Origin of the sequence: Pseudomonas sp. NPDC088444, assembly GCF_044900175.1 — a bacterium.
GTDB lineage: Bacteria > Pseudomonadota > Gammaproteobacteria > Pseudomonadales > Pseudomonadaceae > Aquipseudomonas.
On the sequence record NZ_JBJDNK010000016.1, the window covers coordinates 10,314 to 125,656 of the forward strand.

The following is a 115,343-nucleotide window of genomic DNA, read 5'->3' on the forward strand; positions in this document are numbered from 1 at the left end:
AAGGACAACTGCATCATCGTCTGCTCCATCGAGAACTTCGACCCGATGGGCGTGCACACCGGTGACTCGATCACCGTGGCTCCTGCGCAGACCCTGACCGACAAGGAATACCAGATCATGCGCAACGCCTCGCTGGCGGTGCTGCGTGAAATCGGTGTCGAAACCGGTGGTTCCAACGTGCAATTCGGTATCTGCCCGGACACTGGCCGTATGGTCGTGATCGAAATGAACCCGCGCGTATCCCGTTCCTCGGCGCTGGCTTCGAAAGCCACCGGCTTCCCGATCGCCAAGATCGCGGCCAAGCTGGCTATCGGTTACACCCTCGACGAACTGCAGAACGACATCACTGGCGGCCGTACCCCGGCGTCCTTCGAGCCTTCGATCGACTACGTCGTGACCAAGCTGCCACGTTTTGCCTTCGAAAAATTCCCGAAAGCCGACGCTCGCCTGACCACTCAGATGAAATCCGTGGGTGAAGTCATGGCCATCGGCCGTACCTTCCAGGAATCCTTGCAGAAAGCGCTGCGCGGTCTTGAAGTGGGTGCCTGCGGTCTGGACCCGAAAGTGGATCTGGCTGGTCCTGAAGCGAACAGCATCCTCAAGCGCGAGCTGACTGTGCCGGGCGCCGAGCGTATCTGGTACGTCGCCGATGCTTTCCGTGCGGGCATGACCCGTGACGAGATTTTCGCGCTGACCAACATCGACCACTGGTTCCTGATTCAGATCGAAGATCTGATCCAGGAAGAAGAGAAGGTCAAGACTCTGGCTCTGTCCTCCATCGACAAGGAGCTGATGCTGCGTCTGAAGCGTAAAGGCTTCTCTGACCAGCGTCTGGCCAAGCTGCTGGGCATCACCGACAAGAATCTGCGTCGTCATCGCCACAAGCTGGAAGTGCTGCCGGTCTACAAGCGCGTTGACACCTGCGCGGCCGAGTTCGCCACTGACACCGCCTATCTGTACTCCACGTACGAGGAAGAGTGCGAAGCCAATCCTTCGACTCGTGACAAGATCATGATTCTGGGCGGCGGTCCAAACCGTATCGGTCAGGGTATCGAGTTCGACTACTGCTGCGTACACGCCGCGCTGGCACTGCGCGAAGACGGCTACGAGACCATCATGGTCAACTGCAACCCGGAGACCGTCTCCACCGACTACGACACCTCCGATCGTCTGTACTTCGAGCCGCTGACGCTGGAAGACGTGCTGGAAATCTGCCGTGTCGAGAAGCCCAAGGGCGTCATCGTCCACTACGGCGGTCAGACTCCGCTGAAGCTGGCGCGCGCGCTGGAAGAGGCCGGTGTGCCGATCATCGGTACCAGCCCAGACGCAATCGACCGTGCCGAAGACCGCGAGCGCTTCCAGCAGATGGTTCAGCGCCTGAATCTGCTGCAGCCGCCAAACGCCACTGTTCGCAGCGAAGACGAGGCCATTCAAGCCGCAGGCGGTATCGGTTACCCGCTGGTCGTGCGTCCGTCGTACGTACTGGGTGGTCGTGCAATGGAGATCGTTTACGAGCTGGACGAGCTGAAGCGTTATCTGCGCGAAGCAGTGCAGGTCTCCAACGACAGCCCTGTGCTGCTCGACCACTTCCTGAACTGCGCCATCGAGATGGACGTGGATGCGGTCTGCGACGGCACTGACGTGGTGATCGGCGCGATCATGCAGCACATTGAACAGGCTGGCGTTCACTCGGGTGACTCGGCGTGCTCGCTGCCCCCTTACTCGCTGAGCAAGGACGTACAGGACCAGGTTCGCGAGCAAGTGCGTAAAATGGCGCTGGAACTGGGCGTTGTGGGCTTGATGAACGTGCAGTTGGCGCTGCAGGGCGACAAGATTTACGTGATCGAAGTCAACCCGCGTGCCTCCCGTACCGTACCGTTCGTTTCGAAGTGCATCGGCACGTCGCTGGCGATGATCGCTGCACGCGTCATGGCAGGCAAAACCCTTAAAGAGCTGGGCTTCACCCAGGAAATCATCCCGAACTTCTACAGCGTCAAAGAGGCGGTGTTCCCGTTCGCTAAATTCCCGGGCGTTGACCCGATCCTCGGCCCGGAGATGAAGTCGACGGGTGAAGTGATGGGGGTAGGTGACACCTTTGGTGAGGCGTTCGCCAAGGCGCAAATGGGCGCCAGCGAAGTGCTGCCGACCGGTGGTACTGCGTTCATCAGCGTGCGCGACGATGACAAGCCGCTGGTTGCAGGTGTTGCGCGTAACCTGATCGAGCTGGGCTTCGAAGTGGTTGCCACTGCGGGTACTGCGCGTGTGATCGAAGCCGCCGGCTTGAAGGTGCGTCGCGTCAACAAGGTGACCGAAGGTCGTCCCCACGTGGTCGACATGATCAAGAACGACGAAGTGTCGTTGATCATCAATACCACCGAAGGCCGTCAGTCGATCGCTGACTCTTACTCGATTCGCCGCAATGCGTTGCAGCACAAGATTTACTGCACGACGACCATTGCGGCGGGTGAAGCCATCTGCGAAGCGCTGAAATTCGGTCCGGAAAAAACCGTTCGTCGCTTGCAGGATCTGCATGCAGGACTCAACGCATGAGCATGACCAAATATCCAATGACCGTTCAGGGCGCTCGCGCCCTGGAAGACGAACTGAACCACTTGAGCAAGGTCGAGCGTCCGCGCCTGAGCCAGGCCATCGGTGAAGCGCGAGAGTTGGGCGACCTGAAGGAAAACGCTGAATACCATGCTGCCCGCGAAGAGCAGGGCATGGTTGAAGCGCGTATTCGAGATATCGAAGGTCGTCTGCAAAACTCGGTGGTGATTGACGTCACCACCATTGCTCACACCGGCAAGGTCATCTTCGGCACGACTGTCGATCTGGCCAACGTCGAAACCGACGAGCAAGTGAGCTATCAGATCGTGGGTGAAGACGAGGCCAATATCAAAATGGGCAAAATTTCAGTCGGTGCGCCGATTGCCCGGGCGATCATTGGCAAGGAAGAAGGCGATGTCGTGGCAATCAAGACCCCAAGTGGTCTGGTTGAGTACGAAATCGTAGAGGTCAAGCACATCTGACCCGCTGACTCGCAAGCTGCCCGTGGCGGGTGGCTTGCGAAGACGAGGTTCCGCTCAGGGCGCTCAATTCGCGCCCCTGAGAGGAATACCGTTACTTGTAACGGTGGATGTTGGACAGTTGTTTGTTCGGCTGCGGGTTCTTGCGGTAAATCAGTGCCATCTTGCCGATGGTCTGCACCAGCTCCGCACGACCCAGTTTGCACAGTTCATCGATCACCGCGCGACGGTCTTCGCGGTCTTCCAGTTTGATCTGAACCTTGATCAGTTCATGATCCACCAGTGCGCGCTCAAGCTCGGCCAGAACGCCTTCGCTCAGGCCATTGCCCGCGACCATCAGAACTGGCTTCAGGTCATGTCCAATGGATTTGTACTGTTTCTTCTGCTCGTTATTGAGCGGCATAATCTGACCCTTTTCGTCTGATTCTGTAAAATTGGCGGGCATTTTACCCGAGGGGCCGTGGCTCCGCCCAGTTAATCACGACCCTTTATCAGCGAGGTGCCCCGTGGCGCAGCGTTCCAAAAGCAGCCATAACTGGCTCAGAGAGCATTTCAACGACCCTTTCGTCAAACAGGCGCAGAAAGACGGCTACCGTTCGCGCGCGAGCTACAAACTGCTGGAGATCCAGGAGAAGGATCGCTTGATCCGGCCGGGCATGACCGTGGTCGATCTCGGTGCTGCGCCAGGAGGCTGGTCTCAAGTGACCAGTCGTCTGATTGGTGGTCAGGGGCGTTTGATCGCGTCCGACATCCTGGAAATGGACAGCATCCCCGATGTGACCTTCATTCAAGGGGACTTCACCGAGGACGAGGTTTTCAAACAGATCCTCGCGGCGATCGGTAATACGGAAGTAGACCTTGTGATTTCCGATATGGCCCCCAATATGAGTGGAGTGAGCGCAGTGGACATGCCACGCGCCATGTTCCTTTGTGAGCTGGCACTCGATCTTGCTGGTCGGGTTCTGCGTCCGGGTGGTGATTTCCTGATCAAGATCTTCCAGGGTGAAGGTTTTGACGCGTACCACAAGGAAGTTCGCAAAATGTTTGACAAGGTGCAGATGCGCAAACCCTCGTCGTCCCGGGATCGCTCTCGTGAGCAGTACTTGCTGGGGCGTGGTTTCAAGGGGGGTTATGAGGCGCAGGGCGGTTTTGAGTAAAGGCAATAGCTTTTTTCAAATGGCTTTATTCACGAACCGTAACGAACATCTTGCAGTCAAAGTTTCACAAAGGGTTACAGACACCGCCTGCCACGCCTGTAGGATCTGTAGTAAGTTAGGCCGGTGAATATCATGCGAGGCACGCTCCAGCCTGGCGCTTGCTTCAGAGGGTAGCTAATTGAACGATATGGCAAAGAATTTGATCCTGTGGTTGATCATCGCTGCGGTCCTGGTGACCGTGATGAACAACTTCTCCAGCCCGAACGAGCCGCAGACCCTCAACTACTCCGAGTTCATCCAGCAGGTGAAGGATGGCAAGGTCGAGAAAGTTGCCGTTGACGGCTACGTCATCACGGGCAAGCGCAGCGATGGTGATACCTTCAAGACCATTCGTCCGAACATTCCGGACAATGGTCTGATCGGTGATCTGGTCGACAACAACGTGGTGATCGAAGGTAAGCAGCCTGAGCAGCAAAGCATCTGGACTCAGTTGCTGGTTGCCAGCTTTCCGATCCTGGTGATCATTGCTGTCTTCATGTTCTTCATGCGTCAGATGCAAGGTGGCGCGGGAGGCAAGGGCGGGCCGATGAGCTTCGGTAAGAGCAAAGCGCGCTTGCTGTCCGAGGATCAGGTCAAGACCACTCTGGCGGACGTCGCCGGTTGTGATGAAGCCAAGGAAGAAGTGGGGGAACTCGTAGAGTTCCTGCGTGATCCGGGTAAATTCCAGCGTCTTGGTGGTCGTATCCCGCGTGGCGTCTTGATGGTCGGCCCTCCAGGTACTGGTAAGACCTTGCTAGCCAAGGCCATTGCCGGTGAAGCGAAAGTGCCGTTCTTCACCATTTCCGGTTCCGACTTCGTCGAGATGTTCGTGGGCGTGGGCGCAAGCCGTGTTCGCGACATGTTCGAACAAGCCAAAAAGCACGCGCCTTGCATCATTTTCATCGACGAAATCGACGCCGTCGGCCGCCACCGTGGCGCCGGTATGGGCGGTGGTCACGACGAGCGCGAGCAGACCCTCAACCAGTTGCTGGTCGAGATGGACGGCTTTGAGATGAACGACGGCATCATCGTGATCGCCGCCACTAACCGTCCTGACGTGCTCGACCCTGCACTGCTGCGTCCGGGCCGTTTCGACCGCCAGGTTGTCGTCGGGCTGCCAGACATTCGCGGTCGTGAGCAGATCCTCAAAGTGCACATGCGTAAAGTACCGATGGGCGATGATGTCAACGCAGCGGTGATTGCTCGCGGTACGCCAGGCTTCTCGGGTGCTGATCTGGCCAACCTGGTCAACGAAGCGTCGTTGTTTGCTGCTCGCGTCGGCAAGCGCATCGTCGAGATGAAAGAGTTCGAGCTGGCAAAAGACAAGATCATGATGGGTGCTGAGCGCAAAACCATGGTCATGTCCGAGAAAGAGAAACAGAACACCGCGTATCACGAAGCAGGTCACGCCATCGTTGGTCGTGTCGTGCCTGAGCATGACCCTGTCTACAAGGTGTCGATCATCCCTCGTGGTCGCGCTTTGGGCGTGACGATGTTCCTTCCGGAAGAGGATCGCTACAGTCTGTCCAAGCGAGCACTGATCAGCCAGATCTGTTCGTTGTACGGCGGTCGCATCGCTGAAGAGATGACGCTGGGCTTTGATGGCGTCACCACGGGCGCATCCAACGACATCATGCGTGCCAGTCAAATCGCCCGGAACATGGTGACCAAGTGGGGCCTGTCCGAAAAAATGGGGCCGTTGATGTATTCCGAGGAGGAAGACGGCGGCTACCTGGGGCGTGGTGGTGGCGGTCAGAACGCCAGTCTCTCGGGTGAAACGGCGAAGATGATCGACTCCGAAGTGCGCAGCATCATCGATCATTGCTACGGCACCGCCAAGCAGATCCTCACCGACAATCGCGACAAGCTGGACGCGATGGCTGATGCATTGATGAAGTACGAAACTATCGATGCCGAACAGATCGACGACATCATGGCCGGCCGTACGCCACGCGAGCCGCGTGACTGGTCGGGCGGTACCGGTAGCTCCGGAACGCCTACTGCGCCTGCAGGTCCACGTCCTGAAACGCCTATCGGCGGTCCAGCAGCTGATCACTAAGGCCTGACATGACTTCTACGCTGTACCCAACCCGGTTGCCTTGCGGCAACCGGGTTCTTGATTTGTCCCGGACGCACGTCATGGGAATCCTCAATATTACGCCTGACTCCTTTTCAGATGGTGGTCGCTTCGCGCAGCGCGATTTGGCGTTAAGCCATGCTGAAGCGATGGTCGCCGCTGGCGCCACGTTGATCGATGTGGGCGGTGAGTCCACTCGGCCGGGAGCTCGTCCGGTATCGCCGGTTGAAGAGCTTGAACGCGTCGCGCCGATCGTCGAAGCCATCGCCCGTGAGCTGGATGTGGTCATCTCTGTGGATACGTCCACCCCTGCCGTCATGCGGGAGACCGCGCGTCTCGGTGCGGGCTTGATCAACGATGTGCGTTCGTTGCAGCGCGACGGAGCGCTCGATGCTGCGGTCGCGACCGGCCTGCCTGTTTGCCTGATGCACATGCGCGGCGAGCCGACGGACATGCAAAACGACCCTCGTTATGACGACTTGGTCGGCGAGGTCTCCTCGTTTTTGCGCGAGCGTATGGATGCCTGTGCTGCAGCCGGGATTGCGGCGGAGAAAATCATCCTCGACCCAGGTTATGGCTTCGCCAAGACGCTGGATCATAACCTCAGCCTGTTCAAGCACATGGAGGCGCTGCACACGTTGGGGCGCCCATTGCTGGTAGGGGTTTCGCGCAAGAGCATGATTGGCAAAGTGCTGGACAAGCCAGTCGATCAGCGACTTTACGGCGCGCTTGCACTGGCTGCGATGGCCATGATGCAGGGCGCAAAAATTTTACGTGTGCACGATGTGGCCGAAACTGTCGACGTGGTGCGGATGATTGCCGCTGTCGAATCGGCAAAATAAGAAGGCTGGAGCACCCATGACCAAGAAAAAATATTTCGGAACCGACGGCATTCGCGGTCGTGTCGGTCAATTCCCTATCACCCCCGATTTCATGCTCAAGCTGGGGTGGGCCGCCGGGATGGCGTTCCGTAAGATGGGCGCCTGCCGCATTCTGGTCGGCAAGGACACTCGCATCTCCGGTTACATGTTTGAGTCTGCGCTGGAGGCGGGTCTTTCGGCGGCGGGTGCCGACGTCATGCTGCTGGGGCCAATGCCGACACCGGCCATCGCCTATCTGACTCGCACCTTTCAGGCGCAGGCGGGCATCGTCATCAGTGCATCGCACAATCCGCATCATGACAACGGCATCAAGTTCTTCTCGGGCCAGGGCACAAAGCTGCCGGACGAGATCGAGATGATGATCGAAGAGTTGCTGGATGCGCCGATGACCGTGGTGGAGTCGGAAAAGCTCGGCAAGGTATCCCGCATCAATGACGCGGCGGGTCGCTACATTGAGTTCTGCAAAAGCAGTGTGCCGACGAGCACCAGCTTTGCAGGGCTGAAGCTGGTCGTCGATTGTGCACATGGCGCTACCTACAAAGTGGCGCCCAACGTGTTCCGCGAACTGGGCGCCCAGGTCACCGTGCTTTCGGCGGCACCGAACGGGCTGAATATCAACGACGATTGTGGCTCGACCCACATGAGCAACCTGCAGGCAACGGTTGTCGCTGAAAAGGCGGACCTGGGTATCGGTTTCGACGGCGACGGTGATCGCGTTCTGATGGTTGATCATACGGGGGCCGTGGTCGATGGCGATGAGCTGTTGTTCATCATCGCGCGGGATCTCCTGGAGCGTGGACGTTTGCAAGGTGGGGTCGTGGGCACCCTGATGAGCAACCTGGGTCTTGAGTTGGCCTTGGCAGACCTGAGCATTCCATTCGTGCGTGCCAATGTTGGTGACCGTTACGTCATCGCAGAATTGCTGGAGCGCAACTGGCAGATTGGCGGTGAAAACTCCGGCCACGTCGTCTGCTTCCAGCACACGACGACGGGCGATGCGATCATTGCAGCGCTTCAAGTGTTACTGGCCTTGAAACGCACGGGGCAGAGTTTGGCCGAGTCGCGTCTTGGCTTGAAGAAGTGCCCGCAAGTGTTGGTTAACGTCCGTTTTGAAGGCGGTAAGGTCGACCCGGTGCAGCATCCTGCCGTGAAAGAGGCGTGCGAGCGGGTTACGGCGGCGATGGGGGGGCGCGGGCGTGTCCTGTTGCGCAAGTCCGGCACAGAGCCGTTGGTGCGCGTCATGGTTGAGGGTGAGGACGAAATTCAGGTGGTGGGTTACGCCGATGAGCTTGCAAAACTGGTTGCTGAAGTTTGCGCCTGATTTTGGCTTGCCAGTGTTGAAACTGTTGGGTAACATCTGCGCCCACTTTGACCGACGAGGTACAGCATGCGTCGCCCTATGGTAGCTGGTAACTGGAAAATGCACGGTACCTGCGCCAGCGTCGCTGAGCTGGTTGAGGGTTTGGCGAATATGGCCATTCCTGAAGGTGTCGATGTTGCGGTATTCCCTTCGACCCTGCACATCAGCTTCGTTGCCGAGTGCTTTGAAGAGCATTCGATTTCTGTAGGTGCGCAGAACTGCGCGCACGAAGCAGGGCAAGGTGCGCTGACTGGAGAGGTATCGCCGAGTCAGTTGCAGGATGCAGGTTGCAAGCTGGTGCTTGTGGGGCATTCGGAGCGTCGCCAGATTATGGGCGAAGGCGACGAAACCCTGATCCGCAAATTCGCGGTGGCCCAGGCAAGCGGTTTGACGCCTGTGTTGTGCATCGGTGAAACGCTTGAGGAGCGTCAGGCAGGCAAAACGATTGAGGTGGTCGGGCGACAGCTTGATAGCGTCATCGAAGAGCTGGGCATTGATGCCTTTGTAAATGCGGTTATTGCCTACGAGCCAGTCTGGGCCATTGGTACCGGATTGACAGCCTCGCCCGACCAGGCGCAGGAAGTGCACGCAGCCATTCGTGCGCAGTTGGCTAAAGAGAATTCTGAAGTTGCGCAAGGTGTGCGGCTTCTTTATGGCGGCAGCGTGAAGGCGGCCAATGCGGTCGAGCTGTTCAGCATGCCGGATATCGATGGGGGCCTCATTGGTGGCGCTTCCCTGAATGCAGATGAGTTCGGTGCGATAATTCGTGCCGCGGGAAACTGAAAAAATGCTGGAAACAGTCGTAGTCGTTCTTCATCTGCTGGGTGCGCTGGGCGTTGTTGCTCTGGTATTGCTGCAGCAGGGTAAAGGTGCGGACGCTGGCGCGTCGTTCGGAGCAGGTGCATCAAATACTGTCTTCGGAAGCCAAGGTTCCTCTACCTTTCTTAGTAAGTTTACTGCTATACTTGCCGCCTGTTTCTTCTTGACCAGCTTAGGGTTAGGTTACTTTGCTAAAGAGAAAGCTCATCAGCTGACTCAAGTAGGTTTGCCAGATCCAGCGGTACTGGAAGTTAAACAAAAGCCGGCGACAGGTGATGTTCCGGTACTGGAAGGTCAGCAGAAACCAGCCGCTACTCCAGCTGATGTTCCTGCCGCTCCAGAACAGAAGTAATACGGGATTCGCAGTTGATATTGGGGCTGCAAAAGAGTTGTAATGCCGAGGTGGTGGAATTGGTAGACACGCAACCTTGAGGTGGTTGTGCCCATAGGGTGTAGGGGTTCGAGTCCCCTTCTCGGTACCAATTAACAAGGCAGCCCGCAGTAGCGGGCTTTCTTGTAGGTGGATGTGTTGGATTGACCCAAAACGGGTTCGGTCGTATACTTCCGCCCCAGCTTTGTCGCGGGGTGGAGCAGTCTGGTAGCTCGTCGGGCTCATAACCCGAAGGTCGTTGGTTCAAATCCAGCCCCCGCAACCAGTTTTAGCGGAGCCCCTTTTCAGGGGCTTTTTGTTAGCTGGACACTTTATGACGCCGCTGTTCAACGGCGTTTTTCATGATGGGCGCTTCGCCCATTTTTTATTTGCACAGCATGCACGAGGGGGTTCAGGTGTCGAGCAAGCTAGAACAGTTGCAGGCCTTGTTGGCCCCGGTGGTCGAGGGCCTAGGCTATCAATGTTGGGGGATTGAATTCATCTCCCAGGGCCGGCATTCGTTGCTGCGCATTTATATCGATAAAGAAGGTGGGATCCTGGTGGACGACTGCGAAGAAGTCAGCCGTCAGGTCAGTGGTGTTCTGGACGTCGAAGATCCGATCAGTTCTGAATATACCCTCGAAGTTTCCTCTCCTGGCATGGATCGCCCGCTGTTCACCCTTGAACAGTTTGCCTCGCATGTCGGGGAGCAAGTGAAAATAAAGCTGCGCTCGCCTTTTGAAGGGCGACGTAACTTTCAAGGTCTTCTCCGCGGGGTGGAGGAGCAGGATGTCGTGGTGCAGGTGGATGCCCATGAGTACCTGTTGCCGATCGATCTGATCGACAAGGCCAACATTATTCCCACGTTTGACTGAGACGTGCCAGATACTGCGGATCCCGCGGATCCAATGGCTTGCGAAAGGCGAGGCGTACGATGAGCAAAGAAGTACTGCTGGTTGTTGAGTCGGTATCCAATGAAAAAGGCGTACCGGCCGGCGTGATTTTTGAAGCGCTTGAAATTGCTTTGGCCACGGCCACTAAAAAGCGTTTCGAGGACGAAGTGGACCTGCGTGTGGAGATCAATCGCCACACGGGTTCATATGAGACTTTCCGTCGCTGGACAGTCGTCGAAGAAGACGATCTTGATGACCCAGCCATCGAAACCTGGCCAAGCAAGGTTGCGCAAACGCATCCTGGCGCCAAGGTTGGCGATGTCGTGGAAGAGAAAATCGAGTCCATCGAGTTTGGTCGCATCGCTGCGCAGACTGCCAAGCAAGTCATCGTGCAGAAGGTTCGTGAAGCCGAACGTGCTCAAGTCGTGGATGCTTATCGCGAGCGTCTGGGCGAAATCATTTCCGGTACTGTTAAAAAAGTTACACGTGACAATGTCATCGTCGACTTGGGTAACAATGCCGAGGCGCTGCTGGCGCGTGAAGACATCATTTCGCGGGAGACTTTCCGCGTCGGCGTCCGCGTCCGTGCACTGCTCAAAGAGATCCGTACTGAAAACCGCGGCCCTCAGCTGATTCTGTCGCGCACCGCGCCAGAGATGCTGATCGAGCTTTTCCGGATTGAAGTTCCGGAAATTGCCGAGGGGTTGATCGAGGTGATGGCTGCCTCTCGCGATCCTGGATCGCGTGCAAAAATCGCAGTTCGCTCCAAGGACAAACGCATTGACCCGCAAGGCGCCTGCATCGGCATGCGCGGCTCGCGTGTTCAGGCTGTTTCCGGTGAGCTGGGCGGTGAGCGTGTGGATATCGTGCTGTGGGACGACAACCCGGCACAGTTCGTCATCAACGCCATGTCGCCTGCCGAAGTGGCAGCGATCATCGTTGATGAAGACGCCCATGCCATGGATATCGCTGTAGGTGCAGACAATCTGGCCCAGGCGATTGGCCGCGGTGGTCAGAACGTCCGTCTTGCCAGTCAACTGACCGGCTGGACTCTTAACGTGATGACCGAATCGGACATCCAGGCCAAGCAGCAAGCGGAAACCGGCGACATCCTGCGCAATTTCATCGACGAGCTGGAAGTCGACGAAGAACTGGCTCAGGTGCTGGTAGACGAAGGCTTCACCAGCCTGGAAGAGATTGCCTACGTACCGTTGGAAGAAATGCTCGACATCGACGGCATTGACGATGATCGTGCCGGCAAGTTGATCATGGCCGCCCGAGCCCATTGGTTCGAGTAAGTAAATGCGGCCTGAGGAGAGAAGTGCATGACGCAAGTCACGGTGAAAGAACTGGCCAAAACGGTCGACACACCGGTAGAGCGCCTGCTACAGCAGATGCGTGAGGCAGGTCTGCCGCACACCGCCGCCGAGCAAGTTGTGACCGATAACGAAAAGCAAGCCCTGTTGACGCACCTGAAAAGCGGCCACAAGGCAAAAGTGGAAGAGCCGCGCAAGATTACGTTGCAGCGCAAGACCACCAGCACCCTGCGCGTTGCCGGCAGCAAAAGCATCAGCGTTGAAGTGCGCAAGAAGAAAGTCTTCGTTCAGCGTAGCCCGGAAGAGATTGAAGCCGAGCGCAAACGCGAGCAGGAAGAGCGTCGTGCGGTAGAAAATGCCGCACGTCAAAAGGCTGAAGAAGAAGCCCGTCTGCGTGCCGAAGAAGAAGCGCGCCGTCAGCCCGCTCCTGCTCCGGAAGTCGTTGAGGCGGTCGCACCCGCGCCAGAGCCTGAGCCAGCGCCACGTGTCGTGGACGAGCCTGTCGAGGACGCACCTGTTGCGGCGCCGGCGCCGACTGCCGATGCTCGCAAGAAAGACGAGCCGCGTCGTCCTGATCGCACGCGCAACGATGAAAGCAATCGTCGCGGTGGCGGTGATGGCGAGCGCAAGAATGCCCCGCATCGTGCTTCCGTTAAGGAAAAGGCACCTGCGCCGCGCGTTGCTCCGCGCACCACGGACGAAGAAAGCGACGGTTTCCGTCGGGGCGGCCGTGGCGGTGGCAAGGCCAAACCGAAGAAACGCAACGCTCACGGATTCCAGAACCCGACCGGTCCTGTGATTCGTGAAGTGAAGATCGGTGAGACCATCACTGTGGGTGATCTCGCCCAACAGATGTCGGTCAAGGCTGCCGAAATCATCAAGTTCATGTTCAAGCTGGGTACTCCGGCGACCATCAACCAGGTACTGGATCAGGAAACTGCCCAACTGGTTGCTGAAGAGCTGGGCCACAAGGTCACTCTGATCAGTGATACCGCGCTGGAAGATTCTCTGGCCGAGTCGCTGAAGTTCGAAGGCGAAGCAGTCCCTCGCGCGCCGGTTGTGACCGTCATGGGTCACGTTGACCATGGTAAGACCTCGCTGCTCGACTACATCCGTCGCGCCAAGGTTGCTGCTGGCGAAGCCGGTGGTATCACCCAGCATATCGGTGCGTACCACGTTGAAACCGACCGTGGCATGGTGACGTTCCTCGACACCCCAGGTCACGCCGCGTTTACCGCCATGCGTGCCCGTGGTGCCAAGGCGACCGACATCGTGATTCTGGTGGTCGCAGCGGACGATGGTGTGATGCCGCAGACCGTTGAAGCCGTGCAACACGCACAGGCCGCCGGTGTTCCGTTGGTTGTCGCGGTCAACAAGATCGACAAGCCTGGCGCAGACATGGACCGTATCCGCAGTGAACTGTCGGTTCACGGCGTAACGTCCGAAGACTGGGGTGGTGATACTCCATTCGTTCCGGTCTCCGCGAAAATGGGTACCGGCGTTGACGAACTGCTTGAGGCTGTGTTGCTGCAGGCCGAAGTTCTGGAACTGACTGCCACTCCATCGGCGCCTGGCCGTGGTGTTGTGGTCGAGTCCCGTCTGGACAAGGGCCGCGGTCCTGTTGCTACGGTTCTGGTTCAGGACGGTACACTGCGCCAGGGCGATATGGTTCTGGTTGGCTCCAACTACGGTCGCGTTCGTGCCATGCTCGACGAGAACGGCAAGCCTATCAAGGAAGCCGGTCCGGCCATTCCGGTCGAGATCCTCGGCCTGGACGGTACCCCGGATGCGGGCGACGAGATGAGCGTGGTTGCTGACGAGAAGAAAGCCCGTGAAGTGGCTCTGTTCCGTCAAGGCAAGTTCCGCGAAGTCAAACTGGCCCGCGCTCACGCCGGCAAGCTGGAAAACATCTTCGAGAGCATGGGGCAGGAAGAGAAGAAGACGCTCAACATCGTCCTCAAATCCGACGTCCGTGGTTCTCTGGAAGCGTTGCAAGGCGCCTTGAATGGTCTGGGCAACGACGAAGTACAAGTGCGTGTAGTGGGCGGCGGCGTTGGTGGTATCACCGAGAGTGATGCCAACCTGGCGCTGGCTTCCAACGCTGTTCTGTTCGGCTTCAACGTGCGTGCTGACTCTGGCGCGCGCAAGATCGTCGAGCAGGAAGGTCTGGACATGCGTTACTACAACGTCATCTACGACATTATCGAAGACGTCAAGAAAGCCCTCACCGGTATGCTTGGCAGCGACGTTCGGGAGAACATCCTGGGTATTGCCGAAGTTCGTGACGTGTTCCGCTCGCCGAAATTCGGTGCAATCGCCGGCTGTATGGTCGTCGAAGGTACTGTTTACCGTAACCGTCCGATCCGCGTACTGCGTGAAGACATCGTTATCTTCGAAGGCGAGCTGGAATCCCTGCGCCGCTTCAAGGATGACGCTTCCGAAGTGCGTAATGGCATGGAGTGCGGTATCGGCGTCAAGAGCTACAACGACGTCAAGGTCGGCGACAAGATCGAAGTCTTCGAGAAAGTCCAAGTGGCTCGCAGCCTCTAAATCGCGAGCCTCAAGCGTCATGACAGCTACCCTGTGCCAGCACTTGGCGGATGTCATGAGCGCTCAACGCAACGCCCGGTCCGGCTTTAGCCAGGCCGGGCGTTTGCCGCTTTCAGACCCTCCGGCTTTTGCTGCGGGTCAGTACAGGTAACAAGACATGGCAAAAGAATACAGCCGTACCCAACGTATCGGCGATCAGATGCAGCGCGAACTGGCGCAACTGATCCGACGTGAAGTCAAGGACCCGCGCGTGGGTCTGGTCACCATCACTGCTGTCGACGTGAGCCGCGATGTCGGTCACGCGAAAATCTTCATCACCGTGATGGGGCAGGATGGCGCCGAAGACATCGCTCAGACCCTCAAGGTGTTGAACTCCGCCGCAGGCTTCCTGCGCATGCAACTGGGTCGTGAAATGAAGCTGCGCAGTGTGCCTCAATTGCATTTCCACTATGACGAAAGCGTCTCCCGTGGTGCGCACCTGTCGGCGTTGATCGAGCGCGCGGTGGCCGAGGACAGTCAGCACGAACCCGCTGCCAAGCCAGACGATTCGAAGGAGTAACGGCGTGGCTCAGGTCAAGCGTATCCGTCGCAACGTCAGCGGCATCATCCTGCTCGACAAGCCGCTGGGCTTCACCTCCAACGCGGCCTTGCAGAAGGTGCGCTGGTTGCTCAACGCGGAAAAGGCCGGGCACACTGGCAGTCTCGATCCACTGGCCACTGGTGTTTTGCCGCTGTGCTTCGGTGAGGCGACTAAGTTTTCCCAATACCTGCTCGATTCCGACAAGGGCTACGAGACCCTGATGCAGTTGGGCAAGACCACGACGACAGCCGACGCTGAAGGTGAGGTGTTACAAACTCGTCCCGTGACCGTTGGTCGCGCCGAAATCGAGGCCGTTTTGCCTGAATTTCGTGGAGAAATCAGTCAGATACCGCCCATGTACTCCGCGCTCAAACGTGATGGCCAGCCGTTGTACAAGCTGGCTCGCGCAGGGGAAGTGGTGGAGCGCGAGGCGCGTTCTGTTACTATTGCGCGCCTGGAATTGCTGGCGAGTGAAGGCGAGACCGCCCGGTTGTCGGTCGGTTGCAGCAAAGGCACCTATATACGGACCCTCGTGGAAGATATTGGTGAAAAACTGGGCTGTGGAGCCTACGTCGCAGAATTGCGTCGTACACACGCCGGACCTTTCACGCTGGCCCAGACGGTCACGCTGGAAGAACTGGAAGCCGTGCACGCCGAAGGCGGCAACGAAGCGGTCGATCGTTTCCTGATGCCTTCTGACAGCGGGTTGCAGGACTGGCCGTTGTTGAAGTTTTCCGAGCACAGTTCGTTTTACTGGTTGCACGGGCAACCCGTCCGCGCACCGGATGCGCCGAACTTCGGCATGGTGCGGGTACAGGATCATCAAGGACGCTTCATCGGAATCGGTGAAGTGAGTGAAGACGGGCGCATTGCGCCGCGTCGACTGATTCGGTCAGAGTGACCGGACCCGTCGAGTCGGGATATCCTGACGCGGCGGTATGAGGATGGCTGTCAACAGGCACGGTCACTCCTCCTTTTTTAATACGGGAGCTGCTCCCGGCCTGTTGAAACCGCTCTCACGAATGGTTTCCCGAAATAAGGAATGCCCACATGGCACTCAGCGTTGAAGAAAAAGCTCAGATCGTAACCGACTACCAGCAAGCTGCCGGTGATACTGGTTCGCCAGAAGTGCAAGTTGCACTGCTGACCGCCAACATCAACAAGCTGCAAGGCCACTTCAAGGCCAACGGTAAAGACCACCACTCCCGTCGTGGTCTGATCCGCATGGTAAACCAGCGTCGTAAGCTGCTGGACTACCTGAAAGGTAAGGACGTTAACCGTTACAGCACCCTGATCGGTCGTCTGGGTCTGCGTCGCTAATAACGCCGCAGTTAGAGGTTGGTTGTTCGTCATGTCCCGCAGGTGTTTTTTGCCGGTGGGCTGGCGGGCTCCCAGCCTCTAGTTTTATCTGGCGTAGCGGTTGGGTCCGATTCCCACCGATACCCAAGAATTCGCAAGAAACCAGTTCCCCCAAGAGCCACAAAGAAGGTAGGAAACCGTGAACCCGGTAATCAAGAAGTTTCAATTCGGTCAGTCGACCGTCACTCTGGAGACAGGCCGAATCGCCCGTCAGGCTTCTGGTGCGGTATTGGTCACCGTTGACGATGACGTCACCGTTCTCGTGACCGTCGTTGGCGCCAAGCAAGCAGACGCGAGCAAAGGCTTCTTCCCTCTGTCCGTTCACTACCAGGAAAAGACCTACGCTGCGGGCAAGATCCCTGGTGGTTTTTTCAAGCGTGAAGGCCGCCCTTCCGAGAAGGAAACACTGACGTCGCGTCTGATCGACCGTCCGATCCGCCCACTGTTTCCCGAAGGCTTCATGAACGAAGTGCAGGTTGTCTGCACCGTCGTTTCCACCAGCAAGAAAACCGATCCGGACATCGCCTCGATGATCGGTACTTCGGCTGCACTGGCTATCTCCGGCATTCCTTTCGATGGCCCGATCGGCGCTGCACGCGTTGCATTCCACGAAAGCACCGGCTACCTGTTGAACCCAACCTACGAGCAACTGAAAGCTTCGAGCCTGGACATGGTCGTTGCTGGTACCGAAGAAGCGGTACTGATGGTTGAATCCGAAGCCAAAGAACTGACCGAAGACCAGATGCTGGGCGCTGTCCTGTTCGCCCACGACGAATTCCAGGCCGTGATCAAGGCAGTCAAGGAGCTGGCGGCCGAAGCAGCCAAGCCAACTTGGACCTGGGCTCCTCAGGCCGAGGCTACCGAACTGCTGGGCGCTATCCGCTCCGAATTCGGTGCGGCCATTTCCGAGGCCTACACCATCACCGTCAAGGCTGATCGTTACGCACGTCTGGGCGAGCTGAAGGATCAAGTCGTTGCCAAACTGGCCGTTGAAGAAGGCAGCCCGTCCGCTTCCGAAGTCAAAGCCGCTTTCGGTGAAATCGAATACCGCACCGTTCGCCAGAACATCGTTGATGGCAAGCCACGTATCGACGGTCGTGACACTCGCACCGTACGCCCGCTGAACATCGAAGTTGGCGTTCTGCCGAAGACCCACGGCTCGTCCCTGTTCACCCGTGGTGAAACTCAGGCGCTGGTCGTTGCAACCCTCGGTACTGCCCGTGACGCGCAACTGCTGGACACCCTCGAAGGCGAGAAGAAAGACCCCTTCATGCTGCACTACAACTTCCCTCCTTTCTCGGTGGGCGAGTGTGGTCGCATGGGTGGTGCGGGTCGTCGTGAAATCGGTCACGGCCGTCTGGCTCGCCGCTCGGTCCAGGCCATGCTGCCATCGGCTGACGACTTCCCGTACACCATTCGCGTGGTATCGGAAATCACTGAATCCAACGGTTCCAGCTCCATGGCGTCGGTCTGCGGTGCCTCTCTGGCACTGATGGACGCGGGCGTTCCAATGAAGGCGCCGGTTGCCGGTATCGCCATGGGTCTGGTTAAAGAAGGCGAGAAATTCGCCGTTCTGACCGACATCCTGGGTGACGAAGACCACTTGGGCGACATGGACTTCAAAGTGGCCGGTACTGCCAAAGGCGTTACCGCGCTGCAGATGGACATCAAGATCAAAGGCATCACCGAAGAGATCATGGAGATCGCTCTGGGCCAGGCCTTGGAAGCTCGCCTGAACATCCTCGGTCAGATGAACAATGTCATCGGCCAGTCGCGTTCCGAGCTGTCGGCAAACGCTCCGACCATGATTTCGATGAAAATCGACACCGACAAGATCCGTGACGTCATCGGCAAAGGCGGCGCGACCATTCGTGCCATCTGCGAAGAAACCAAGGCTTCGATCGACATCGAAGACGACGGCTCGATCAAGATCTTTGGTGAAACCAAGGAAGCGGCGGAAGCAGCGCGTCAGCGCGTTCTGGGCATCACTGCCGAGGCCGAAATCGGCAAGATCTACGTTGGTAAGGTTGAGCGCATTGTCGACTTCGGCGCATTCGTCAACATCCTGCCTGGCAAAGACGGTCTGGTACACATCTCCATGTTGAGCGACGCTCGCGTTGAGAAAGTCACCGACGTGCTGAAAGAAGGTCAGGAAGTCGAAGTGCTGGTACTGGACGTGGACAACCGCGGTCGTATCAAGCTGTCGATCAAAGACGTCGCTGCAGCCAAGGCGTCGGGCGTTTAATCGCACGCAGTCTGCGCTGTAAAGAAAAGGCCCTTCGGGGCCTTTTTTTATGGGTGCGTCGCACGCCTGTCTTTGGCCGACTTTGCTGATGGCAGCGATCTCCAGTTCGCCACCGTCGGCATGCTCAATCAACATAAATTTCCTCAACGTTATTAATGGCTTACCTCTAAAAGCCATCGTCGAACTTGCATCTTGCACGCGGAACTTTTTCATTCCGGGCAATCTGCACGATAGAGACGGATCCATTAAAACGTAACCTATTGAATTTAATGGAAAAATATTCTTTGCCCAATCTGGCACAGCGCTTGCGATATATCCGGTAACCCTGCAACCCACGAGGTGGGTGCAGATTCTGAGAAAAACAGGAGTTACTCGTATGAAGAAGTTCGCTATCGCTGCTGCTGCCACCGCTCTGACCCTGACCATGGCCAACGTAGCCATGGCTGAAACCTCCACTCAGGCGCCAATGCAGGTTGCGGCAGGTGAAGTCACCAAAGCCAAAGAAGCCACTTCCGATACCTGGATCACCACCAAGGTCAAATCCGACTTGCTGACCGAGAAGGGCATTCCAGGTTCCGACATCAAGGTTGAGACCAACAAAGGCGTGGTATCCCTGTCGTCGACCGTAGCGGTCTCCGAAACACAGAAAAAACTGGCAGTGGATATCACCAAAAAAATCAAAGGCGTTAAAGCTGTCTCGGCAGATGGCCTGAAAGCCGAGTAATTCGATTCTCAAGGACCGTAGAAACGGATGATTGACGGCCAAGGAGGCCGTTGGTCAGTCGATTCAAGGTTCATGCGAAGGCCATAAGGATGTGGCCATTACAAGCCCTGGCGCCCGCGCCGGGGCTTGTTCTATTTCTATCCGCACAATTATTCATCTTCGACACAATTGAGCACATTCGCTCAAGTTTTCCTTCTCTGGCAGCGCTAGGCTGCTTCACCATAGGCTTCTTGTGCACCCCTGACTTCTATACCAGGGTGCAATGGAAGACCGTTGTTCTCTCACATTATTATTCGGTTCTGCGCCGTCCTGGCGCGGAGGTGTTCGCAGGCACTCATCGCCTGTGACAAAACTTGCGCTGCCGTACCAATGATTCACAACAAGGCAAAACTGTCGCAATGAATACGCTTCCCGCTGCATCACCGGCAGCTTCCCGCGTCGAGGTCTCGTCCAGCATCTGGTTGCTGCGAGTCGGGGCGATGATGTTGACGGTGATCATCTTTCTGATCGACTGGCTCAGTTCGCTCGACGTGGCCATTGCCGTACTTTATGTCGCGGTTATCTTGCTGTGCGCCGACGTGTTCTCTCGTAAAAGCGTTGCAGCCGTGTCCACAGGCTGCGGCTTGCTCACGTTGATGGCGTTTCTGTTATCCCATGGCACCGAATGGCTGGTCCCGCCGTTTGCCCGTTGTCTGGTCAGCCTATGTGCCATCGCGATAACAGCGTTTCTGGCGTTGAAGAACATGGCGTCGCGGGACGCGCTTCAGGCCCAGATTCATTTGTTGCACCGCAGTGAGGCCTTTTTGGCCGGTGCTCAGCGGTTGAGCTTGACGGGCAGTATCGGTCTGAAAATGCCCAGCGCACACATGTACTGGTCTGACGAGGCGCGACGCATTTTCCAGTTCGATGAATCGCTGCAACCGACGCTCGAATACATGATGAGCCGCACGCACCCGGACGACATTGAGGACCTGAAGTCCCTCATCGAGCAGGCCTACGCTCGGCACGCGAACATGGAGGCGGAATTTCGGCTGCTGATGCCTGACGGGTCCTGCAAGTCGGTCCGAATGCTGGCTCAGCAGGTGCAGGATGCGTGCGGAGGTTGCGAGTACATCGGCGCGCTGATGGACGTTACCGCCGCGAAGAATGCGGAAGAGGCGCTTCATCGCTCGCAAAGTCAACTGGCCCACGTCACACGGGTCACCACATTGGGCGAGATGGCCGCGTCGATTGCCCATGAAGTCAACCAGCCGCTGTCTGCCGTGACCACTAACGCGGAAGCCGGGTTGCGCTGGCTGAATCGCGAGGTGCCGAATCTGGGCGAAGTTCGCAGTGCCATCGAGCGGATTAAAAGCGAAGCGCATCGGGCCAGTGAGGTCATTCGGCGTATTCGCACGCTATCGCGCAAGACCGATCCGCAGCATGTTCAGATTGATCTGCATGATGTGTTGCACGAGTCCGTCGAACTGGTTCGGCGAGAAGTGATACGCCATCGCGTGAGCCTAGTGTTGTGCCCTGTGGATGAACCTGTCTGGGTTAAAGGCGATCTGGTGCAGTTGCAGCAGGTCATCATCAATCTGCTGATCAACGCGATGCAGGCGATGTCGGGGATGCACGGCAAGGAGCGCGCACTGTCCGTGCAACTGAGCAAGGGCGAGGGTGGTGAGGTGACGCTGTGCCTTCAGGACAACGGCCCCGGCATTTCAGCGCAGAACCTGCCCAATCTGTTCAATCCGTTTTTCACCACCAAACCGGAGGGGATGGGCATGGGCCTGTCGATCTGCCGCTCGATCATTGATGCCCATGGCGGGCGTATCTGGGCCGAAAGCGAGCTGGGCCATGGCGCCAGCCTGAATTTTTCACTCCCAACCTGTGAACCGGTGTTGTCATGAGTGCCCCTGACCTGAGTCCGATGGTGTTCGTCGTTGACGACGATCCGGCCATACGCGCGGGGCTCGATAGCCTGCTGCGTTCGGTAGGAATGCGCGTTCACACTTACGCGTCGGGCGCCGAGTTTCTAAAGCATCCTTTCGAGGACGTTCCGGCGTGCCTGATTCTGGATGTGCGCCTCCAGGGCGAAAGCGGTCTCGATTTTCAGGTGCGTCTGGCAGACATGAAAGTGTCGATGCCCATCGTGTTCGTGAGTGGGCACGGCGACATCGCGATGTCAGTGAAGGCCATGAAAGCCGGCGCGCTGGATTTTCTGGTCAAGCCTTACCGCGAGCAGGATTTGCTGGATGCCGTGTCGCTGGCGCTGCAACAGGATGCCCGTCGTCGCGAGAGTGGCAAGGCATCGGCGCAATTGCAGGCCCGTTATCAGACCCTGACCGCTCGTGAGCAGGAGGTCATGGCGTACGCGGTGACCGGTTTGATGAACAAGCAGATCGCCGCCGAAATGGGGTTGAGCGAGATCACGGTGAAGATTCATCGCGGGCATGCGATGAAGAAGATGCAGGCTCGCACATTCGCGGATCTGGTGAAGATGTCGCAAACCCTCGAAGGTGTTTGAGCAGGCCTCATACCTGAGTATGAAGGGATCAGTCTGATAGCTAATCGGCATTACTGGACGGCAGTGATAATTTCTTTCCGTCGATCCTGAATGTTTCGTGCAGGCCATCGCCCATCTTTCCCGAGCCCTATCGATGACTGACTACACCGCATCCGTGACCGGGCCGCGAGCCGCCTTTGTATCGCTTCCGACGCCCTCGAAAACGAAAGCCCCCACGCTTGAATTTCATCTTTGGCTCTGGGGCGGGCTGGCGCTTGCGATCATTCTGTTGCTCGGCGCGTTGCTGGGGTTGCTGCATCAGCAGGCGCAGCGCCAGGCGATCTCCGACGTGGGGAATTTGAGCCGCATTCTGGAAGCGCGCTTGAGCAATACGCTTCGGGATGTGCAACTTGACCTGCAAAGTATTCCACTGGAAAAGGTGCTCGACGTCATCCGCGAGGTGGACGTCGGTGCCCACGGCGTCATCATGTTGCGGCGTACGGATTACGCGCAGGACGTGCTTCGAATTCCACCCGCGCCCTTTGATGGCGCGCCCCCTTCAGGCAGCGACAAGATCGGGCGTCTGCTGGCCGAGAATGTCAAGGATGGCACGCTGCTCACGCGTTCTCGTGTCGACGGCATCAAACGCTTGTACGGCTTCAGGCGCGTTGGTGATTTGCCGTTGGCGCTGGTGATCGGGCTCGCCGCAGAAGATTACCTGCTGAGCTGGAAGTACACGGTCATCGCGTCGTCGGTGGTGTGCGGCGTACTGTACCTGCTGATCGTTGGTCTGACCCTGCGCTTGCAGGCCAACCGCCTTCGGCGACAGCAGATCATGAACGAGCTGCGTGAAAGCGCGTTTCATGACGAGATGACCGGATTGCCCAATCGTCGCTATTTGCTGAATCGGGTCAATCAAGCGATCAACGATGGCGGGCAAGGGCAACGCCTTTCGCTGTTCTACATCGATGTGGATAACTTCAAAACCATCAACGATTCGCTCGGCCATGTGGCGGGCGATACGGTTCTTACGCGTCTGGCCCAACGTCTGGTGGCCCTCAAGCCGGCTGTCGACACGGTGGCGCGCCTGAGCGGCGATGAATTCCTGGTGCTGGTCAATGACGACGACCCCGTGCGTCTGGCGCAACTGATCAAAAGCATTCTGCATGTCATGCAAAAACCGCTTGAGCTGGCAGGCTACACCCTGTCCGTCTCGGCCTCGGTCGGGATCGCCGTATATCCCGCTCAGGGCCATGACTTCGGTTCACTGCTGAAGGCGGCGGACACGGCGATGGCGCAGGCCAAGCGCAACGGGCGCAACACCTGGGTGATGTACGAAGCGGCCATGGGGGCGCGGGAGCTGCGTTTTCTGCATATTCAGAGCGAGCTGCGCCTGGCCTTCGAGCAAAACGAACTGGAGGTGCATTATCAGCCGCAGATCGATTTGGGCTCGGGGGCTGTCATCGGCGCTGAAGCGCTGTTGCGTTGGACACATCCCGGGCAGGGGCCGATTGCGCCCAGTGAGTTCATCCCCGTGGCCGAGTCCAGTGGGTTGATCATCCCCATCAGTCGCTGGCTGCTGCACAAAGTGTGTCATCAGGCCGTGGCCTGGCAGGCGGCGGGGCTGGGCGAGTTGAGTGTGGCGATGAATTGCTCGGCGGTGCAGTTTCGTCAGGGCAATCTGGTGCAGGACGTCAGGCGTGCGCTCCACGAGACTGGGCTCAAGCCCCACTTGTTGGAACTGGAACTGACCGAGTCGATCCTGATCGAGCATTCCGAGCGAGTGCTCGATACGGTTCGCGGGCTGAAGGCGTTGGGCGTGCGCATGTCGATCGATGATTTCGGCACCGGCTATTCCAGCATGGCTTACCTGAAGCGCTTCGCGGTGGACAAGCTGAAGATCGATCAGTCCTTTGTCCGCGGGATGTTGAGCAATGCGCAGGACGCGGCCATCGTGCAGGCAGTCATCACCCTCGGGCATAGCTTCGACATGAAGGTCATTGCAGAAGGGGTCGAAGACTTTGCGATTCTCGATGCTCTGACGGTGCGCGGTTGTGACGAAGCGCAGGGCTACTACTACGCAAAAGCGCTGGAAACCCACGCGTTTGAAACGTTCATCCAAGAGCGTATCGAGTTCTCGTTTACGGCCGAACGCTGGGTTTGAGCGCGTTAAAAGGGGTTGTCTGAATGGTCAGGAATGACCCCGCCGGTCGTATTCATACACCCGTATAATTCTCGGCGTTAAGCGGGGCCGGTAACGTGTGGACTGTTGTTGTGCACGGCGTCGTGCATTCATTCAAGCCTGCAATTGAAGGTAATCCGCTTGTCCAGCTCCCCTCTGATCGCTGTAGTCGACGACGACAACGCGGTCCGCGCCAGTATCGACAGCCTTGTTCGCTCGCTGGGTTTTCTCGTGTGCATTTTTTCCTCGGCTGAGGCGTTCCTGGCTTCGCCTGATATGAGCCGTACCGATTGCCTCATCACCGATGTGCAAATGCCGAACATGAGTGGTGTGGAATTGCATGAACACCTCACGGCGCAAGGGATTCATATCCCCACCATTTTCATTACTGCCTTCCCCGAAGAAACAGTGCGCAAGCGCGCCATGACGGGAAGTGCGATCTGTTTCCTCGCCAAACCTTTTCAAGCCCAGGCATTGATTGATTGTCTTGAGTCGACATTGACCTGAACACGATGCCCTGGATCATGCCGATAACGCACTGTCTTGGTTCAAGTGTGGTATTCGGAGCGAGGGACATTGCACGTCTTTATCGCTTTCGCATTTAAGAACAAGCGTTTAATGACTTCTTCTGACTGATGAGTCGTTACTACTCATCCTTTAGTACCGGTACTTAATAATGGGTGTGTCGGTATTTTTCTCCGTCAGCCCGCTTAAAACCGGGCTTCTCGGCTTGCCCCGTCCGTGCAGTATCGTCCCTGACCAACAATAGACGGCCTGTTTTCACGATTTGGTTAATCTATTGACGCCAACATTCCAGCGCGTGCATTTCTTATTGAAATGTGCGGCTTAACGTGAGGATGAGCATAAATATTGCATACTGCGCAGCTCATCTCTGAATGAGTGAAGATTCGACTCACTTTGTCCGCGGATAGTTAATTGACTCTCCGGAGTTCAATGCGGTGCGAGTGTTGCAAAACAATTGATTGCACAGATATTCCGGGCGCTGCCTGAAACTCTTTTGCCGTGAGATTGAAAGCAATGCCCACGATTCCCTTGCTGATTTGCGACGACTCCAATATGGCGCGCAAACAGTTGATACGCGCCTTGCCTTCCAATTGGGGAGTGTCCGTCACGACCGCAACCAACGGGCACGAAGGCCTTGAAGCCATTCGCCAAGGGTTAGGCCAGGTGGTGTTACTGGACCTGACCATGCCTGATATGGACGGCTATCAGGCGCTGGCGGCCATACGTGCGGAAAACCTGCAAGCCAAGGTGATCGTGGTATCGGGCGACGTTCAGGACGAGGCTGTGCGACGCACGAGGGAACTGGGTGCGCTGGCCTTCCTGAAAAAACCGGCAGACCCGCTCGAATTGCAACTGACGTTGCAGCGCCTGGGTTTGTTAGGCGAACCCAGTAAGCCCGCTTTCGTCGTACCGAAAGCCGAACCCACCTCCATCAGTTTTCAGGATGCGTTCCGCGAGACGGTCAACGTGGCGATGGGGCGCGCGGCCGCCTTGCTGGCACGAGTATTGGGCGTCTTCGTGCAACTGCCGGTGCCCAACGTCAACATGCTGGAAGTTGGCGAACTGCATATGGCGCTGGCTGACGCTCAGGGCAGTGACCGGCTGACGGCAGTGTGTCAGGGCTACATCGGCGGAGGGATCGCGGGCGAAGCGTTGCTGCTGTTCCATGACTCCGAAATTGCTGACATGGCGCAGTTGATGAGAATCCGCGACAAGGATTACTCGGACATGGAAATGTTGCTGGACCTGTCGTCGATCCTCATCGGCGCGTGCCTCAGCGGAATTGCCGAGCAGATCGACATCGCGTTCTCACAAGGCCATCCGCAAGTGCTCGGTGTTCACAGCGGCATTGAAGAACTGATCCGCATCAACCAGCAGCGGTGGAAGAAAACGCTCGCAGTAGAAATCAGTTACAGCCTGGAAGGGCACAACGTCCATTTCGATTTGTTGATGTTGTTCACCGAAGACTCGGTAGAGCGGCTGTCGCGCAAACTCGCCTACCTGATGAGCTGATCCATGAACGATCGTATCGACATCAAAGAACTGCATTGGCTGCTGACTATCACGCAAAGTATCGACGTGGGCGTGGTGGTACTGGATCAGGAATATCAGGTGCAGGTGTGGAACACGTTCATGGAAAACCGCTCCGGGGTCTTGCCCTACGAAGCGGCGAATCGCTCGTTCTTCGACTTGTTTCCCGAGGTCAATCAGGACTGGCTGAAAAAGAAGATCGACAGCGTGATCACGCTTGGCACTCCGGCGTTCACCATCTGGGAACAGCGCCCGTACCTGGTGCGTTTCAAGAGCTACCAGCCGATCACCGGGCAAGAAGACTTCATGTACCAGAACACCACGATGTTCCCGTTGCGCGCGACCAACGGCGAGGTCACTCATGTGTGTCTGGTGATCTACGACGTGACCGATGTCGCGACCAACCGTCTGCAATTGCAGGCCGCCAATCGGGAGCTGCAAAAACTCTCCAGCACGGATCGACTGACCGGGCTATACAACCGTGGGCACTGGGAAGAGGCGCTGCGGCTGGAGTACGCCCGCCATGTGCGTTACAGCACCTCGGCGGCGCTGGTGATGTTCGACATCGATCACTTCAAGCGGGTTAACGATACCTACGGTCATCAGTGCGGCGATAAGGTGATTCAGCGTGTGGCCGATGTGATTCGCGAGCACATTCGCGACTCGGACCTCGCGGGTCGCTACGGCGGCGAAGAGTACGCGGTGCTGCTGCCGGACACCGACAAGTACGGCGGCGGCATGTTCGCCGAGCGCTTGCGTGTGGCGATTGAAGCGCAGGAAGTGCAGCACGAAGGCGAGACCATTCGTTTCACCATCAGTTTGGGCGTAGCCGACATGAACGCCCCTCTAAGCGACCACAAAACCCTGATCGAATGGGCCGACCAAGCGTTGTATGCGTCGAAGAAGAACGGGCGTAATCAGGTGTCATTGCACGGGGCTGGCTGAGGTCTGGCGGATGAGCACGATCCCCTGTGGGAGCGTGTTTGTTGCGCGAGACTGCGCGCAGCCCTATGACACCTCCGCGAAATCACTCAGCACATCATCCCGCAGCGCAATGAACCGCGCATCGCTGCGGTTGCGTGGGCGGGGCAGGTCGATGTCGACGATGCGCCGAATGCGTCCTGGATGGGGTTGCATCACGACCACGCGGTCGGCCAGATACACCGCTTCGTCCACGTCGTGGGTGACGTGCACCATGGTGATTTTTTCTTGCTGCCAGATGTTTTGCAGTTCCCGTTGCAGACGTGTGCGCGTCAGGGCGTCGAGGGCGCCGAACGGCTCGTCGAGCAATAACACGCTAGGGCGATTCACTAGCCCCCGGGCGATCGCCACGCGCTGAGCCATGCCGCCGGAAATCTGATGCGGGTATGAGTCGGTGAAATCTTGCAAACCCACCAGATGAATATGCTCGCGCACCGTTTCACGCTTCTGTGCAGGTGTCAGCGGGGCGTTCTTCAAGCCCACCGCGACGTTCTGCTCGACGGTCAGCCACGGAAACAAACGATGATCCTGAAACACGATGCCGCGCTCAAGGCCGGTGCCTTTGATCGGCTTTTCATCCAGCAGAATGCGTCCGTCGAATTCCTCGTCCAGACCCAGAATCAGCCGCAGCAAGGTCGACTTGCCGCACCCGCTGGCGCCGACGATGGCGACGAATTCTCCCGGTGCGATGTCGAGCTGAATGTTCTCCAGCACCTGCAATTGAGTGTCTGCGCTGGAGAAATGCTTGTTGATGTGTTCCAGACGCAGGCCATTACCTTGCTGTGCGGGAAGCGGAGGAAGCGATTGAGTGGCAGGCATGGGTTTTCCCTCTGCAAAAATTAACGGGGCGTGATGCCGTAGAGCCGTTGCAGGCGTCGCTCCAGTCGGCGCGCCAAGACGTTCAGCGCCCAGCCCACCAGACCGATGATCACCATGCCGAACAGCACCAGGTCCATCATGAAATGCTCGCTGCCATCGATCAGCGTGTTGCCGATGCCGTCGCCGGACACCAGCAGGTATTCGGCGCCGATGGTCGCCAGCCACGAGTACACCAGCGCCAAGTAGATCCCGGTGAAGATCGATGGCAGCGCAGCGGGCAGCATGACGCCGACGATGGTCTGCCAGCGGCTGAAGCCATAGACCTTGGCCACTTCCAGAAACGCGTTAGGCACATTGCGCAGGCCGTCGCAGGTATTGACCACCACCGGCACCAGTGCGGCCAGCGACAGAAACACCACTTTCGCGACGTCACCCAAACCGAACCACACCGAAATCAGGGGAATCCACGCAAACAGGGAGATCTGTTTGAAGGTGTTGAAGCTCGGTCCGACCAAGCGCTCGAACAGCCGTGAAAAGCCCAGCAGGCAACCGAGGATCAGACCCAGCACCGTACCGATGAAAAAGCCGCTCAGGTTGCGCGCCAGGCTGGATGAAATGGCTCGCCAGAACTGTTCCGAGGTCACCTGATGCCAGGCCGTGACGGCGACCTTTTGCGGCGAAACCAACAGGCCCGAGTCGCTCCAACCTTGATTCGCGGCCAGCCACCAAAGGGCAACGCCGACTATGGGCAAGACCCAGCCGCGATAGCGATGTTGGCGTGGGGCGTTGGTCAAGATTGCGCTGCTCATGCGAGCCTCCCCGGTGTCACAGGCCGACCCTTGTTGAGACGGCGCTCGATGACTTCAAAGCCGCGATCGATCAACAGCCCGACGGTGCCGACCACGACCACTGCTGCCATCACCAGATCCAGTTGAAACAGTTGGCGACCGTAGGCGATCAGGTAGCCCAGCCCCTCACTGGAGGCGAGCAATTCGACCACCACCAGCGACAGCCAGGCCTTGGTGAATCCCAGCCGCAGGCCGGTGAAGATCGGCGCGACCGCCGAGGGCAGCACGATGTCGGTAACGATCTGGCGCTGACTGAATCCATACGCCCGGCCCACTTCCAGCAAGCGTTTGGGCACCTGATGAAACGCCTGCAAGGTGCACAGCGTGACTGGCACCAGCGCCGCGTGGGCGATGAGCACGTACTTCAGCGGTTCGCCGATACCGAATAGCAGCAAGGCAAAGGGCATCCAGCCCAACACCGGGATCTGCACCAGCGCGTTGAAGGTGGGCAGCAGGTAATCTTCGATCGTTTTCGACAGCCCCATCGCCAGACCGAGAACGACCCCAAGTCCTGAGCCGATCAGAAATCCGACCAGCACCCGTTGCAGACTGGCCGAGGCGTTGAGCGACAAGTCGCCGGTGGTCACCAGATCTTGCAGCGTCTGGTAGACGTAGGCAGGCGGCGGTAGCACCTGCTCCGAGAGCCAGCCTCGTTCGGTCCCCAGATACCAGAGGCCGAGCAGGGCAATAGGCAGCAGCCAGGGCAGGGCGGCGTTCAGCGTGCGGGATTGCCAGGCTGAACGTGGAGGTTTGCTGGCAGCGACCCGGCGTGGTGCGCGGGTCGGAAAGTTAGGCAGTCGCTCGACGGGCGCCAGCGTTTTCGCGGGCGTGTGTTGTCGGTCGAGCGCAGTGGCGTTGGCTCTGGCCATGGCGTCAGCCTCCGTTGTTGACGGCTTTATCCGACGACGCCGTGGCGGTGTTCGCGCCTGCTTTGCCGTCTGCACCGTAGGCGGTCCAGTAGTTCTGCAGCCCTTTGGACTTCAGTGCGTTTTCCAGGTATTTGGTCTCGAACCAGCCGTCGATGCTGACGGGGCGACGAATCATTTTCTCGTCTCTGGCCTGATCGGCAACGGCCTGATAGCGGGCGCGCAGGAAGTCATCCACCAGTGGCGAGGCGCTGTCGCGCAGGGTGATGTGGCCGAAGTCAGCCTTGAGCGATGCCAGTGGCTCGTTGGTCTTGGCCCATTCATTCAGAACGGCGTCGCGGTTGCTTTCTTCGGATTCCCACCTGGCGGCGTCCACCAGCGTGTCGACCACTTTCTGCACGTTGGCCGAGTGTTCTTTTTCGTACTCGCCGCGAACCACCAGCGCGCATTGACGGGTGTAGCGCACGTCGTTGTTCGGGTTGTCGAAGATGATGTCGACCAGCCCCTGATCGCGCAGTTTGAACAGCTCGCGACCGCCGAACGCTGCATCGACGCCTTTGGACGCCAGCGCTGCCTGACTGCTGCCGCTGTCGAGATTGATCACCTTCAAGTCGCGTTCAGTCAGACCGTGATCGGCCAGCAGATTGATCGACACCAGATGGCCGTTGGTGCCGCGGAAGACCGCGACCTTCTTGCCTTTCAGGTCTTCAATGGTCTTGATGTCGGAGCCTTTGGGCACTGCCAGGTAGACGTTGGAGCGCACGCCGATGGCAGCCAGCAATTTGGTGTCCAGCCCGTTGGCACGGCCCACCACTTGCGGCAGATCGCCTTCGTAGGCGAAGTCCAGTTGCTTGTTGGACAGCGCCTCGTTCACCGCAGGGCCTGCGCCCTTGAAGAAGAACCACTGAATCTCTGTGCCGGTGCCTTCGAAGGCTTTTTCCAGAAGCTGCTGGTTGCGCACGATGCCCAGGGGCGAGCCGCTGAATGTCACCGGATCGCCGCCGCCCGCGCTGGCAACCCCGATGCGCAGTACGTCGGCTTCGGCCAAGGGCATCATCAGCAGCGCCGCCAGTGCGGTAGCTACGCTCGTTTTGCTGAATACAGATGTTCGCTTGGCCTTTGCCATGACGGTTCTTCCTTAAAAATGGGGTGACGAAAATCAGGCGGCCAGATGCTTTTTGTCGGCTTCTGTTCGCGGGGAGAGGGTTTCAGGTGTGGGCTTGATCGCCTGGCTGGCGCGGCCATCGACGCCTACCGGAATGTCACCGGCCACCGTGGTGCGGCGCACGATGCGCTGGGCCTGGCCGTAGTCGTTGATGGCGATGTGTTGGGTGGCTCGGTTGTCCCAGATGGCCACGTCGCCTTCGCTCCAGCGCCAGCGCACGGTGTTGTCGACCTGGGTGATGCGGTCATGGAACAGGCGGATCAATTGTTTGGAGTCGTTGCTGCTGACGCCCTGAATCTGCTTCACGAAATGGCCGAGGATCAGGCTGCGCTCGCCAGTCTCCGGGTGCACGCGGACCAGCGGATGTTCGGTTTCATAGACCTCGGCGGTGAACTGCTCGCGATAGCGTTTCACGCCCGCTTCGCCGGTGTCTTTGGGCGCCGCGTAGTCGTAGACATTGGTGTGCAGGGCGCGCAGGCTGTCGGCCAGGGTTTTCAATGGCGCAGGCAAGTCAGCGTAGGCCGCTGCGGTGTTGGCCCAGACGGTGTCCCCACCGTACGGAGGGATGACCACGCCGCGCAAGATGGAGATTTTCGGGTAGTTGGCGACGAAGGTGACGTCGGTGTGCCAGGAGTTGGCGCGGGTTTCGCGGGAGTCCAGGTTGAGGATCGCTGCGCTTTGCTCGGCGGAGCGTACGGTGGGGTGCGGCACCTGCTCACCGAAGCGGCGGGAGAAACGTTCGTGTTGCTCGTCGGTGAGGAACTGTTCGCGGAAGAACAGCACTTTGTGTTTCAGCAGCGCCTGGTGGATGAACTCGAAATCCTGTTCAGAGATGTCACCGGAAAGTTTGATGCCGCTCAACTCGGCACCGATTTTCCCTGCCACGGGGTTGATCTGAATCGCCATGTCCTGAACTCCTGTTTAGGTTGTTGTGGCTCAGATCATAAAGATATAAATCTGCGTAAAGCTAATCACCTTTTGTCATAAATATAGAAGGGGAGTTTATGCTGGTTGCTTATGAAGATAACCAAATTACATAAGGTTATTCGATAAGTTTGCCTGAAGGCTCTTGGCGTTTCTGAGTATTCCGCTGTGTGTCAGGCTTTTAGTGGGGGGGCCGACTTGCTGGCGAAATCAGTGGGTCACTTATCGGGGAATAACCTGACAGCACGCTTTCGCCAGCAAGCCGGCTCCCACAGATTCAGTGCCAAGCGCGAGATTTGGATTCAGCCCGATCTTTGTGGGAGCCGCCTTGGTGGCGAATGAGGCTGGCAGGCAACATAGAATCTCCCACAGCGTTGTGTGTCGGCGGAACTGGCAAAGTTGCCTTATCGTCGGAAAGGTGTCTCGACCAGACCGTTCACCCCCGGCCTTAACGCAAACAGGCCACCGGCCAGCGGTTGATCGCCAACGTCGCCACCTGGTCGTATTGATGTCACGAACAGCGTGTCCAGATCGCGCCCACCGAAAGCACACATGGCCGGTTTCTTTACTGGCACAGCCAGCGAGCGGTCCAGTGTGCCTGCCGGGGTGAAGCGGTGAATCAGCCCTTCGTCGTTCCCACAAATCCAGTAGCAACCGTCGGCGTCCACCGCCGCGCCATCGGGGCGTCCGGGAAAGTGGTTCATGTCCACGAACAGGCGGCGATTGTGCGGGGTGCCGCTGTCGATGTCGTAATCGAATGCCCAGATTTTCTGCACCGAAGGGTGGGAGTCAGAGAGGTACATCACCTGGCCATCGGGGCTGAAGCCCAAGCCATTGGGCACGATCATGTCAGTGATGAACGGACTGAGCGGTTCGCGTTGATCGTGGGTGTAGCGATAGAGCGAGCCCACAGAGGCCGCTTGCGCCATGTCCATGAACATCGTGCCCGCCCAGAACCGACCCTGACGGTCGCAACGGCCATCGTTGAAGCGCATGTTGACGCGAGGATGGTCGACTTCAGCCAGACGTTCTGACGCAAGGGTGCCGTTGTCTTGAGGGCGAATGCGGTACAGGCCGTCTTCCATCCCGGCCAGCCAGTTGCCGTCGCCCAGGTCGGCGATGCAGGCGAGCATCTGCGGCGCCTGCCAGGCGTCGGAGCGGCCGTCACTCAAGCGCCAGCGATGCAAACGCCCAGCCGGAATATCGACCCAGTACAGCGCCTGTTCTTGCACGTTCCACACCGGGCTTTCGCCCGTGGCGTTGCGTGCGTCGAGGATCAACTCAGCCTGCATGGCATGCGTTCCATCAAGTGAGGAAAAAGGGCGTTACTGATCGCCAAAAGGCCCGGCGACGGCAAATGCGCCCCCCTGATACACCATCGCCGGATCGTCCGCCGCTGGAGCCGGTTGCGCTTCGACCTTGGCCCGGAAGGGCTCAGAGCTGTCCTTGGGCTGGTAGTCCAGATGATTGGCCAGACGGTTATCCCACCAGACTTTCTCGTTGTTCGACGCGCCATACACCACGGTGTGGCCGACGTTGGGCGTGAACAGGCCGCGTTCGATCAACTGGGTAAGGTCGTCGTAACTCAGCCAACTGCTGAGCATGCGCCGGTTCTGCGCTTCGGGGAATGACGAGCCGATGCGGATGCTCACGGTTTCGATACCGTAGCGATCGAAGTAGAAACTGGCCATGTCCTCACCATACGACTTGGACAGACCGTAGTAACTGTCTGGCCGTTTCACCGCGCTGGCGTCGATGGTTTCGTCCTGGCGATAGAAGCCGATCACGTGATTGGAACTGGCGAAAATCACCCGCTTCACGCCATGACGTCGAGCGGCTTCGTAGATATGAAATACACCGCAGATATTCGGCCCCAGGATCGTCTCAAACGAATGCTCGGTCGACACCCCACCGAAATGCACGATGGCATCGACGCCTTCGACCAGTTGGTGAACGGCCTGTTTGTCGGCCAGATCGCAGACTTGCACTTCTTCATGAGGTCCCGCAGCGGGGGCCATTTCGGCGATATCGGAGAGACGCAGAACAGCCGCGTAAGGACGCAGGCTTTCGCGCAGCACCTTGCCCAAGCCACCTGCGGCGCCTGTCAGCAAAATACGGTGAAAAGGGGTGTAGGCAACGGATTGAGTCATCGTGAGGAACCCTGGTGTTGACGTTGTTGTTATGGGTGTCATCGGTTGTCATATGACATGTCGCAGGATTATCGACAGGCGTTGCAAAGTTTGTCAACGCGCCAACTGGCGGATAAGTGGCGTCTCACGGCCTGTTGCGAACCCGATTTTTCTCTGCTAATTTCGAAAATGTTAACGATGACATTTCCGCTTTAACAATAAAAACAACGGGATTTTTCGCTATGACAACTCGCCTCAAGAAAGGCTTTTCCAGCGTCCTCTGTTCCCTCGCCGTGGCTGTGGCGTGTGCTGGTTCCTTCGCCGCCCAAGCCGCTGACGCCAAAGCCGGTCCGTTGAAGATCGGTGCCTCGTTTCAAGAGATCAACAACCCGTATTTCGTGACCATGAAGGACGCCCTGCAGGACGCCACCGGCAGCATTGGCGCGACCCTTTTGGTCACCGACGCGCGGCATGACGTGTCCAAGCAGATCAGCGACATCGAGGACATGCTGCAAAAAGGCATCGACGTGCTGATCATCAACCCGACCGATTCAGTGGGTGTTCAATCGGCCGTGAAGCAGGCCCATGACAAAGGCGTCGTGGTGGTCGCTGTGGACGCGCAGGCCAACGGCCCGCTGGACTCCTTCGTCGGTTCGAAGAACTTCGACGCAGGCGTGCAAGCCTGCGATTACCTGGCCAAGAACATCGGCGGCAAAGGCGACGTCGGCATTCTCGACGGCATCGCGGTAGTGCCGATTCTGGAGCGTGTGCGCGGTTGCAAGGAGGCGTTGGGCAAGTACCCGGACATCAAGATCGTCAGCATTCAGAACGGCAAGCAGGAACGTGATCAGGCACTGAGCGTGACCGAGAACATGCTCCAAGCGCAGCCGAATCTGAAAGGCCTGTTCAGCGTCAATGACAACGGCTCGCTCGGTGCACTGGCCGCCATCGAGTCCAGCGGCATGGACGTCAAGCTGACCAGCGTCGACGGCTCGCCGGAAGCCGTGAAAGAAATCCAGAAACCAAACAGCAAATTCATCGCCACCTCCGCTCAATACCCGCGTGATCAGGTGCGTCTGGCGCTCGGTCTGGCGCTGGCCAAGAAGTGGGGATCGCAAGTCCCGGCGACCATCCCGGTCGACATCCTGCTGGTGGATCAGGCCAAGGCCAAAACCTTCACCTGGTGATACGAAAGCAGTTGCTCGCCTGACGTTTTCCGCGTCCGGCGAGTGGCGCGGATTCACGCGAGCTGCGGTTTGACGAGGTGCCCATGAGCTGCCTTCTGCAACTGGAAAACATCTGTAAAAGCTACCCCGGCGTGCATGCGCTCAAGTCGATCAATCTGTCGGTCGAGCGCGGCGAGATTCACGCGCTGTTGGGCGAGAACGGCGCGGGCAAATCCACGCTGATGAAGATCCTCGCCGGTGTCGAGCACCAAGACAAAGGCAGCATCCTCATCGATGGCGCCGAGCAGCATTTTGCGACCTATAACGAAGCCATTGCGGCCGGGATCGGCATCGTGTTTCAGGAATTCAGCCTGATCCCGTACCTCAATGCGGTGGAGAACATTTTCCTCGGGCACGAGTTGGTCAACGGCTTGGGCCTGCTGCGCAAGAAGGACATGCGCGAGAAGGCCACCGCGCTGTTCGATCGCTTGGGTGTGACGATCAACCTCGATTGCTCGGTGCAGCATTTGAGCGTGGCTGAGCAGCAGTTCGTCGAAATCGCCAAGGCGCTGGCCCTTGAGGCGCGCTTGCTGATTCTCGACGAGCCAACGGCAACGCTGACGCCATCCGAAGCGGACCTGCTGTTCGACATCATGCGCGAGCTGAAAAGCCAGGGCGTGGCGGTGATTTTCATCTCCCACCATCTGGAGGAAATTTTTCAGGTCTGCGACCGCATCAGCGTGCTGCGCGATGGCGCCAATGTCGGCGCGCTGACCGTGGCTGACAGCGACATCGACACGCTGGTGGAAATGATGGTCGGGCGCCGTCTGGAGGCCAGTTTTCCACCCAAGCCTGACAAGCCCCTGGGCGATGTGGTGTTGCAAGTGCGCGACATTCAACTGACCCGCAATGGCCCGCACAACCGCTTCAACCTGCACAAAGGCGAGATTCTCGGCTTTGCCGGATTGGTCGGTTCAGGCCGCACGGAATTGGCGTTGGGCGTGATCGGCGCGCTGCCGGTGGTGAGCAAAGATGTGGTCTTGCGTGGCCAGCCGGTCAACTTGAGTGATCCTGCTCACTCACTGGCCAATGGTATTGGCCTGTTGCCGGAAAGCCGCAAGAGCGAAGGGTTGATCGTCGATTTCAGCATTCGTGAAAACATCTCGCTGAACAACTTGGGCAAGTACGAAAGCGCTGCGCACCTGCTCGACCGCAGCAAGGAAGACGCCACCACCGCCGAGCTGATGAAGCAGTTGTCGATCAAGGCGCCGACCTGCGAAAGCCGCGTGCTCAACCTCAGCGGCGGCAATCAGCAGAAGGTGGTGATCGCCCGCTGGATCAATCACCACTGCGACATTCTGATCTTCGACGAACCGACCCGCGGCATCGACGTCGGCGCCAAAGCGGAGATCTACACCCTGATGCGCAAACTCACTGAACAAGGCTTCGCGATCATCATGATCTCGTCGGAATTGCCGGAAATCATCGGCATGTGCGACCGCGTGGCCGTCTTCAACAAAGGCGCCATCGTCAACGTGCTTGAGGCCCGCGACATCAACCCGCAAGAAGTGATGCGCCATGCGACCGGGAGTCTGAACAGTGAACACGTCCATTAAAACCATGACTGCACACGCCGACCGTACGAAAAACAGCATGAGGCTGAACGTCGCCCAGCTCATCCGCTCACCGGCGTTTTACCCCTTCGTCGGGCTGGTGCTGGTGACGGTCTTCATGATCTTCGCCAGCGATAAATTCCTCACGGGCGCTAACCTGGAAAACATCGCCCGGCAAGTGTCGATCAACGCGATCATCGCGGTGGGCATGACCTGCGTGATCCTCACCGGCGGTATCGATCTCTCGGTCGGGCCGGTCATGGCCTTGTCCGGCACCTTGACCACCGGCTTGATGGTTGCGGGTGTTCCGGCGCCGATTGCGATCCTGATCGGGCTTTTGATCGGCGTGGGCTTCGGTGTGGGCAACGGCATTTTCGTCGCCTACCTGAAAATGCCGCCGATCATCGTAACGCTCGCGACCATGGGCATCGCGCGCGGGCTGGGCCTGATGTACACCGACGGCTATCCGATCTCCGGCATGCCGGACTGGTTCGCCTGGTTCGGTCGCGGCACCTTGTTCGGTATTCAGGTGCCGATCCTGATCATGCTGCTGACCTATTTCTTCGCCTGGGTGCTGCTGCAACACACGCGCATCGGGCGCTATGTCTACGCGATTGGTGGCAACGAAGAGGCGGTGCGTTTGTCCGGCGTCCGGGCTTCGCGGTTCAAGCTGCTGGTGTATTCGATCAGCGGGCTGACGGCGGCCATTGCAGGGCTGGTGTTGTCTTCGCGTTTGATGAGCGGCCAACCCAATGCCGGGGTCGGTTTCGAGCTGGACGCGATTGCGGCGGTGGTGCTGGGTGGTGCGTCGATTGCCGGTGGGCGTGGCGTGATCATTGGCACTCTCGTCGGCGCGATGCTGCTGGGCGTGCTCAATAACGGATTGAACATGCTCGGCGTGTCGCCTTACGTGCAGAGCGTGATCAAGGGCGCAATCATCTTGCTGGCGATTTTCATCAGTCGGCAGCGGCATAAATAAACAGCGATCACGCGGAACATTGTGGGAGCCGGCTTGCTGGCGAATGCGGTGGGTCAGCTCCCCAAAAAGTGTCTGAACCGACGTTTTCTCCAGCAAGCCGGCTCCCACAAGGGAACGCGCATACGTACACAAGACTTATCCCGAACAGGTAACCCGACATGGAAAACAACACGACAAACACCATGCAAGCCGTCGTCTGCCACGCGCCGAAAGACTACCGTCTGGAGCGCATTGGCAAGCCCGTGGCCCGCGCCAACGAACTGGTGATTCGCATCGGCGCCTGTGGCATCTGCGCCAGTGACTGCAAATGCCACTCGGGGGCGGCGATGTTCTGGGGCGGCGAAAGCCCGTGGGTCAAGGCGCCAGTGGTGCCGGGCCACGAATTCTTCGGTTACGTGGATTCAGTGGGCGAGGGCGCTGAAGCGCACTTCGGCGTGAAGGTCGGTGACAAGGTGATCGCCGAGCAGATCGTGCCCTGCGAGAAGTGCAAATTCTGCAAGTCCGGCAAGTACTGGATGTGCGAGGTGCACAACATTTTTGGCTTCCAGAAGGACGTCGCCGAGGGCGGCATGGCGCAGTACATGCGCATCCCGAAAACCGCCATCGTGCACAAAATCCCCGAATCGGTCTCGCTGGAAGACTCGGCGCTGATCGAGCCGATGGCCTGCTCGATTCACACCGTCAACCGCGGCGATGTGCAGCTCGATGACGTGCTGGTGATCGCGGGCGCGGGCACGTTGGGGCTGTGCATGGTGCAAGTCGCTGCGCTGAAAACGCCGAAGAAACTGGTGGTCATCGACATGGTCGACGAGCGTCTGGAACTGGCGAAGAAATTTGGCGCCGACGTGGTGATCAACCCCAGCCGCGATGACGCCAAAGCGATCATCAACGGCCTCACCGATGGCTATGGTTGCGACGTGTACATCGAAACCACTGGCGTACCTGTGGGTGTGACCCAGGGCCTGGATTTGATTCGCAAGTTGGGGCGTTTCGTCGAGTTCAGCGTGTTCGGCGCCGAGACCAGTGCCGACTGGTCGATCATCGGCGATCGCAAGGAACTGGACGTGCGCGGCGCTCACCTGGGGCCGTATTGCTACCCGATCGCCATCGACCTGTTCGAGCGCGGGCTGGTGACCTCCAAAGGTATCGTCACCCATGACTTCGGCCTTGATGATTTCGCCGAGGCGTTCGAGCTGGCGAACTCGACCAAGTCGATCAAGGTGTTGCTCAAGCCGGTGGCGAGTGCCTGAGTTCGCGGCGCGTCGTACATCGCATCGCGAATGAATTCGCTCCCACAGGTGGAATGCAAATCCCTGTGGGAGCGGATTCATCCGCGATGACGTCGTTGCAGGCAACAACGATCTGGCGATTGATCCCATAACAAGAGAGTGCGTGAAGATGGAATACGTCATCGGGGTCGACATCGGCACCCAAAGCACCAAGGCATTGTTGGTGGATGCCACGGGCAGCATCGTCGCGCAGCACAGCCATGGCTACAAAGTCGACACGCCCAAACCACGCTGGGCCGAGCAATGGCCCCAGGTCTGGCTCGATGCCGTGGAAATCTGTGTGGCGGCCTGCATGCGCAAAAGCAACGTGCCGAAAGACAGCGTCAAGTCGCTCTGTGTGAGCAGCTTGTATGGTGGCTCGGGCATTGCCGTCGATGCGCAGATCAAACCGCTTTATCCGTGCCTGATCTGGATGGACCGCCGCGCCGAAGAGCAAGTCGCGTGGGTCAATCAGAACGTCGATCTCGAACGCCTGTACGCGATCACCGGCAACTCGGTGGACAGCTATTACGGTTTCACCAAGATGCTCTGGCTCAAGGACAAACAGCCACAGATATGGGCCGACACCCGTTACTTGCTACCGCCCAACAGTTACATCAACTACTGCCTCACTGGCGAGGTGGCAGTGGACCACAGCTCGGCGGGCAACATCGGCGGCATTTACGACATCGGGGCGCGAGGTTGGTCGAGCGAGATGCTGGAGGCCTTGGGCATTCCTGCATCGATGATGCCTGAACGGCTGGTGCACTCTGGCGATGTGGTCGCAGGATTGCTGCCTGAGTGGGCTGAGCGTCTGGGCCTGAACGCCGGGACGCCTCTGCTCGGCGGCGGGGTCGATGCGGCCATGGCCACCTTCGCCGCAGGCGTCACCCAGGCGGGTAACCACGTGGCGATGATTGGCACCAGCATGTGTTGGGGTTACCTCAATCAACAGGTCGATGCGCGTCATGGACTGGTGAGCTTTCCCCACGTCTTCAACGGCGCGAAAGACCTCTACATTTTTGGCGGTGCGATCACCGCAGGCGCGTCCGTCAGTTGGTTTCGCGAACAGTTCTGTCAGGCAGAAGAACAGCAAGGTCGCGAGACTGGCGAGGACAGCCACGCGATCCTCGAACGCGCCGCAACGAAGATCCCGGCAGGCAGCGAAGGGGTGCTGTTTCAACCCTATCTGATGGGCGAGCGCAGCCCTGTGTGGGACGCCAAAGCCAGCGGCAGTTTCGTTGGGCTGAACCTCTATCACAGCCGCACGCATCTTTATCGCGCGGTGCTGGAAGGCGTCACCTACGCCTTGCGCCACAACATCGAAGCGGGCACCAAAGGCGCGCAGTCGCTGGACCCGCGTCTGATCGTGGTCGGCGGCGCGAGCCATTCGGATTTGTGGATGCAGATCATCGCCGACGTCACGCGGTTTCCGGTTTATACCATCGTTCAGGAGGTTGAAGCGGCGCTCGGCGCGGCCTTGCTCGCGGCCTATGCGGTGGGTCTGGTGGACGAAGATCAAGTGCACAAAGGCTGGGTGCAACTGGAGCGTCGCGCCGAGCCTCGGGCTGAAAACGTTGCGTTGTACTCGCGCTTGTTCGCCGATTACGTGGCGCTGTACCCGGCGCTTAAACCGATCATGCATCGCTTGCAGGGGGCCTGAATGTGAACACCGCCCGTTTTGATTTCACTGGCCAGCGTGTGCTGGTGACCGGCGCCAGCAGCGGCATCGGTTGGGAAGTGACTCAACAGTTACTGAACAGCGGCGCCGAGGTGTATGCCATGGGGCGTGACGCTTGCGCGCTGCAAAAACTGGAGGCTCAGGGCTGCCGCGTATTGCGTGTGAACATTGCTGATCAGGCGCAATTGAAAGGATTGCTCGCTGACTTGCCGATGATGCACGGGTTGGTTAACTGCGCCGGTATTTCCATCCTTGAGTCGGCCACCGACGTCAGCGCCGACGCCTTCGATCAGGTCATGGCCGTCAACGTTCGAGCCTCGGCGATGGTGGCCGCGAGTGTGGCCAAAGCGATGATCAAAGACGGCGTGAAAGGCAGCATCGTCAACGTGTCGAGCCAGGCGTCATTGGTCGCGCTGGACGATCACCTGAGTTACTGCGCGTCGAAAGGCGCTATGGATGCCATGACTCGGGTGCAGTGTGGCGAGTGGGGCAAATTCGGGATTCGGGTCAACAGCGTCAATCCGACTGTGACCTTGACGCCCATGGCGCAGATGGCCTGGAGCGAACCGAGCAAGCGCGATCCGGCGTTGGCGGCGATTCCGTTGGGGCGTTTTGCCGAGACGGCGGAGGTGGCGGCGCCGATCCTGTTTTTGCTCAGTGATGCCGCGTCGATGATCAGTGGCGTAGCGTTGCCGATTGATGGGGGGTATACCGCGCGTTAGTCACCCGATACCGCAGAATCGGCTCCGATCATAAATCCATGGCTCGACACGTATTACTGTGGGAGCCGGCTTGCTGGCGAATTCGGCATGTCAGTCGACATCTCAGGTAATGGTACTCCGCATTCGCCAGCACGCCGGCTCCCACAAGTGTGATCAAGCTGATCAGTTCGTACCATTCTCCAACTCCCCCACAATCACCACCTTCGCCTTCGGCAGATACCGATCCTGAATCCGCTCCAGCAGCAGCTTCACCGCGCTGCTCCCTGCCCGCGACGCGTCGTGGGCGATACAGGCGATGGGAATGCCAAAAATGTCAGCGAAGGGCAGGCGGTCAATGCCGCAGATCGGCAGGCTGTCGTGGGCGATACCTCGATCGCGCAATGCGCGCATAGCGCCCAAGGTAATCAACTGGTTGAAGCCGAAAATCGCATCCGGCACAGGGTGGTCCCGCAGGTAATCCAGCGTGCTCTGATAGGACGGCTCAAGGGTGTAATCCCCTGCAAACACGCCCAGTTGCACCTCTTTGCCGCTTTCAGCCACTGCGGCTTTGACGCCCTTCAGACGCTCTTCGGAAATGCGTGAATGGGCAGGGCCGGTCAGCACCAGCAGGCGTTGCATGTCCGGGTTTTCTGCCAGCAGGTAGCGCGCACCCTTGAGGCCGCTGTGGTAGTTGTCGAGCACCACATGGCTGAACGGGCTGCCGTGCAGCGCACGGTCCAGTTGCACTACAGGCACGTCGCCGTTGCTCAGGCGGTTGAGGTAATTGGGTTGATATTCCGGCTCGTCCGAGACCGGCGAGAGCACGATGCCTGCCACGCGATAACTGAGCAGCGTATCGACAGCCTTGCGTTCCAGCTCCTCGGAGCCGTCGGTGTCCACCAGCATGATGGTGTAGCCGTGTTTCTTGGCCTCGCGGGAGATCGCCTTGATCATCTCGCTGTAGAAGGGGTTGTCCACCGAAGCTGTGATCACGCCGATGATCAGGCTTTCACTGCGCTTGAGGCTACGGGCGAACGCGTTGGGAACGTAATCCAGCTCCTGCGCCACCTCCAGGATTTTCGCCAGGGTGGCGGGCTTGACCAGATCGGGCTTGTTCAACGCGCGGGACACGGTGACCGGGGTCATGTTCACGCGGCGGGCGATATCGGAAATGGTGACGGGCGTCTTTCTGCTCATGGACTTCTGGCGCCTTGAAACGAAACACCATGCGGATTCCCCGCATGAACGCTGAAGTGCACAAGGCTAGCACGACGAGGGGCAAAAGCGATGCGCTAAACACGTCGGATGTTAACGTTTTCATCCCTGAATTCTGCGGCGTTACTTGCCACTCGATGGCGATTATCGAACGCCTGCGTAAATCATGTTGTCCATTCGCTACGGAAGTTTTCCGACGTCTTGTACTCAATTGGCCGATAATGTGTGTCCTTTTTTATCCTGCCCGGAGGGTTCATGACCTCGCCTGCTTCACCGTCTTCACGCGACTTCTTCATCGCCGCTGCCGCGTTGCTGATCGCTATGGTCGGCACCACGCTGCCGACGCCGCTGTACGCGATCTACCAGCAACGGCTGGGGTTTGACGCAAGCTGGCTGACGATCATTTTCTCCATCTACGCGGCGGGCGTGATTGCAGCGTTGCTGGCCGTGGGCAGTTGGTCTGATCAGGTCGGGCGTCGGCCCATGCTGCTGGCGGGGCTGTTCATGGGGGCGGTCAGTGCAGCTATTTTTCTGCTGTCCGATTCGATTGGCGGCCTGTTGCTCGGGCGGCTGTTCTCGGGTTTTTCTGCCGGAATCATGACCGGCACGGCCACGGTTGCTGTTATCGAGCTGGCACCAAAAAACTGGAAAAACGCCACGCTGATGGCCACCGCCGCCAACATGCTCGGTTTGGGCATCGGCCCGTTGCTAGCCGGTTTCACCTCGCAACATCTGCAAGACCCGCTGCACCTGATCTTCTACGTCCATCTGGCGCTGTTGCTGTTGGCGGCCGTGGGTGTGGCAGTGATCCGGGAAACGGTGCAGCGCCCGCCGCAGCTCAAACTGGCGATTCAGAAGCCGTCCGTGCCCGCCTCGGTGCGCGGGGTATTCATTTCGGCGTCCATTGCCGGGCTGGCCGGATTCAGCGTCGCCGGGCTGTTCACCAGCATGGTGCCGTCGGTGATGATGCACATCATGCAGGTCCATGGTGGGGTGCTGATCGGCGCAGTGATCGGGCTGTTTTTCGTGGCATCGATCATCGGCCAGGCGTTGCTGCAATGGTTGCCGAAAGGTTCGCACATGACGCTGGGATGTGTGGGGCTGATCGCCGGAATGATCTGCCTGTGCCTGAGCATCGCGACGGCGCAATTGCTGCTGTTGGTGGGCGCGGGGCTGTTGGCGGGGATCGGGCAGGGCATGATCCTGCGCGCTGGGATGGGGGCGGTCACGGCGAGCAGCCCGCCGCATCAAAAAGCGGCCGTGACCTCGGCATTTTTCGTGGTGTTGTACATCTCGATTTCGGTGCCTGTGGTGGCGGTCGGTTTCAGCGTGCGGGCGTTCGGTTTGCCCCATGTCGGTGAATTCTTCGCCTCGCTGGTGGCGGTGGTCGCGTTACTGGCGATGGTCAGCATGAAGCGTGCGCAGGCTCGTCAGGCGGCGCTGGTGTCGTCCGAGGCGTGACGAACATCCCCTGTGGGAGCGAATGAGTTCGCTCCCACAGGGACATCACTCGGATTTTGAGATCATATTTGCCTTCATTTACTTCGCAATCGGGTCCAATCCACTCGCCTTGATCGCGGGCGCTGCCGCCGCTGAACTCAAAAACTCCAGAAACTGCTTTGCCTGTTCCGGGTGTTTGCTTTTGCTGACGACGCCCGCCGAGTACAGGGTCATTTGCTGCGCCTGATCAGGAATCAGGCCGATGATGTCGATGCCGTCCACCGGCTTCAATTCGCTCAACTGCTGGAAGCCGATTTCGGCGTCCCCGCGAGCCACCACCTCACCCACTGGTGTGGCCGGAATCATCTGGCTCTTGCCCTGAATGCGCTCGGCGATGTGCATCTGGTTGAACAGCACGCGGGACAGATACACGCCGCTGGCGCTGTCGGAATAGGCGATGCTCTTGGCGTCGAGCAGGGTCTGTTTGAAAGATTCCATTGTGCTGATGTCAGGGTGCGGTGCGCCGTGTTTGACGGCCATGGCGATGTAGGATTTGCCCAGATCGACGCGGGTTTTCGGATCGACCTGGCCGTCCTTGATCAGCTTGTCCAACGCCGCGCCGACCATCAGCACCACATCGGCAGGCTCTTTGCGCGCCAGGCGATTGGGGATGGCCTGAGGTGTCGCCCCCATGGACGGCGCGACTTCGCCTTGCAGTTTGACGCCCACACGCTGTTCGTAATCCGGGGTAACGGCCTTGAATGCGCCCATGATGCCGCCGGAACTCAGTACGATCAGTTGCACCGGAGCGGCAGGGGTTGCGGCCTGGGTGAACGCCATTGGAATGAAGGTGACGGCGGCGCTCAGCAAATAGGGGAGAATTTTCTTCATGAAGATGACCTTGGCTTTGTTGAAAGTGACACTGACGAAATTAAAAAGGCGCGGGCAGTATGTGGCAATTGTCGGGGGTGTAAATCCCTTTGTTGCAATTGCTGAGTCACAGACGATATTTACCGTGCCGGGGTCCCTACCATGGGGCCTGTCCGAAAGCGACAGCCGGGCTGCGCATCATTCAAGAAAGCCGCCGCCGGGCCGATGTTCATGGCGATACCCTTCACCTCTCTGGAAGTTCGTCGTTCATGTTCAATAAACGTCTCAAACAAGAGTTGGCTGCCCTGCGTGAAGAGCTTTCGTCCGTCGAGCAGGTGAGGAGCAGTCTGGACAGCGAAATGCTGTGCATGCGCTTGGACCCGCAGGGTCGTATCGAGTCGGTCAACGGTAATTTCGAAAAGGAAATGCATTACCGAAATGCCGACCTTGTGGGACGCGCCATCGAGGAGCTGGTGCCTGCGCACGTGAAAAACCTGGATTTCCATCAGCGGATGAAGTCCGCGATCAGCCGTGGCGAGCATTTCAGCGGTGCCTTGCGATTGTGGCGCGGCAACGGCCAAGAGGCCTGGCTGCGCTCGATCGTGCAGCCAGTGCGCGACAGCACAGGGCGTGTGAAGTACTTCACTGTTCATTCCAGTGATCTGACGCGCACTATTGAAAACTCCCGCGAACACGAAAACCTGATCGAAGCCTTGCAGCGCTCCACTGCCGTGATCGAGTTCAACCTCAGCGGCGAAGTGCTGACCGCCAATGATCGCTTTCTCGGCGCCATGGGCTATTCGCTGGCGCAGATTCAAGGGCAGCACCACCGCCTGTTCTGTGATCCTGCCGAGTACAATTCTTCAGCCTATCAGGCGTTCTGGGACACGCTGCGTCGAGGCGAATTCGTCACAGGTCGCTTCAAGCGCGTCGACAGCCACGGCCGTGAAGTCTGGCTGGAGGCGTCGTATAACCCGATCACCGATGCCCATGAGCGCCTGTACAAAGTCGTGAAATTCGCGACAGTCATCACTGATCAGGTCAATCGCGAAAATGCGGTAGCCGAAGCGGCGAACATTGCGTTCAGCACCTCACAACAGACTGATGGCAGCGCACAGAAAGGTACTGCGGTGGTTCAGCAGACGGTCGAGGTCATGCGCGAGCTGGCCGGACACATGGAACAGGCTGCCGAGCGAATCGCCGCACTGGATAAACAATCGCAGTTGATCGGATCGATCATCCAGAGCATCAGCAGCATTGCCGATCAGACCAACCTGTTGGCCCTCAATGCCGCCATCGAAGCCGCTCGCGCGGGTGAGCAGGGACGTGGTTTTGCAGTGGTCGCCGACGAAGTCCGGCAACTGGCCTCGCGTACCAGCAAAGCCACCGAAGAAATCGTTGGCGTCGTGCAGCAGAACCAGCAATTGGCCGAACAGGCGGTGAACGTGATCATCAGCGGTAAGCAACAGGCGCAGCAGGGCCTTGCGCTGGCGGGCGAGGCGGGGGCGGTGATCGTCGAAATTCAGGACGGTGCGCAGAAAGTGGTCAGCGCAGTGGGGCAGTTTGCCAATCAGTTGTCGGGCTGAGGAGGCTCGGTCAGTGAGATGTCGCCATCACCACACGGGTGTGCGGCAAATACGGGCCTTGTAGCAGTCCGGCCGGGCGGCGCTCCGCTTGCTGGCGGCGGTTTCAACGACGCCACCGCAGGCAGTTCATAGCGACGCGTAGCGTCGTGGGCTGCATTCCCACGCGGAGCGAGGGAACGATCGGAAAAGCCGCGCCCGGACTGCATTTCCGGGCGCGGCGTTTTTGTGTCAGACCTTGAAGTGGCTGACCAGCATCTGCAACTGATTGCCCAGGCGGGCCAGTTCGACGCTGGAGGCAGCGGTTTCTTCACTGGCGGCGGCGGTCTGTTCGGACACGTCGCGGACGTTGATGATACTGCGGCTGATCTCATCGGCCACCGAGCTTTGCTGTTCGGCAGCGGCGGCGATCTGCTGGTTCATCGCCTGAATGTTGGACACCGTGTTGGTAATGCTTTCCAGCGAAGTGCCCGCCTTGCGGGTCAGTGCGACGCTGCTGTCGGTCAGGTTGCGGCTGCTGAGCATGATGTCCGACACTTGGCGGGTGCCGTTTTGCAGGGCAGCGACCAGGCCTTCGATTTCTTCGGTCGATTGCTGAGTGCGCTGAGCCAGGCCACGAACCTCGTCGGCCACCACGGCAAAGCCACGTCCGGCCTCACCAGCACGGGCGGCTTCGATGGCGGCGTTGAGGGCCAGCAGGTTGGTCTGTTCGGCAACGGCCTTGATCACGTCCATCACTTTGCCGATCTTGTCGCTTTCCTGTTCCAGCACGGTCATGGCGTCGGTGGAGCGCACCACTTCCTTGGCCAGCTTCTCGATCTGCGCGATGGCCTCGCCCACGACTTTGTCACCATCACGCGCTTCCATGTCTGCGGCTGACGCGGCCACCGAAGCCTGTTCGGCGTTGCGCGCGACTTCGTGCACCGTGGCCGACATTTCGTGCATGGCGGTGGCCACCTGATCGGTTTCGACTTTCTGGCTGTTCACGCCTGCGCTGGTCTGTTCGGTGACGGCGGACAGCTCTTCAGCGGCGCTGGCGATTTGAGTGACGCTGTCGCGAATGCCGCCGATCAGGTCGCGCAGGGTCGCGCCCATGCGCTGGATGCCTTGTTGCAGCACGCCCAACTCGTCCTTGCGGGTGACGACCAGGTCGCGGGTCAAATCGCCCGATGCGATACGGTCGACCACGGCCAGGGTTTCCTGCAACGGACGGGTGATCTGGCGAGTAATGATCACCGCTGCAAACGCGCCCAGAATCAGAGCGAGCAGGGTGCCGCCGATCTGCAGTGTGCGGGCCTGACGGGTATCTGCTTCGCCCAGCGAGTTCTGGATATCGATCAGTTGCTGGCTGAGCTTGACAATGTTCGCCTGTTCTTCAGTCATCTCGGCACGGGCGGCGTTGATGTTGTCGTTGGCGACTTTGAAGCCTTGCACCGAGTTGCGATAGCCGATCAACGACGCTTCCAGTTGCTTGAGGCGGTCCGCCTGAGTGCCGCTGAAGGTCGCGTTGAGCTGATCCAGGCCGCTGATGGCCGCAGCCAGTTGGCGTTGGGCCGCCTCTTCTGTCTTGGCCGTGACATTGCCGGTGTAGCCGCGCACTTCATAGCGCACCAGCATCACGTCTTCCTTGGCCTTGATGATGGTCTGGTATTGCTGGAAGCGGCGCTCGTCAGTGGGGTCCAGCTTCATGACGTCGTCGTTGATCGCGGCGATCAGGTCAGCGGCTTTCACGGCATCGACGCCCATGTCGGCCCTGACCTTGGCGCTGGTTTTGTAGCCCTCGCGCATTTTGTTCAGCGAGGTCTGATAAGCGCTGATCTGCTCGCCCAGGGCTTTGATCGGCGGCACGTTCAGCGGGTTGCTGAAGGTGCTTAGCAGGTACTGCTGCTGGGCCTTGTAGGCATCCAGCGCCGTCTGCACGTTTTGCGCAACCGCTTCATCGCCGTTGCTGATCATGTACTGCAAGCGGGTCACGCGCAGATCCGTCAGCTTGTGGCCCAGCCTGGTGATATCGGCCACGCGTTCGCTGCGATAGGTCATGTTACCCAGGCTGGTCCAGCCAATGAGCGCAAGCAAGGCCGTAAAGACAAGTACAACGCCGAACCCGAGGGCCAGTTTCATGTTGACGCTGATATTCGCAAACCAGCTCTTCATCGCAATTCTCCAGAATGTCCATTGTTCGAAGTCGTCAGCTGGAGGGTTTTTGTTATGGAAGGCCAGCGAAACCATCAAATATACGACTGCATCGGCAGCGGCTGAAAAATCTGTAAGAAATGTCAGCGATAACAAGGACGGCCCTTTGTTTCAATCTGTCACAGATGCGCTGATTTCTGCGGGGGCGGTGGTAAGGGACCTGCACGGCGTCAGGGGATAGGCGTGCTCGGGGAGGCTGCATCAGAGACAATTTTCTGGCGTTTCGCGACTGATACGTCTTGGCGTGACTGTAAAGTCAGCGAAGTCGATCCATGGCGTCAACTTTCCCTCACGTGAATGTATCCGGGATGAAATATTTCAACTATCGAGGGCTGGTCGAACCCAATACCGTGTACTGGCTCCAGCTTCGGCCCGGTGGCGATTTCATAAACCAGTACGGAAGTTGCGTTATGAAACCTGTTCAGCGATTTACCACTCTCGACAGTTTCAGAGGTATTTGCGCGTTGTTGGTTGTGTTTTTCCACCTGCATGTCGTCGACAGCTTTATCACCCAGCCATTCTTTCGACGCGACGAGGTCTTGCTCAATTTCTTCTTCGTCCTCAGCGGTTTCGTGCTCGCCCACACTTATGGCATGAAGCCCGGCCTCTCGTTCAAGTCCTTTTTCATCTCTCGGGTCTTTCGCCTGTACCCCCTGCATCTGGTCATGCTGGCAGTGTTCATCCTGTTCGAAACTGTGCGCTGGATGGCCTACAAGAAAGGCTTCTACCTGAATAACGTGCCGTTCACCGGGCTGTTCGCACCCAAGGAAATTCTGCCGAACCTGTTTCTGGTTCAGGCCTGGACGCCGCTTACCGAAACCATGTCGTTCAACTACCCGTCGTGGACCATCAGCATTGAGTTTTACATCTACATGCTGTTCGGTGGGCTGTGCATGCTCTCGATGAGAAACCGTTTTCTGATGTTTGCGGCCATTTCTCTGGTGGCCTTCATCCTGATCTTTTCGGAAAACGAGCCGCTGGTGGAACGGGCGATGCTTGGACTGTCGTGCTTTTTCGCAGGCAACATCACCTACCTGGTCTACCTGTTGATTCGCGACAAATGGACGATTAGACCCTGGCTGGTGACCGTGCTTGAATGCGCCATGATGTACGCGACGTACTGGATCGTGATGAACGACTTCGATTTCCGCTCGCCCATTGGCAGCCTGACGTTCTGTGCGCTGGTGTTGTTGTTCGCGTTTGAAGGCGGGCTGGTGTCGTCGCTGCTCAAAACGTGGCTGTTCGTCTTGCTGGGCAAGCTGTCGTATTCGATCTACATGACCCATGCGGCCTTGATCTTTTGTCTGTCGACGATCTTCATCGTGGCGCAAAAAGTGACAGGGCTGGAGTTGGCGCCGATGATCGACGGCCAGCGCTTCATGGACACCGGCTCCGTACTGGCCAACGATATCTTTGTGGTCTGCGTGGCGGTGGCGAGCGTGATCCTCGCGGCGTTCGCTCACAAGTACATCGAAATGAAAGGCTACGAACTGGGCAAGCGGGTGGTGGGTGGTTCGGCGAAGGTCAAAACGGCGGTGGATAAACCGGAAGCGGTGCAATCGTTGAAGCCGCAGATTGACCGCATTGCGTGAGTTGCCTTACCCGTGGCGCAACCGCCTCACCATCCCCAGCCCTGCTGCGCGGCCACTGGCAAAACAGGCCGTCAGCAGGTAGCCGCCGGTCGGGGCTTCCCAGTCGAGCATTTCGCCTGCGCAGAACACGCCGGGCAATGACCTGAGCATCAGATGCTCGTCCAGCGCTTCGAACGGCACGCCGCCTGCGGTGCTGATCGCCTCGTCCAGCGGGCGAGGTCGGACCAGTGTCAATGGCAACCCCTTGATCGCCTTGGCCAGCAGGCTGGAGTCGGTGAAGGTCTCGGCCGAAGTCAGTTCTCGCAGCAGTGCAGCCTTGACCCCGTCAATGCCCAGCTGACTGTGCAAGTGCTTGGCCATCGAGCGCGAGCCTCGGGGTTTTGCGAGGGCCTTTTCCACGTCCATCAGGCGCTTGCCCGGCAACAGATCGATTTCGACAGTGGCCGAACCCCGTTGATTGATCGCCTCGCGAATCTGCGCCGACAGCGCATAAATCAGGCTGCCTTCGATGCCCGTCTGAGTGATCACGCATTCGCCTAAGCGCAACGTCCGCCCTTGCAAACCCATGGCGACGTTTTTCAGCGGTGCTCCGGCGAATTTGCTTTGTAGCAGTTCACTCCAGGCTGACACCTCGAACCCGCAGTTGGAGGCCTGCAATCGCGCGATGTCGATTCCACGTTGTTCCAGCAACGGCAGCCAGGCGCCGTCTGATCCCAGGCGCGCCCAACTGGCCCCGCCCAATGCCAACAGGGCCGCGGCAGGTTGGATCGCCAATTCTCCCTCGGGGCTGGCGATACGCAGGCTGTTGTCAGCGTTCCAGCCCAGCCAGCGATGGCGGGTGTGGATAACCACGCCGCTCTCGCGCAGGCGCTTGAGCCAGGCGCGCAGTAATGGCGCGGCCTTCATGTCGGTGGGAAACACTCGGCCCGAGCTACCGACGAAGGTTTGAATGCCCAGGCCATGAATCCACTCGCACAACGCTTCAGCGCCGAAACTGCGCAGCAGCGGGGCGATCATCGGCGCGCGCTCGGCATAGCGCGACAGAAACGTCGGGTACGCCTCCGAGTGGGTGATGTTCATGCCGCCCACACCCGCCAGCAGAAACTTGCGCCCCACCGATGGCATGCCGTCGTAGAGATCGACGCGATACCCCGCCTGGCTCAACACTTCAGCGGCCATCAAGCCCGCCGGGCCACCTCCGATGATGGCGACTGATTGAGGGGAAGTGGAGGTGGCTGAGGTCATGGGGAAACTGCGAATCGATGAAGTAGGCCGCGCATTCTACCCGAGCGCCGTGACAAAGGAGCGGGCTGTGGAAAACTATTGAGCAAAAAACGTACAGCGTTTCGCGAGCCGCGCGGAATATGGGGTCTGACGCCTTGCACTCAGGTTATCCACAGGCCGCTCCACAGCGGATGTGGGTAAGTGAGCAATGGTGTTCTACACGCAAAACTTGTGGGAGATTCTATGTTGCCTGGTCAAACACCTTCGTCCGAACGCCACCCGCACCAAGGCGGCTCCCACAGGGATCGCGCCGAACTCTAATCTCGTTATCGACGCTGAATTTGTGGGAGCCGGCTTGCTGGCGAAGGCGGTGTATCAGTGGCGAATTTGTTGACTGACACACTGCGTTCGCCACCAAGGCGGCTCCCACAAGGTCGTGTGAGGCCAAAGAGAAAACTCACAACCCCTCCGACACCCAAACCCGGTGTGCACTGTGATGCAAGATCCCATGCCGCCGCGCCAGCGCTTCACGATCCTTGCTGTACCCGCCGCCGATTACGCCCATCACCGGAATGTCTCGTCCCAGGCAATGGCGCATCACGGCCTCATCCCGTCGCGCCACGCCTTCGTCAGTCAGCTTCAGATACCCCAGCGCATCATCTTTATGCACATCGACGCCTGCGTCATACAACACCAGGTCGGGTCGATACAGCGGCAGGAGGTAATTGAGCGTGTCATCGACTACCTTCAGGTAATCCTCGTCCCCCATGCCCATCGGCAGCGGAATGTCCCAGTCGCTCTGGGCCTTGCGTGCGGGGAAGTTTTTTTCGCAATGCAGGGAGACGGTGATGGCGTCTTCGGTGTGCTCCAGAATCCGCGCAGTGCCATCGCCCTGATGCACGTCGCAGTCGAAGATCAGCACCCTGTCCACGTGGCCGCTTTGCAGCAGGTAATGGCTGATGACGGCCAGGTCGTTGAAAATGCAAAATCCAGCGGGGTAGTCGTAATGCGCATGGTGCGTGCCACCCGCCAGATGACAGGCCAGGCCGTGCTGAAGCGCTTTTTCTGCCGTCAGCAGCGAGCCGCCCACCGCCCGAACGGTGCGCCGGGCCAGGTCTTCGCTCCAGGGCAGACCCAGCCGACGCTGGTCTTCGCGGGACAGGTCGCCGTCCATGTAGCGCCGAATGTACGCCGGGTCATGGGCCAGGGCCAGAATGTCATCAGGACAAACCTCTGGGCGGAACAATTGAGCATCCGTGGTCAGGCCGCTGTCGATAAGGTGGTCATGCAACAAGCGAAACTTGTCCATCGGGAAGCGATGGTCAGGCGGAAACGCCGGGCTGTAATCTTCGTGGTAGATAAGCGGCAGTGACATAGAGGGTACGCGTCGAATTCGAAAGGGGATCTTGCCAGTTATGGCTGTCAGCGCACAGCCGGAAGGCTGATCAGGACGTTGATAAGCGGCTAGGTCATTTGAGCGGTGGGGCAGGGGAGATGTTCGATGGAGCCGATACTTGAGCTCAACAGCCCGCGGCTGCTGATGCGTCAATGGCGAGATGATGATTTGCCAACCTTCGCGCAGATGTGCGCCGATCCACAGGTGATGCGTTACTTTCCGCAGCCGCTGACGCGTCTGGAAAGCGCGAAGATGATCGGGCGCATTCGTGGGCACTTCGCCGAATATGGCTTCGGCCTGTGGGCTCTGGAGCGTAAGGACACGGGCGAATTCGTTGGTTTCACCGGCCTGAATGTGGTGGGCTTCGAGGCGGGCTTTACCCCGGCGGTGGAAATCGGCTGGCGTCTGGCGCGCGAGCATTGGGGGCTGGGGTACGCCAGCGAAGCGGCGTGGACGGTGCTGGGCTGTGGCTTCGAGCATGTCGAGCTGGACGAAATCGTCTCGTTCACGGCCGTCAGCAACCTGCCGTCGCAGAAAGTCATGCAGGCCATCGGCATGCAGAACAACCCCGCTGACGATTTCGATCATCCCAATCTGCCCCACGGCCATCCGCTCAAGCCCCACGTGCTGTATCGCATCAATCGCCAGCAATGGCTCGCGACCTTGTGATGAACGCGAATCACGCGGCAAACATCTTGTATCATTTCGCCCAATCGCCACGTTCGCCGCCGTTCGGCGTCCGTGGCCGGATTTGCCTGTGATGACTGTGTATGAGGAGCCCTGAATGAGCCACGTGCTGGATGATCTGGTGTCGCTGTTGAGCCTGGAACCCATCGAAGAAAACCTCTTTCGTGGACGCAGCCAGGACTTGGGCTTTCGTCAGTTGTTTGGCGGGCAAGTGCTGGGCCAGTCGCTGTCGGCGGCGAGCAAGACCGTTGAAGACGAACGCCATGTTCATTCGTTGCATGGCTATTTTCTGCGCCCCGGCGATGCGCATTTGCCGGTGGTTTATCAGGTCGACCGGGTGCGTGACGGCGGCAGTTTCAGCACCCGTCGTGTGACGGCCATCCAGAAAGGCAATCCGATTTTCACGTGCAGCGCTTCATTTCAGTACGACGAACAGGGCTTCGAACACCAGAGCCAGATGCCGCAAGTGGTTGGTCCGGAAAACCTGGCGTCTGAACTGGAATTGATGCGCCAGCGCGAGCACCTGATCCCCGAGCACATGAAAGACAAGTTGCTGTGCCCGAAACCCATCGAGTTTCGCCCGGTGACCGAAAATGACCCGTACAACCCCAAGCCCACGGATCCTGTGAAATACGTGTGGTTTCGCGCCGACGGCACGCTGCCGGACATCCCGGCGCTGCACAAATACATGCTCGCCTACGCCTCGGACTTCAACCTGCTGACCACCTCGCTGCTGCCCCACGGCAAGACGGTCTGGCAGAAGGACATGCAGATCGCCAGCCTCGATCACTCTCTGTGGTTCCACGGCGAACTGCGTGCGGACGACTGGTTGCTCTACGCGATGGACAGCCCGTGGGCCGGCAACTCTCGTGGTTTTTCGCGAGGCAGCGTGTATAACCGCGCGGGCAAACTGGTTGCGTCGGTCAGTCAGGAAGGCTTGATCCGCCATCGCAAGGACTGGGCATGAGTCTGTCGCAACTGCGGCATTGGGTGTTCGACATGGACGGTACCCTGACCATTGCCGTGCATGATTTTCCTGCGATCAAACGGGCACTGGGCATTCCTCTGGAAGATGACATACTGACCCACCTCGCCGCGCTCCCCCACGACGTCGCTGCCGCCAAGCATGCGTGGTTGCTGGAGCACGAACGCGAACTGGCCATCGCGTCGAAGCCTGCGCCGGGCGCTGTTGACTTGGTGCGCGAATTGGCTGGGCGGGGTTACCGGTTGGGCATTTTGACCCGCAACGCCCGCGAGCTGGCTCACGTAACCCTCGAAGCCATCGGCATCGCTGACTGTTTTCATGTGGACGACGTGATGGGGCGAGACGATGCGTCGCCAAAGCCCGACCCGGACGGGCTGCTGAAACTGGCCGAGGCCTGGAACGTCGAGCCATCGCAGATGGTGATGGTGGGGGATTATCAGTTCGACCTGGCGTGTGGCCGGGCGGCGGGGACGCATACCGTGCTGGTCAATTTGCCGGAAAATCCGTGGCCGGAATTGACGGATTGGCATGCGCGGGATTGTGCAGTACTGCGCGAAATGCTCGATTAACCCTCGAAATTGATTGGAATACGCAATCTGTAGGGGGCGGCTTGCTGGCGAAAGCGTCAGTCCAGAAACATCAATGTCGACTGACACACCGCTTTCGCCAGCAAGCCGGCTCCTACAATGATCGCGTCGGATCGACAAATGCCGATCGGCGCGACACTGTGATGGACGTTTTCAATTCCCCTTGAACAACGCCGCTTGCCCCTCGGGCGAGGTAAACATCGCATCGCCGTTGTGACCCACGCCTTTCACCTCGATCAAACGCTGATTGATCCCTTCTGGGTGACGTTTGGTCAGGTAATCGAAGTAATTGTGGCCACGCACCAGACGGAACGGCCCTTGCGCTTCAGCACCGCAATCCTTGTCCAGCGCCGGGTGGTTCGGGTCGGTGTCCTGATCACCCAGCAGGTACGTGACGTCACGCTTCACATACGCCGCTTCCAGTTCGGCAGCCGTGTCTTTGCCCGCGTAAGGCGGCAACTTGTTCATGCCGTACTTCCAGGTGTCGAACGCCGGGCAGGTCGCTGCGCTCACCGGCAAAGGCCGGGTCGCGTCGAAGTAGGCGTAGGACGACGGGTTGGCGATCACGTAACGCAGCTTGATGCCTTCTTTCTTCAACAACGCGTCTTCCTTGCCGCCGATCACGGCGTAGCGCTGCACCACCTGCGCACCGCCGGAGTGGCCAGCGATCACGATTTCCTTGAGGTTCGGGAACAGTTTGCTGTCGCTCAGGCGCTTGAGGATATGATCGATCACCACGAACGAACTGATCGGCTTGGCCCCTAGCGACTTGTCGCCTGCCATCCAGTCGTTGCGATGCCAGCGCAAAATGTTTTCTGGCAAATGGTGCGCGGTGATGTCTTTCTCATCGAGGAATTGCGGCGCGATCAGCAGCGTTTTCGAGCGTTGCTTGGACTGGTTCGCGGCGCGCTCGACGCTACGCAGGTACGTCTGGGCATTGCGCAGGCGGCCATGGAACACAATGACCACTCGCTGAATCTGCGGGCTGGGGCGCACCCAGCTCTGGCTCAGCCCCAGCGTGGCCTGGGAGGTTCCATTGATCAGCAGCCGGTCCGGGCTGATGGATTTGACCGCCTGATCCGCAGCATGAGCGGTAACGCTCATCAGGGTGCCCAACAACAGGATCGAAAGCGGTTTCATCATAGGATCAGAGGCTCTTGGCGGCGAACGTGTCGCATTGGTTGATTTGTCCCTGGGCAAAACCTGTCTTGAACCAGCGAACCCGCTGGGCAGACGTCCCGTGAGTGAACGAGTCAGGCACTACACGCCCTTGGCTTTGTTGTTGCAAACGGTCATCGCCAATGGCGTTGGCCGCATTCAGCGCCTCTTCAATATCACCGGGTTCAAGCCAGTTCAAACGCTTTTGTGCGTTATAGGCCCAAACGCCGGCGAGGCAATCGGCTTGCAACTCCTGACGCACCAGCAGACCGTTATCGCCCTCCATGCGCATTCCGCGCTGACGGGCGGCGTCAACTTTAGCTGAAACACCTAGCAAGGTCTGCACATGATGGCCAACTTCATGTGCAATCACGTACGCCTGAGCGAAATCCCCTGCCGCCTTGAAGCGCTGCGCCATTTCACGGAAGAAATCCATGTCCAGATAAACCCGCTGATCCGCCGGACAATAAAACGGGCCACTGGCTGATGACGCGAAACCGCAGGCCGACTGCACCTGGCCCCGGAACAGAATCAGCGTCGGATCTTTGTACTGATGGCCACCCTGCTGAAAGATCTGCCGCCACGTATCCTCGGTGTCCCCCAGAATCGCCCGCACGAAATCCGCCTGTTCATCATTGGCGGGCGGCGCCTGACGGGTTTGCGGATTGACGGCGCTGGTCTGCTGCGTGCCCATCTGCCCGGCGATCTGCCCGAGAATCTGCATCGGGTCCTGGCCGGTCAACAGGCCAATGGCGACGATGATCACAATCCCGCCAAGCCCCAGCCCCTTGCCCCCGAGGCGCAGACCACCGCCACCCCCAGTGTCGTCGCGCGCGTCGACGACGTTGTCACTGCGACGTCCTTTTTTCCAGAGCATGGTAGGAACCCTCTTTGAGTCGTGTAGGAAGTGTAGACGGCGGGGATGGCCGGTCGTCTGGTATCGGGACTTAAGAGGGAAGAGGTGAGGAATGGTTCAGGACGCATTCAAACAGGTTGAATGCGCTCTGAGCCGTGGGTTACCGGAGTAATTCCATTGAACAGGTCAAAGCTGCCAATGAGCCGCAGTTAATAAAGAGCCAAATGTTAAGTGCCCAAATGCGTCGCCGTAGATAGAGAGGGATGCTCAGGTGTGCATTTTAGTGATGTCACCTCTGCGATACATGATTTCAGGCATCCACATAGTGGCGAATATCATGCTGAGTCGTATATGCCGACCTCTAATGCCTCCTCCCCAAAGGCTTTTTGTGTTGATGACACTTCGGCAATTGGGCAAATACCCTTCAATGATGTCGAGGTTTTTGGAGGTGAACCGCGCCATTACCCTGAAGCGGGCGAGGATAGGTAAACGGCGCGGGCCTTACGATGATTGGGGCGGCAGTTTCGGCAAAATCAGAATGGTCCTAGGTACAGGGTTCAAAAATCCTACAAATCAGGCTGTTCTGCCTTCACCGAATTGATGAACGCCTGCATCGCCGAGGACTGAATCCGATGACGTCGGGTAATCAGTCCATAAGGTGGCAGGCGTGCTTCGAAGTCGATGGGCAGGACGGCCAGCAGGTCGCGACCGGCGTAGTCTTCGACAACGGACAGCGGGGTGACGCCGAGCATGTCGGTTTGTTGCACCAGCGAAAGCAGGGTCATGATCGACGTGGTTTCGACGATGCTGTTCGGTACGTCGACCCGCGCGTTGTGGAACACCTGATTGATGATCGCGCGCATGGGACTGGGGTGTTGTTGCAACACCCATGTCTCGTTTTGCAGGGTGGCCCAGCTCAGACCCTTGACGTTGACCAGCGGGTTCTGTGCACCGGCGATGACGCACAAGGCTTCTTCGCCGAGGCTGTCGAATTGCAATTCTTCAGCGCGAGCGCCGCCGGGAATCCGGCCCAGGACCACGTCGAGTTGGTCTTGCAACAAGGCCTGAACCAGTACGTCGCTGGTGTCGACCTGAATACTCATCGACAGGCGCGGGTGGCTTTTCTTCAACGTGGCGATGGTGCGCGTCAGCAGACCCGAGGCCAGCGCCGGAATCGCGCCGACTGCCACGCGGCCCAGGTTGCCGGATTCCAGCGCCACCAGTTCTTCGCGCATGCCGCTCAGTTCGGCGAACACCATGCGCGCGTAATAGATGACGGTTTCCCCGAACGGCGTCGGGCGCATGCCTCGCGGCAGACGCTCGAACAGTTCGACGCCGAGCAGGTCCTCGGCCTCATGCAGCATCTTGGTCGCCGCCGGTTGGGTCATGCCGATGTTATCGGCGGCACGGCGCAGCGAGCCGAACTCCTGTAACGCCAGCATCAACCGCAGCTGGCGCAGGCGCAGGCGGCTGTGGATAACACTGGCGTCGGGAATTCGGGTCATGTGGCTCGCTCGCATTGTTGTTTGCGGCGAGCCTGACAAGAACTGCAAGGCATTTCCAGCGTTGCGTGCCATCACAGCGTTTTCGCCTTGATTGCATGGCGATTGCGCCAGCCGAATGCGGCTTTGATGCCACTGGAAATCATCGGCCAGAACAACATCAGCAATGCGGTGGTGGTCAGGCTGCCCACCAGCGGGTTGGACCAGAAGATGCCCAGTTGTCCGTCCGAGAACAGCATGGACTGGCGAAACGCGTCTTCGGCCTTGTCGCCCAGCACCGCAGCCAGCACCAGTGGGGCGATCGGGTAGCCGAGTTTCTTGAACAGATAACCCAGCGCGCCAAAGCCCAACATCAGCAGCACGTCGAACATCGAGTTGTGCACCGAATATGCCCCGATGGCGCAGACCATGATGATAATCGGCGCAATGATCGAGAACGGGATGCGCAGGATCGAGGCGAACAGCGGCACCGTCGCCAGCACCACCAGCAGGCTGACCACGTTGCCCAAGTACATGCTGGCGATCAGGCCCCAGACGAAATCATGCTGCTCGGCGAACAGCGTCGGGCCGGGGTGCAGCCCCCAGATCATCAGGCCGCCGAGCATGACCGCTGCCGTGGCTGATCCGGGAATGCCCAGCGTCAACATCGGCAGCAACGCGCTGGTGCCTGCGGCGTGGTCGGCGGTTTCCGGGGCGATCACGCCTTCAACTTCGCCTTTGCCGAAGTTGTCGCGGTTCTTCGAGAAACGCCGCGCGATGCTATAGCTCATGAACGACGCGGCGGTCGGGCCACCGGGTGTCACGCCCATCCAGCAACCGACGATCGTGCTGCGCAAAATGGTGAACCAGTAACGCGGCAGCTTTGCCCAGGTGCGCAGGATGACCATCGGCGTGATGCGCGCATGTTCGCCGCGAAACACCAAGCCCTCCTCGACGGTGCACAGGATTTCGCCGATGCCGAACAGGCCGATCACCGCCACTTCAAAACTGATGCCGGTCATCAGCACCGGTTGATCGAAGGTCAGGCGCAGGTTGCCGGACACGGTGTCCATGCCTACTGCCGCCATCGCGAAACCAATCATCATCGCCACCACGGTTTTCAACGGCGGGTTCTTACTCATGCCGATGAAGGTGCAGAAGGCCAATAGGTACACCGCGAAAAACTCCGGTGAGCTGAAGGTCATGGCGAATTCGGCGATGCGAGTCGAGAGGAACGTCAGCAGCATCACGCCCGCCAACGCGCCAATCAGCGCCGAGCTGAAGGCGGCAGTGAGGGCTTCGGCAGCGCGGCCTTCGCGGGCCATCGGGTAGCCATCGAAGGTCGTCGCCACCGACGACGGTTCGCCGGGAATGTTGAACAGAATCGAGGTAATCGACCCGCCAAACAGCGCGCCCCAATACATGCACGAGAGCAGAATGATCGCCGAGACCGGCGACATGGTGAAGGTGATCGGCAGCAGTAAAGCCACGCCGTTCGGGGCGCCGAGGCCTGGCAGCACGCCGACCAGAATGCCCAGCAGCACGCCCACGACCATCAACCCGATGTGACCGGGCGTGAGGATCAGGTTCATGCCTTGCAGCAGAGAATCGAACTCGCTCATTTCAGCGACCTCCCGGCCATGGCGACCCAATCTCCCACGGGGCCTGCGTCCAGCGGCACCTTGAACCACAGATCGAAGATCAGGTAACTGGCGACCACCGCGCCAACCGAAACGCAGCCGATCATCAGCAGCCCGTAAGGCTTTGCGCGCACTTTGTCACGCCACATGAACCAGGCGATGAACACCGCCGAGGCCATGTAGATACCGGTGAAGGGCATTGCGCAGACGAACAGGGCAATCGGGATGAACACTGACAGCACCTGCCGAAACTCGCCCCGGCTGACGAAGCTGATGTTCAGCGGCTTCCAGCGAATCAATGTCAGCACGGCGTTAGCCAGGCTCGCCGTCGCCAGCAAAAGCCCAATATAAAACGGGAAATACCCGGGCTCAGGACCGGCATCACCCCAGCCGATGCCTTGCTCGATACTGCCGAACATCACCACCGCGCCGATCAACAGCGTGAACGACGCCAGGCCAATCTCGACCCAGCGGGTGCCCACCAGTGAGGCTGAACGGGAAGAATCAGACATAAACACCTCCAGCGAATCGCTGCCGCGACCTGCAATCACAGGGGCGTGGCAGCAGGGCAGGTCAGTTGCGCAGCCAGCCGGCTTCCTTGAATACCGGGGTGACGCGGGCGGTGTCTTTCTCGATGTAGGCGGTCAGTTGATCGCCTTCGAGGAAGGTCGGCACCAGCGCGTTTTGTGTCACGTAAGCCTTGAATTCCGGCGTTTCCGAGACTTTGCGCATCAGGTCGATATAGAACGCGCGCTGTTCGGCGCTGACATTGCCGGGCATGAAGATGGTGCGTGGGAAACGGTACTGATCAATACCCAGACCGGCTTCCTGACAGGTAGGCACGTCGGCCCAGGATTTGTCGCCCGCGACTTTTTCGGTGTAGGCCATGCGTTCTTTACTGAACACGCACAGTGGCTGTACCTGGTCGCCGCGCCATTGGCTGATGCTTTCGGCGGGGTTGTTGACGTTGGCGGCGATGTGTTTGCCGGCCAGTTGGGTCGCGGCTTCGCTGCCGCTCTTGAACGGGATGTAAACCAGCTTGGTGTTGTTGGTCTGGTTGAGCAGCAGGGTCAGGGTCTGATCGACGTCTTTGGACTGACTGCCGCCCATTTTCATGCGCGACGGGTCGGTTTTGACCGCCTCGTAGAAACTTTTGGCGTCTTTCCAGGGCGCGTCTTTGTAGGTCCAGAGGATGAAGTCGTCTTCCGCCACGGCGGCCACCGGGGTCAGTTCCTGCCATTCGTAGCCGAGCTTGGACACCAGCGGCAGCAGGTAAATGTTGTTGGTCGCGATCACCAGTTTGTCGGCGTCCCCTTTGGAGACCTTCATGTCGAGAAAGGCTTCCGCGCCGTTGCCGCCGCCCTTGTTCAGGACCACGGTGTTCACGTCCAGCAGTTTGTGGGTGCTGATGATCGATTGAATCAGGCGACCCAACTGATCCGTGCCGCCACCGGGGCCACCGGCCACGACGATCTCGACGTTCTTGTCAGGTTGCCAGGCGGCTTGAGCGAAGGTGGGAAGGGCTGCGGCACACATGAATGTGCAGCCAAACAGCAAACGGGACGCGCGTCGGAAGGAGGCGGTTCGCATGGTGATCCTCGTTTTTGTAGTTGTTATGAGTGGCCATCGTTGTGATCAGCCGTGCGAGGAGTGTGGGAAAGTTGCCATGTCGCGTCTACTCAAAACATCACATACACCGATAGCCTGGGGTTATCGGTCGGGGCGCTAAATTCGGACCTGTGGGAGATTCTATCTGGGCTGGTCAACCGCATTCGCCACCAAGGCGGCTCCTACAGGTTTCCCGTCTACCAGAGAGTTTTTGGATACAACAAAAAGGGCGGGCACAATGCCCGCCCTTTGCCTTGGGGGAGATTACTTTGGGGTGAAGTTACTTCTTGGCAGCCGTCAGCGCCGAGTAGCTGTTCATCAGGTTACGGTAGTTCGGAATGCGCTGGGACAGCAGGTTGCCCAGGCCTTCGATGTCGTTGCGCCAGTCGCGGTGCAGCTCACAGGCCACGGCGAACCAGTTCATCAACTGCGCACCGGCTGCCGACATGCGATTCCACGCCGCTTGCTGCACACCCTCGTTGAAGGTGCCCGACGCATCCGTCACCACGAACACATCGAAGCCTTCCGCCAACGCGCTCAGCGTCGGGAACGTCACACACACGTCAGTCACCACACCGGCAATGATCAGTTGCTTGCGGCCAGTGGCCTTGATCGCTTTCACGAAATCTTCGTTGTCCCAGGCGTTGATCTGGCCAGGGCGAGCGATGTAAGGCGCATCCGGGAACATCTCTTTCAACTCAGGGACCAGTGGGCCGTTCGGGCCGGATTCGAAGCTGGTGGTCAGGATCGTCGGCAGGTCAAAGAACTTGCCGCAATCGGCCAGGGCCAGCACGTTGTTCTTGAACTCGTTTGGCGAGAAATCCTGTACCAGCGAGATCAAACCGGTTTGGTGGTCAACCAGCAGCAGTACGGCGTCGTTCTTGTCCAGGCGCTTGTAAGTAGTCATGTGTGCATTCCTTTTTGAGCCGAAAGAGTAGGTTTGAAATCGGCGCCGGCCGTGGCGTTGTGCTCATTGGCTGCGGCATGGGGTGAACTTTAGGGGAGGTTGGATCGGCTAACAATCCAGCAGAATTCGAACTCACTGATTCGAATTTGGGGACAATTGGTGTGCGCCGCTTTTCGGTAGCAGTGAGCTTGCTCGCGATAGCGGTGGAGCTGTGGGTGCAACTATGTCTGATGAAGCGCAATCGCGAGCAAGCTCACTCCTCCAGGCGCTAGCGCGTCGTGATCGGCGCGACCTTGTCCAGCACCTGCTTTGCCAGCGCGTGATAGAGCGAGACCGGCATGATCCAGCCGGAAATGGCTGACGCCAGAACGGCGACAGCGAGCATTGGAATCACCAGATCCGGGCTGTGGGACAGCTCCAGCACGATCACCGAGGCCGTCAGCGGAGAACGGGTCACACCGGCGAGATAGCCGCCCATTCCGAGCAAGGCACAGGTTTGGGGATTAACGTCGGGTAGCAGCGAAAGCAGAGGAGCGAATGCAGCGCCAATGCTCAGCGAAGGCGAAAACAGACCGCCTGGAATGCCAGCCAGATACGAAACAACGTTGGCCAGAAACTTCCACAACAGAAAGCCGCTGTCGGTCATGGGATGGCCTTCCAGCAGGGCGCGGGTTTCTTCATAGCCGGTGCCGTAGACGTGGTTTCCCGAGATCAGTCCCAGTATCGCCAGTAGCAGTCCGCACGTCGCAGCGAAACGCACCGGAAAGCGTCCGCGTAATTGGGCCATGCGCCCCAACCAGCCCGTTTGACTCGGTAGAACCAGCTTGACGTACAGCCCGCCCAACCCGCCGCCGAGCAAAGCGCAGGCGGGAATTTCACTCCAGCCCCAGCCGGTGGGCAGGCCGCCGCTGATGTCGCCGAAATAGGCGTAGTGCCCCATCAATCCCAGCGTGACCGCGCCACCAATCAGCACGGCGGTCAGCACCAGCCCGCTGAAGCGTTGTTCAAAGGTTCGGCTGAGTTCCTCGATAGCGAACACGATACCCGCCAACGGTGTGTTGAAAGCTGCTGCGATACCGGCGGCGCCCCCGGCGAGAATCAGCCCAGCGGTGGTATTTCGGCCATGCAGCCCCAGTTGCCGTCCGAACGCATAGATCACCGCTGCGCCGACGTGAACGGTGGGGCCCTCACGACCGACGGACCCGCCCACCAGCAGCGCACCGAGGGTGAAGAACATGCGCACTGCGGCCACTGGCAGCGCCAGGACCTGAGCACGAAAGCGTCGAGAGGGTGACTCCAAGGCGGCGATCACCTGAGGAATACCGCTGCCCCGCGCATTGCCGAACCAGCGATTGGTGACCCAGGCGAGCAAGCCGAAGCCCAGCGGGGTGATCAACACGGGCAGCCAACGGCTGACATCGAGGGTGCGTTTGAACAGCACAAATGCCTCATCCGCCAGCCACGCAAAAGCCAGTGCGACCAGCCCCGTCAGTAGTGCACCCACCCAGAATGCGAACCGCTGGCGCCATTGCCGCCAGCGCGGGCGCTTGAAGCGACGCGTGGGCGAGAGGGGCTGAGAGGGCTGTTCGGATGCGCTGGACGGTGCAGTCGGGTCTGACATCTAGAGAACGCTGGCGTCGGGATTGGAAGATCCGATTATGGGCTTATTCGCAATATCTAGAAATATTTAAGGACTATTAGAGCTTCCATGGTCGAGAGTCTCGCTATCGGAAACCGTTGCCGTTGCCGTTGGCTGCCTCTGCCCCTGTCCCTGCCGTTCGCTTTTGCTATCTGTGTATGAAGGGCCAAAGCCAAAGCGAGCGTTGCGGTCTGCAATCACCAAACCTCACGCGTGCTATATCCTCCAGCTATCACCGTATTTCCAGCTTTGATTAGACGGTTATCGCTGCACCTCCGATAGTGGCTGCCATGACCGGCGCACTTCTGGCAGGGCGTCGACAATAAAAACAACAACATCGAGGTACGCACCCATGGCTCGCAGCAGCGCCGATGTGCCCCTGTCCGCAACGGGCGATTCCTTCGCATCCCCTACGTCAAGCGTTGCCAGTGCCGCCCGGGCCAGCACGGTGCGGTGGCGCATCTTCGCAATCATTTTTGTGCTAACGATGGTCAACCTGATCGACCGGGTGTCGCTGTCGATTGCGATGCCGACCATCGCCAAGGAATTCACCCTTTCGCCTGCGATGCAGGGGCTGATTTTGAGCAGCTTTTTCTGGGCCTACGCGCTGTTGCAGATTCCCGGCGGCTGGATGATCGACCGCTTTGGGCCGCGCCGTGTGATCACCTGGTCCACCGGTTTGTGGGGCACGTTTCAGGTGTTGGCCGGGTTCGCCACGGGCGGCGCTTCGCTGCTGTTTGCGCGGATGTTCCTCGGTGCTGCTGAAGCGCCGCTGTTTCCGTCGGGCGGCAAGCTGATTTCGTTGTGGCTGGCGCCGAGCGAGCGCAGTCGCGGCGCGGTGATGATGGACAGTGGCAGCCCGTTGGGCGTGGCGCTGGGCGGGCTGATCATCGCTTATTTGATCGTTTCGCTAGATTCGTGGCGTTCGGCCTTTGTGATTGCCGGTGTGGCGACGCTGCTGTTGGGCTGGGTGTCGTGGCGTTATCTGCGTGACGATCCGTCGGTGCATCCGCAGGTCAACGAAGCGGAGCTGGATAAGATCAACGCTGGTCGTGAAACCACGGCAGCCGAGGCGGCGAAGGCCAAGGTCAAAGGGCTGGGCATTGCGGGGCGTTCGCTGGTCGGCCTGCTGGTGGGGCGTTCGACGTGGGCGATGGTGTATTTCGGTCTGCTGACGTGGGGGCCGAGTTATCTGGCTCAAGCGCGCGGCTTCGATATCAAGGGAATCGGCTTCGCGACCTTTGTGATTTTCATCTGTGGCTCGCTCGGTTCGCTGACTGGCGGTTTCCTCTGCGACGGCTTGATTCGCAAAGGCGTGCGCCGTGGCGTGGCGGTCAAGGGGCTGCTGACGTTCTCCGGCGTGATTGCTCTTGGCGCGCTGCTGGTACTGCCACAGTTGAGTGACCCGATTGCAGCCGTCGCACTGTTGGCGATGACCGCGTTTTTCCTGATGTGGGGCAGCCTGTACTGGAGCTTCCCGGCGTTGCTCGCGGCTCCGGCTCGCGTTGGTTTGATCGGCGGCGTGATGAACCTGGCGGGCAGCATCGGTGGCATCTTCGTGCCGATTCTGGTCGGCCTGATCCTGCAATTCTTCGGTGGATTCGGCGCGGTGCTGGGCTTCTTCGCGATCTGCGCAGCGCTGTTCGTCCTTGCCACGTTGCTGATCGGTCTCGACGGCAAGCAGGAGGTGAACCATGTCTGAGGCGGTCTACAACGGAGCGATTGTCGATGCTCATCATCACTTCTGGGACCCGCAGGCCAACTATCACCCTTGGTTGGCGGAGGGGGCAAACATCCCGTTTCGCTACGGCGATTACTCGGCGATCAAACGTCGCTATTTGCCACCGGAATACTTCGCCGATGCAGGCGAGCACAACGTGGTGCAGACCGTTTACGTCGAGACCGAATGGGACCCGACTGACCCGATTGGCGAGACCCGTTTCATTGAACAAATCGCCGCGCGCTACGGCGTGCCCAACGCGGTCGTGGCGCAGGCGTGGCTCGATCATCCCGAAGCGACTTCACTGTTGGCTGAGCAGGCGTTGTTCTCCAGCGTGCGCAGTGTGCGGCACAAGCCGGGCGGCCCGACATCACCTGAGCAAGTGGGTAAGCTACGCACGCTGATGAGTGATGAGCACTGGCGCCGCAGTTACGCGACGCTGCATGAACTGGGCTTGCGTTTTGACCTGCAAACCCCGTGGTGGAACTTGCCGGAAGCCGAGTGGCTGGCACGGGACTTTCCCCAGACCACACTGATCCTCAACCACGCGGGCTTACCCTCGGATCGCAGCGTTGAAGGGCTTGCCGGGTGGCATGCAGCGATGTCGAGACTGGCCGAGCAGCCTAACGTCGTGGTGAAGATCTCCGGGCTGGGTTTGCCTGGCAGACGCTGGAGCGCCGCAGACAACGCCTGGATCGTGCGCGAGATCATCGCCATGTTCGGCGCCGAGCGCGCGATGTTCGCCAGCAACTTTCCGGTCGACAGCCTGTGCGGCTCGTTCGACGACATCTACAGCGGTTTCAAACACATCGTTCGTGATCTGCCCCGTGCCGATCAGGAGCGTCTTTTCTACAGCAACGCGCAACGCATTTACCGTTGTGAGCCGTGTGCCTTGGCCCGTCCACGGCAGGAACAGATGAGGAGTCAGGCATGAACAAAACCCGTATTGCGATGGTGCTCGGCGACCCGGCGGGCATTGGGCCGGAATTGATCGCTCGCTTGCTCAGCGATGAAAAAGTGCGCAGTCAGGCTCACGTCGTGCTGATCGCCGATGAGAGCGAGATGCGTAGGGGCATGGACATCGCGGGGCTGTCGTTTCCGTATCGGCAGATCGAGTCGCTGGATGCGCTGGATTTCACCGATGACACGCCGCTCTTTTACAACTTTCGGGGCGATGCCGTGGGCGAATTCCCGCGCAGTGAGGCCAGTGTCATCGGCGGTCGTTACTCGCTGGACACGCTGAAAGTCGCCCTTGAGCTGACAGCCGCCAAGACCACCAACGCTGTGTTGTTCGGGCCGCTGAACAAGACTTCGTTGCACATGGCGGGCATGGCCCACAACGATGAACTGCACTGGTTTGCCGAGTTGCTGGGTTTCGACGGGCCGTTCTGTGAATTCAATGTGCTGGACAATTTGTGGACTTCCCGCGTGACCTCTCACGTGGCGTTGTCGGCGGTGCCGGGGATGTTGAGTCAGGAGCGGGTGATCGAGGCGATTCGCTTGATCGACACCGCCCTCAAGCGCAACGGCCTGAAGGCGCCACGCATTGGTGTGTGCGGCTTGAATCCGCACAACGGCGACAACGGTTCGTTTGGCCGCGAGGAGCTGGACATCATTGGTCCAGCGGTGAAAACCGCGCAGGAACAAGGCATCAACGCTGACGGGCCGTATCCGGGGGACACGATTTTCTTGAAAGTACAGGGCGATGCCAGCGCGTTCGACGCGGTGGTGACGATGTACCACGACCAGGGCCAGATCGCGATCAAGTTGATGGGGTTCTCGCGCGGCGTGACGGTGCAGGGCGGCTTGCCGATCCCGATTACCACGCCTGCCCATGGGACGGCTTTCGATATTGCCGGGAAGGGCAAGGCGAATGTCGGCGCGATTCGCCAGGCGTTCGAGATTGCCTGCCGGATGGGGCAGAGCAACGTTTGACCCGCTGAGCTCTACAGCAACAGCCCATGTTTTTGCCGCAAGGTGTGATGAGCGCTTTGCGGTTTTTTTTTGCCTGCGGTTTTTTGATCGCGGATATATAGCTTCTGCCGAAGGCGTGGGAGCCGGCTTGCTGGCGAATGCGTCGGGTCAGATAAATCAATGTTGAATGAAACCCCGCTTTCGCCAGCAAGCCGGCTCCCACAGAGATGTGTGTCGCACCGTGGATTCATGATCGGCGCGATTCTGCGGAAGGCAGCTCTCACCGCCCTATAACCCTACGTATCTAAATGCTTTCTAAGTGATCACCTGTAGCTATCACTGGATACGCATAAGTGATTAGCCGTGCCCCGTTCCGGCTGGCTAAATTCACCCCATCGACGCGCAGCGCCAGCGCCAGACGCATCGAATAACAACTACAAAAAGCCTGTCCCGTCTCATGCGGGGTAGCGGGCACCGAGGAACACACAGATGACAGCTCCTGTTTCTGCTCAGGCTCTTGATCGGGCCATTTCCAAAAGCCGGCTCCGCCTGCTGCCTTTCCTGATTCTCATGTACATCCTGGCCTTCATCGACCGTTCCAACGTCGGCTTTGCCAAAGCCGCGCTGGCCGCTGATACCGGTCTGGGCGATGCGGCGTTCGCGTTTGGCGCGAGCATCTTCTTCATCGGTTATGCCTTCTTCGAGGTGCCCAGCAACTACATGCTGCACAAGCTCGGCGCCAAGGTCTGGCTGTGCCGGATCATGGTCACCTGGGGTTTGGTTTCGGCGGCAATGATGTTCGCCCACAACGCCCAGACCTTATACGTCCTGCGCTTCCTGCTGGGTGTGGCCGAAGCCGGTTTCTTCCCCGGCATCATCCTTTACCTCACCTACTGGTTCCCGTCGAAAAGCCGTGGCCAGGCGTTGGGCCTGTTCTACTTCGGCCTGCCGCTGGCGCTGGTCTTTGGCAGCCCGCTGTCGGGATGGTTGCTGGACTTCCACGGCGTGTTCGGCCTGACCAACTGGCAATGGCTGTTCGTCGTCGAGGGCCTGATGGCGTCGGCCGTGGGCATCGCGGCGTACTTCTATCTGGTCAACCGCCCGGCGCAGGCTCGCTGGTTGAGCGATGAAGAAAAGCATGCGCTGAGCAGTGCCCTGGCTGAAGAAGATTCGAAGAAGAAAGCCAGCCCGCACGGTTTCTTGAGTGCTCTGCGCAACGGTCGCGTGCTCAAGTTCTGCGTGGCGTATTTCACCATTCAGATGAGTGTGTACGGCGTGGTGTTCTACTTGCCGACCCGCATTGCGGGTCTGGGCGACGGCCACGTGGGTCTCAACGTTGGCCTGATCACGGCGATCCCGTGGGTCTGCGCGCTGATCGTCACTCGCTTGATCACCCGTTACGCCGACCGTACTGGCCTGCACCGTCGTCTCGCCGTGTGCATGTTGACCATGGCCGCGTTGGGTATCGCCGCCTCGGCGTTGGGCACGAGCACGGTGCCGGTGGTGATCGCGTTTTGCTTCGCGGCGGCCGGGTTCGTTGCCGTGCAACCGCTGTTCTGGACCATCCCCACCAACTACCTGAGCGGCGCCGCAGCGGCAGGCGGCATTGCGTTGATCAACTCCATCGGCAATCTCGGCGGCTTCGTCGCGCCGAACCTGAAAACCATCATGGAAGCCAGCTATGGCGACCCGCGCGCAGGCATGTTTGCCCTGGCGGCGGTTGGCATTCTCGGCGCCATTTTGATCGCTCGTTTGAAGCAGCAAGACACCCCGAACGCTCCCACTCCGCTGACCTGCGCACAGGTCGGCTGAACTCAAATCCTGAAGTAGCAATCAAGGAATCGCACCCATGAAAATCAAGGCAATCCGTACCCGCGTCTTCGAATGGAAAGGCAAGGTCGTTCCACCACAAGCGCACTTCTGCACCAACGCCAGCGACATCCTGTTCGAGCGCGGCGACGCGATGGGCTCCTTCCGTTTCCACGGCTGGCTGGTGGTGGAAGTCGAGACCGACAACGGTATCGTCGGCATTGGTAACTGCGCCCTCGCACCTCGCGTGGCCAAGGAAATCATCGACACCTACCTGGCCCCGATCGCCATTGGCGAAGACCCGTTCGACAACGAATACATCTGGCAGAAAATGTACCGCCAGAGTCACGCCTGGGGCCGCAAAGGCATCGGCATGGCGGCCATTTCGGCCATCGACATCGCCATCTGGGACATCATGGGCAAGGCCGTCAACAAGCCGGTGTTCAAACTGCTCGGTGGCCGCACCAAAGAGAAGATCTGGACCTACGCCTCCAAGCTCTACGCCAACGACAATCTGGACCTGTTCCTGGAAGAAGCGCAGGGCTATCTGAGCCAGGGCTTCACAGCGATGAAGATGCGTTTCGGCTACGGCCCGAAAGACGGCCCGGCAGGCATGCGTCGTAACATCGAACAAGTGCGCGCGCTGCGTGAACTGGCAGGTCCCGATGTGGACATCATGCTGGAGTGCTACATGGGCTGGACCCTGGAATACGCCCGTCGCATGTTGCCGAAACTGGCTGAATTCGAACCGCGCTGGCTTGAAGAACCGGTGATTGCCGACGACCTGGAAGGCTACATCGAGCTGAAGAAGATGGGCATCATGCCGATCTCTGGCGGCGAGCACGAGTTCACTTCGTATGGCTTCAAAGACATGCTCGAACGCCGCGCGGTCGACGTGATCCAGTACGACACCAACCGCGTGGGCGGCATCACCGCTGCGCGCAAGATCAACGCCATGGCTGAAGCCTGGTCGGTGCCGGTCATTCCTCACGCCGGTCAGATGCATAACTACCACCTGACCATGTCCACCACCGCCTCGCCGATGTCCGAGTTCTTCCCGGTGTTCGACGTCGAGGTCGGCAACGAGCTGTTCTACTACGTGTTCAAAGGCGAGCCTGCGCCGGTCAACGGCTACATCCAGCTGGACGACAACAAGCCGGGGTTGGGGCTGGAGATCTCGGAAGAGTATCTGAGCGAGTTCAACATTATCGAGTGATGAGCAAACGTCGCCCGCCTGCGATTGCGCGGCGGGCGCATCTCACTCTGTGGGAGCGAATTCATTCGCGAGAGGTCGGCACATCCGACACAAGTGTTTTGAATGTAAAACCGAATCGCGAATGAATTCGCTCCCACAGGATCGTCACGTGTGTTTTTGAAAGACCGGCTTCTGGAGACAAACAATGCGCCTGATCCAATTCGAAAACAGCACCGGACAACGCCAGGTCGGCGTTGTCGAAGGTGCGCAGGTCAACGTCGTTCGCAATACCACCAGCACCCGCGAACTGGCCCTGGCCGCCATTCGCAGCCAACACTCTCTGCAAACCGAAGTCAGCAAACGCGGCACCGAGTCTGGTCCTGATTACTTAGCCTTGCTGCAAAACGGCCAGGTCCTCCCGCCGCTGGACCACGAAGACCCGGCCCACTGCCTGATCAGCGGCACCGGTCTGACCCATCTGGGCAGCGCCTCGGCTCGCGACAAGATGCACCAGCATGACGGTGAGGTCGAAGCGGGCATGACCGACACCATGAAAATCTTCAAATGGGGCATCGAAGGCGGCAAACCCGCCCAAGGCCAGGTCGGCGCGCAGCCGGAGTGGTTCTACAAAGGCGACGGCAGCATCGTCGTGCGTCCCGGCGCGGACTTCCCGGTGCCGCCGTTTGCCGAAGACGCAGGCGAAGAGCCCGAGTTGACCGGCCTCTACGTCATCGGCGACGACGGCCAGCCGTACCGCCTCGGCTACGCGCTGGGCAACGAGTTTTCCGACCACGTCATGGAGCGCCGTAACTACCTGTACCTCGCCCATTCCAAACTGCGCTATTGCGCCTACGGCCCTGAGCTACGCATCGGCGAGCTGCCGCGTCACCTGTCCGGCATGAGCCGCATCAAGCGCAATGGCGAAGTGATCTGGGAGAAGGAATTCCTCAGCGGCGAGGACAACATGTGCCACAGCCTGGCGAACCTCGAATACCACCACTTCAAGTACGCGCAGTTCCTGCGTCCGGGCGACGTGCACATTCATTACTTCGGCACGGCGACGCTGTCGTTTGCTGACGGCGTGAAAACCCAGCCCGGCGACCGCTTCCAGATCAGCCTCGATGCGTTCGGCGCGCCGTTGGAAAATGGCATCGGCGAAGGCCCGCGTCCGGTGGCGATCGGTCAGGTCAAAACCCTTTAAGGAGTGCTCATGTCTTCCCATCAAGGACACAACTTCATCGCCGGGCAGCGCAGCGCGCAGGGCTCTGTGCAGTTGAGCAGCCTCGACGCAACAACCGGCGAGGCCTTGCCGCACCCGTTCGTGCAGGCCACTGAAGCGGAAGTCGAAACTGCCGCCAAGGCCGCTGCCGAGGCGTTCCCGATTTACCGCAACCTACCTGCGGAAAAGCGCGCGCAGTTTCTCGATGCGATTGCCGATGAACTGGACGCGCTGGGCGATGATTTCGTGGCCACCGTTTGCCGCGAAACCGCCTTGCCTGCCGGGCGCATTCAAGGCGAGCGCGGGCGCACCAGTGGCCAGATGCGACTGTTCGCCAAGGTGCTGCGTCGCGGCGATTTCTATGGCGCGCGGATCGACCGGGCGCTGCCGGATCGTCAGCCATTGCCACGCCCTGATTTGCGTCAGGTGCGCATCGGCGTCGGCCCGGTTGCGGTGTTCGGGGCGAGCAACTTCCCGCTGGCGTTTTCCACAGCGGGTGGCGATACCGCGTCCGCGTTGGCCGCCGGTTGCCCGGTCATCGTCAAGGCCCACAGCGGCCACATGGCCACCGCCGAGCGCGTGGCCGAAGCGGTGACCCGCGCCGCCGAGCGCACCGGCATGCCCAAAGGCGTGTTCAGTATGATCTTCGGTAATGGCGTTGGCGAATGGCTGGTCAAGCATCCGCTGATTCAAGCGGTCGGCTTCACCGGCTCGCTCAAGGGCGGTAACGCGCTGGTGAAAATGGCTTCGGAGCGTCCTCAGCCGATCCCGGTGTTCGCCGAGATGTCGAGCATCAACCCGGTGTTCGTGTTGCCCGAGGCGTTGGCGGTGCGTGGCGAAAAGATCGCCTCGGAACTGGCCGCTTCGGTCACCTTGGGTTGTGGTCAGTTCTGCACCAACCCCGGTTTGGTCATTGGTCTGCGTTCGCCTGCGTTCAGCCGTTTCCTTGAACAGCTCAGCGCCAACATGAACGATCAGGCGCCGCAGACCATGCTCAACGCGGGTGGGTTGGTCAGCTACAGCAAAGGGCTGGAGCACTTGCATGGCCACGGCGGTGTGACGCATTTGGCCGGTCATCCACAGCAAGGCAAACAAGCGCAGCCGCAGTTGTTCAAGGCAGACGTGAGCCTGCTGCTCAACGGGGATGAGCTTTTGCAGGAAGAGGTGTTCGGTCCGACCACCATCGTCATCGAAGTCGAGGATGAGGCGACGTTGAAAGCGGCGCTAAACGGATTGCGCGGCCAACTGACGGCTACCGTGATCGGCGAGTCGGCTGAATTGACGAGCCATGCCTGGCTGATGCAAGCGTTGCAGGAGAAGGTCGGGCGCGTGTTGCTCAACGGTTATCCGACAGGGGTGGAGGTGTGTGACGCGATGGTCCATGGCGGACCGTATCCGGCGACCTCGGATTCTCGGGGGACTTCGGTGGGGACACTGGCGATTGACCGCTTCCTGCGCCCTGTGTGTTTCCAGAACTACCCGGATGCCCTGCTGCCCGAGGCGTTGCAAAACGCCAACCCGCTGAAGATTCGGCGGTTAGTGGATGGGGATATTACTGATTCAGCGCTGTAGCCCAAACGCCGATCAACCCTGTGGGAGCCGGCTTGCTGGCGAATGCGGTATGTCATTCAGCATTGATGTGGCTGATCCGACGCATTCGCCAGCAAGCCGGCTCCCACAAGTACGGTATGGAGTGGGATCAAACCCGCGCCGTCTGTTTCTCGGTCACCTCAGCAGGCGACGCATCGGCAAAGTGATTCACCTGCCGCAGCGGCTTGAAGCCCCACATCCAGGTCCCCACCACACCCAGCGTGCACAGCCCACCAAGCACCGCCGCAGGCACCGCGCCGAACATCGCAGCGCTGCTGCCCGCGCGGAATTCACCCAGCTCGTTGGATGAACCGATGAACAGCATGTTCACCGCGTTCACCCGGCCGCGCATGTCGTCCGGGGTCGAGAACTGCACCAGCGTCGAGCGAATGTAGACGCTGACCATGTCTGCCGCACCGGCGATCATCAGCGCCAGCAACGACAGCCAGAACAGCGTCGACAAGGCGAACACCAGATTGGCCAGGCCAAATACCGCAACGGCGATGAACATCACCAGCCCGACATGGCGATCAAACGGACGCGCCGCCAGATACAGCCCTGTACTGACTTCACCCAGACTCATTGCACTGCGCAGCGCCCCCAGCCCTTGTGGCCCCAGATGCAGCACTTCATGAGCGTAGATCGGCAGCAACGCCACCACACCGCCCAGCAGTACCGCGAACAGGTCCAACGAGATGGTGCCGAGGATGATCGGCCGCGAACGAATGAAGGCAATGCCTGCGGTGAAGCGCTTCCAGGCGGTGGATTCAAGAATCTGTTTCTTCCCGGCGAACAGCACCGGCACCCGCATCAACAACAGCACGCCCGCGATGAAGCTGGCCATGCACACGGTGTACGTCAGCCCACCGCCACCCGCGGCGTAAAGACCACCGCCGACCAAGGGACCTGCAATAGTGGCGATGCGCATGATCATGCTGTTCGTCGCAATCGCCGACGCCAGCTTCTCGCGGGGCACCACTTGCGGCAGCAGGCTTTGCAGCGCCGGGCCGGTGAAGGCGCGGGCGCAGCCGAAGAGGGCGAGGGTCGCGTAAATCAGGCGGGTGTCTTGATGGTGGGTGACCGAGAACAGCATCAGCATCAGGCTGCACAGCGCTTGTACGGTCCAACTGACGGCCAGGATCAACTTGCGGTCGTAGCGGTCGATCAGATCGCCTGCGGGCATCAGCAACAACAGCATCGGAATGAACTGCGCCAGCCCCACGTAGGCGAGGGAAATCGGGTCGCGGGTCATGTCGTAGACCTGCCAGGCGACGACGACGGCCTGAATTTGCATGGCAAACACGGCAGCGAGGCGGGCAGTCAGGAAGGCAAGGAAACCGGGCAGTTTGAGCGCGCTTTCAGAGGCAGACGAGGCGGGCGTATCGGAACTCAAGGCAGGACATCCATCGAAGCGAAAGACGGCCGACCGTTATACACCCGTAAGGAGGTATATGCCTCTTACTGTCAGAAATTTAATGATGGGTGGTGCGTTGTTAGTTGACTGACCGCCGGGCATTGAGCTGACAGGAAACTTGTGGGAGCCGGCTTGCTGGCGAAAGCGGGATGTCAGAAACATTAATGTCGATTGACACACTGCATTCGCCAGCAAGCCGGCTCCCACAGGTCCGGCGGTGTTTGTCGGATCAGCGTCTGACCAACAACACACCCGACTCCATATGGTGCGTATACGGAAACTGATCGAACAATGCGCAACGCTCGACCCGGTGGGTGTCGTGCAATTGCGCAATGTTGGCGGCCAGGGTTTCCGGGTTGCAGGAAATATACAGAATCCGGTCGAAACGTCGGGTCAGCTCGCACGTGTCCGGGTCCATTCCCGCACGTGGGGGATCAACGAACACGCAACCGAAGTCGTAGCTCTTCAGATCGACACCGGCCAGACGACGGAACGGACGCACGTCATTCAGCGCTTCGGTCAGCTCTTCGGCAGACAGACGCACCAGCGTGACGTTGTCCACGGCGTTGTCCGCCAGATTGCTCAGCGCGGCGTTGACCGACGTCTTGCTGATCTCAGTGGCCAGCACTTTGCGCACACGGGTCGCCAGCGGCAGGGTGAAGTTGCCGTTGCCGCAATACAGCTCCAGCAGGTCATCTTCCCGCTCGCCCAACGCCTCGTACGCCCAGCTCAGCATTTTCTGGTTCACGGTGCCGTTGGGCTGGGTGAACGCGCCCTCTGGCTGGCGATAGCTGAAGGTGCGCCCAGCGACGTCCAGTTCTTCCGTCACGTAATCGTGACCGATGACCAGACGTTGGCCCTTGGAGCGACCAATCACGCTGACGTTGAGATCCTTCGCCAGTTGCTCGGCCTCTTGCTGCCAGGTGTCGTCCAGCGGGCGGTGGTAACACAGCGTAACCATGCCGTCGCCCGCCAATGTGGTCAGGAAATCCACTTGGAACAGCTTGTGGTTGAGCGTCTGACTGGCTTCCCAACGATCACGCAACACGGGCATCAACGCGTTGATCTGCTGACTGGCGATGGGGAAATCGTTGATCAGGATCGGCGCGTATTTGTCGCCGGGCGCGAACATCGCGTAGTGACGCTTGCCGTCTTCGCGCCAGAGGCGGAATTCGGCACGCAGGCGGTAGTGCTCGCGGGGCGAATCGAAGACTTGCGGTTCAGGCGCGTCAAACGGCTTGAGCAACTCGCGCAGGCGCTGGGCCTTTTCGTCGAGCTGCTGGCTGTAGTTGGCGGGGTCGAACGGAGCACTCATGGGTAGAAGCCCAACTTGATCACGAACAGAATCGACAGCACGACCAGCGCCGAATTCAGCTCACGGCCACGACCTGACAACAGCTTGATCACGGTCCAGGAAATGAAGCCGAAGGCGATGCCGTTGGCGATGGAGTAGGTGAACGGCATCGCCAACGCAGTCAGCACCACAGGCGCGGCTTCGGTGATGTCTTCCCAGTTGATTTCCGCCAGGCCCGAGGTCATCAGCACGGCGACGAACAACAGCGCAGGGGCAGTGGCGAACGCGGGAACGCTACCGGCCAGCGGAGCGAAGAACAGTGCCAGCAGGAACAGCACGGCAACGACGATGGCGGTCAGGCCGGTGCGGCCTCCGGCGCTCACGCCCGCAGCGGATTCGATGTAGCTGGTAGTGGTCGAGGTGCCCAGCAGCGAACCGGCCATGGCGGCGGTGCTGTCGGCGATCAGGGCGCGGCCCATTTTCGGCATGTGGCCGTCTTTGCCCATCAGGCCTGCGCGTTTGGCAACGCCGATCAGGGTACCGGAGTTGTCGAACAGATCAACGAACAGGAAAGAGAAAATCACGCTCACCAGGCCGATGTTCAGCGCGCCCGCGATGTCCAGTTGCAGGAAGGTCGGCGCCAGCGATGGCGGCATCGACACCACGCCACCGAACGGCGAGAAGCCCAGCACGATCGAAACGATGGTCACCGCCAGAATGCCGATCAGCACCGCGCCGCGCACTTTCAGGGCTTCCAGGCCCACGATCAGGGCAAAACCCAGTGCCGCGAGGATCGGTGCGGGTTTGGCCAGATCACCCAGACCGACCATGGTGGCCGGGTTGCTGACCACGATTTCCGCGTTGTGCAGGGCGATCAGCGCCAGAAACAGGCCAATACCGGCCGCAATGGCCGACCGCAACGGCAATGGAATGCTGTTGATGATCCATTCACGGATGCGAAAGATCGACAGCAGGAAGAACATCACCGCCGAAATGAACACCGCACCCAGTGCCACTTGCCAGGTGTGGCCCATGTGCAGGACGACGGTGTAGGTGAAGAAGGCGTTCAGGCCCATGCCCGGCGCCAGGGCAATCGGGTAGTTGGCGATCAGGCCCATGACCGTGGAGCCGATGGCAGCTGCCAGACAGGTCGCGACGAAGATGGCGCCCTTGTCCATGCCGGTCGCGCCGAGGATGCTCGGGTTGACGAACAGGATGTAGGCCATGGCGAGGAACGTCGTGACCCCGGCCAGAATTTCGGTACGCACATTGGTGTTATGTGCTCTGAGTTGAAACAGCCGTTCCAGCATGTGTGGCTCCCCGGTGACGCATTGCGCCATTAATGAAATCGACTAAAACAGCAAAGCACAGCGAGCCGAAACAGCCTGCACAAATTCTGCCAGTCACAAAAAGCCGCGCATCATACCAGCAGCGTTGCGCAAAGGGGGCGGGTGCCGGTCGGGGGATGGGATTTGTCTGGATAGTCATTTCGTCAGGCGCCCCGTTCTCCTGTGGGAGCCGGCTCCCACGGGAATCTGTGGCTGGCGGATAGAGTGGTGTCAACCCGCTACCTTTACCAATGTCGCCCCAGTGCAAGCACAGGTCGCGCTGGTGCGTTTGGCTCGCAAGGCGGCTGCGTAATTTGCATCAACGCGGCAGCAATGCATTGTCGTGGGGCTTCAAGCCTTAGAAATAAACTGCCGAAAAGAGCTGATTAAAAATAACGAGCCGACCCGAGGAGCACGCATGAACAGAATTATTCGTCAGATCAGTTGCGCGGTGTTGATGCTGAGCAGTACCGCTTACATGGCAGCATCAACGGCAGCGGAGCCTGCCAAATGTCAGAGCGTGCGGATGGGGGTGGTCAACTGGACCGACGTGATCGCCACCAGCGCAGTGGCCGAGGTGCTGCTGCAGAACATGGGTTACGAGGTCAAGCAGACCAGCGCCGCACAGCAGATCGTCTTCGGTGGCTTGCGCGATGATCGTCTGGACGTGTTCCTGGGTTACTGGAAACCGGCGATGGACAAGAACATCGCGCCCTTCGTCGAGGCCAAGCAGGTCAAGGTTTTCGACACCCCCAGCATGAGCGACGCCCAGGCCACTCTGGCAGTGCCGCAATACGTGTACGACGGCGGCCTGAAAACCTTCGCCGACATCGCCAAATTCAAAGACAAACTCGGCGGCAAGATCTACGGCATTGAGCCGGGAACCGGCGCCAACGCCAACATCAAAGGCATGATCGAGAAGAACCAGTTCGGTCTGGGTGGCTTTCAGTTGGTCGAGTCCGGTGAAGCGGGCATGCTTGCCGCCGTGCAACGTGCGACCAAGCGTAACGAGTGGGTCGTCTTCGTCGGCTGGACCCCGCACCCGATGAACATCAACATGAAAATCGCCTACTTGACGGGCAGCGAGGACGTGTTCGGTCCGGGTGAAGGCGCTGCGACCGTATCCGTGGTCACGGCTCCGGACTACGCGACCCGTTGCCCGAACGTCAACAAGCTGATGAGCAACCTGAAGTTCACCGCTGCTCAGGAAAGCCAGATGATGGTGCCGATCATGGACCGCAAGGCGCCGAACGATGTGGCCAAGCAATGGCTCAAGGATCACCCGGAGGACATGAAGCGCTGGCTGGAAGGTGTGACCACGTTTGATGGCAAGGATGCAGCGGCGGCAGTGCAGGTGGCGGTTAATAAGTAATCGAGCGTTGGGTTGCTATTTGCTTGGCGGTTACAACGTTGTCGGCTGGGTTATGTTGTGGGAGCCGGCTTGCTGGCGAATGGGGTCTGTCAGTCGATGAATTCATGACTGATTCACCGCTTTCGCCAGCAAGCCGGCTACCACAAGCATTGCATCCAGCCCGAGACATTCGATACGCACCCTCATGCGGCGTGATCGGAGAAGGGAGGACGCAATGAGCTATCCGCTCTCGCCAGAAATGGCGCTGTTCATCGAGAAAACCCTCAGCTTCAGCGTCGATTCGCTGGAAATCGCGGCGCAACGCCGTGCTTATTCTCGGATGTGCGAGGCCTTCACCCCTATTCGTTCCCGTCGTCTGGAGGTCCGGGATTTCACCCTGGCGGGGGTGCCTGTGCGCGCTTATCGCCCTCATCAACTGCCCATCGAACAACCCGCGCCCTGTGTCGTGTACCTGCACGGCGGCGGCTGGGTGGTGGGAGATCTGGATTCTCATGATTTTCTCACCGCAGCGCTGGCCGTGGATCTGAATGCGGTGGTCATCGCTGTGGATTATCGTCTGGCCCCCGAGCATCCGTTTCCCGCCGGTTTTGGGGATTGCCTGGCGGTCTGGCACGCGCTACAGATTCAAGCTCAACGGCTGGATATCGACCCGCATCGCATCGCCATCGCTGGAGACAGCGCGGGGGGCAATCTGGCGGCAGCGGTGTGTCTGGCCTTGCGCGATTCCGGCGAGCGTCAGCCGGTGGGGCAAGTGTTGGTCTATCCGGGGCTGGGCGGCAGTGATGACCTGCCGTCGCGCAGTGAGTGTTCCGATGCGCCTCTGCTCAGTACGGCGGACCTCGCGTTTTATCGGCAGCTTTACCTCAAGGACGGCGAGCGCTCGCCTTATGCGATGCCGCTCAACGCCTCCGATTTTCGTGGGCTTGCACCAGCGTTCATTGCGGTTGCGCAGTTCGACCCGCTGCGTGACGACGGGCTCTGCTACGAACGAGCGTTGCGCGAGGCGGGGGTGATGACTGAGTTCGATCCCGGCATGGGGTTGGTGCATGGCAGCCTGCGCGGCAAGGGGCAGGTGCCGGAGGTTGATACGCTGTATCAGCGCTTGGTCAAGGCACTGCTCGGTTTTTTGCGCAGCTCACTGTGATCGCGGGCAAGACTCGTGCCTACGGCCTACGGCCAGAAGCCAAAGCGCGCCATCACATGCCGGAGATTCATTACCACTCATCTGATCCGCTCCCCCGCCAACTGCTCTGCATCAAAGGGTGAGGCAACTCGTCACGCGACAAAAGGCCACGCAGTTCATGCGCCGAAATGGGACTACTCTTTCAAGGTCGGTTGACCTGTATCAAGGGCGCAATGGCCTTTGGTTGATCGGTCGGCTTGACACGGCCCCTGCGACCCGAATCTGAGCGCGAAACCCAAAAGAACGAACGCGTCACGCTGAACTCAATACATCGTGGGGGGCAGCCGCTCACTAGCCGGTATCACCTGATAGAGGAAGACCTATGTTCGGTTTAGAGGCGCTCGATCTCGCCCGAATGCAGTTCGCGTTCACCGTTTCATTCCACATCCTGTTCCCTGCCATCACCATCGGCCTGGCGAGTTTCCTCGCGGTGCTCGAAGGCCTCTGGCTCAAGACCCACGACAACACCTACCGCGACCTCTACCACTTCTGGTCGAAGATATTTGCCGTCAACTTCGGCATGGGCGTGGTCTCCGGTCTGGTCATGGCTTACGAGTTCGGCACCAACTGGAGCCGTTTCTCCGACTTTGCCGGTGCCATCACAGGCCCCTTGCTGACCTACGAAGTGCTCACGGCCTTCTTCCTCGAAGCGGGTTTTCTGGGCGTCATGCTGTTCGGTTGGAACCGCGTGGGCCGTGGCCTGCACTTCTTTTCAACCGTCATGGTCGCGGTTGGCACGCTGATTTCCACCTTCTGGATTCTGGCGTCCAACAGTTGGATGCAGACGCCGCAAGGTTACGAAATCGTCGACGGCCGCGTGATTCCGGTCGACTGGCTGGCGGTGATCTTCAACCCGTCGTTCCCATTCCGTCTGGCGCACATGGCGATTGCTGCGTTTGTCGCAACGGCCTTCTTCGTCGGCGCCTCGGCAGCCTGGCACTTGCTGCGCGGGCGTGACAATCCGGCGATTCGGCGCATGCTGTCGATGGCCATGTGGATGGCGCTGGTCGTTGCTCCGATTCAAGCGATGGTCGGTGACGCCCACGGGTTAAACACCCTGGAGCATCAACCGGCGAAGATCGCGGCCATCGAAGGCCACTGGGAGAACGTCGGCGATGAGCCAACGCCTCTGATCCTGTTCGGCTGGCCGGACATGAAAGAAGAGAAAACCAAATTTGCGCTGGAAGTGCCGTATCTGGGCAGTCTGATCCTTACCCACAGCCTCGATAAGCAGATTCCGGCGCTCAAATCATTCCCGCCGCAAGACCGACCCAACTCCACCATCGTGTTCTGGTCGTTCCGCATCATGGCCGGTCTGGGCATGCTGATGATTGCCGTGGGCCTATGGAGTGCCTGGCTGCGCTGGCGCGGCGGGTTGTACAGCAATCGCTGGTTCCTGCGGCTGGTTATGGTCATGGGGCCGTCGGGGTTGATCGCGCTGCTGGCAGGCTGGTTCACCACTGAAATCGGCCGTCAGCCTTGGGTGGTTTATGGCCTGCTGCGCACCGCCGATGCGTCGTCAAATCACAGCGTGGGGCAGATGACCCTGACGCTGGTGCTGTTCGTCGTCGTGTATTTTGCGCTGTTCGGCGCAGGTTTCGGCTACATGATGCGCCTGGTGCGCAAAGGGCCGAAAACCCACGAGGGCGACGATCTGCCGCACGGCGGGCCAGGTCAAAAACGCACACCCGCACGTCCTCTCTCTGCTGCCGACGAAGGCACCGAAGAAGGCCACAAAGACCGCCTGCACGAGGGGCACTGAGTCATGGGTATCGATCTTCCACTGATCTGGGCCGTGATCATCATCTTCGGCATCATGATGTATGTCGTCATGGACGGCTTCGACCTCGGGATTGGCATCCTTTTCCCGTTCATCAAAGGCAAATCAGACCGCGACGTGATGATGAATACCGTCGCACCGGTCTGGGACGGTAATGAGACGTGGCTGGTGTTGGGCGGAGCCGGTTTGTTTGGCGCGTTTCCACTGGCCTATTCCGTCGTACTCGAGGCCTTGTATCTGCCCCTGATCTTCATGCTGTTCGGGCTGATTTTCCGTGGCGTGGCATTTGAGTTCCGCTTCAAGGCGACCGACGAGAAACGCCATCTTTGGGACAAGGCCTTCATCGGCGGCTCGCTGGTGGCAACGTTCTTCCAGGGCGTGGCACTGGGCGCGTTCATCGATGGCATTCCGGTGGTCAACCGCGCTTATGCAGGCGGCGGCCTGGACTGGCTGACGCCGTTCTCGCTGTTCTGCGGCCTGGCGCTGATCGTTGCGTACGCGTTGCTCGGTTGTACCTGGCTGATCATGAAAACCGAAGGCGGCTTGCAGAAGGCTATGCACGATCTGGCGCGCCCGCTTGCTGTCGCTACGCTGGTGGTCATGGCGATCGTCAGTCTGTGGACGCCACTGGCGCATCAGGACATCGCCGATCGCTGGTTCAGCCTGCCGAACCTGTTCTGGTTCATGCCGGTGCCTGCGTTGGTGCTGGTGACCATGTACGGTTTGTTCAAGGCCGTGCAGCGCAACGCGCACTACACGCCGTTTCTGCTGACGCTGGTGTTGATCTTCCTGGGTTACAGCGGTCTGGGCATCAGCCTGTGGCCGAACATCATCCCGCCGTCGATCTCGATCTGGGACGCCGCTTCGCCGCCACAGAGCCAAGGCTTCATCCTGGTAGGCACGCTTTTCATCATCCCGTTCATTCTGGGGTACACCTTCTGGAGCTACTACGTGTTCCGCGGCAAGGTCACCCACGAAGACGGCTACCACTAAAAGGGCAGGGCGATGACGAACGAAGAAGATGACGTTGCGCTGAAAAAGCCGCTCTGGCAGCGCTTGGGCTGGCTGCTGGTGATCTGGTCGGGCAGCGTGCTGGCGCTGTTCATTGTCGCCAGCCTGTTGCGGATGTTCATGACAGCGGCGGGGATGAAGACGCACTGATCAACGCTCAGCCGCAACGATGAACCCTCGTGGTAGCCGCCTTGGTGGCGAAAGCAGTGTGTCAGATAAATTGATGCCAACTGACACTTCGTCTTCGCCACCAAGGCGGCTCCCACAGGGTGTATCCGGAGCTGTGAGATTTACTTCCTGGCCTTGAGAATCACGAACTTCGGCGTCGCCGCCACTTGTTCCACGCCTCGAAACAACCGCGCCAGTTTGGCGTGGTAGCCCAAATGCCGGTTGCCGACGATGTACAACGCGCCGCCGGTCACCAATGCCGAACGCGCCTGTTGAAACATCCGCCAGGCGAGAAAATCCCCGACTACTTGCTGCTGATGGAACGGCGGATTGCACAGCACCACGTCCAGCGAGTCCGGTTCCTGGCCTTCAAGCCCATCGGCCGCGCGAATCACCGCTTCACGGTCACCCAGTGCCAGCCGCCAGTTTTCCTGCGCCGATTGCACGGCCATGTACGACTCATCTACCAGCGTGTACTGGGCATCCGGGTTGGCCAACGCGCTGGCAATCGCCAGCACGCCATTGCCGCAGCCCAGATCCGCCACCCGCGCTGAACCGAGGTTTTTCGGCAAGTGCGGCAGGAATGCCCGTGTGCCAATGTCCAGCCCGTCGCGACAGAACACGTTGGCGTGGTTGACCAGTTCGATTTTCGGCGCGTCCAGCGTGTAGCGCGTCGGGAAGGGCGAGGGCTGGAAGTCTTTCGGCTCGGGGGTGCAGAACAGCAATCGGGCCTTCTTGACCGCCAGCGAGGCTTGCACCGGACCGATGTAATCCTCCATCAACTCGCCTGCCGAGCGCGGCAAGTGTTTGATCATGCCCGCCGCCACGACGTGTGCGCCGGGCGCCAGTTGGCCTTGCAGGCGAATCAGTTGTTCCTCCAGCAATGCCAGGGTCTTTGGCACGCGAATCAACACCCAGTCAAACGGTCCGTTCAACGGCTCGCTGGCCGGGATCACAGGCACCGCGTTATACGCCTGGCCGTTACGGGCAAGGTTTTTTTCCAGCGCCTGAACCGCCAGAAACGAATCGGTGCTGCTGAATACGGAGGCGTGAGGGGCCAGGCTGGCGGCCAGCGCACCGAAGCTGTCGTTGAGGATCAATACGCGGGTCTGTAGCGTTACGCCGTGCTGGGCCACGTGATTGAGCAAGTACTCGTCCGCAGCGTCGAATGCTTGCAGGGGTTCATCCGACTGTTCTGGCTGGCGAATCAGATCGAGCTCGGCGAAGGGCGTGGTAAGCAGGGGCATGTGCTGGAAAATTCCATTCGTTGACGACGTGATCGGGCACGCGGCGGATGTCATGTAAGCGCCGTTGCAACCGGACTCACGAAACCAGCGATTTTACGTGTTTTTCGCGCTCGCGCACCTGCGGCTTTTCAGGGGTATCGCCACCCTCGACGTCCACTGCCATGATGGGAATGGCGCCGTGCAATGCTGCCTGCACTACCGCCGATATTTTGTTGCTGACCCCCATTTTGCGAATCGCGCTGCTGATGTGAAAGTTCACTGTGCGTATTTTCACGTTGAGAATCAGCGCCACTTCAGCGGCCGTTTTACCTTCAGCTGACCATTTGAGCACCTCTATTTCTCGCGACGTCAGGCCCCTGTGAAGCAGTGGTTTGGCAGTCGTCATGCGCAGCAGGTCCAGTTTCATGTAGTCCATCACCCACCCCATGTCCGTTTTTACTGACTGCCCTGTTCTTGAAGTCTAGAAAAGGAATCTGCTGACGAGCGTACCCTGCTCGTGGAGGGATGACGGACGGGAGTTCACGAGGCTGCGAAGCTTTCAAGCAGGTCGTTTTTTATCAACGGGTTAGCTCGACGGCCAAGGGGCGTTCATTTTTTGTCGCGATAACATCAATCGCGAAATACTCTAAAAAACGCAGGTGCTCAACCGGGCGTCGAGGGATATCACTACAAACCTGCGGTGTTTATCGGCCCCGGTTTGCGGGAAACTGTGCGTCATTGAGTGAGCGACAGGAGCCCGACGCGCCCATGACTGCCAGTGCAGAAAAATTCACCCGGCAAACGCTGCTGGACGTGACCCCGTTGACCCCGAGCCTGTTTACCCTGCGCACCACGCGTGATCCGGGGTTTCGTTTCACGGCAGGGCAATTTGCGCGTCTGGGCGTGACCAAAGCCGACGGCAGTACGGTATGGCGGGCGTATTCGGTGGTGTCATCACCCTTCGACGAATTTCTGGAGTTTTTCTCTATCGTGGTGCCAGGCGGCGAGTTCACCAGTGAGCTGAGTCGGCTGCGCGAGGGCGACACCGTGATGGTGGAGAAACAGGCCACGGGTTACCTGACCCTCGACCGCTTCACCGATGGACGCGACCTGTGGATGTTGTCCACGGGCACGGGCGTTGCGCCGTTTCTGTCGATCCTGCAGAACTTCGAAGTGTGGGAGAAGTTCGAGCGCATCATTCTGGTGTACAGCGTGCGGGAGGCGAAGGAACTGGCGTATCAGGAACTGATCGCCGAACTCACGCAACGCGAGTACCTGGCCGAGTACGCCCACAAGTTTCAGTTCATTGCGACGGTGACCCGTGAAGAGCATCCTGGCGCGCTGCACGGTCGCATCACCACACTGATCGAGAACGGCGAGCTTGAGAAGGCCGCAGGGGTTGAACTGTCGCCAGAGCATTCGCGGGTGATGATCTGTGGCAACCCGCAAATGATCGACGACACCCGCGCGCTGCTCAAAACCCGCGACATGCGCCTGGCCCTGACCCGTAAGCCGGGTCAGGTGGCGGTGGAGAATTATTGGTAAAGATACTGGCTTTTGATTCTGGCCACGCTTCTACGCCTTTCGGGCAGAAACAGCGCGTCAAACCAACCGATCAGGATTCACCGGCAGCGGCGCAGCCGGTTTGCTGTTCTGTTCTTTAAGCAGATCGCGGATCTCGGTCAGCAAGGTTTCCTGTGGCGTTGGTGCTGGCGGAACGGATGGCGCCTTGGCCTCTTCGCGTTTTAGACGGTTGATCGCTTTCACACCCATGAAAATGGCGAACGCCACAATCAGAAAGTCGATCACGGTCTGGATGAATTTGCCGTAGGCCAGAACAACGGCCGGAGCCGTTCCTTCTGCGGCGCGCAAGGTGATAGCCAAATCACTGAAGTCCACGCCGCCAATCAGCAGCCCCAAGGGCGGCATGATGACATCGCCGACGAACGACGAAACGATCTTGCCGAATGCCGCGCCAATGATGATCCCGACGGCCATATCGACCACGTTTCCTTTGACGGCAAAGGCTTTGAACTCGCTCAGTACGCTCATGGTGTATTCCTTTGTTACAGATGAGGGTGGTAGATGCAGTGTAAGTCAGTGACCTGCATCTCGCGTAATCCATTCAATCGACCGGACCGTGGCGCGTTAGTTTTATCGAATGATCCAGAAACCCGCCTCAGACTCCTTGGATAAACCCTGATGTGAGGCATGGGGTATGATTGCCCTTTTTTGCTGCGGGGGTTCCATGGCCAAGGCCAAACGCATGTATGGCTGCACGGAGTGCGGCGCGACCTTTCCCAAGTGGGCCGGGCAGTGCGGCGAATGCGGCGCCTGGAACACGCTGACCGAGACCATGATCGAGAGCGGCGGCGCAGCGGCGCCAGCGGGGCGTGGCGGATGGGCGGGGCAGCAGGCGCAGATCAAGACGCTGGCAGAGGTCAGTGTCGAGGAGATCCCGCGTTTCTCCACCAACTCGGCAGAACTGGACCGTGTCCTCGGCGGCGGTCTGGTCGATGGCTCGGTGGTGCTGATCGGCGGTGACCCCGGTATCGGCAAGTCGACCATTTTGCTGCAAACCCTCTGCGCCATCGCCGAGCGCATGCCAGCGCTGTATGTGACGGGCGAAGAGTCGCAACAACAGGTCGCCATGCGCGCCCGCCGCTTGAGTTTGCCGCAGGACAAGCTGCGGGTGATGACCGAGACCAGCATCGAAACCATCATCGCCACAGCCCGTATCGAACAGCCGAAAGTCATGGTGATCGACTCGATCCAGACCATTTTCACTGAGCAACTGCAATCGGCACCGGGCGGCGTGTCCCAAGTGAGGGAAAGTGCTGCGTTGTTGGTGCGTTACGCGAAACAGAGCGGTACGGCGATCTTTCTGGTCGGCCACGTGACCAAAGAGGGCGCATTGGCCGGACCTCGCGTGCTCGAACACATGGTCGACACGGTGCTGTATTTCGAAGGCGAGTCCGACGGGCGTCTGCGTTTGCTGCGGGCGGTGAAAAACCGTTTCGGTGCGGTCAACGAACTGGGCGTGTTCGGCATGACCGACAAGGGCCTGAAAGAGGTCTCCAACCCTTCAGCGATTTTTCTGACCCGCGCCCAGGAAGCGGTCGCAGGCAGCGTGGTCATGGCCACGTGGGAAGGCACCCGGCCAATGCTGGTGGAGGTGCAAGCGCTGGTCGACGACAGCCATCTGTCCAACCCGCGCCGCGTGACCCTCGGTCTGGATCAGAACCGGCTGTCGATGCTGCTGGCGGTGCTGCATCGCCACGGCGGCATTCCGACCCACGATCAGGACGTGTTCCTCAATGTGGTCGGTGGGGTGAAGGTGCTGGAAACCGCGTCTGATCTGGCGTTGATGGCAGCCGTCATGTCGAGCCTGCGCAATCGCGCCCTGCCGGGGGATTTGCTGGTGTTCGGCGAAGTGGGGTTGTCAGGGGAAGTGCGTCCGGTGCCCAGTGGTCAGGAGCGCTTGAAGGAAGCGGCCAAGCATGGCTTCAAACGTGCCATCGTGCCGAAAGGCAACGCACCGAAGGAGGCGCCGCCCGGACTGACCGTGGTGGCCGTGACCCGGCTGGATCAGGCGCTGGATGCGCTGTTCGAGGAGTAGAGCGATGGCGGCCGACTCGTCGGCGATGGCTCGATAACGCGACTGAAAAATTGACGCCATAATGATGTCACATTAATATCGCGCCCGTGGTTTCGCTGGCGCACTCTTCCGCGTTGCTCTGGTTACTCCCCCTCCCTCAGATTTGAATATTGCCGCGTCGGTGCTCTGGACCGATACGCACGGCTGTTCGCCCGAAATAAGGATGTTGGCTGTGAAACGGGTTTCTTGTTTTTTGCTGTTGAGCGCGATGCTTTCGCTGACGGGCTGTTTTTCTTTCAATACCTACGGCCCTCTGGGCGAGCCTGAAAAGGCAGCCTCGGTCAGCAGTCCTCGTGTTGCGCAGATGTCGGATGTGGTCATTTCCGCCCCTGATATCAACGACGACCTGCGCAAGAACGCGAGTCGTCAACTGACGGACCAGATCAATCACTACCTGGAAAGCGCCGGTTACTTCAAAGACCTGTCGGTGTTTCCGGCAAAACTAGGTGATCAGGACGTTCTGCTGAAATTCAACCTGACCTCCTTGCACGGCAAACGCACGCCGCACCCGGCTTACTTTCCGGGGGCTTTGCTGACGTTGACGATCTACATCTGGGTCAACGGCCCGGTTTACGTCGACACCTATGATCTGGCGGGCGAACTGAGCATCGAGGATCGCACGGGCAAAACGCTGGCCAAGTCGATGCAGCGAGTCGATCAGCCACGCAACGTCGGATTGTTCGATCCCGATTACGCCGCGCCCGGTCTGGGCAGTCCACAACTGCGCGCGTTGATCACCAAGCTGACAGACGACGCTGTCACGCAACTGAATGCTCACTGAAAGGATTCGACAGAATATGAAGCGCACGTTGAAAACGCTGTTGTTGCTGGTTGGGGTATCGCTGACGGGCTGCGTGTCGTACTCGCAACATGATTTGCCCGTGGTGCAAAACTGGCCGTTGCCGAACAAGGAAGCGGCAGCCAAGCCTTCGGCCTACATTCGGTTCACCACCCTGCACACGATGAATGGCCAGCAGACGCCGGGCGGCACCAACCCGGCGGCGTGGGAAAAGGTGTTCGTCGATAACGTCAAACAGTCCGAGCGCTTCCAGAGCGTGACCACCGACAAGACCGAGTCGGATGTGTATGTCTACGCCACGCTGCGCAATCAGGAAACCGGCAGTTTTGCCAGTGCGATCCTGACCGGTGCCACCCTTTACGTGATCCCGACCACGTTCGACAACAAGCTGGTTCTGGAAACGGTGTACAAGGACCGCGACGGAAAAACGCTCGGCCGTGTCGAGAAGAGTGAGACGGTCACGACCTGGATGCAATTGTTGCTGGTGTTCGCGCTGCCGTTCAACCAATCGCCGGACGGCATCATCCAGCACCTGACGCAAAGCTCGCTGGAAGAAGCGGTCAAACAGAAGCTGATCTAAGCGGACCAATCAGCAGGCACGGGGCCAGCCCCGTGCCTCATACCTCGATCAGCGCCGCCAGTTCGCGCTCCAGCTCTTTGGGATCACCCAGATTCCACTCCACTAGTCTGCGCAAATGCGTCACTGACTCCAGCCCGATGTGCTCGCAGACAAAACCCAGATGATTGTGGTCGTCGTGGGTCAGCCTCACTTCCATCTGCACGTCGATATCCACATTCAAATGAATATCGACGATGAACGGTTCGTCCGGATTGCCCAGCCAGGGCGACGGGCGTTCGATCAGCAATCCCTTTAGAGAAAGATCGATGAGGTGCACAGGCCAGCTTTTCTGGCCCTGAGTCAGCTCGGTCCTGGCATCGAACGAGATACGTTTAAAACGGCGACGCTCTTCGTGGGAATCTGTCATGACTCGACTTCTCCTGAGCCGTGTGGCGGCGAGTGCATAGACTATAGGCTAGACCATTGTTGGGGGTGGCCTTTCGCTTCAGCGGCGCTAAACTCCAAAGGCTGGTCAAATAACAAGTCCACTCAGCTGGAAATAAAAAATGAAAAACAATAATAGTCTGCTGCGCCATGTGCCCTGGCTGATTGTTGCGATTCTTGGGGCCTGCGCCCTGGGGGTGGTTGCATTGCGTCGGGGAGAGGCAATCAACGCACTCTGGATCGTGGTCGCCGCGGTTGCCATTTATCTGGTCGCTTATCGCTACTACAGCCTGTTCATCGCCAATCGTGTCATGCAACTCGATCCGACCCGGGCCACCCCGGCGGTGCTGAACAACGACGGTCTGGACTACGTGCCGACCAACAAACACATTCTTTTCGGTCACCACTTCGCCGCCATCGCAGGCGCAGGTCCGCTGGTCGGCCCGGTGCTGGCCGCGCAAATGGGTTATCTGCCTGGCACCCTCTGGCTCATCGCCGGTGTGGTATTAGCCGGTGCGGTTCAGGACTTCATGATCCTGTTCCTCTCCACCCGCCGTAATGGCCGCTCGCTGGGCGACATGGTCCGTGAGGAAATGGGCCGCATTCCCGGCACCATCGCCTTGTTCGGCTGCTTCTTGATCATGATCATCATCCTCGCGGTGCTGGCGTTGATCGTGGTCAAAGCCCTGGCCGAAAGCCCATGGGGCATGTTCACGGTCATGGCGACTATCCCGATCGCGATGTTCATGGGCATCTACATGCGCTTCATCCGTCCGGGCCGAATCGGGGAGATTTCGGTGGTAGGCGTGGTGCTGTTGCTGCTGTCGATCTGGATTGGCGGTCAGGTGGCCGCCAGCCCTGAATGGGCGCCCCTGTTCACGTTCACCGGCGTGCAGATCACCTGGATGCTCGTAGGTTACGGCTTCGTCGCCGCGATGCTGCCGGTCTGGCTGGTGCTGGCACCGCGCGATTATCTGTCGACCTTCCTGAAAATCGGCACCATCGTCGCGCTGGCCATCGGCATCCTGATTCTGGCGCCCGAGCTGAAAATGCCTGCGCTGACCCAGTTCACCGACGGTTCGGGCCCGGTCTGGAAAGGGACGCTGTTCCCGTTCCTGTTCATCACCATCGCCTGTGGCGCCGTGTCCGGCTTCCATGCGCTGATCTCTTCGGGCACCACGCCGAAACTGCTGGATAACGAGGTCAACGCCCGTTACATCGGTTACGGCGGCATGCTGATGGAATCGTTCGTGGCCATCATGGCCATGGTCGCCGCCTCGGTCATCGAGCCGGGCGTGTACTTCGCCATGAACAGCCCAGCGGCGATCGTCGGCACCGATGTCAACGCGGTCGCGCAGATGGTCAGCAGTTGGGGCTTCGTGATCACGCCGGATCAACTGGTGGCCACTGCCAAAGACATCGGCGAAAACACCATTCTGGCCCGTGCCGGTGGTGCGCCGACCCTCGCTGTCGGCATCGCGCAGATCCTGCACCAAGCTTTCCCGGGTCAGAACACCATGGCGTTCTGGTACCACTTCGCGATTCTGTTCGAAGCGCTGTTTATCCTGACAGCGGTCGATGCGGGTACTCGCGCCGGTCGCTTCATGCTGCAAGACCTGCTGGGCAGCTTCGTGCCAGCGCTCAAACGCACTGAATCCTGGAGCGCCAACGCCATCGGCACCGGTGGTTGCGTCGCGCTGTGGGGCTATCTGTTGTATCAAGGCGTGATCGATCCACTGGGCGGTATCAACACCCTGTGGCCGCTGTTCGGTATCTCCAACCAGATGCTGGCCGGTATCGCGCTGATGCTGGCCACCGTGGTGCTGATCAAAATGAAGCGTCAACAGTACGCGTGGGTGACGATTCTCCCGGCGTCGTGGCTGCTGATCTGCACCGTGACAGCGGGCTTCATCAAGCTGTTCGACCCAAGCCCTGCGGTTGGCTTCCTGGCTCTGGCCAAGAAATACAGCGCGGCGGCAGACGCCGGTCAAGTGTTGGCCCCGGCCAAATCCATGGAGCAGATGCAGCACGTGATCTTCAATGCGTACACCAACGCGGCGCTGACCACGCTGTTCCTGTTCGTGGTGCTGAGCATCCTGTTCTATGCGATCAAGGTCGGTCGCGCGGCGTGGGTCAAGCAAGAGCGTACCGACAAGGAAGCGCCGTTCCAGGCCTTCCCTAAAACCCATTGAGTGCGCGCTGACGCGAGGAGTTGTGTATGTTCAATGACTTGAGTCGGCTGGGTAAGTATCTGGGTCAGGCGGCGCGTCTGATGGTCGGCATGCCGGACTACGACACCTACGTCGAACATATGCAGACCAAACACCCGGACAAACCGGTGATGTCGTACGAGGTGTTCTTTCGGGAACGCCAGGATGCGCGTTACGGCGGCAAGGGTGGGCCGAAGTGTTGTTGATAGGTCGATAACACCGCTTTACACGCGTGGGAGCCGGCTTGCTGGCGAATGCGGAGTGTCAGACGACGCAATGTTGAAGGACGCACTGCATTCGTCGGAACGCCGCCCGCAGCAAGCCGGCTCCCACATTAATCCGTCGTATTGCCACAGATTTGCGTTGTATTGGAGACATCTGTTTTGTTCACACCCATCCCCGTCACCGTCCTGAGTGGCTTTCTCGGCGCAGGCAAGACCACGCTGCTGCGTCACCTCCTCAAAGAAGAGCACGGCCTGAAAATCGCCGTGATCGAAAACGAATTCAGTGATGCCGGGGTCGATACCCAGTTGCTGGGCGATGAGCCCGTGCAAGTCATGACCCTGTCCAACGGCTGTGTGTGCTGCACCATTCACACCGATCTCACCAAGGCCCTTGTGCTGCTGCTTGAGCGGCTGGACTGCGGCGAGATCTTCTTCGACCGGTTGGTGATCGAATGCACAGGCCTGGCCGACCCGGCCCCTGTGGCGCAAACCTTTTTCATCGACGAAGAACTGCGTGAGCGTTACATCCTCGATGGCATCATCACGCTGGTCGACGCAGCCCACGCCGACACCCATCTGGAACAGACCATCGCCCAGGCTCAGATCGGCTTTGCCGACCGCCTGCTGGTGAGCAAGACCGATCTGGTGGATGAAGCAACGTTCAAGGCCCTGAGCGAGCGCCTGACCCGCATTAACCGCCGGGCACCGGTTCGTGTAGTCGAGCACGGCAAGATCGATCTGGCCGAATTACTCGACGTGCGCGGCTTCAACCTCAACGCCGATGTCGGCGGCATGTTGCTGCGTCCGGCCGCGCCTTCGGGGCGTTCGATCGACCGCATCAGCAGCCTGGTGCTGCGCAGCGACAAGGCCCTGGATATCGACAAACTCAGCGAGTTCATGAATGACCTGCTGGAAGCCCACGGCAAACAACTGTTGCGCTACAAAGGCGTGCTGAACATTGCCGGTGAAGACCGCAAGTTGGTGTTTCAGGGCGTGTTGAAGCTGTATGGCTTCGACTTTGATGTGGAGTGGAGGGCAGACGAACAGCGCGAGAGCGTGATGGTGTTCATCGCCGATGAGTTACCGGAAGAGAAGATTCGGGAGGGGTTTGCCAGAGTTGCTGTGGACTGACGCACAGCGAATCCTTGTGGGAGCCGGCTTGCTGGCGAAAGCGTCAGGTCAAACACCTCTATGCTGAATGACACCGCTTTCGCCAGTTCAAGCCGGCTCCCACAGGGTGTGTATTTCATGGAGGGTAAGGCGTCGCCTGAATAAAAAACCCGGCTAAAGAGCCGGGCTTTTCACATCAGCGAACCGCTATCAAGCGCCGTAAACCGGCAGCTTGGCGCAGATGGCCTTGACCTTCTCGCGAACGGCGTCGATCACCGCCTCGTTGTTCAGGTCAGCCAGGATGTCGCAGATCCAGCCCGCCAGTTCCTTGCACTCTGCTTCCTTGAAGCCACGAGTGGTCACAGCCGGGGTGCCGAAGCGCAGGCCGGAAGTGACGAACGGGGAGCGTGGGTCGTTTGGCACGGAGTTCTTGTTCACGGTAATGAAGGCGCGACCCAGCGCGGCGTCGGCGTCTTTACCGGAAATGTCCTGTTTGATCAGGGACAGCAGGAACAGGTGGTTTTCAGTACCGCCGGAAACGACGTCAAAACCGCGCTCGATGAACACGGCGGCCATGGCCTTGGCGTTCTTCACGACTTGTTGCTGGTACGCCTTGAACTCAGGCTGCAACGCTTCTTTGAAGCAGATCGCTTTGGCGGCGATCACGTGCTCCAGAGGACCGCCTTGACCGCCCGGGAAGACCGCGGAGTTCAGCTTCTTCTCGATGTCGGCGTTGGCGCGCGCCAGGATCAGGCCGCCACGTGGACCGCGCAGGGTTTTGTGGGTAGTGGTGGTCACAACGTCAGCGAAGGGCACCGGGTTCGGGTAGACGCCTGCGGCGACCAGACCGGCTACGTGAGCCATGTCGACGAACAGATAAGCGCCAACCTTGTCAGCGATGGCGCGGAAACGGGCGAAGTCCAGCACTTGCGAGTAGGCCGAGAAACCGGCAACGATCATTTTTGGCTTGTGCTCGACCGCCAGGCGCTCGACTTCGTCGTAGTCGATCAGGCCGTTGCCGTCGATACCGTACTGAACAGCGTTGTACAGCTTGCCGGACGAAGAAACGCTGGCGCCGTGGGTCAGGTGACCGCCGTGGGCCAGGCTCATGCCCAGAATGGTGTCACCTGCATTCAGCAGTGCCAGGTAAACGGCGCTGTTGGCCTGGGAACCGGCGTGCGGCTGGACGTTGGCGTAGTCAGCGCCGAACAGCTCTTTGGCGCGATCGATGGCCAGTTGCTCGACGATGTCGACGTATTCGCAACCACCGTAGTAACGCTTGCCTGGGTAGCCTTCAGCGTACTTGTTGGTCAAAACCGAGCCTTGCGCTTCCATCACCGCAGGGCTGGTGTAGTTTTCCGAGGCGATCAGCTCGATGTGCTCTTCCTGGCGCTTGGCTTCTTGTTCCATAGCAGCAAACAGGTCGGAGTCGTACTTGGCGATAGTCAAATTACGGCTGAACATGGCGGTCCTCGAGGATCGGGCAGTTGAAAAGGGGGGCATTCTACCGCATCGGGTTTCATATGACATATGAAAGGCGGTCATGCCGCAGACAAGCGGTTTTCATGTGCCTGAATGGCTGACCCGTGACGTTGTGGGAGACGGCTTGCTGGCGAAAGCGCAGGGTCATTCAATGTTGAGCTGTCTGACCTGACGCCTTCGCCAGCAAGCCGGCTCCCACAGTTGTTGCGTCGCATCGGTGGCAAGCGGGCGTTCAATCGATCATGAACAACGCATCGTTGCTGAACTGCGCCTCGAACCGCGTGGCAGGCATCGGGCGGCCGAACAGGTAGCCTTGCACCTCGTCACACCCGTGTTCGCGCAGGAAGTCCAGTTGTTCGTGGGTCTCCACGCCTTCGGCGATCACCGCGAGGTTCAGACTATGCGCCATCGCGATGATGGCGCGGGCGATCTGTGCGTCTTGCTCGCCGGACGGCAGGCCGTCAACGAACGTGCGGTCGATCTTCAGCACGTCGATGGGGAATTGCTTGAGGTAGTTGAGCGACGAGTAACCGGTGCCGAAGTCGTCGACCGCAATGCTCAGGCCCAACCGCTTGAGGCTGTCGAGGATCTGCATCGCTTCGCTGACTTCGCGCATCAGGATACTTTCGGTCAGTTCCAGTTCCAGGCACGCAGGGGGGAGGCCGGTTTCCTGAAGAATGTTGGCGATGCGCATGCCCAACTGGCCATCAGAGAACTGCCGCGCCGAAATGTTGACCGACACTTTCGGCACGCGGACTTTGGCCTGATGCCATTCGCGCAGTTGCCGACAGGCCTCTTTGAGCACCCATTCGCCGACTTCCACTACCAGACCCAGCTCTTCGAGCACCGGAATGAAATCCCCCGGCGGAACCAGCCCTCGACGCGGATGGCGCCAGCGCAACAGGGCCTCAGTGCCAGTCAGGCGCTTGCCGTCGCCGCTGAACTGCGGCTGGTAGAACAGGGTGAACTCTTCTTGCTCCAGTGCGTGGCGCAAATCGCTTTCCAGTTCCAGACGCTCCAGCGCACTGGCGTTCATGTCCGCCTGGTAGAACTGGAAGTTATTCTTGCCGCGCTCTTTGGCGTGGTACATCGCCGTATCGGCGTTCTTCATCAACTGGCTCAACTCATGGCCGTCCTGCGGGCTGAGCGCGATGCCGATACTGGCGGTGACGAAGAACTCCCGGCCTTCCAGCACGAAAGGTTTCACCAGGCTGGCCAGAATCTGTTCGGCGACATGAATGGCGCGGGTCAGCGCCGCCTGTTGTGAAGCCCCCGGTTGCAACAGCAGCGTGAATTCGTCGCCGCCCATGCGTGCGACGGTATCGTCTTCGGCCACGCACTCCAGCAGTCGCGAGGCCATTTCCTTGAGCATGCGGTCGCCAGCGGCGTGACCCAGAGAGTCGTTGATCGGTTTGAAACGGTCCAGATCGAGGAACATCAGCACGACCCACGCACTCTGGCGCTCGGCATGTTGCAATGCCGTGTGGAGTCGATCCTGGAAAAGCGTCCGGTTGGGCAGATGCGTCAGGGCGTCGTAATAGGCCAGGCGATGAATGCGTTGCTCGCTGGCCTTGCGTTCGCTGATGTCGCTGAAGAAACACACGTAACTGGCCAGATCACCTTCGTCATCGAACACTGCCGTGATGCCGACCCACGCCGGGTAATGCTCGCCGTCCCGCCGCTTGAGCCACAGTTCGCCTTCCCAACTGCCGCGCTGGTGCAATTGCTTGAGGATGTAGCCCATGTGGGCTTCCTGCTGATCCTCGACCGTGAGCATCACCGGCAATTGATCCAGCACTTGCGAAACCGCATAGCCACTGACCCGGCTGAACGCGTCGTTGGCCTGCACGATGTAGCCGGCAGGGTCGGTGATCAGAATGGCCGATGTCGAGTGTTCGAATACGGTCGCCGCCATGCGCAGGTCTTTTTCCGCGCGGCGCTGCTGACTGATATCACGACCCACGCCGAGAATGCCTTCAAACGCACCCGAATCGTCCCACACCAGCACCAGACGCAGTTCGACCGGAATTTTGCGCCCGTCCGCCCGTAAGCAGTCGAAAAGGAACACCTGAGTCGGCACTTCGCTGCGCAATTGCGACAATACGTCGGGCTTGTTCAGCGCCTTGCCCACTCTGTGCAATAGCGCCTGGACACCCGCTAACTGTTGAGGGTTGGCGATGATCGAGCTCCACCCGTTTTCCAGTATCCAATCGGCGCTGTAGCCCAGCACGGTGTTCACCGAAGGGCTGACGTAGTTCGGGCGCAAGCGGGCATCGGTGGAGAAAATCACGTCGCTAATGCTTTCTGCCAGCATGCGATAACGCTGCTCGCTGTCGCGCAGAGACTGACTCGCTTCGACCTGTTCAGTGATGTCCTTGGCCACACCGATGATGCGGGTGATCCGGCCATTTTCGTCCCGCGCCAAGGCTTGCTCGCGAATATCCAGACGCCGCCAGTTGCCCCGACGGTCCCGGAAGCGCAATTGCTCCTGGATCAGGTCGCTGCGGTTCTCTTCGCTGCGCATCAGACGCAGGCGCTCATAAGGTTCGGTGTCGTCCGGGTGAAGCAGGATTTCCCAGAAGTATTCGCCCATCTCCTGCACGTCTTGCCTGCTGTAGCCCAGCGAGTGCCCCAGATGGTGGTTGCTGTAGATCATGCGCCGGGTCACGACATCCTGAACGTACAGGTGATCGGGGACGGTCTGGACCACTTCCGACCAGAAGCTCTCACGCTCCTGCAACGCCAGCTCGGTCTGCTTGCGATTGGTGACGTCGTTGATATTGAGGATGACGGCGTTGAAGTCTTCCGGGTGCTCGGGAAGGCGCACCACCAGCCACAAATGCTGATCGTTGCCCTTGGCGTCCGGGAGGACGATTTCCAGCTCCAGTTGCGGCTGGCAGTCGAGTACGGCGCTCAACACTTGCACACCGATGCCCTGTTGCGAGCGCGGACAGCCTTCGATCAGTTGCTTCCAGACCTGCTCGGCGGATTCGGCGCGCAACAGACTGGCGGCCACCTGATTGACCTCGGTGATGCGCAACTGGCGCAACAGCCCTTTGAGCTGATCCGGATGATTGAGCAGGCGTGTGTGCAGTTCTTCGCTGTTGTCGATTTGCAGATGCTTGAGGTAAGCGGGCAAGCCGGACAGGTCAAGCACGCACAGCGCAACACCGGTCCCTTCGAAGATGTCTTTGTAGCGACGGCGGCTTTCGTGCAACTGCTGCTGGCGGCGATGCAGGCTGCGCAATGCCAGCAACGGCAGGATGGAGCAGAGCAGCGCGATCAGGCATTTGCCGATCAAGGGGGCGATCAAGGCCTGGCGGGCTTTGGTGGTATCGAACAGGCCACGCAGTTGCCAGTCGCTGTTGGTCAGCGGTTCGAGCAATACGGTCTGGACGTCGCCGCTGGCGGCTTCGTCCGTATCGGTTTCACTCCGATAAACCAGATGTTGGGTGGTGCGATTTTCCAGTTGCCACGCTGCTTTGTAATCCTGATCGCTTTGCCGTGTCAGGGATTTCAGCGCCTGCGGGTTGAGGCGAATGGCCCAGTAGCGCTCGGTATCGCCGCCGGGTTGGCGCACGAACAGGTAAAACAGCGATCCATCCGGCGCGTCGGCGTAATAATAGGTGCGGCCCTTGATACGCTCGCGCTGCTGAGTCAAAAAGCTGGCGTCCGAGCTGTTCAGTGCGCTGTCGATCAGGATATTGGCGTCGCTGTCGAGCCACGCCACGCTGCGCAGCTCCGGCATGGCCTGGCGCAGCCGCTCCAGCGTTGCGGCGTGTTGTTCGGTGGTTTGCGCACGCCCTTTGGCATCGTCCAGTACGTTGAGGGCGACCTGTGCGTTGAGCGCCATGTTCAGGCTCAGGCGGTCGGCCAGTTGAATGCTGTAATCGACGCTGCGTTGATGTTGCCGCTCCTGCGTTTGCTGGAACTGTTCGAACAGTTGCCATAACAACAGCACGAGCATCAGCAGCACCAGCACTGCCAGCGCGCCTTTGAGCGAGCCCCGGAAAGGCACTGACGTCGCGCTTTTAGTCGAGCGCAAAGGAGAAATGGGGGCTGGTGTGGACAAACTGTGATCCTGACTGCTGGACTGAATCAGCGTGTGCGAAATGTACTATAAGCTCGACGCCCAAAGGGCGGCTAGCATGCCCTGACTTGTGGCTAAGTGCCAGCCTTATCGGCCCGCACGGTTTGCCCTGTCGACCGCATTCGGGTAGTTTGGCGCGACGCGCGAAGTGCCCAGTTCTGCAAGACTTGCGCATTGCTTGCAAACATTGCTCCAGCTCCATGACCGATACTCGGAAGTTCCCGATGTCGCCGTTGTACGGATCAAGTCTTAATCAATTCAAGGCCCTGAATCGGCTGGCGGCAAGTTGCGACGATAAATAAAAAGCAATTTTTGCGTCAGAGCACTAAGCTCGCGCCTTTAATCATTCACCGTCACACTCCAGGTTTTCATTCCATGGCTCAATACGTCTTCACCATGCATCGGCTGAGCAAGGTTGTTCCGCCGAAGCGGGAAATCCTGAAAAACATCTCCCTGTCGTTCTTCCCGGGTGCCAAGATCGGCGTCCTTGGCCTGAACGGCTCGGGTAAATCCACCTTGCTGAAAATCATGGCAGGCGTCGACACCGAGTTCGACGGCGAAGCGCGCCCGATGCCAGAGCTGAATGTGGGTTATCTGCCGCAAGAACCGCAACTTGACCCTGCTAAAACCGTTCGTGAAGTGGTCGAGGAGGCGGTCAGCGTGATCAAGGACGCTCAAGCGCGTCTGGACGAAGTTTACGCCGCCTACGCCGAGCCTGATGCCGATTTCGACAAGCTGGCCGCTGAACAGGCCAAGCTCGAAGCCATTCTGCAAGCCAGCGATGGTCATAACCTGGAGCGTCAACTGGAAGTCGCCGCCGATGCACTGCGTCTGCCGCCATGGGAGGCGAAGGTCGAGCACCTGTCCGGTGGTGAGAAACGCCGTGTGGCCTTGTGCCGACTGCTGCTGTCCGCCCCTGACATGCTGCTGCTCGACGAGCCGACCAACCACCTGGATGCCGATTCGGTTGCCTGGCTCGAACACTTCCTGCACGACTTCCCGGGCACCGTGGTAGCGATTACCCACGACCGTTACTTCCTGGACAACGTCGCGGGCTGGATTCTGGAACTCGACCGCGGTGCCGGTATTCCGTACGAAGGCAACTATTCGGGCTGGCTGGAAGCCAAATCCGATCGTCTGGCCCAGGAATCCAAGCAGCAGTCGGCTCACGAAAAGGCCATGAAAGAGGAACTGGAGTGGGTGCGTAAAGGCGCCAAGGCGCGTCAGTCCAAATCCAAGGCCCGTCTGCAACGCTTCGAAGAAATGCAATCGCAGGAATTCCAGAAGCGCAGCGAGACCAACGAAATCTACATCCCGGCCGGTCCACGTCTGGGCGACAAGGTCATCGAGTTCAAGAACGTTACCAAGGGTTACGGCGATCGCGTGCTGATCGACAACTTGTCGTTCTCCATGCCCAAAGGTGCCATCGTCGGCGTGATCGGTGGTAACGGTGCCGGTAAATCGACCCTGTTCCGCATGCTGATGGGCAAGGAGCAGCCGGATTCGGGCTCCATCGAGATCGGTGAAACCGTGCAACTGGCCTGCGTTGATCAGAGCCGTGAAGACCTGGACGGCAGCAAGACGGTATTTGCGCAGATCTCCGACGGTTCCGACCTGATCAAGATCGGCAACTATGAAATCCCGTCGCGTACCTACGTTGGCCGTTTCAACTTCAAAGGTGGCGATCAGCAGAAGTTCGTGAAGGACCTCTCCGGCGGTGAGCGCGGTCGTCTGCACCTGGCATTGACGCTGAAGGAGGGCGGCAACGTCCTGCTGCTCGACGAACCGTCCAACGACCTCGACGTCGAAACCTTGCGTTCCCTGGAAGAAGCCTTGCTGGACTTCCCGGGCGCCGCCATTGTGATTTCCCACGATCGCTGGTTCCTGGACCGCGTGGCGACTCACATCCTGGCGTACGAAGACGACTCGCAAGCCGTATTCTTCGAAGGCAACTACACCGAGTACGAAGCCGACCGCAAAAAGCGGCTGGGCGAAGCCGCTGCCCAGCCGCACCGCGTGCGTCACAAGAAACTGGCCTGATTCGGGTTGGTGGCATAAAAACGGAGCCTTCGGGCTTCGTTTTTGTTTGGATTGAATCGGTCATACCTCTTCGGCTTGCGACTGATCTCCGTGGGAGCGAATTTATTCGCGATGCGTCGGCAGATGCGGTAGAGATGGGGCGAGTGCACAGGCCTCTCGCGAATGAATTCGCTCCCACAGGAGTACGTTATTGGACCGGTATTCGTGCATTTGATAAGGCTTGGCCATCAACGTGAGCGATATGCCTTGGCCGCATCCTGAGTTTTCTGCTGTTCCCACGCGCGGTCCCGATCATTCCAGATACTGTCGCGCCCCTGATCCTGAACGTTGCGGTTGACCAGTTGAGCCTGACATTGCTGAAATCCGTCACCCCAGCCCTGCGCATAAACCGTATCGCGCAAGTAACGCGGGACATCCTTCTTGTACTGGCCTTTCATGGGGTCTATGGACTGTCGCCCACTGCCGCACCCGTCCTGAAAACCGTCCGCAAATGCCGGTGGATAACCTTCGGCCAGTAGCTGGTCGTGGGTAGACTGACATCCGGCGACAACCAAACAGCACCACAGCACAACCCAACGCGTGTTCATTTCCGTTTTCCTCGACTTATGTGAAAAGTCTAGAAGCGGATCCGTGAGTTATTTGTAAAAGGGGTGTGAGAAATCCATTAACCGATGCCCGGTCTTGTGCGATTAGTTCCCGGATTGCGCTGAATGGCGGGCATTTCCTGAAAAAACTTTTAGTAATTTTCCCGTGAGCGGCCTGAGAACATACAAGGTTGTTAAACTGCACAGCTGCGCGCAATAGCCTGGGAAAATGAATGAACCTGCGAACGATCCTGATTCTTGGCGCCCTCAGCGCTTTCGGTCCTTTGGCCATCGACTTTTATCTGCCCGGATTCCCGGCAATTGCTGCCGCATTTGGCACGGATGAAAAGCATGTCCAACTGACGCTGGCGTCCTATTTTCTGGGGCTGAGTATCGGCCAACTGGTTTACGGCCCGATTGCCGACCGCTTTGGCCGTCGCGTGCCACTGTTGTTCGGGGTGGGCCTGTTCACGCTGGCGTCATTGGGCTGCGCATTCGCGCCGAGTCTTGAGTGGCTTATCGTGGCGCGCTTCGTTCAAGCCCTGGGCGGTTGCGCGGGGATGGTGCTGTCGCGAGCGATCGTCAGTGACAAATGCTCACCGATCGAATCAGCCAAAGTCTTTTCCCAACTCATGCTGGTCATGGGCCTTGCACCGATCCTGGCACCGATGCTCGGCGGGTTGCTGGTGAACGTCTACGGCTGGCAAACGATCTTCATGACATTGACCCTGTTCAGTGCACTCACAGCAGCAGCCGTCGCTGTCGGCCTGCCGGAAAGCATGCCTGCGGGGCATCCGCGTGCGCCGCTGTCCGGCGCCCTGGGTTCGTATTGGCAACTGCTCGGAGACCGGATTTTCCTCGGGCATGCGTTGACCGGCGGTATCGCAATTGCCGGGATGTTTTCCTACATTGCGGGTTCGCCTTTCGTGTTTATCAAGTTGTACGGTGTGCCTGCCGAGCACTATGGCTGGCTGTTCGGGACCAATGCGGCGGGGTTCATTCTGGTCGCTCAAGTCAACGCCCGGCTGGTCGGCCGCTTCGGCCCGGCCTGGATGCTGTCCCGTGCCGTCTGGCTGTACCTGAGTGCTGCCATGGTGCTGCTGGGTATCGCGTCACTGCATACCGAGAAGCTGTGGCCGTTGTTGATTCCGCTGTTCATCTACATTTCCAGCCTGGGCTGCATCATTCCCAACGCATCGGCCTGTGCGATGGCCGGACAAGGCAAGCGCGCGGGCAGTGCGTCGGCGCTGCTGGGCTGCCTGCAGTTCAGCGTTGCTGCGGGCGCGGCAGCGTTAGTTGGCGTACTGCATGACGGTACTGCCGTGCCCATGGCGACCGTCATTACCCTGTGTGGTGTGTTGACGGCGGGACTTGCCACCGTGACGCGTCGGGCGCAGAAGAAGCGTGACGAGCTGGCCTTGCACTCGGATGTGCGTATTTAGCGCCGCCTGGCGGATTGTCTTTAGTGTGTACAGCTGCCTTCATGGTTCGCTGTACAGACATGTTCGGTTAGCCGGGATTTCAAACTTGACCGTTAACACCTGGTACTGGGTGCGTGGAAAACATTTGCCTGGAAAGTCGCCTCCCGGCAATCCAGCCGCTCTGACACTACTTTAAAAGTCTGCAATAGAGATTTTTTTCTTGAGTGTATTTGGAGTTTTCGTTGTAGGCATTTGCCCCGGGCCAACCAGAGCACATCGCCTGGGGTAAAACAGAAAGGCCCTCTGGAAAGGGCTTTCCCGGACGATTCAGGTGTTCGCATTGCACCAGTACAAGAGGCCGATCCTGCCCGAAGTTATGCCGTATGAGTTGACGTTGGCTTATGCGCAAGTCCGGAACCTTGCCTTGGTATCCTGATGCAGTGCTTATACTATGCAGTCGTAGTGGATACCCATTAAGGCACGGTATTAAAACTGTCGCGGCTAATCATTAGATCTGTATTGCTCCGCGATTTTCGTTACCTGGAGTTTCCATGAAATGATGTAGATCAAGGCCAACGTTCGTTCAAGGCGACAATGTGGGTATTACAAGACAACCCGGTTTTTGTACCAGGTGAACGTTTCAACAGGGAGTGAAAACATGGAACAGGCACCGTGCATCAGTCAGATTGCGGCATTGCTGGCTGATCCCAAGCGCAGCGCGATGATGTGGGCGTTGCTGGATGGGGCTTCTCGGACGGCAGATGAGCTTGCGTTGCTGGTGGGCTTGTCGACTTCCTCGGCAGGGGCACACTTGGGGCGTCTGGCCGCAGGCGGTTTGCTCAGGCAGGAAACGCGTGGCAAGAAGCGCTTTTTCAGAATGGCTGCACCGGAAGTCGGGCTAGCGGTGCAAGCATTGGCGAGTGCATCGATGGCCAGCGCGGAAACCATCAATCGAAACCTCGCGCAGCCGCTTCCCCCTCTGCCACTGCTCAGGGCAAGTATCTGCGAGGATCATCTTGGCGGTGAGTTGGGGACCGCGTTGTACCAGAGAATGCTCGGTGCAGGGTGGATCGAGCAATCCGATCAGCGTCTGGAAGTGACCAGTGTGGGGATCACCCGGTTCGCCGAGCGTGGCATCTTTGTTCCGGCGTTGGCGCATCGACAAAGGGAAACCGTCTGCGCCTGCGTCGAGTGCAACGACGCCAATCCGCATCTGGGGGGCGCGCTCGGGGCGGGGTTATTGCAACTGTTCATGCAGTTAGGGTGGCTGCGCGCCACGGAGGAGGCCAGCACGTTGCAAGTGTCCTCCAACGGGCAGCGGGAGATCAGCAAGATCGCGTCAGCGGCGTAAGTACCGCTGCTGTAGCAGGATATCCGGGCGACGTCCTGCTACAGATCCTGATCAGGGTTTGACCAGTCGCGCATCCAGGCTGTTTTGCGCCAGACGTCTGGCCTGATCCTGAGTCATGCCCAGGTGCTCATGCAGCGCCTGGAAGTTCTCCGTCACATAGCCGCCGAAGTACGCTGGGTCATCGGAGTTGACCGTCACCTTCACGCCACGCTCCAGCATGTCGAGGATGTTGTGCTGACTCATGTGATCGAACACACACAGCTTGGTGTTGGACAGCGGGCAGACCGTCAGTGGAATCTGCTCATCGATGATACGCTGCATCAGTCGCTCGTCTTCGATGGCGCGCACGCCGTGGTCGATACGCTGAATCTTCAGCAGGTCCAGCGCTTCCCAGATGTACTCCGGTGGTCCTTCCTCACCGGCGTGAGCGACAGTCAGAAAACCTTCGCTGCGCGCGCGATCGAACACGCGCTGGAACTTGCGCGGCGGGTGGCCCATTTCCGAACTGTCCAGACCGACGGCGACGAAGGTGTCGCGGTAGGGCAGCGCCATATCCAGTGTCTTGTGCGCTTCGTCTTCGCTGAGGTGGCGCAGGAAGCTCAGGATCAGGCCGCTGCTGATGCCCAGTTGCTGTTTGCCGTCATCCAGCGCTTTCGAGATGCCATCGAGCACGACCTCGAAGGGGATGCCCCGGTCGGTGTGGGTCTGGGGGTCGAAGAACGGTTCGGTGTGAATTACGTTCTGCGCCTTGCAACGTTGCAGGTAGGCCCAGGTCAGGTCGTAGAAGTCCTGCTCGGTGCGCAGCACGTCTGCACCTTGGTAATAGAGGTCGAGAAACTCCTGAAGGTTGTTGAAGGCATAGGCCTTGCGCAGGGTTTCGACGTCCGACCAGGGCAGGGCAATCTTGTTGCGTTCGGCCAGTGCGAACAGCAGTTCGGGCTCCAGTGAGCCCTCCAGATGCAGGTGCAATTCAGCCTTGGGCAGGGCGTTCAACCAGTCGTACATGTGCTTTTCTCATCAGGTGCAATAGTGGGCATTCTACAGAGTCGGGCGCGTCGGCTGGTTAAAAACCTGACCGAAAGGTTCAGACCCTGATTTCCGGCTCCCGTCTGTAAGCGTAGGTGTCAGCGAAACGCGAGAGCAAAAACTCGGCGCAGGTCGTTGGCGGGTACAGTGGCGGATGCTCGGCGTCAGTACAGCCTGGCAGGCATTCGACGCGGGTGTCCGGGTGCGGCTCGGCGAAGAACGGCATCGAGTAACGGTCTACGCCCAGCGGGCTGATTACGCGATGGGGCGTAGAGACATAGCGATCATTGCTCCAGCGCGCCATCATGTCGCCCAGATTGACCACGAAGGTGCCTTCGATGGGCGGTGCATCAATCCATTGGCCGCGAACGTCACGCACTTGCAACCCTCCAGCGACGTCCTGATACAGCAACGTGACGCAGCCGTAATCGGTGTGCGCTCCCGCGCCTTGCTGCTGCTCGCTGCTGGCCGTGTGACGAGGCGGATAATGAATCATCCGCAGCACGCTGACCGGCTGCGCGAAGCGCTGGTCGAAGAAATCCTGTTCGATACCCAGCGCTGGAGTCATAGCGCGCAGCAGCGTTTGGGCCAGCGCCTGCATGTCCTGATAATGCTGTTCCATCAAGGTTTGCCAACCGTCTAGATCAGGGTGGCGATTGGGGCCGCGCAACGGTTTGCCCGCTAACACCTCAGGGTGATCGGCGGACAGGTGCAGGCCCATGTCGAAGGTTTCTTTGAGGTCGCTCGGCAGCCTGGGGTCCAATTGTTCGGTGGCGATGGCGACGTAGCCGCGGTGGTGCTGGCTCTGGGTGATATCGATCTTGAGCTTCTCTTCCAGCGGCTGAGCGAAGAAACGCTGCGCGCTGCCGATGACCTGCTCGATGCGTTCGGCGCTGATCGGATGACCCTTGATGTAGAAGAAGCCCCACTCGCGACAGGCCGAATCGATCTGTCGGGCGACCTCGTGCCAGGCCTGATCGTCCTGGGCGTAGAGCGGGGAAATGTCGATGATGGGAAGCGGGTTCATGCGGGCTCCATGGTTATTTCGGATGACGCCATCCTTGTGGGAGTCGGCTTGCTGGCGAAAACGGTGTATCAGCAATGAATGTATTGACTGACACGCCGCTTTCGCCAGCAAGCCGGCTCCCACAGTGCCTATCGTGTATATCTAGAGGAATGCACGCTTACTTCGGCAAATCCGCCTTCACGCCCTCGACGTAGTAGTTCATCGACGCCAGCTCTGCATTGGTCGCCACTGCGCCCTCAGGAATCTTCACCGCACCGGTCTGATCCTTGATCGGTCCGGTAAATGGATGGAACGCGCCACTTTCGATGTCCGCGATGATCTTCTGCGCTTCGGCCTTCACGTCTGCAGGCACCAGATCACTCATCGGCAGTTCAACGGTGCCCTCTTTCAGGCCGCCCCAATAATCCTGAGATTTCCAGGTGCCGTTGATCACCGATTCGGTGGCCTGAATGTAATGCGGTCCCCAGTTGTTGACGATGGAGGTCAACACGGCTTTCGGCCCGAAATGCGCCATGTCCGATGCATACCCCACAGCGTAGACACCGCGTCGTTCAGCAGCCTGGATTGGCGCCGGGCTGTCGGTGTGCTGGAAGATCACGTCCACGCCTTGATCGATCAGCGCGTTGGCCGCATCGGCTTCCTTGCCTGGGTCGAACCAGGAGTTGACCCACACCACTTTGATTTCAGTGCCAGGGTTGTATTTGTTCAGCGCCAGTTGAATCGCGTTGATGTCCCGCAGCACTTCCGGGATCGGGAACGAGGCCACGTAGCCGATTTTCTTGGTTTTGGTCATTTTCGCCGCGAGGAAACCCCCGACGTAACGGCCTTCATAGGTGCGCGCCAGGTAGGTGCCCATGTTCTTGTCTTGCTTGTACCCGGTCGCGTGCTCGAAGGTGACTTTCGGAAATTGTTTGGCGACTTTCAGCGTCGGGTTCATGTAGCCGAACGAGGTGGTGAACACCAGGTCGTAGCCGCTTTTGGCCATGTTACGAATCACGCGCTCGGCGTCCGCTCCTTCGGGGACGTTCTCGACAAAACTGGTGGTCACTTTGTCGCCCAACGCTTTGGCCATCGCCTGACGGCCCTGTTCATGCTGGTACGTCCAGCCATGGTCGCCAATGGGGCCGATATAGACGAAACCCACTTTCAGAGGGTCTGCTGCCGCCATCAGACTTGAACTCAGCCCTACGACAGCGGCCATGGCGCACATCAGTTTTTTCAGCGGACGACGTGAGTGAAGGGTGGAAAGCATGCAGGTCTAGCTCCTTTGGTCTTGTAGGCCGGGCCGTCAGGGCTGGGCGTTCGACTCAATGCAAAAAGCTGACCAATGAGACAGGTAAGGTGTTAGGTGCGGTTTTGTTGCTCTTCCGACGAGGGAGAGTGACGCGGGTGATCACAGAAGGTGCCGACGTCATGATGAGCGCCGCGAACTGGTGCAGGTTGGCGTGCTATCTGAAGATCACCCTGTGGGAGCGAATTCATTCGCGATTGGTCGGCTCCACCGATACATCTCTGTGGACCGAGATATTATTCGCGAATGAATTCGCTCCCACAATGAAATGCCATATCCGTTCCCGGCCACGCATGTCTTGAAACCTTTACTTACAACACGCACTCTCAACGCCTTGAGCAGTTACCACTTCATGGACGTGCGGCGTCAGTCGCAGGGATAAAGGGCAGCGATGGGCACGATTCTCAAGCAGGAAAAATTTCTTCTACTGGCGGTGATCGCGACCTGTTTCGCGTATCCGTTCGAGCACCAATTGCTCAGCCATGGAAACACGGTGGCGTTGATCGCGGGGATCGCGTTGGTGGGGTTTATCGTCTGTGCCTCTTTGCGCGTGGCCCATCACGCCGAGGTCCTCGCGGAAAAAGTCGGGGACCCCTACGGCACGATGATTCTGACCCTCTCGGCAGTGCTGGTAGAGGTGGTCATTCTGGCGATCATGATGAGCAACGAACCCTCGCCGACGCTGGTGCGGGACACCATCTATTCGGCGGTGATGCTGGACGTCAACGGCATTCTTGGCCTCGCTGCGTTGATGGGCGGGCTCAAGCATGGCGAACAGTCCTACAATGACGACTCTGCGCGTTCCTACAGCGTAATGATCTTGACGGCGATGGCCGTATCGATGGTCGTGCCTGAATTCATACCGGAATCCAACTGGAAGGTGTACTCGGGCTTCACCATCGGCGCGATGATTCTTCTCTATGGCTTGTTCCTGCGCATGCAGGTCGGGCCGCACAGCTATTTCTTCAGCTACAGCTACCCGGACAAAAAACGTCGCAAGGACCAGCCAGAGCATGCCGCCGAAGAGGTCAATCTGGCGCTTTCCATTGGCATTCTGGTGTTTGGCGTGGTGGTCATTGGTGCGTTGGCCGAGGTCATGTCCAAGACCCTCGATCTGGGCCTTGAAGGCAGCGGCGCACCGCCTGTCATGACGGCGATTCTGGTGGCCGCCATTTCCGCTGCGCCCGAAATTTTGACCGCCTTGCGTGCTGCGTTGGCCAACCGCATGCAGTCGGTGGTCAACATCGCGCTCGGCGCGTCTTTGTCCACCGTGATCCTGACCGTTCCGGTGATGGAGGCGATGGCGCTGTACACCGGTCAGCCTTTCCAGATGGCGATGACCCCGGTGCAGACCGTGATGATCTTCGTCACCTTGCTGGTCAGTGCCATCAACCTCAATGATGGCGAAACCAACGCCATTGAAGGCATGACCCACTTCGTGCTGTTCGCGACGTTCGTGATGTTGTCGTTGTTGGGGTTGTAGGAGCTACTGGCTTAGCGCATCGGTCTTGCGGGTTGTTCGTGGATCTGTGGCAGCCGGCTTGCTGGCGAAAGCGTCTGGTCAGTGGCATCAATGTCGCGTGATAAACCGCATTCGCCAGCAAGCCGGCTCCCACATGATGGCTTATGCCTGGATCAACTCCGCAGCCGCCTGCCGGTGATCGGCAATCAACCCCTTCACATCCAGCCCCTCGACCTGTCCGTCGATCACCCGCCACTGGCCACCGATCATCACTCGATCCGCACGATCGGCCCCGCACAGCAGCAGTGCCGACAACGGATCATGGCTCCCGGAAAAACGCAGCTCGTCGAGTTTGAACAACGCCAGATCAGCCTGTTTCCCCACCGCCAGCTCACCGATGTCACGGCGCCCCAACAGCGTGGCCGAGCCTTTCGTCGCCCAGCCTAGCGCGACTTCAGGGGTGATCCTCTCGGCGCCATAACGCAGCCGTTGCAGGTACAGCGCCTGCTTCGCTTCAAGGATCATGTTCGACCCATCGTTGGAGGCCGAGCCATCAACCCCCAGCCCGATCGGCGCGCCCGCTGCGGTCAGGTCCAGTGTCGGGCAGATGCCGGACGCCAGACGCATGTTCGAACTCGGGCAATGGCAGATACCGGTGCCCGCGTCGCCCAATCGTCTGATTTCCTGTTCATTGAAGTGAATACCATGGGCCAGCCAGGTGCGAGGGCCGAGCCAACCGACGCTGTCCAGATAGTCCACCGTCCGCAGACCAAAGCGTTGCAGGCAGAAATCCTCCTCATCCAGTGTTTCTGCCAGATGAGTGTGTAGGCGCACGTCGAGTTTTTCGGCCAGCGCCGCACTTTCGGACATGATCTCGGTGGTCACTGAAAATGGCGAGCAGGGCGCCAAGGCGATCTGGATTTGCGCGCCATCGCCTCGTTCGTGATAGCGCTCGATCAGGCGCTGGCTGTCTTCCAGAATCACCTGCCCCTGCTGGACCGTTTGCTGCGGCGGCAGCCCGCCATCGGCCTCACCCAGACTCATCGAGCCGCGCGTCAACATGGCCCGCATGCCCAGTTCGCGAACGGTCTCGACTTGTACATCAATGGCGTTTTCCAGCCCGTTCGGAAACAGATAATGGTGGTCGGCAGCCGTGGTACAGCCCGATAACAACAACTCGGTCAGTGCGACCTTACTGGCCAGCGCCAGTTTCGTGGGTGTCAACCGCGCCCATACCGGGTACAGGGTTTTCAGCCATGGAAACAACGGCTGGTTCACCACGGGCGCCCAAGCCCGGGTCAGGGTTTGATAAAAGTGGTGATGGGTATTGATCAACCCCGGGAGCAGCACATGTTCGCGTGCGTCGAACACGTGATCGCAAGGCCGGGCAGGCGACTGGCCTGGTGCGAGCATTTCAACGATCACGCCGTTCTCGACCACCAGTCCACCTCGGGCATCGAGGGCATTGGCGGTAAACACGGCAAGGGGATTTTTTAACCAGATACGGATCGCGGGCATGGGCCGGCTCCTCTGAAAATATGGGTTCAGGTCGCCAGCTCAGTGTTGCCCTGTCTGCTGATCCAGGGTCGCCGTAAGGCGAGGAGGCGGAGTTTATGTTCGATATCGCCGCGTAATCAAGGGGCGACACGATGGGGCGGCCAATTTGCTACTTACTGTGGGAGACGCCCGGCCGTCTCCCACAAAAGCTCACCGCAATCCGTCAGGCATCACCAAGGAATGATTTCCCCTTTGTAATTCACAAAATGATGCCCGCCTTCGCCGGCAAATCGCTCCAGCTGTTCAACCATCCCGCGCACGCTGGTCTCAACGTCGATATCCGCGCCTTCGCCGCCCATGTCCGTCTTCACCCAGCCCGGATGCATCGACAGCACCGTTGGTTTGTGGTCGCCCAGTTGCGTGACGAAGGTGTTGGTCATCGAGTTCAGGGCCGCCTTACTGGCCTTGTACAGCGCCATTTCCGGGGCATCCGGCATGGTAACGCTGCCGAGCACTGAACTCATGAACGCAATGATTCCCGTGTTGGGACGGATCTGGTCGACGAAGCGTTTGGCCAGACGAATCGGCGCGACAGCGTTGGTCAGAAACAACTGGCCCAGTTCGCCTGCGGTGGCGTCGGTCGGGTTGGCGTGCAGTGGCCCCATGACCCCGGCGTTGACGAACAGTACGTCGTACACCTGGCCTTTGAGGTTGTGGGTCAGGACTTCCAGCGATGATTGCTCGTCCATGTCCAGCGTCTGAATGTGCACGCCGGGGACGGCTTTCAGGTCATCGGCCTTGTGCGCATCACGCACTGTCGCGGTGACGTCCCAGCCCTTTTCGGTCAGACGTTTGACCAGCCCAAGGCCCAGGCCACGGGAGGCGCCGATGATCAACGCGGTTTTTTTGGCAGACATGAAGGTCACTCCTTGAAGAACGAAACGAAGCGGTGTCAGCAGGGTTGACCGCGCGCGCTCGAAGGAATTTGATCCTCCCGCGCAACGGTCGTCGCCTGCTCACATACTTAGTGTCCCGACTGCCAAGGCTGTCCCAAGGAGACGGGGGCATACAGTCGGATGCGCAAAGCGTTGCGCGACAGTAACACCAGCACCACGATCGTTGCGACATAAGGAAGCATCGCCAGCAAATTGGACGGGATCGCCAAGCCTACACCTTGCGCCACCAGATACAGGATGCTGGCGAAACCGAACAAATACGCACCCAGCAACAGGCGCCACACCCGCCAACTGGCGAACACCACGAGGGCCAGTGCGATCCAGCCGCGGCCCGCGCTCATGTTCTCCGCCCACATCGGCGTGTACGCCAACGACAGATACGCCCCGGCCAGCCCCGCCATGGCGCCGCCGAACAAGACGGCCAAGGTGCGGACCAACAGCACCGGCAGCCCCATCGCGCTGGCGGCGTTGGGGTTTTCTCCTACGGCCTGAATCACCAAACCCACACGGCTTTTCAGAAGGATCCACGCCACCACGGCGAATAGTGCGAAGGACACATACACCAATACGTCCTGCGCAAAGAGCATGCGGCCAATCAGCGGAATTGCGCTCAGTCCAGGAATCGCAATGGGTTCGAAGCCCATCAACGGCTTGCCGACCCACGCCGCGCCGACGAAGCTCGACAGGCCGACCCCGAAGATCGTCAATGCCAGTCCGGTTGCGACCTGATTGGCGTTGAACACCAAGGCCACCAGCGCGAACAGTGACGACAGCAGCATTCCCGCCAGAATGGCCAGCAGCACACCCAGCCACAGGCTGCCGGTGCTCAGCGCGACGATGAAGCCGATCACTGCGCCAAACAGCATCATGCCTTCCTGACCCAGATTCAGAACGCCGGTCTTTTCGCAGACCAGTTCGCCCAGTGCCACCAGAAGCAACGGCGTACCGCAGCGAACGGTAGCGAAAAAAATATTACTCAGCAGATCGATATCCATCACGCGGCTCCCGGCACAACGGCCATCTGGCGTCTGGACCAGCGCAGCTTCAAGCGCGGGCGATAGAGAATCAGCACGTCACACGCCAGCAGGAAGAACAGCATCATCCCCTGAAACAATTGCGTGATGGCTTGAGGCAAGTTGAGGGTCATCTGCGCGCTTTCGCCGCCCAGGTATAACAACGCCATCAACAGGCTGGAAAACAGAATGCCCAGTGGATTCAAGCGGCCAAGAAACGCCACGGTGATCGCCGCGTAGCCATAGCCCGGCGACACTTGAGGCACCAACTGGCCGATGGGACCGGTGACTTCGCACACGCCCGCCAGACCGGCCAACCCGCCGCTGATCAATAACGCGAGCCAAATCAGACCTTTCTCACGAAAACCGACGAAGCCGGCCGCGCGTTTATCCAGACCGAGCACTTTGATCTGGAAGCCCACAAAGCTGCGCTGCAACAACACCCACACCGCGACCAGAGCGAGTAGCGCGAAATACACCCCGGCGTGCGCGCGCCCGTCTTCGGTGAGCAAGGGCAGACGGCTCGCATCACCGAACATGGCTGACTCGGGGAAGTTCATACCAGCCGGATCTTTCAGCGGGCCGTGTACGAAAAACAGCAACAGATTGAGAGCGATGTAGTTGAGCATGATGCTGGTAAGGATTTCATTGGCATTGAAATGCGTGCGCAGCCAGGCGGTCAGGCCTGCCCAGGCGGCACCCGCCATTGCGCCCACCGACAGAATCAGCACCAGCACCCAGCGGCTTTCGATGTCGATGACGTTGACGGCTACAGCACCGCCCGCCAACGCTCCGATCAGCAACTGGCCTTCGGCGCCGATGTTCCAGATGCGCGCCTGATAAGCCACAGCCAGGCCCAGTGCGCAGAGCAGGATCGGCAGCGTCTTGACCATCAGTTCGGACACGCCGTACAGATCGCTGACCGGTGCGATGAGCAATGTGTGCAGTGTCAGCAAAGGGTCCAGACCCAAGGCGAGAAACAGCAATGACCCCGACACCAGCGTCAGGGTCGCCGCGAGCAGCGGAGAAAACCACAACATGGCGCGGGATTCCTGGCCGCGCGGCTCCAGTGAAAGCAACATGGGCGTCTCCGTTAAATGAGCGGGGCAGCGTCGAATTGACCCGCCATCCAGCCGCCGACCTGCACTGGGCTGGTATGTGCGGTGTGTGCGAGGGTTGAAAGGCGCCCGGCTGACAACGCCGCGACGCGATCACTGATCTGAAACAGTTCGTCGAGGTCTTCGGAAATCACCAGAATCGCTGCGCCTGCGTCACGCAGGGCAATCAATGCGCGATGGATCGCCGCAGCAGCGCCCACGTCCACGCCCCATGTCGGGTGAGCGGCCACCAGCAGCTTCGGGCTTTGCAGGATTTCGCGACCGAGGATGAATTTCTGCAGGTTGCCGCCGGACAGGCTGCGAGCGCGGGTTTGTGCGTCAGGCGTTTTCACGGAAAAACGCTGGATGATGGTGTCGGCCAGCGCCTGCACCTTGCCCCGCTGAATCAGCCCCCTGCTGATCAACCCTTGCTGAAACGCAGTGAGCAGGGCGTTATCGGTCAGGCTCATGTCCGGCACCGCACCATGGCCGAGGCGTTCGGCGGGCACAAAGGCCAGCCCGAGTTTACGGCGCGCATCCGGGCGTAAATGGGCAACGCTTTGTTCAGCGAAGCCAATGCGTTGCGCCTCGGATCGGCCCAAGGTTTGCTCGCCGCTGAGTAGCGCCAGCAACTCGTCCTGACCGTTGCCCGCGACCCCGGCAATACCGACGATTTCGCCACTGCGCACTTGAAGATCCACGTCGATCAGCGAGCAACCGAATGGATCAGGGTTATGCCACGACAACTTATCCACTCGAAGAAAGGGCGCAGCGCCCGTCGCTTTTGGATACTGCGCGACCAGCCCTTCAGCGTCACCGACCATTAACCGTGCCAGCTCCAGATCGCTGCACTCGGCGGGCACGCAATGTCCGGACACTTTGCCGCCGCGCAGGACGGTGGCGCTGTGGCAAAGGGCACGGATTTCGCCGAGCTTGTGGCTGATAAATAGAATGCTGCAACCCTCGCTGGCCAAGCGACGCAGGGTGACGAACAGGTCGTCGGCCTCCTGCGGCGTCAACACAGACGTCGGTTCATCGAGGATCAAGAGACGGATGTCTTGCATCAGGCAGCGAATGATCTCGACCTTTTGCCGCTCCCCGATCGACAGACTGTGCACCAGCCGTTGTGGCTCCAGCGTCATCCCATAGCGCTGCGACACTTCGCGAATTTTCGGCTCTAGCTGTTTCGGTGTGCCTGCGCAAGCGCCCATGGCCAAGGCAATGTTTTGTGCGACCGTCAGGGTTTCGAACAGGGAAAAATGTTGAAACACCATACCGATGCCCAACTCACGGGCCTGAGCCGGATTGCGCATGGTCAGGCTTTGGCCTTCCCAGATGATCTGACCGGCATCAGGCTGAACCACGCCATAGATGATTTTCATCAGGGTGCTTTTCCCTGCGCCGTTTTCGCCGAGCAACGCATGGATTTCACCTGGTTCGATGGTCAGGTCGATGGC

At 59.3% G+C, this 115,343-nt stretch carries 92 protein-coding genes, 2 tRNA genes and 6 pseudogenes (1 of these 100 only partly in view); 60 read left to right on the forward strand and 40 right to left on the reverse strand.

Annotated features, from left to right (window positions below; all coding sequences use genetic code 11):
* The coding region (gene carB, locus ACI2KB_RS25350; RefSeq protein WP_404639169.1) for a carbamoyl-phosphate synthase large subunit at window positions 1-2,550 on the forward strand (2,550 nt) is incomplete at its 5' end.
* A 2-nt stretch (window positions 2,551-2,552) separates the two neighbouring features.
* Window positions 2,553-3,029, forward strand: a complete 477-nt coding sequence (gene greA / locus ACI2KB_RS25355) for a transcription elongation factor GreA (RefSeq protein ID WP_404639358.1) — start codon at window positions 2,553-2,555, stop codon at window positions 3,027-3,029.
* A gap of 91 nt (window positions 3,030-3,120) precedes the next feature.
* Here greA and yhbY read toward each other — a convergent pair whose 3' ends face one another.
* Complete coding sequence (gene yhbY / locus ACI2KB_RS25360) at window positions 3,121-3,429, reverse strand: ribosome assembly RNA-binding protein YhbY (protein ID WP_404639171.1); 309 nt, start codon at window positions 3,427-3,429, stop codon at window positions 3,121-3,123.
* Between the two features lie 103 nt (window positions 3,430-3,532).
* Here yhbY and rlmE point away from each other — a divergent pair, with 103 nt between their 5' ends.
* The 22 genes and pseudogenes from rlmE (at window position 3,533) to ACI2KB_RS25470 (ending at window position 27,066) form a co-directional block, all read left to right on the forward strand.
* Window positions 3,533-4,183 carry a 23S rRNA (uridine(2552)-2'-O)-methyltransferase RlmE gene (gene rlmE, locus ACI2KB_RS25365; RefSeq protein ID WP_404639173.1) on the forward strand — a complete coding sequence of 217 codons (651 nt, stop codon included), beginning with the start codon at window positions 3,533-3,535 and terminating at the stop codon, window positions 4,181-4,183.
* A 187-nt stretch (window positions 4,184-4,370) separates the two neighbouring features.
* Window positions 4,371-6,281 carry an ATP-dependent zinc metalloprotease FtsH gene (ftsH, locus tag ACI2KB_RS25370; protein WP_404639175.1) on the forward strand — a complete coding sequence of 637 codons (1,911 nt, stop codon included), beginning with the start codon at window positions 4,371-4,373 and terminating at the stop codon, window positions 6,279-6,281.
* Between the two features lie 8 nt (window positions 6,282-6,289).
* On the forward strand, window positions 6,290-7,141 hold the full coding sequence (gene folP / locus ACI2KB_RS25375) for a dihydropteroate synthase (RefSeq protein WP_404639177.1): 852 nt from the start codon (window positions 6,290-6,292) through the stop codon (window positions 7,139-7,141).
* A 16-nt stretch (window positions 7,142-7,157) separates the two neighbouring features.
* The gene (gene glmM / locus ACI2KB_RS25380) at window positions 7,158-8,501 is read left to right on the forward strand and encodes a phosphoglucosamine mutase (RefSeq protein WP_404639179.1); all 1,344 of its coding nucleotides are present in this window, start codon (window positions 7,158-7,160) and stop codon (window positions 8,499-8,501) included.
* Between the two features lie 66 nt (window positions 8,502-8,567).
* Entirely contained in the window at window positions 8,568-9,323 is a 756-nt protein-coding gene (gene tpiA / locus ACI2KB_RS25385; RefSeq protein ID WP_404639181.1) for a triose-phosphate isomerase, read from the forward strand.
* A gap of 4 nt (window positions 9,324-9,327) precedes the next feature.
* A complete protein-coding gene (secG, locus tag ACI2KB_RS25390; RefSeq protein ID WP_404639183.1) occupies window positions 9,328-9,711 on the forward strand; it encodes a preprotein translocase subunit SecG in 384 nt (127 codons plus the stop codon).
* Window positions 9,712-9,755: 44 nt separating this feature from the next.
* Window positions 9,756-9,841 (forward strand) — tRNA-Leu (locus ACI2KB_RS25395).
* 97 nt (window positions 9,842-9,938) lie between these two features.
* Window positions 9,939-10,015, forward strand: a tRNA-Met gene (locus ACI2KB_RS25400).
* 130 nt (window positions 10,016-10,145) lie between these two features.
* A complete protein-coding gene (rimP, locus tag ACI2KB_RS25405) occupies window positions 10,146-10,604 on the forward strand; it encodes a ribosome maturation factor RimP (protein WP_404639360.1) in 459 nt (152 codons plus the stop codon).
* Window positions 10,605-10,663: 59 nt separating this feature from the next.
* Window positions 10,664-11,902: pseudogene (gene nusA, locus ACI2KB_RS25410) on the forward strand (transcription termination factor NusA); the annotation flags it as partial.
* A 45-nt stretch (window positions 11,903-11,947) separates the two neighbouring features.
* Window positions 11,948-14,488, forward strand: a complete 2,541-nt coding sequence (infB, locus tag ACI2KB_RS25415; protein ID WP_404639185.1) for a translation initiation factor IF-2 — start codon at window positions 11,948-11,950, stop codon at window positions 14,486-14,488.
* 157 nt (window positions 14,489-14,645) lie between these two features.
* Complete coding sequence (gene rbfA / locus ACI2KB_RS25420; protein ID WP_404639187.1) at window positions 14,646-15,047, forward strand: 30S ribosome-binding factor RbfA; 402 nt, start codon at window positions 14,646-14,648, stop codon at window positions 15,045-15,047.
* A gap of 4 nt (window positions 15,048-15,051) precedes the next feature.
* On the forward strand, window positions 15,052-15,969 hold the full coding sequence (gene truB, locus ACI2KB_RS25425) for a tRNA pseudouridine(55) synthase TruB (protein ID WP_404639189.1): 918 nt from the start codon (window positions 15,052-15,054) through the stop codon (window positions 15,967-15,969).
* Between the two features lie 149 nt (window positions 15,970-16,118).
* Window positions 16,119-16,388, forward strand: a complete 270-nt coding sequence (gene rpsO, locus ACI2KB_RS25430) for a 30S ribosomal protein S15 (RefSeq protein WP_404639191.1) — start codon at window positions 16,119-16,121, stop codon at window positions 16,386-16,388.
* 178 nt (window positions 16,389-16,566) lie between these two features.
* Window positions 16,567-18,672, forward strand: coding sequence for a polyribonucleotide nucleotidyltransferase (gene pnp / locus ACI2KB_RS25435; RefSeq protein WP_404639193.1), 2,106 nt, complete (start codon window positions 16,567-16,569; stop codon window positions 18,670-18,672).
* A gap of 376 nt (window positions 18,673-19,048) precedes the next feature.
* A complete protein-coding gene (locus ACI2KB_RS25440; protein WP_404639195.1) occupies window positions 19,049-19,396 on the forward strand; it encodes a BON domain-containing protein in 348 nt (115 codons plus the stop codon).
* 398 nt (window positions 19,397-19,794) lie between these two features.
* On the forward strand, window positions 19,795-21,288 hold the full coding sequence (locus ACI2KB_RS25445; RefSeq protein ID WP_404639197.1) for a sensor histidine kinase: 1,494 nt from the start codon (window positions 19,795-19,797) through the stop codon (window positions 21,286-21,288).
* The gene (locus ACI2KB_RS25450) at window positions 21,285-21,905 is read left to right on the forward strand and encodes a response regulator transcription factor (RefSeq protein ID WP_404639199.1); all 621 of its coding nucleotides are present in this window, start codon (window positions 21,285-21,287) and stop codon (window positions 21,903-21,905) included. The genes ACI2KB_RS25445 and ACI2KB_RS25450 overlap by 4 nt, the downstream gene beginning before the upstream one ends.
* 133 nt (window positions 21,906-22,038) lie before the next feature.
* Window positions 22,039-24,048 carry a putative bifunctional diguanylate cyclase/phosphodiesterase gene (locus ACI2KB_RS25455; RefSeq protein ID WP_404639201.1) on the forward strand — a complete coding sequence of 670 codons (2,010 nt, stop codon included), beginning with the start codon at window positions 22,039-22,041 and terminating at the stop codon, window positions 24,046-24,048.
* Window positions 24,049-24,207: 159 nt separating this feature from the next.
* Window positions 24,208-24,573: a response regulator transcription factor gene (locus ACI2KB_RS25460; protein ID WP_404639203.1), complete on the forward strand. Its 366-nt coding sequence runs from the start codon at window positions 24,208-24,210 to the stop codon at window positions 24,571-24,573.
* Between the two features lie 531 nt (window positions 24,574-25,104).
* Window positions 25,105-26,103 carry a response regulator gene (locus tag ACI2KB_RS25465; RefSeq protein WP_404639205.1) on the forward strand — a complete coding sequence of 333 codons (999 nt, stop codon included), beginning with the start codon at window positions 25,105-25,107 and terminating at the stop codon, window positions 26,101-26,103.
* A gap of 3 nt (window positions 26,104-26,106) precedes the next feature.
* Window positions 26,107-27,066: a diguanylate cyclase gene (locus tag ACI2KB_RS25470; RefSeq protein ID WP_404639207.1), complete on the forward strand. Its 960-nt coding sequence runs from the start codon at window positions 26,107-26,109 to the stop codon at window positions 27,064-27,066.
* A gap of 63 nt (window positions 27,067-27,129) precedes the next feature.
* Here the strand turns inward: ACI2KB_RS25470 and ACI2KB_RS25475 are convergent, their stop codons facing one another.
* The 7 genes from ACI2KB_RS25475 to ACI2KB_RS25505 form a co-directional block, all read right to left on the reverse strand.
* Window positions 27,130-27,921, reverse strand: a complete 792-nt coding sequence (locus tag ACI2KB_RS25475) for an ABC transporter ATP-binding protein (RefSeq protein WP_404639209.1) — start codon at window positions 27,919-27,921, stop codon at window positions 27,130-27,132.
* A gap of 20 nt (window positions 27,922-27,941) precedes the next feature.
* Complete coding sequence (locus ACI2KB_RS25480; RefSeq protein WP_404639211.1) at window positions 27,942-28,730, reverse strand: ABC transporter permease; 789 nt, start codon at window positions 28,728-28,730, stop codon at window positions 27,942-27,944.
* Window positions 28,727-29,638, reverse strand: coding sequence for an ABC transporter permease (locus ACI2KB_RS25485; protein ID WP_404639213.1), 912 nt, complete (start codon window positions 29,636-29,638; stop codon window positions 28,727-28,729). The genes ACI2KB_RS25480 and ACI2KB_RS25485 overlap by 4 nt, the downstream gene beginning before the upstream one ends.
* A 4-nt stretch (window positions 29,639-29,642) precedes the next feature.
* Window positions 29,643-30,761 carry an ABC transporter substrate-binding protein gene (locus ACI2KB_RS25490; protein WP_404639215.1) on the reverse strand — a complete coding sequence of 373 codons (1,119 nt, stop codon included), beginning with the start codon at window positions 30,759-30,761 and terminating at the stop codon, window positions 29,643-29,645.
* A 33-nt stretch (window positions 30,762-30,794) separates the two neighbouring features.
* A complete protein-coding gene (locus ACI2KB_RS25495; RefSeq protein WP_404639217.1) occupies window positions 30,795-31,706 on the reverse strand; it encodes a TauD/TfdA dioxygenase family protein in 912 nt (303 codons plus the stop codon).
* 422 nt (window positions 31,707-32,128) lie between these two features.
* Complete coding sequence (locus ACI2KB_RS25500) at window positions 32,129-33,016, reverse strand: SMP-30/gluconolactonase/LRE family protein (protein ID WP_404639219.1); 888 nt, start codon at window positions 33,014-33,016, stop codon at window positions 32,129-32,131.
* A gap of 33 nt (window positions 33,017-33,049) precedes the next feature.
* A complete protein-coding gene (locus ACI2KB_RS25505) occupies window positions 33,050-33,874 on the reverse strand; it encodes an NAD-dependent epimerase/dehydratase family protein (protein ID WP_404639221.1) in 825 nt (274 codons plus the stop codon).
* Between the two features lie 221 nt (window positions 33,875-34,095).
* Here ACI2KB_RS25505 and ACI2KB_RS25510 point away from each other — a divergent pair, with 221 nt between their 5' ends.
* From ACI2KB_RS25510 to ACI2KB_RS25535, 6 genes are all read left to right on the forward strand, one after another.
* The gene (locus tag ACI2KB_RS25510; RefSeq protein WP_404639223.1) at window positions 34,096-35,040 is read left to right on the forward strand and encodes a substrate-binding domain-containing protein; all 945 of its coding nucleotides are present in this window, start codon (window positions 34,096-34,098) and stop codon (window positions 35,038-35,040) included.
* A gap of 83 nt (window positions 35,041-35,123) precedes the next feature.
* Window positions 35,124-36,635: a sugar ABC transporter ATP-binding protein gene (locus tag ACI2KB_RS25515; protein WP_404639225.1), complete on the forward strand. Its 1,512-nt coding sequence runs from the start codon at window positions 35,124-35,126 to the stop codon at window positions 36,633-36,635.
* A 37-nt stretch (window positions 36,636-36,672) separates the two neighbouring features.
* Window positions 36,673-37,611 carry an ABC transporter permease gene (locus ACI2KB_RS25520; protein ID WP_404639227.1) on the forward strand — a complete coding sequence of 313 codons (939 nt, stop codon included), beginning with the start codon at window positions 36,673-36,675 and terminating at the stop codon, window positions 37,609-37,611.
* A 182-nt stretch (window positions 37,612-37,793) separates the two neighbouring features.
* Window positions 37,794-38,861: an alcohol dehydrogenase catalytic domain-containing protein gene (locus ACI2KB_RS25525; RefSeq protein ID WP_404639229.1), complete on the forward strand. Its 1,068-nt coding sequence runs from the start codon at window positions 37,794-37,796 to the stop codon at window positions 38,859-38,861.
* Window positions 38,862-39,009: 148 nt separating this feature from the next.
* A complete protein-coding gene (locus ACI2KB_RS25530) occupies window positions 39,010-40,542 on the forward strand; it encodes an FGGY-family carbohydrate kinase (RefSeq protein ID WP_404639230.1) in 1,533 nt (510 codons plus the stop codon).
* A 2-nt stretch (window positions 40,543-40,544) separates the two neighbouring features.
* Complete coding sequence (locus tag ACI2KB_RS25535; protein WP_404639232.1) at window positions 40,545-41,282, forward strand: SDR family oxidoreductase; 738 nt, start codon at window positions 40,545-40,547, stop codon at window positions 41,280-41,282.
* Window positions 41,283-41,444: 162 nt separating this feature from the next.
* Here ACI2KB_RS25535 and ACI2KB_RS25540 read toward each other — a convergent pair whose 3' ends face one another.
* Complete coding sequence (locus tag ACI2KB_RS25540) at window positions 41,445-42,458, reverse strand: LacI family DNA-binding transcriptional regulator (protein ID WP_404639234.1); 1,014 nt, start codon at window positions 42,456-42,458, stop codon at window positions 41,445-41,447.
* A gap of 273 nt (window positions 42,459-42,731) precedes the next feature.
* Here ACI2KB_RS25540 and ACI2KB_RS25545 point away from each other — a divergent pair, with 273 nt between their 5' ends.
* Window positions 42,732-43,937 carry an MFS transporter gene (locus ACI2KB_RS25545; RefSeq protein ID WP_404639236.1) on the forward strand — a complete coding sequence of 402 codons (1,206 nt, stop codon included), beginning with the start codon at window positions 42,732-42,734 and terminating at the stop codon, window positions 43,935-43,937.
* A gap of 78 nt (window positions 43,938-44,015) precedes the next feature.
* Here the strand turns inward: ACI2KB_RS25545 and ACI2KB_RS25550 are convergent, their stop codons facing one another.
* Window positions 44,016-44,807, reverse strand: coding sequence for an extracellular solute-binding protein (locus ACI2KB_RS25550; RefSeq protein ID WP_404639238.1), 792 nt, complete (start codon window positions 44,805-44,807; stop codon window positions 44,016-44,018).
* Between the two features lie 347 nt (window positions 44,808-45,154).
* Here ACI2KB_RS25550 and ACI2KB_RS25555 point away from each other — a divergent pair.
* Window positions 45,155-45,832, forward strand: a pseudogene (locus ACI2KB_RS25555) (PAS domain-containing protein); the annotation flags it as partial.
* 105 nt (window positions 45,833-45,937) lie between these two features.
* Window positions 45,938-46,372: pseudogene (locus ACI2KB_RS25560) on the forward strand (methyl-accepting chemotaxis protein); the annotation flags it as partial.
* 228 nt (window positions 46,373-46,600) lie between these two features.
* Here ACI2KB_RS25560 and ACI2KB_RS25565 read toward each other — a convergent pair.
* Window positions 46,601-47,671 (reverse strand): annotated as a pseudogene (locus tag ACI2KB_RS25565) (methyl-accepting chemotaxis protein); the annotation flags it as partial.
* A gap of 51 nt (window positions 47,672-47,722) precedes the next feature.
* Window positions 47,723-48,598 (reverse strand): annotated as a pseudogene (locus ACI2KB_RS25570) (methyl-accepting chemotaxis protein); the annotation flags it as partial.
* Window positions 48,599-48,972: 374 nt separating this feature from the next.
* Between ACI2KB_RS25570 and ACI2KB_RS25575 the strand changes: the two are divergent.
* Window positions 48,973-50,154 carry an acyltransferase family protein gene (locus ACI2KB_RS25575; RefSeq protein WP_404639240.1) on the forward strand — a complete coding sequence of 394 codons (1,182 nt, stop codon included), beginning with the start codon at window positions 48,973-48,975 and terminating at the stop codon, window positions 50,152-50,154.
* Window positions 50,155-50,160: 6 nt separating this feature from the next.
* Here ACI2KB_RS25575 and ACI2KB_RS25580 read toward each other — a convergent pair whose 3' ends face one another.
* A complete protein-coding gene (locus ACI2KB_RS25580) occupies window positions 50,161-51,399 on the reverse strand; it encodes a TIGR03862 family flavoprotein (RefSeq protein WP_404639242.1) in 1,239 nt (412 codons plus the stop codon).
* A gap of 436 nt (window positions 51,400-51,835) precedes the next feature.
* Window positions 51,836-52,753, reverse strand: a complete 918-nt coding sequence (locus ACI2KB_RS25585; RefSeq protein ID WP_404639244.1) for a histone deacetylase — start codon at window positions 52,751-52,753, stop codon at window positions 51,836-51,838.
* A gap of 126 nt (window positions 52,754-52,879) precedes the next feature.
* Between ACI2KB_RS25585 and ACI2KB_RS25590 the strand changes: the two genes are divergently transcribed.
* The 3 genes from ACI2KB_RS25590 to ACI2KB_RS25600 all read left to right on the forward strand — a co-directional run bounded on the left by ACI2KB_RS25590 (window position 52,880) and on the right by ACI2KB_RS25600 (window position 55,015).
* The gene (locus ACI2KB_RS25590) at window positions 52,880-53,443 is read left to right on the forward strand and encodes a GNAT family N-acetyltransferase (RefSeq protein ID WP_404639246.1); all 564 of its coding nucleotides are present in this window, start codon (window positions 52,880-52,882) and stop codon (window positions 53,441-53,443) included.
* A 115-nt stretch (window positions 53,444-53,558) separates the two neighbouring features.
* A complete protein-coding gene (gene tesB / locus ACI2KB_RS25595) occupies window positions 53,559-54,428 on the forward strand; it encodes an acyl-CoA thioesterase II (RefSeq protein WP_404639248.1) in 870 nt (289 codons plus the stop codon).
* Window positions 54,425-55,015 carry an HAD family hydrolase gene (locus ACI2KB_RS25600; RefSeq protein ID WP_404639250.1) on the forward strand — a complete coding sequence of 197 codons (591 nt, stop codon included), beginning with the start codon at window positions 54,425-54,427 and terminating at the stop codon, window positions 55,013-55,015. Before tesB ends, ACI2KB_RS25600 begins: the two co-directional genes overlap by 4 nt.
* A gap of 171 nt (window positions 55,016-55,186) precedes the next feature.
* On the opposite strand, the gene ACI2KB_RS25605 is transcribed toward ACI2KB_RS25600, so the two are convergent.
* The 8 genes from ACI2KB_RS25605 to ACI2KB_RS25640 all read right to left on the reverse strand — a co-directional run bounded on the left by ACI2KB_RS25605 (window position 55,187) and on the right by ACI2KB_RS25640 (window position 64,304).
* The gene (locus ACI2KB_RS25605) at window positions 55,187-56,176 is read right to left on the reverse strand and encodes an alpha/beta hydrolase (RefSeq protein ID WP_404639252.1); all 990 of its coding nucleotides are present in this window, start codon (window positions 56,174-56,176) and stop codon (window positions 55,187-55,189) included.
* A 4-nt stretch (window positions 56,177-56,180) separates the two neighbouring features.
* Window positions 56,181-57,068: a neutral zinc metallopeptidase gene (locus ACI2KB_RS25610; RefSeq protein ID WP_404639254.1), complete on the reverse strand. Its 888-nt coding sequence runs from the start codon at window positions 57,066-57,068 to the stop codon at window positions 56,181-56,183.
* A 545-nt stretch (window positions 57,069-57,613) separates the two neighbouring features.
* Complete coding sequence (locus ACI2KB_RS25615) at window positions 57,614-58,552, reverse strand: LysR family transcriptional regulator (RefSeq protein WP_404639256.1); 939 nt, start codon at window positions 58,550-58,552, stop codon at window positions 57,614-57,616.
* Between the two features lie 71 nt (window positions 58,553-58,623).
* Window positions 58,624-60,150 (reverse strand): tripartite tricarboxylate transporter permease, encoded by a 1,527-nt coding sequence (locus ACI2KB_RS25620; RefSeq protein ID WP_404639258.1) that lies wholly within the window; start codon window positions 60,148-60,150, stop codon window positions 58,624-58,626.
* Window positions 60,147-60,680 (reverse strand): tripartite tricarboxylate transporter TctB family protein, encoded by a 534-nt coding sequence (locus tag ACI2KB_RS25625; protein ID WP_404639260.1) that lies wholly within the window; start codon window positions 60,678-60,680, stop codon window positions 60,147-60,149. The genes ACI2KB_RS25620 and ACI2KB_RS25625 overlap by 4 nt, the downstream gene beginning before the upstream one ends.
* Before the next feature lie 61 nt (window positions 60,681-60,741).
* Window positions 60,742-61,758 (reverse strand): Bug family tripartite tricarboxylate transporter substrate binding protein, encoded by a 1,017-nt coding sequence (locus tag ACI2KB_RS25630; RefSeq protein WP_404639262.1) that lies wholly within the window; start codon window positions 61,756-61,758, stop codon window positions 60,742-60,744.
* Between the two features lie 298 nt (window positions 61,759-62,056).
* Complete coding sequence (ycaC, locus tag ACI2KB_RS25635; RefSeq protein ID WP_404639264.1) at window positions 62,057-62,683, reverse strand: isochorismate family cysteine hydrolase YcaC; 627 nt, start codon at window positions 62,681-62,683, stop codon at window positions 62,057-62,059.
* Window positions 62,684-62,951: 268 nt separating this feature from the next.
* The gene (locus tag ACI2KB_RS25640) at window positions 62,952-64,304 is read right to left on the reverse strand and encodes a chloride channel protein (protein ID WP_404639266.1); all 1,353 of its coding nucleotides are present in this window, start codon (window positions 64,302-64,304) and stop codon (window positions 62,952-62,954) included.
* 370 nt (window positions 64,305-64,674) lie between these two features.
* On the opposite strand from ACI2KB_RS25640, the gene ACI2KB_RS25645 reads away from it, so the two are divergent.
* From ACI2KB_RS25645 to ACI2KB_RS25675, 7 genes are all read left to right on the forward strand, one after another.
* Window positions 64,675-66,024, forward strand: a complete 1,350-nt coding sequence (locus tag ACI2KB_RS25645; RefSeq protein WP_404639268.1) for an MFS transporter — start codon at window positions 64,675-64,677, stop codon at window positions 66,022-66,024.
* Window positions 66,017-66,976, forward strand: a complete 960-nt coding sequence (locus tag ACI2KB_RS25650) for an amidohydrolase family protein (RefSeq protein ID WP_404639270.1) — start codon at window positions 66,017-66,019, stop codon at window positions 66,974-66,976. Before ACI2KB_RS25645 ends, ACI2KB_RS25650 begins: the two co-directional genes overlap by 8 nt.
* On the forward strand, window positions 66,973-67,977 hold the full coding sequence (locus tag ACI2KB_RS25655; RefSeq protein ID WP_404639272.1) for a 4-hydroxythreonine-4-phosphate dehydrogenase PdxA: 1,005 nt from the start codon (window positions 66,973-66,975) through the stop codon (window positions 67,975-67,977). Before ACI2KB_RS25650 ends, ACI2KB_RS25655 begins: the two co-directional genes overlap by 4 nt.
* Window positions 67,978-68,445: 468 nt before the next feature.
* On the forward strand, window positions 68,446-69,768 hold the full coding sequence (locus ACI2KB_RS25660) for an MFS transporter (RefSeq protein WP_404639274.1): 1,323 nt from the start codon (window positions 68,446-68,448) through the stop codon (window positions 69,766-69,768).
* A gap of 37 nt (window positions 69,769-69,805) precedes the next feature.
* Window positions 69,806-70,981: an L-rhamnonate dehydratase gene (locus ACI2KB_RS25665; RefSeq protein WP_404639276.1), complete on the forward strand. Its 1,176-nt coding sequence runs from the start codon at window positions 69,806-69,808 to the stop codon at window positions 70,979-70,981.
* Between the two features lie 184 nt (window positions 70,982-71,165).
* The gene (gene araD1, locus ACI2KB_RS25670; protein ID WP_404639278.1) at window positions 71,166-72,161 is read left to right on the forward strand and encodes an AraD1 family protein; all 996 of its coding nucleotides are present in this window, start codon (window positions 71,166-71,168) and stop codon (window positions 72,159-72,161) included.
* Between the two features lie 9 nt (window positions 72,162-72,170).
* The gene (locus ACI2KB_RS25675) at window positions 72,171-73,751 is read left to right on the forward strand and encodes an aldehyde dehydrogenase (NADP(+)) (RefSeq protein WP_404639280.1); all 1,581 of its coding nucleotides are present in this window, start codon (window positions 72,171-72,173) and stop codon (window positions 73,749-73,751) included.
* Between the two features lie 127 nt (window positions 73,752-73,878).
* Here ACI2KB_RS25675 and ACI2KB_RS25680 read toward each other — a convergent pair whose 3' ends face one another.
* From ACI2KB_RS25680 to ACI2KB_RS25690, 3 genes are all read right to left on the reverse strand, one after another.
* The gene (locus ACI2KB_RS25680) at window positions 73,879-75,162 is read right to left on the reverse strand and encodes an MFS transporter (protein WP_404639282.1); all 1,284 of its coding nucleotides are present in this window, start codon (window positions 75,160-75,162) and stop codon (window positions 73,879-73,881) included.
* Window positions 75,163-75,412: 250 nt separating this feature from the next.
* Window positions 75,413-76,498: a tRNA (uridine(54)-C5)-methyltransferase TrmA gene (gene trmA, locus ACI2KB_RS25685; RefSeq protein ID WP_404639284.1), complete on the reverse strand. Its 1,086-nt coding sequence runs from the start codon at window positions 76,496-76,498 to the stop codon at window positions 75,413-75,415.
* Window positions 76,495-77,787, reverse strand: a complete 1,293-nt coding sequence (locus ACI2KB_RS25690; protein WP_404639286.1) for an NCS2 family permease — start codon at window positions 77,785-77,787, stop codon at window positions 76,495-76,497. The genes trmA and ACI2KB_RS25690 overlap by 4 nt, the downstream gene beginning before the upstream one ends.
* Window positions 77,788-78,262: 475 nt before the next feature.
* Between ACI2KB_RS25690 and choX the strand changes: the two genes are divergently transcribed.
* From choX to ACI2KB_RS25715, 5 genes are all read left to right on the forward strand, one after another.
* A complete protein-coding gene (gene choX, locus ACI2KB_RS25695) occupies window positions 78,263-79,177 on the forward strand; it encodes a choline ABC transporter substrate-binding protein (protein ID WP_404639362.1) in 915 nt (304 codons plus the stop codon).
* Window positions 79,178-79,391: 214 nt separating this feature from the next.
* Entirely contained in the window at window positions 79,392-80,321 is a 930-nt protein-coding gene (locus ACI2KB_RS25700; RefSeq protein ID WP_404639288.1) for an alpha/beta hydrolase, read from the forward strand.
* Window positions 80,322-80,682: 361 nt separating this feature from the next.
* The gene (locus ACI2KB_RS25705) at window positions 80,683-82,122 is read left to right on the forward strand and encodes a cytochrome ubiquinol oxidase subunit I (protein ID WP_404639290.1); all 1,440 of its coding nucleotides are present in this window, start codon (window positions 80,683-80,685) and stop codon (window positions 82,120-82,122) included.
* 3 nt (window positions 82,123-82,125) lie between these two features.
* Window positions 82,126-83,133 (forward strand): cytochrome d ubiquinol oxidase subunit II, encoded by a 1,008-nt coding sequence (gene cydB, locus ACI2KB_RS25710; RefSeq protein WP_404639292.1) that lies wholly within the window; start codon window positions 82,126-82,128, stop codon window positions 83,131-83,133.
* Window positions 83,134-83,145: 12 nt separating this feature from the next.
* Window positions 83,146-83,301, forward strand: coding sequence for a DUF2474 domain-containing protein (locus ACI2KB_RS25715; protein WP_404639294.1), 156 nt, complete (start codon window positions 83,146-83,148; stop codon window positions 83,299-83,301).
* Between the two features lie 140 nt (window positions 83,302-83,441).
* Here the strand turns inward: ACI2KB_RS25715 and ACI2KB_RS25720 are convergent, their stop codons facing one another.
* A complete protein-coding gene (locus ACI2KB_RS25720; protein WP_404639296.1) occupies window positions 83,442-84,566 on the reverse strand; it encodes a methyltransferase in 1,125 nt (374 codons plus the stop codon).
* 175 nt (window positions 84,567-84,741) lie between these two features.
* A pseudogene (locus ACI2KB_RS25725) lies at window positions 84,742-84,951 on the reverse strand (helix-turn-helix transcriptional regulator); the annotation flags it as partial.
* A 362-nt stretch (window positions 84,952-85,313) separates the two neighbouring features.
* Here ACI2KB_RS25725 and ACI2KB_RS25730 point away from each other — a divergent pair.
* Window positions 85,314-86,090, forward strand: a complete 777-nt coding sequence (locus ACI2KB_RS25730; RefSeq protein ID WP_404639298.1) for a ferredoxin--NADP reductase — start codon at window positions 85,314-85,316, stop codon at window positions 86,088-86,090.
* Between the two features lie 57 nt (window positions 86,091-86,147).
* On the opposite strand, the gene mscL is transcribed toward ACI2KB_RS25730, so the two are convergent.
* Window positions 86,148-86,597, reverse strand: a complete 450-nt coding sequence (gene mscL / locus ACI2KB_RS25735) for a large-conductance mechanosensitive channel protein MscL (protein ID WP_404639300.1) — start codon at window positions 86,595-86,597, stop codon at window positions 86,148-86,150.
* Between the two features lie 196 nt (window positions 86,598-86,793).
* On the opposite strand from mscL, the gene radA reads away from it, so the two are divergent.
* The 3 genes from radA to ACI2KB_RS25750 all read left to right on the forward strand — a co-directional run bounded on the left by radA (window position 86,794) and on the right by ACI2KB_RS25750 (window position 89,582).
* Window positions 86,794-88,164 carry a DNA repair protein RadA gene (radA, locus tag ACI2KB_RS25740; RefSeq protein WP_404639302.1) on the forward strand — a complete coding sequence of 457 codons (1,371 nt, stop codon included), beginning with the start codon at window positions 86,794-86,796 and terminating at the stop codon, window positions 88,162-88,164.
* A 211-nt stretch (window positions 88,165-88,375) separates the two neighbouring features.
* The gene (locus tag ACI2KB_RS25745; RefSeq protein WP_256602076.1) at window positions 88,376-88,984 is read left to right on the forward strand and encodes a hypothetical protein; all 609 of its coding nucleotides are present in this window, start codon (window positions 88,376-88,378) and stop codon (window positions 88,982-88,984) included.
* Between the two features lie 16 nt (window positions 88,985-89,000).
* Window positions 89,001-89,582 (forward strand): hypothetical protein, encoded by a 582-nt coding sequence (locus ACI2KB_RS25750; RefSeq protein ID WP_404639304.1) that lies wholly within the window; start codon window positions 89,001-89,003, stop codon window positions 89,580-89,582.
* Window positions 89,583-89,619: 37 nt separating this feature from the next.
* Here ACI2KB_RS25750 and ACI2KB_RS25755 read toward each other — a convergent pair whose 3' ends face one another.
* On the reverse strand, window positions 89,620-89,988 hold the full coding sequence (locus tag ACI2KB_RS25755; RefSeq protein WP_404639306.1) for a PilZ domain-containing protein: 369 nt from the start codon (window positions 89,986-89,988) through the stop codon (window positions 89,620-89,622).
* A 139-nt stretch (window positions 89,989-90,127) separates the two neighbouring features.
* On the opposite strand from ACI2KB_RS25755, the gene ACI2KB_RS25760 reads away from it, so the two are divergent.
* The 3 genes from ACI2KB_RS25760 (at window position 90,128) to yjiA (ending at window position 93,570) form a co-directional block, all read left to right on the forward strand.
* Complete coding sequence (locus tag ACI2KB_RS25760; protein ID WP_404639308.1) at window positions 90,128-92,197, forward strand: carbon starvation CstA family protein; 2,070 nt, start codon at window positions 90,128-90,130, stop codon at window positions 92,195-92,197.
* A 26-nt stretch (window positions 92,198-92,223) separates the two neighbouring features.
* Window positions 92,224-92,421, forward strand: a complete 198-nt coding sequence (locus ACI2KB_RS25765) for a YbdD/YjiX family protein (protein ID WP_404639310.1) — start codon at window positions 92,224-92,226, stop codon at window positions 92,419-92,421.
* Between the two features lie 177 nt (window positions 92,422-92,598).
* Window positions 92,599-93,570: a GTPase gene (yjiA, locus tag ACI2KB_RS25770; RefSeq protein ID WP_404639312.1), complete on the forward strand. Its 972-nt coding sequence runs from the start codon at window positions 92,599-92,601 to the stop codon at window positions 93,568-93,570.
* A 189-nt stretch (window positions 93,571-93,759) separates the two neighbouring features.
* Here the strand turns inward: yjiA and glyA are convergent, their stop codons facing one another.
* Window positions 93,760-95,013 (reverse strand): serine hydroxymethyltransferase, encoded by a 1,254-nt coding sequence (gene glyA, locus ACI2KB_RS25775; RefSeq protein WP_404639314.1) that lies wholly within the window; start codon window positions 95,011-95,013, stop codon window positions 93,760-93,762.
* 250 nt (window positions 95,014-95,263) lie between these two features.
* Window positions 95,264-99,103 carry an EAL domain-containing protein gene (locus tag ACI2KB_RS25780; protein WP_404639316.1) on the reverse strand — a complete coding sequence of 1,280 codons (3,840 nt, stop codon included), beginning with the start codon at window positions 99,101-99,103 and terminating at the stop codon, window positions 95,264-95,266.
* 393 nt (window positions 99,104-99,496) lie between these two features.
* Here ACI2KB_RS25780 and ettA point away from each other — a divergent pair, with 393 nt between their 5' ends.
* Window positions 99,497-101,161: an energy-dependent translational throttle protein EttA gene (gene ettA, locus ACI2KB_RS25785; RefSeq protein ID WP_404639318.1), complete on the forward strand. Its 1,665-nt coding sequence runs from the start codon at window positions 99,497-99,499 to the stop codon at window positions 101,159-101,161.
* Between the two features lie 227 nt (window positions 101,162-101,388).
* Here the strand turns inward: ettA and ACI2KB_RS25790 are convergent, their stop codons facing one another.
* A complete protein-coding gene (locus ACI2KB_RS25790; protein ID WP_404639320.1) occupies window positions 101,389-101,748 on the reverse strand; it encodes a hypothetical protein in 360 nt (119 codons plus the stop codon).
* Between the two features lie 230 nt (window positions 101,749-101,978).
* Here ACI2KB_RS25790 and ACI2KB_RS25795 point away from each other — a divergent pair, with 230 nt between their 5' ends.
* Complete coding sequence (locus tag ACI2KB_RS25795; protein ID WP_404639322.1) at window positions 101,979-103,187, forward strand: multidrug effflux MFS transporter; 1,209 nt, start codon at window positions 101,979-101,981, stop codon at window positions 103,185-103,187.
* Between the two features lie 637 nt (window positions 103,188-103,824).
* Window positions 103,825-104,517, forward strand: coding sequence for an ArsR/SmtB family transcription factor (locus ACI2KB_RS25800; RefSeq protein ID WP_404639324.1), 693 nt, complete (start codon window positions 103,825-103,827; stop codon window positions 104,515-104,517).
* 51 nt (window positions 104,518-104,568) lie between these two features.
* Here ACI2KB_RS25800 and ACI2KB_RS25805 read toward each other — a convergent pair whose 3' ends face one another.
* The 3 genes from ACI2KB_RS25805 to ACI2KB_RS25815 form a co-directional block, all read right to left on the reverse strand.
* On the reverse strand, window positions 104,569-105,522 hold the full coding sequence (locus tag ACI2KB_RS25805) for an adenosine deaminase (protein ID WP_404639326.1): 954 nt from the start codon (window positions 105,520-105,522) through the stop codon (window positions 104,569-104,571).
* Window positions 105,523-105,601: 79 nt separating this feature from the next.
* Window positions 105,602-106,570: an isopenicillin N synthase family dioxygenase gene (locus ACI2KB_RS25810; protein ID WP_404639328.1), complete on the reverse strand. Its 969-nt coding sequence runs from the start codon at window positions 106,568-106,570 to the stop codon at window positions 105,602-105,604.
* Window positions 106,571-106,727: 157 nt separating this feature from the next.
* Window positions 106,728-107,822, reverse strand: a complete 1,095-nt coding sequence (locus ACI2KB_RS25815) for a BMP family ABC transporter substrate-binding protein (protein ID WP_404639330.1) — start codon at window positions 107,820-107,822, stop codon at window positions 106,728-106,730.
* Between the two features lie 430 nt (window positions 107,823-108,252).
* On the opposite strand from ACI2KB_RS25815, the gene ACI2KB_RS25820 reads away from it, so the two are divergent.
* Window positions 108,253-109,344, forward strand: coding sequence for a calcium:proton antiporter (locus tag ACI2KB_RS25820; protein WP_404639332.1), 1,092 nt, complete (start codon window positions 108,253-108,255; stop codon window positions 109,342-109,344).
* A 141-nt stretch (window positions 109,345-109,485) separates the two neighbouring features.
* Here ACI2KB_RS25820 and ACI2KB_RS25825 read toward each other — a convergent pair whose 3' ends face one another.
* The 5 genes from ACI2KB_RS25825 to ACI2KB_RS25845 form a co-directional block, all read right to left on the reverse strand.
* Window positions 109,486-110,841, reverse strand: coding sequence for an 8-oxoguanine deaminase (locus ACI2KB_RS25825; RefSeq protein WP_404639334.1), 1,356 nt, complete (start codon window positions 110,839-110,841; stop codon window positions 109,486-109,488).
* Window positions 110,842-111,050: 209 nt separating this feature from the next.
* On the reverse strand, window positions 111,051-111,737 hold the full coding sequence (locus ACI2KB_RS25830) for an SDR family oxidoreductase (protein WP_404639336.1): 687 nt from the start codon (window positions 111,735-111,737) through the stop codon (window positions 111,051-111,053).
* A 107-nt stretch (window positions 111,738-111,844) separates the two neighbouring features.
* Window positions 111,845-112,771: an ABC transporter permease gene (locus ACI2KB_RS25835; protein ID WP_404639338.1), complete on the reverse strand. Its 927-nt coding sequence runs from the start codon at window positions 112,769-112,771 to the stop codon at window positions 111,845-111,847.
* Entirely contained in the window at window positions 112,771-113,871 is a 1,101-nt protein-coding gene (locus ACI2KB_RS25840; protein WP_404639340.1) for an ABC transporter permease, read from the reverse strand. Before ACI2KB_RS25840 ends, ACI2KB_RS25835 begins: the two co-directional genes overlap by 1 nt.
* Before the next feature lie 11 nt (window positions 113,872-113,882).
* Window positions 113,883-115,343, reverse strand: the 3' portion of a protein-coding gene (locus tag ACI2KB_RS25845) for an ABC transporter ATP-binding protein (RefSeq protein ID WP_404639342.1). It continues 78 nt past the right edge of the window; the window shows 1,461 of its 1,539 coding nt (coding positions 79-1,539); the start codon falls outside the window, past its right edge — the gene reads right to left on this strand; its stop codon occupies window positions 113,883-113,885.

Excerpts from the sequence above, each read along its gene's own strand:
- ACI2KB_RS25545 (WP_404639236.1), top strand. The coding sequence starts at position 42,732 with ATGACCTCGCCTGCTTCACCGTCTTCACGCGACTTCTTCATCGCCGCT.
- ACI2KB_RS25465 (WP_404639205.1), top strand. The coding sequence starts at position 25,105 with ATGCCCACGATTCCCTTGCTGATTTGCGACGACTCCAATATGGCGCGC.
- ACI2KB_RS25615 (WP_404639256.1), bottom strand. The coding sequence starts at position 58,552 with ATGACCCGAATTCCCGACGCCAGTGTTATCCACAGCCGCCTGCGCCTG.
- ACI2KB_RS25505 (WP_404639221.1), bottom strand. The coding sequence starts at position 33,874 with ATGACTCAATCCGTTGCCTACACCCCTTTTCACCGTATTTTGCTGACA.
- ACI2KB_RS25515 (WP_404639225.1), top strand. The coding sequence starts at position 35,124 with ATGAGCTGCCTTCTGCAACTGGAAAACATCTGTAAAAGCTACCCCGGC.
- ACI2KB_RS25500 (WP_404639219.1), bottom strand. The coding sequence starts at position 33,016 with ATGCAGGCTGAGTTGATCCTCGACGCACGCAACGCCACGGGCGAAAGC.
- ACI2KB_RS25530 (WP_404639230.1), top strand. The coding sequence starts at position 39,010 with ATGGAATACGTCATCGGGGTCGACATCGGCACCCAAAGCACCAAGGCA.
- glmM (WP_404639179.1), top strand. The coding sequence starts at position 7,158 with ATGACCAAGAAAAAATATTTCGGAACCGACGGCATTCGCGGTCGTGTC.
- ACI2KB_RS25440 (WP_404639195.1), top strand. The coding sequence starts at position 19,049 with ATGAAGAAGTTCGCTATCGCTGCTGCTGCCACCGCTCTGACCCTGACC.
- glyA (WP_404639314.1), bottom strand. The coding sequence starts at position 95,013 with ATGTTCAGCCGTAATTTGACTATCGCCAAGTACGACTCCGACCTGTTT.
- ACI2KB_RS25450 (WP_404639199.1), top strand. The coding sequence starts at position 21,285 with ATGAGTGCCCCTGACCTGAGTCCGATGGTGTTCGTCGTTGACGACGAT.
- ACI2KB_RS25830 (WP_404639336.1), bottom strand. The coding sequence starts at position 111,737 with ATGTCTGCCAAAAAAACCGCGTTGATCATCGGCGCCTCCCGTGGCCTG.
- ACI2KB_RS25575 (WP_404639240.1), top strand. The coding sequence starts at position 48,973 with ATGAAACCTGTTCAGCGATTTACCACTCTCGACAGTTTCAGAGGTATT.
- ACI2KB_RS25705 (WP_404639290.1), top strand. The coding sequence starts at position 80,683 with ATGTTCGGTTTAGAGGCGCTCGATCTCGCCCGAATGCAGTTCGCGTTC.
- ACI2KB_RS25630 (WP_404639262.1), bottom strand. The coding sequence starts at position 61,758 with ATGCGAACCGCCTCCTTCCGACGCGCGTCCCGTTTGCTGTTTGGCTGC.
- ACI2KB_RS25445 (WP_404639197.1), top strand. The coding sequence starts at position 19,795 with ATGAATACGCTTCCCGCTGCATCACCGGCAGCTTCCCGCGTCGAGGTC.
- yhbY (WP_404639171.1), bottom strand. The coding sequence starts at position 3,429 with ATGCCGCTCAATAACGAGCAGAAGAAACAGTACAAATCCATTGGACAT.
- ACI2KB_RS25795 (WP_404639322.1), top strand. The coding sequence starts at position 101,979 with ATGAACCTGCGAACGATCCTGATTCTTGGCGCCCTCAGCGCTTTCGGT.
- ACI2KB_RS25700 (WP_404639288.1), top strand. The coding sequence starts at position 79,392 with ATGAGCTATCCGCTCTCGCCAGAAATGGCGCTGTTCATCGAGAAAACC.
- ACI2KB_RS25825 (WP_404639334.1), bottom strand. The coding sequence starts at position 110,841 with ATGCCCGCGATCCGTATCTGGTTAAAAAATCCCCTTGCCGTGTTTACC.
- ACI2KB_RS25590 (WP_404639246.1), top strand. The coding sequence starts at position 52,880 with ATGGAGCCGATACTTGAGCTCAACAGCCCGCGGCTGCTGATGCGTCAA.
- ACI2KB_RS25625 (WP_404639260.1), bottom strand. The coding sequence starts at position 60,680 with ATGTCTGATTCTTCCCGTTCAGCCTCACTGGTGGGCACCCGCTGGGTC.
- ACI2KB_RS25815 (WP_404639330.1), bottom strand. The coding sequence starts at position 107,822 with ATGCTTTCCACCCTTCACTCACGTCGTCCGCTGAAAAAACTGATGTGC.
- ACI2KB_RS25655 (WP_404639272.1), top strand. The coding sequence starts at position 66,973 with ATGAACAAAACCCGTATTGCGATGGTGCTCGGCGACCCGGCGGGCATT.
- ACI2KB_RS25495 (WP_404639217.1), bottom strand. The coding sequence starts at position 31,706 with ATGGCGATTCAGATCAACCCCGTGGCAGGGAAAATCGGTGCCGAGTTG.
- folP (WP_404639177.1), top strand. The coding sequence starts at position 6,290 with ATGACTTCTACGCTGTACCCAACCCGGTTGCCTTGCGGCAACCGGGTT.
- ACI2KB_RS25730 (WP_404639298.1), top strand. The coding sequence starts at position 85,314 with ATGACTGCCAGTGCAGAAAAATTCACCCGGCAAACGCTGCTGGACGTG.
- ACI2KB_RS25610 (WP_404639254.1), bottom strand. The coding sequence starts at position 57,068 with ATGCTCTGGAAAAAAGGACGTCGCAGTGACAACGTCGTCGACGCGCGC.
- cydB (WP_404639292.1), top strand. The coding sequence starts at position 82,126 with ATGGGTATCGATCTTCCACTGATCTGGGCCGTGATCATCATCTTCGGC.
- ACI2KB_RS25755 (WP_404639306.1), bottom strand. The coding sequence starts at position 89,988 with ATGACAGATTCCCACGAAGAGCGTCGCCGTTTTAAACGTATCTCGTTC.
- ACI2KB_RS25510 (WP_404639223.1), top strand. The coding sequence starts at position 34,096 with ATGACAACTCGCCTCAAGAAAGGCTTTTCCAGCGTCCTCTGTTCCCTC.
- tpiA (WP_404639181.1), top strand. The coding sequence starts at position 8,568 with ATGCGTCGCCCTATGGTAGCTGGTAACTGGAAAATGCACGGTACCTGC.
- ACI2KB_RS25540 (WP_404639234.1), bottom strand. The coding sequence starts at position 42,458 with ATGAGCAGAAAGACGCCCGTCACCATTTCCGATATCGCCCGCCGCGTG.
- ACI2KB_RS25760 (WP_404639308.1), top strand. The coding sequence starts at position 90,128 with ATGAAAAACAATAATAGTCTGCTGCGCCATGTGCCCTGGCTGATTGTT.
- mscL (WP_404639300.1), bottom strand. The coding sequence starts at position 86,597 with ATGAGCGTACTGAGCGAGTTCAAAGCCTTTGCCGTCAAAGGAAACGTG.
- ACI2KB_RS25485 (WP_404639213.1), bottom strand. The coding sequence starts at position 29,638 with ATGGCCAGAGCCAACGCCACTGCGCTCGACCGACAACACACGCCCGCG.
- ACI2KB_RS25690 (WP_404639286.1), bottom strand. The coding sequence starts at position 77,787 with ATGCTGGAACGGCTGTTTCAACTCAGAGCACATAACACCAATGTGCGT.
- ACI2KB_RS25675 (WP_404639280.1), top strand. The coding sequence starts at position 72,171 with ATGTCTTCCCATCAAGGACACAACTTCATCGCCGGGCAGCGCAGCGCG.
- tesB (WP_404639248.1), top strand. The coding sequence starts at position 53,559 with ATGAGCCACGTGCTGGATGATCTGGTGTCGCTGTTGAGCCTGGAACCC.
- infB (WP_404639185.1), top strand. The coding sequence starts at position 11,948 with ATGACGCAAGTCACGGTGAAAGAACTGGCCAAAACGGTCGACACACCG.
- rpsO (WP_404639191.1), top strand. The coding sequence starts at position 16,119 with ATGGCACTCAGCGTTGAAGAAAAAGCTCAGATCGTAACCGACTACCAG.
- ACI2KB_RS25580 (WP_404639242.1), bottom strand. The coding sequence starts at position 51,399 with ATGACCTCAGCCACCTCCACTTCCCCTCAATCAGTCGCCATCATCGGA.
- ACI2KB_RS25805 (WP_404639326.1), bottom strand. The coding sequence starts at position 105,522 with ATGTACGACTGGTTGAACGCCCTGCCCAAGGCTGAATTGCACCTGCAT.
- ACI2KB_RS25660 (WP_404639274.1), top strand. The coding sequence starts at position 68,446 with ATGACAGCTCCTGTTTCTGCTCAGGCTCTTGATCGGGCCATTTCCAAA.
- ACI2KB_RS25525 (WP_404639229.1), top strand. The coding sequence starts at position 37,794 with ATGCAAGCCGTCGTCTGCCACGCGCCGAAAGACTACCGTCTGGAGCGC.
- ACI2KB_RS25800 (WP_404639324.1), top strand. The coding sequence starts at position 103,825 with ATGGAACAGGCACCGTGCATCAGTCAGATTGCGGCATTGCTGGCTGAT.
- ACI2KB_RS25585 (WP_404639244.1), bottom strand. The coding sequence starts at position 52,753 with ATGTCACTGCCGCTTATCTACCACGAAGATTACAGCCCGGCGTTTCCG.
- ACI2KB_RS25600 (WP_404639250.1), top strand. The coding sequence starts at position 54,425 with ATGAGTCTGTCGCAACTGCGGCATTGGGTGTTCGACATGGACGGTACC.
- ACI2KB_RS25455 (WP_404639201.1), top strand. The coding sequence starts at position 22,039 with ATGACTGACTACACCGCATCCGTGACCGGGCCGCGAGCCGCCTTTGTA.
- ACI2KB_RS25470 (WP_404639207.1), top strand. The coding sequence starts at position 26,107 with ATGAACGATCGTATCGACATCAAAGAACTGCATTGGCTGCTGACTATC.
- rbfA (WP_404639187.1), top strand. The coding sequence starts at position 14,646 with ATGGCAAAAGAATACAGCCGTACCCAACGTATCGGCGATCAGATGCAG.
- ACI2KB_RS25475 (WP_404639209.1), bottom strand. The coding sequence starts at position 27,921 with ATGCCTGCCACTCAATCGCTTCCTCCGCTTCCCGCACAGCAAGGTAAT.
- ACI2KB_RS25790 (WP_404639320.1), bottom strand. The coding sequence starts at position 101,748 with ATGAACACGCGTTGGGTTGTGCTGTGGTGCTGTTTGGTTGTCGCCGGA.
- ettA (WP_404639318.1), top strand. The coding sequence starts at position 99,497 with ATGGCTCAATACGTCTTCACCATGCATCGGCTGAGCAAGGTTGTTCCG.
- ACI2KB_RS25835 (WP_404639338.1), bottom strand. The coding sequence starts at position 112,771 with ATGGATATCGATCTGCTGAGTAATATTTTTTTCGCTACCGTTCGCTGC.
- araD1 (WP_404639278.1), top strand. The coding sequence starts at position 71,166 with ATGCGCCTGATCCAATTCGAAAACAGCACCGGACAACGCCAGGTCGGC.
- ACI2KB_RS25480 (WP_404639211.1), bottom strand. The coding sequence starts at position 28,730 with ATGAGCAGCGCAATCTTGACCAACGCCCCACGCCAACATCGCTATCGC.
- ftsH (WP_404639175.1), top strand. The coding sequence starts at position 4,371 with ATGGCAAAGAATTTGATCCTGTGGTTGATCATCGCTGCGGTCCTGGTG.
- ACI2KB_RS25810 (WP_404639328.1), bottom strand. The coding sequence starts at position 106,570 with ATGAACCCGCTTCCCATCATCGACATTTCCCCGCTCTACGCCCAGGAC.
- ACI2KB_RS25720 (WP_404639296.1), bottom strand. The coding sequence starts at position 84,566 with ATGCCCCTGCTTACCACGCCCTTCGCCGAGCTCGATCTGATTCGCCAG.
- ACI2KB_RS25620 (WP_404639258.1), bottom strand. The coding sequence starts at position 60,150 with ATGAGCGAGTTCGATTCTCTGCTGCAAGGCATGAACCTGATCCTCACG.
- ACI2KB_RS25520 (WP_404639227.1), top strand. The coding sequence starts at position 36,673 with ATGAGGCTGAACGTCGCCCAGCTCATCCGCTCACCGGCGTTTTACCCC.
- radA (WP_404639302.1), top strand. The coding sequence starts at position 86,794 with ATGGCCAAGGCCAAACGCATGTATGGCTGCACGGAGTGCGGCGCGACC.
- ACI2KB_RS25820 (WP_404639332.1), top strand. The coding sequence starts at position 108,253 with ATGGGCACGATTCTCAAGCAGGAAAAATTTCTTCTACTGGCGGTGATC.
- trmA (WP_404639284.1), bottom strand. The coding sequence starts at position 76,498 with ATGAGTGCTCCGTTCGACCCCGCCAACTACAGCCAGCAGCTCGACGAA.
- ACI2KB_RS25750 (WP_404639304.1), top strand. The coding sequence starts at position 89,001 with ATGAAGCGCACGTTGAAAACGCTGTTGTTGCTGGTTGGGGTATCGCTG.
- ACI2KB_RS25715 (WP_404639294.1), top strand. The coding sequence starts at position 83,146 with ATGACGAACGAAGAAGATGACGTTGCGCTGAAAAAGCCGCTCTGGCAG.
- choX (WP_404639362.1), top strand. The coding sequence starts at position 78,263 with ATGCTGAGCAGTACCGCTTACATGGCAGCATCAACGGCAGCGGAGCCT.
- ACI2KB_RS25840 (WP_404639340.1), bottom strand. The coding sequence starts at position 113,871 with ATGTTGCTTTCACTGGAGCCGCGCGGCCAGGAATCCCGCGCCATGTTG.
- ACI2KB_RS25605 (WP_404639252.1), bottom strand. The coding sequence starts at position 56,176 with ATGATGAAACCGCTTTCGATCCTGTTGTTGGGCACCCTGATGAGCGTT.
- secG (WP_404639183.1), top strand. The coding sequence starts at position 9,328 with ATGCTGGAAACAGTCGTAGTCGTTCTTCATCTGCTGGGTGCGCTGGGC.
- ACI2KB_RS25650 (WP_404639270.1), top strand. The coding sequence starts at position 66,017 with ATGTCTGAGGCGGTCTACAACGGAGCGATTGTCGATGCTCATCATCAC.
- ycaC (WP_404639264.1), bottom strand. The coding sequence starts at position 62,683 with ATGACTACTTACAAGCGCCTGGACAAGAACGACGCCGTACTGCTGCTG.
- ACI2KB_RS25665 (WP_404639276.1), top strand. The coding sequence starts at position 69,806 with ATGAAAATCAAGGCAATCCGTACCCGCGTCTTCGAATGGAAAGGCAAG.
- ACI2KB_RS25640 (WP_404639266.1), bottom strand. The coding sequence starts at position 64,304 with ATGTCAGACCCGACTGCACCGTCCAGCGCATCCGAACAGCCCTCTCAG.
- greA (WP_404639358.1), top strand. The coding sequence starts at position 2,553 with ATGACCAAATATCCAATGACCGTTCAGGGCGCTCGCGCCCTGGAAGAC.
- ACI2KB_RS25550 (WP_404639238.1), bottom strand. The coding sequence starts at position 44,807 with ATGAAGAAAATTCTCCCCTATTTGCTGAGCGCCGCCGTCACCTTCATT.
- ACI2KB_RS25490 (WP_404639215.1), bottom strand. The coding sequence starts at position 30,761 with ATGGCAAAGGCCAAGCGAACATCTGTATTCAGCAAAACGAGCGTAGCT.
- ACI2KB_RS25645 (WP_404639268.1), top strand. The coding sequence starts at position 64,675 with ATGGCTCGCAGCAGCGCCGATGTGCCCCTGTCCGCAACGGGCGATTCC.
- ACI2KB_RS25765 (WP_404639310.1), top strand. The coding sequence starts at position 92,224 with ATGTTCAATGACTTGAGTCGGCTGGGTAAGTATCTGGGTCAGGCGGCG.